The 115,343-nt window shown below is 43.7% G+C and carries 87 protein-coding genes, 7 tRNA genes and 25 pseudogenes; 62 read left to right on the top strand and 57 right to left on the bottom strand.

Annotation, left to right across the window (positions count from 1 at the left end):
• Positions 1 to 266: 266 nt before the first annotated feature.
• The 6 genes from TT11_RS04995 to TT11_RS04970 all read right to left on the bottom strand — a co-directional run bounded on the left by TT11_RS04995 (position 267) and on the right by TT11_RS04970 (position 5,316).
• Positions 267 to 1,202 carry an AraC family transcriptional regulator gene (locus TT11_RS04995; protein ID WP_261869293.1) on the bottom strand — a complete coding sequence of 312 codons (936 nt, stop codon included), beginning with the start codon at positions 1,200 to 1,202 and terminating at the stop codon, positions 267 to 269.
• Positions 1,203 to 1,647: 445 nt separating this feature from the next.
• A tRNA-His gene (locus TT11_RS04990) sits at positions 1,648 to 1,723 on the bottom strand.
• A gap of 41 nt (positions 1,724 to 1,764) precedes the next feature.
• Positions 1,765 to 1,841, bottom strand: a tRNA-Arg gene (locus TT11_RS04985).
• 104 nt (positions 1,842 to 1,945) lie between these two features.
• Positions 1,946 to 2,022 (bottom strand) — tRNA-Pro (locus TT11_RS04980).
• A gap of 238 nt (positions 2,023 to 2,260) precedes the next feature.
• Entirely contained in the window at positions 2,261 to 3,679 is a 1,419-nt protein-coding gene (locus tag TT11_RS04975) for an McrC family protein (protein ID WP_261869292.1), read from the bottom strand.
• A 119-nt stretch (positions 3,680 to 3,798) separates the two neighbouring features.
• Entirely contained in the window at positions 3,799 to 5,316 is a 1,518-nt protein-coding gene (locus tag TT11_RS04970; protein WP_261869291.1) for an McrB family protein, read from the bottom strand.
• Positions 5,317 to 5,742: 426 nt separating this feature from the next.
• Between TT11_RS04970 and TT11_RS04965 the strand changes: the two genes are divergently transcribed.
• From TT11_RS04965 to TT11_RS04960, 3 genes are read left to right on the top strand one after another with little or no spacing between them, the layout of a single operon-like run.
• Positions 5,743 to 6,237 carry a DUF4442 domain-containing protein gene (locus tag TT11_RS04965; protein ID WP_370587782.1) on the top strand — a complete coding sequence of 165 codons (495 nt, stop codon included), beginning with the start codon at positions 5,743 to 5,745 and terminating at the stop codon, positions 6,235 to 6,237.
• The gene (locus TT11_RS17020) at positions 6,207 to 6,470 is read left to right on the top strand and encodes a hypothetical protein (protein ID WP_370587161.1); all 264 of its coding nucleotides are present in this window, start codon (positions 6,207 to 6,209) and stop codon (positions 6,468 to 6,470) included. Before TT11_RS04965 ends, TT11_RS17020 begins: the two co-directional genes overlap by 31 nt.
• 38 nt (positions 6,471 to 6,508) lie before the next feature.
• Positions 6,509 to 6,982 (top strand): RidA family protein, encoded by a 474-nt coding sequence (locus TT11_RS04960; RefSeq protein ID WP_261869289.1) that lies wholly within the window; start codon positions 6,509 to 6,511, stop codon positions 6,980 to 6,982.
• 111 nt (positions 6,983 to 7,093) lie between these two features.
• Here the strand turns inward: TT11_RS04960 and gspE are convergent, their stop codons facing one another.
• Positions 7,094 to 8,647 (bottom strand): type II secretion system ATPase GspE, encoded by a 1,554-nt coding sequence (gene gspE, locus TT11_RS04955; protein ID WP_261869287.1) that lies wholly within the window; start codon positions 8,645 to 8,647, stop codon positions 7,094 to 7,096.
• Between the two features lie 327 nt (positions 8,648 to 8,974).
• Here gspE and TT11_RS04950 point away from each other — a divergent pair.
• Together TT11_RS04950 and TT11_RS04945 are read left to right on the top strand one after the other, a co-directional pair.
• A pseudogene (locus tag TT11_RS04950) lies at positions 8,975 to 9,795 on the top strand (thiazole synthase).
• Positions 9,796 to 9,969: 174 nt separating this feature from the next.
• Positions 9,970 to 11,410, top strand: a pseudogene (locus TT11_RS04945) (wax ester/triacylglycerol synthase family O-acyltransferase).
• Between the two features lie 84 nt (positions 11,411 to 11,494).
• Here the strand turns inward: TT11_RS04945 and TT11_RS04940 are convergent.
• Positions 11,495 to 12,322 (bottom strand): inositol monophosphatase family protein, encoded by an 828-nt coding sequence (locus tag TT11_RS04940; protein WP_057758174.1) that lies wholly within the window; start codon positions 12,320 to 12,322, stop codon positions 11,495 to 11,497.
• A gap of 347 nt (positions 12,323 to 12,669) precedes the next feature.
• Positions 12,670 to 14,742, bottom strand: a pseudogene (gene dxs / locus TT11_RS04935) (1-deoxy-D-xylulose-5-phosphate synthase).
• Between the two features lie 633 nt (positions 14,743 to 15,375).
• Here dxs and ribA point away from each other — a divergent pair.
• The 3 genes from ribA (at position 15,376) to TT11_RS04920 (ending at position 17,976) form a co-directional block, all read left to right on the top strand.
• Entirely contained in the window at positions 15,376 to 16,104 is a 729-nt protein-coding gene (gene ribA, locus TT11_RS04930) for a GTP cyclohydrolase II (RefSeq protein ID WP_261869284.1), read from the top strand.
• A gap of 7 nt (positions 16,105 to 16,111) precedes the next feature.
• A complete protein-coding gene (gene hemF, locus TT11_RS04925; RefSeq protein ID WP_370587781.1) occupies positions 16,112 to 17,122 on the top strand; it encodes an oxygen-dependent coproporphyrinogen oxidase in 1,011 nt (336 codons plus the stop codon).
• A 377-nt stretch (positions 17,123 to 17,499) separates the two neighbouring features.
• A complete protein-coding gene (locus TT11_RS04920) occupies positions 17,500 to 17,976 on the top strand; it encodes a cytochrome c (protein WP_057758167.1) in 477 nt (158 codons plus the stop codon).
• 131 nt (positions 17,977 to 18,107) lie between these two features.
• On the opposite strand, the gene TT11_RS04915 is transcribed toward TT11_RS04920, so the two are convergent.
• The 3 genes and pseudogenes from TT11_RS04915 to TT11_RS04905 form a co-directional block, all read right to left on the bottom strand.
• A complete protein-coding gene (locus TT11_RS04915; RefSeq protein WP_261869283.1) occupies positions 18,108 to 19,082 on the bottom strand; it encodes a mechanosensitive ion channel family protein in 975 nt (324 codons plus the stop codon).
• A 72-nt stretch (positions 19,083 to 19,154) separates the two neighbouring features.
• Positions 19,155 to 19,719, bottom strand: a pseudogene (gene gloA / locus TT11_RS04910) (lactoylglutathione lyase).
• Between the two features lie 153 nt (positions 19,720 to 19,872).
• Complete coding sequence (locus TT11_RS04905) at positions 19,873 to 20,511, bottom strand: carbonic anhydrase (RefSeq protein ID WP_057758161.1); 639 nt, start codon at positions 20,509 to 20,511, stop codon at positions 19,873 to 19,875.
• 402 nt (positions 20,512 to 20,913) lie between these two features.
• Between TT11_RS04905 and potA the strand changes: the two genes are divergently transcribed.
• From potA to TT11_RS04885, 4 genes and pseudogenes are all read left to right on the top strand, one after another.
• Positions 20,914 to 22,155, top strand: a complete 1,242-nt coding sequence (potA, locus tag TT11_RS04900) for a spermidine/putrescine ABC transporter ATP-binding protein PotA (protein WP_261869282.1) — start codon at positions 20,914 to 20,916, stop codon at positions 22,153 to 22,155.
• Entirely contained in the window at positions 22,155 to 23,033 is an 879-nt protein-coding gene (gene potB / locus TT11_RS04895; protein ID WP_261869280.1) for a spermidine/putrescine ABC transporter permease PotB, read from the top strand. Before potA ends, potB begins: the two co-directional genes overlap by 1 nt.
• 87 nt (positions 23,034 to 23,120) lie before the next feature.
• Entirely contained in the window at positions 23,121 to 23,840 is a 720-nt protein-coding gene (gene potC / locus TT11_RS04890; protein ID WP_370587780.1) for a spermidine/putrescine ABC transporter permease PotC, read from the top strand.
• Positions 23,841 to 23,955: 115 nt separating this feature from the next.
• Positions 23,956 to 24,845 (top strand): annotated as a pseudogene (locus TT11_RS04885) (LysR family transcriptional regulator).
• A 124-nt stretch (positions 24,846 to 24,969) separates the two neighbouring features.
• Here the strand turns inward: TT11_RS04885 and TT11_RS04880 are convergent.
• Positions 24,970 to 25,443, bottom strand: a complete 474-nt coding sequence (locus TT11_RS04880; RefSeq protein WP_261869279.1) for a hypothetical protein — start codon at positions 25,441 to 25,443, stop codon at positions 24,970 to 24,972.
• 204 nt (positions 25,444 to 25,647) lie between these two features.
• Here TT11_RS04880 and TT11_RS04875 point away from each other — a divergent pair, with 204 nt between their 5' ends.
• Positions 25,648 to 25,905 carry a hypothetical protein gene (locus TT11_RS04875; protein ID WP_261869277.1) on the top strand — a complete coding sequence of 86 codons (258 nt, stop codon included), beginning with the start codon at positions 25,648 to 25,650 and terminating at the stop codon, positions 25,903 to 25,905.
• A 206-nt stretch (positions 25,906 to 26,111) separates the two neighbouring features.
• On the opposite strand, the gene TT11_RS04870 is transcribed toward TT11_RS04875, so the two are convergent.
• From TT11_RS04870 to TT11_RS04850, 5 genes and pseudogenes are all read right to left on the bottom strand, one after another.
• Positions 26,112 to 26,414 (bottom strand): hypothetical protein, encoded by a 303-nt coding sequence (locus tag TT11_RS04870; RefSeq protein ID WP_261869276.1) that lies wholly within the window; start codon positions 26,412 to 26,414, stop codon positions 26,112 to 26,114.
• A gap of 228 nt (positions 26,415 to 26,642) precedes the next feature.
• Positions 26,643 to 27,014, bottom strand: a complete 372-nt coding sequence (gene crcB / locus TT11_RS04865; protein WP_101205094.1) for a fluoride efflux transporter CrcB — start codon at positions 27,012 to 27,014, stop codon at positions 26,643 to 26,645.
• A 44-nt stretch (positions 27,015 to 27,058) separates the two neighbouring features.
• Positions 27,059 to 28,118 (bottom strand): annotated as a pseudogene (gene tsaD, locus TT11_RS04860) (tRNA (adenosine(37)-N6)-threonylcarbamoyltransferase complex transferase subunit TsaD).
• A 343-nt stretch (positions 28,119 to 28,461) separates the two neighbouring features.
• The gene (locus tag TT11_RS04855) at positions 28,462 to 28,998 is read right to left on the bottom strand and encodes a cytochrome c5 family protein (RefSeq protein ID WP_261869275.1); all 537 of its coding nucleotides are present in this window, start codon (positions 28,996 to 28,998) and stop codon (positions 28,462 to 28,464) included.
• Positions 28,999 to 29,123: 125 nt separating this feature from the next.
• On the bottom strand, positions 29,124 to 29,495 hold the full coding sequence (locus tag TT11_RS04850; protein ID WP_261869274.1) for a hypothetical protein: 372 nt from the start codon (positions 29,493 to 29,495) through the stop codon (positions 29,124 to 29,126).
• Positions 29,496 to 30,191: 696 nt separating this feature from the next.
• On the opposite strand from TT11_RS04850, the pseudogene rpsU reads away from it, so the two are divergent.
• Together rpsU and TT11_RS04840 are read left to right on the top strand one after the other, a co-directional pair.
• Positions 30,192 to 30,408 (top strand): annotated as a pseudogene (gene rpsU, locus TT11_RS04845) (30S ribosomal protein S21).
• Between the two features lie 204 nt (positions 30,409 to 30,612).
• Positions 30,613 to 31,062, top strand: coding sequence for a GatB/YqeY domain-containing protein (locus TT11_RS04840; RefSeq protein ID WP_057758141.1), 450 nt, complete (start codon positions 30,613 to 30,615; stop codon positions 31,060 to 31,062).
• Between the two features lie 42 nt (positions 31,063 to 31,104).
• Here the strand turns inward: TT11_RS04840 and TT11_RS04835 are convergent, their stop codons facing one another.
• From TT11_RS04835 to TT11_RS04825, 3 genes are read right to left on the bottom strand one after another with little or no spacing between them, the layout of a single operon-like run.
• Complete coding sequence (locus tag TT11_RS04835) at positions 31,105 to 31,998, bottom strand: tetratricopeptide repeat protein (protein WP_261869273.1); 894 nt, start codon at positions 31,996 to 31,998, stop codon at positions 31,105 to 31,107.
• 11 nt (positions 31,999 to 32,009) lie between these two features.
• Positions 32,010 to 32,141, bottom strand: coding sequence for a hypothetical protein (locus TT11_RS04830; RefSeq protein ID WP_261869272.1), 132 nt, complete (start codon positions 32,139 to 32,141; stop codon positions 32,010 to 32,012).
• Positions 32,104 to 32,709, bottom strand: a complete 606-nt coding sequence (locus tag TT11_RS04825) for a M48 family metalloprotease (RefSeq protein ID WP_261869271.1) — start codon at positions 32,707 to 32,709, stop codon at positions 32,104 to 32,106. Before TT11_RS04825 ends, TT11_RS04830 begins: the two co-directional genes overlap by 38 nt.
• 504 nt (positions 32,710 to 33,213) lie before the next feature.
• Here TT11_RS04825 and TT11_RS04820 point away from each other — a divergent pair.
• The 4 genes from TT11_RS04820 (at position 33,214) to thiS (ending at position 35,502) form a co-directional block, all read left to right on the top strand.
• A complete protein-coding gene (locus TT11_RS04820) occupies positions 33,214 to 33,669 on the top strand; it encodes a sulfurtransferase TusA family protein (protein ID WP_261869269.1) in 456 nt (151 codons plus the stop codon).
• 243 nt (positions 33,670 to 33,912) lie between these two features.
• Positions 33,913 to 34,776 carry an RNA polymerase sigma factor RpoH gene (gene rpoH / locus TT11_RS04815; RefSeq protein ID WP_197099889.1) on the top strand — a complete coding sequence of 288 codons (864 nt, stop codon included), beginning with the start codon at positions 33,913 to 33,915 and terminating at the stop codon, positions 34,774 to 34,776.
• 24 nt (positions 34,777 to 34,800) lie between these two features.
• Positions 34,801 to 35,175: a DUF423 domain-containing protein gene (locus TT11_RS04810; RefSeq protein WP_261869268.1), complete on the top strand. Its 375-nt coding sequence runs from the start codon at positions 34,801 to 34,803 to the stop codon at positions 35,173 to 35,175.
• A 126-nt stretch (positions 35,176 to 35,301) separates the two neighbouring features.
• A complete protein-coding gene (gene thiS / locus TT11_RS04805; RefSeq protein WP_057758131.1) occupies positions 35,302 to 35,502 on the top strand; it encodes a sulfur carrier protein ThiS in 201 nt (66 codons plus the stop codon).
• 222 nt (positions 35,503 to 35,724) lie between these two features.
• On the opposite strand, the gene hpf is transcribed toward thiS, so the two are convergent.
• From hpf to TT11_RS04780, 5 genes are all read right to left on the bottom strand, one after another.
• Positions 35,725 to 36,105 carry a ribosome hibernation-promoting factor, HPF/YfiA family gene (gene hpf, locus TT11_RS04800; protein WP_261869266.1) on the bottom strand — a complete coding sequence of 127 codons (381 nt, stop codon included), beginning with the start codon at positions 36,103 to 36,105 and terminating at the stop codon, positions 35,725 to 35,727.
• A gap of 361 nt (positions 36,106 to 36,466) precedes the next feature.
• Positions 36,467 to 36,643 (bottom strand): hypothetical protein, encoded by a 177-nt coding sequence (locus tag TT11_RS04795; protein ID WP_261869352.1) that lies wholly within the window; start codon positions 36,641 to 36,643, stop codon positions 36,467 to 36,469.
• Complete coding sequence (locus tag TT11_RS04790) at positions 36,627 to 37,019, bottom strand: hypothetical protein (protein WP_261869265.1); 393 nt, start codon at positions 37,017 to 37,019, stop codon at positions 36,627 to 36,629. Before TT11_RS04790 ends, TT11_RS04795 begins: the two co-directional genes overlap by 17 nt.
• Before the next feature lie 83 nt (positions 37,020 to 37,102).
• Complete coding sequence (locus tag TT11_RS04785) at positions 37,103 to 37,543, bottom strand: hypothetical protein (RefSeq protein WP_261869350.1); 441 nt, start codon at positions 37,541 to 37,543, stop codon at positions 37,103 to 37,105.
• On the bottom strand, positions 37,527 to 38,111 hold the full coding sequence (locus tag TT11_RS04780) for a hypothetical protein (RefSeq protein ID WP_261869264.1): 585 nt from the start codon (positions 38,109 to 38,111) through the stop codon (positions 37,527 to 37,529). The genes TT11_RS04785 and TT11_RS04780 overlap by 17 nt, the downstream gene beginning before the upstream one ends.
• A 288-nt stretch (positions 38,112 to 38,399) precedes the next feature.
• On the opposite strand from TT11_RS04780, the gene TT11_RS04775 reads away from it, so the two are divergent.
• Entirely contained in the window at positions 38,400 to 39,203 is an 804-nt protein-coding gene (locus TT11_RS04775) for a nitrilase-related carbon-nitrogen hydrolase (protein WP_261869263.1), read from the top strand.
• 98 nt (positions 39,204 to 39,301) lie between these two features.
• Here the strand turns inward: TT11_RS04775 and TT11_RS04770 are convergent, their stop codons facing one another.
• From TT11_RS04770 to TT11_RS04755, 4 genes and pseudogenes are all read right to left on the bottom strand, one after another.
• Positions 39,302 to 40,318, bottom strand: a complete 1,017-nt coding sequence (locus TT11_RS04770; RefSeq protein ID WP_261869262.1) for a tyrosine recombinase XerC — start codon at positions 40,316 to 40,318, stop codon at positions 39,302 to 39,304.
• Positions 40,319 to 40,364: 46 nt separating this feature from the next.
• Positions 40,365 to 41,250 (bottom strand): annotated as a pseudogene (gene dapF / locus TT11_RS04765) (diaminopimelate epimerase).
• Between the two features lie 329 nt (positions 41,251 to 41,579).
• Positions 41,580 to 42,956, bottom strand: a complete 1,377-nt coding sequence (gene lysA / locus TT11_RS04760; RefSeq protein WP_261869260.1) for a diaminopimelate decarboxylase — start codon at positions 42,954 to 42,956, stop codon at positions 41,580 to 41,582.
• A gap of 314 nt (positions 42,957 to 43,270) precedes the next feature.
• Positions 43,271 to 43,459: a lipoprotein gene (locus TT11_RS04755; RefSeq protein WP_261869259.1), complete on the bottom strand. Its 189-nt coding sequence runs from the start codon at positions 43,457 to 43,459 to the stop codon at positions 43,271 to 43,273.
• 805 nt (positions 43,460 to 44,264) lie between these two features.
• Between TT11_RS04755 and TT11_RS04750 the strand changes: the two are divergent.
• From TT11_RS04750 to TT11_RS04690, 13 genes and pseudogenes are all read left to right on the top strand, one after another.
• A pseudogene (locus tag TT11_RS04750) lies at positions 44,265 to 45,495 on the top strand (acetate/propionate family kinase).
• Positions 45,496 to 45,648: 153 nt separating this feature from the next.
• A pseudogene (gene pta, locus TT11_RS04745) lies at positions 45,649 to 47,794 on the top strand (phosphate acetyltransferase).
• Positions 47,795 to 48,161: 367 nt separating this feature from the next.
• On the top strand, positions 48,162 to 48,635 hold the full coding sequence (locus tag TT11_RS04740) for a nicotinate-nicotinamide nucleotide adenylyltransferase (protein WP_261869257.1): 474 nt from the start codon (positions 48,162 to 48,164) through the stop codon (positions 48,633 to 48,635).
• On the top strand, positions 48,563 to 49,138 hold the full coding sequence (locus tag TT11_RS04735) for a hypothetical protein (RefSeq protein ID WP_261869256.1): 576 nt from the start codon (positions 48,563 to 48,565) through the stop codon (positions 49,136 to 49,138). The genes TT11_RS04740 and TT11_RS04735 overlap by 73 nt, the downstream gene beginning before the upstream one ends.
• A 130-nt stretch (positions 49,139 to 49,268) precedes the next feature.
• On the top strand, positions 49,269 to 49,682 hold the full coding sequence (gene rsfS, locus TT11_RS04730; protein WP_057758112.1) for a ribosome silencing factor: 414 nt from the start codon (positions 49,269 to 49,271) through the stop codon (positions 49,680 to 49,682).
• A 214-nt stretch (positions 49,683 to 49,896) separates the two neighbouring features.
• Complete coding sequence (locus TT11_RS04725; RefSeq protein WP_261869254.1) at positions 49,897 to 50,676, top strand: MOSC domain-containing protein; 780 nt, start codon at positions 49,897 to 49,899, stop codon at positions 50,674 to 50,676.
• Positions 50,677 to 50,833: 157 nt separating this feature from the next.
• Complete coding sequence (locus TT11_RS04720) at positions 50,834 to 52,156, top strand: APC family permease (protein WP_261869253.1); 1,323 nt, start codon at positions 50,834 to 50,836, stop codon at positions 52,154 to 52,156.
• 172 nt (positions 52,157 to 52,328) lie between these two features.
• On the top strand, positions 52,329 to 53,186 hold the full coding sequence (locus tag TT11_RS04715; protein ID WP_261869251.1) for an N-acetylmuramoyl-L-alanine amidase: 858 nt from the start codon (positions 52,329 to 52,331) through the stop codon (positions 53,184 to 53,186).
• A 29-nt stretch (positions 53,187 to 53,215) separates the two neighbouring features.
• Positions 53,216 to 53,407 carry a hypothetical protein gene (locus TT11_RS04710; protein ID WP_261869249.1) on the top strand — a complete coding sequence of 64 codons (192 nt, stop codon included), beginning with the start codon at positions 53,216 to 53,218 and terminating at the stop codon, positions 53,405 to 53,407.
• A gap of 394 nt (positions 53,408 to 53,801) precedes the next feature.
• On the top strand, positions 53,802 to 54,992 hold the full coding sequence (gene kbl, locus TT11_RS04705; RefSeq protein WP_261869248.1) for a glycine C-acetyltransferase: 1,191 nt from the start codon (positions 53,802 to 53,804) through the stop codon (positions 54,990 to 54,992).
• 58 nt (positions 54,993 to 55,050) lie between these two features.
• A complete protein-coding gene (tdh, locus tag TT11_RS04700) occupies positions 55,051 to 56,076 on the top strand; it encodes an L-threonine 3-dehydrogenase (protein ID WP_261869247.1) in 1,026 nt (341 codons plus the stop codon).
• A gap of 119 nt (positions 56,077 to 56,195) precedes the next feature.
• On the top strand, positions 56,196 to 56,384 hold the full coding sequence (locus tag TT11_RS04695; protein WP_261869245.1) for a hypothetical protein: 189 nt from the start codon (positions 56,196 to 56,198) through the stop codon (positions 56,382 to 56,384).
• A 71-nt stretch (positions 56,385 to 56,455) separates the two neighbouring features.
• Positions 56,456 to 56,995 (top strand): MltR family transcriptional regulator, encoded by a 540-nt coding sequence (locus TT11_RS04690; RefSeq protein WP_261869243.1) that lies wholly within the window; start codon positions 56,456 to 56,458, stop codon positions 56,993 to 56,995.
• A gap of 85 nt (positions 56,996 to 57,080) precedes the next feature.
• Here the strand turns inward: TT11_RS04690 and purL are convergent.
• A pseudogene (purL, locus tag TT11_RS16635) lies at positions 57,081 to 61,109 on the bottom strand (phosphoribosylformylglycinamidine synthase).
• Between the two features lie 483 nt (positions 61,110 to 61,592).
• On the opposite strand from purL, the gene TT11_RS04670 reads away from it, so the two are divergent.
• Positions 61,593 to 62,087, top strand: coding sequence for a pyridoxamine 5'-phosphate oxidase family protein (locus tag TT11_RS04670; protein ID WP_261869240.1), 495 nt, complete (start codon positions 61,593 to 61,595; stop codon positions 62,085 to 62,087).
• Positions 62,088 to 62,187: 100 nt separating this feature from the next.
• Here the strand turns inward: TT11_RS04670 and pgsA are convergent, their stop codons facing one another.
• From pgsA to acs, 3 genes and pseudogenes are all read right to left on the bottom strand, one after another.
• Positions 62,188 to 62,871: a CDP-diacylglycerol--glycerol-3-phosphate 3-phosphatidyltransferase gene (gene pgsA / locus TT11_RS04665; RefSeq protein ID WP_057758088.1), complete on the bottom strand. Its 684-nt coding sequence runs from the start codon at positions 62,869 to 62,871 to the stop codon at positions 62,188 to 62,190.
• A gap of 566 nt (positions 62,872 to 63,437) precedes the next feature.
• On the bottom strand, positions 63,438 to 64,631 hold the full coding sequence (locus TT11_RS04660; protein WP_261869239.1) for an NAD(P)/FAD-dependent oxidoreductase: 1,194 nt from the start codon (positions 64,629 to 64,631) through the stop codon (positions 63,438 to 63,440).
• A 283-nt stretch (positions 64,632 to 64,914) separates the two neighbouring features.
• Positions 64,915 to 66,875 (bottom strand): annotated as a pseudogene (acs, locus tag TT11_RS04655) (acetate--CoA ligase).
• 452 nt (positions 66,876 to 67,327) lie between these two features.
• Here acs and TT11_RS04650 point away from each other — a divergent pair.
• Positions 67,328 to 68,612, top strand: a pseudogene (locus TT11_RS04650) (NAD(P)/FAD-dependent oxidoreductase).
• Positions 68,613 to 68,818: 206 nt separating this feature from the next.
• Positions 68,819 to 69,742, top strand: a complete 924-nt coding sequence (locus tag TT11_RS04645; RefSeq protein WP_370587786.1) for a pirin family protein — start codon at positions 68,819 to 68,821, stop codon at positions 69,740 to 69,742.
• A gap of 104 nt (positions 69,743 to 69,846) precedes the next feature.
• Here TT11_RS04645 and nemA read toward each other — a convergent pair whose 3' ends face one another.
• The 3 genes and pseudogenes from nemA to TT11_RS04630 form a co-directional block, all read right to left on the bottom strand.
• Positions 69,847 to 70,887, bottom strand: a complete 1,041-nt coding sequence (gene nemA, locus TT11_RS04640) for an N-ethylmaleimide reductase (RefSeq protein ID WP_305079959.1) — start codon at positions 70,885 to 70,887, stop codon at positions 69,847 to 69,849.
• A 305-nt stretch (positions 70,888 to 71,192) separates the two neighbouring features.
• Positions 71,193 to 71,807 (bottom strand): DMT family transporter, encoded by a 615-nt coding sequence (locus tag TT11_RS04635; protein WP_261869238.1) that lies wholly within the window; start codon positions 71,805 to 71,807, stop codon positions 71,193 to 71,195.
• 10 nt (positions 71,808 to 71,817) lie between these two features.
• Positions 71,818 to 71,985: pseudogene (locus tag TT11_RS04630) on the bottom strand (EamA/RhaT family transporter); the annotation flags it as partial.
• A gap of 741 nt (positions 71,986 to 72,726) precedes the next feature.
• On the opposite strand from TT11_RS04630, the gene TT11_RS04625 reads away from it, so the two are divergent.
• The 7 genes from TT11_RS04625 to TT11_RS04595 all read left to right on the top strand — a co-directional run bounded on the left by TT11_RS04625 (position 72,727) and on the right by TT11_RS04595 (position 75,929).
• Positions 72,727 to 73,140, top strand: coding sequence for a hypothetical protein (locus TT11_RS04625; RefSeq protein WP_261869235.1), 414 nt, complete (start codon positions 72,727 to 72,729; stop codon positions 73,138 to 73,140).
• A gap of 280 nt (positions 73,141 to 73,420) precedes the next feature.
• Positions 73,421 to 73,699, top strand: coding sequence for a hypothetical protein (locus TT11_RS04620; protein ID WP_261869233.1), 279 nt, complete (start codon positions 73,421 to 73,423; stop codon positions 73,697 to 73,699).
• Entirely contained in the window at positions 73,656 to 74,198 is a 543-nt protein-coding gene (locus TT11_RS04615; RefSeq protein WP_261869232.1) for a hypothetical protein, read from the top strand. The genes TT11_RS04620 and TT11_RS04615 overlap by 44 nt, the downstream gene beginning before the upstream one ends.
• Complete coding sequence (locus TT11_RS04610) at positions 74,195 to 74,425, top strand: lipoate protein ligase C-terminal domain-containing protein (RefSeq protein ID WP_261869231.1); 231 nt, start codon at positions 74,195 to 74,197, stop codon at positions 74,423 to 74,425. Before TT11_RS04615 ends, TT11_RS04610 begins: the two co-directional genes overlap by 4 nt.
• 308 nt (positions 74,426 to 74,733) lie before the next feature.
• The gene (locus tag TT11_RS04605; protein WP_370587785.1) at positions 74,734 to 75,051 is read left to right on the top strand and encodes a VOC family protein; all 318 of its coding nucleotides are present in this window, start codon (positions 74,734 to 74,736) and stop codon (positions 75,049 to 75,051) included.
• Between the two features lie 111 nt (positions 75,052 to 75,162).
• The gene (locus TT11_RS04600) at positions 75,163 to 75,453 is read left to right on the top strand and encodes a lysozyme inhibitor LprI family protein (RefSeq protein ID WP_261869229.1); all 291 of its coding nucleotides are present in this window, start codon (positions 75,163 to 75,165) and stop codon (positions 75,451 to 75,453) included.
• Positions 75,454 to 75,497: 44 nt separating this feature from the next.
• Entirely contained in the window at positions 75,498 to 75,929 is a 432-nt protein-coding gene (locus tag TT11_RS04595; RefSeq protein ID WP_261869227.1) for a hypothetical protein, read from the top strand.
• Positions 75,930 to 76,074: 145 nt separating this feature from the next.
• On the opposite strand, the pseudogene TT11_RS04590 reads toward TT11_RS04595, so the two are convergent.
• A pseudogene (locus TT11_RS04590) lies at positions 76,075 to 78,212 on the bottom strand (FAD-dependent oxidoreductase).
• A gap of 403 nt (positions 78,213 to 78,615) precedes the next feature.
• On the opposite strand from TT11_RS04590, the gene TT11_RS04585 reads away from it, so the two are divergent.
• The gene (locus TT11_RS04585; RefSeq protein ID WP_261869226.1) at positions 78,616 to 80,280 is read left to right on the top strand and encodes an AMP-binding protein; all 1,665 of its coding nucleotides are present in this window, start codon (positions 78,616 to 78,618) and stop codon (positions 80,278 to 80,280) included.
• A gap of 218 nt (positions 80,281 to 80,498) precedes the next feature.
• Here TT11_RS04585 and TT11_RS04580 read toward each other — a convergent pair.
• The 4 genes and pseudogenes from TT11_RS04580 to hemA form a co-directional block, all read right to left on the bottom strand.
• Positions 80,499 to 80,919 (bottom strand): annotated as a pseudogene (locus TT11_RS04580) (DUF6691 family protein).
• 97 nt (positions 80,920 to 81,016) lie between these two features.
• A pseudogene (locus TT11_RS04575) lies at positions 81,017 to 81,455 on the bottom strand (YeeE/YedE family protein).
• A gap of 235 nt (positions 81,456 to 81,690) precedes the next feature.
• Positions 81,691 to 82,828 (bottom strand): annotated as a pseudogene (locus TT11_RS04570) (aminotransferase class V-fold PLP-dependent enzyme).
• A 372-nt stretch (positions 82,829 to 83,200) separates the two neighbouring features.
• Positions 83,201 to 84,598, bottom strand: a complete 1,398-nt coding sequence (gene hemA, locus TT11_RS04565) for a glutamyl-tRNA reductase (RefSeq protein ID WP_261869224.1) — start codon at positions 84,596 to 84,598, stop codon at positions 83,201 to 83,203.
• Between the two features lie 687 nt (positions 84,599 to 85,285).
• Here hemA and TT11_RS04560 point away from each other — a divergent pair.
• From TT11_RS04560 to TT11_RS04510, 11 genes and pseudogenes are all read left to right on the top strand, one after another.
• Positions 85,286 to 85,498 carry a hypothetical protein gene (locus TT11_RS04560; protein ID WP_261869223.1) on the top strand — a complete coding sequence of 71 codons (213 nt, stop codon included), beginning with the start codon at positions 85,286 to 85,288 and terminating at the stop codon, positions 85,496 to 85,498.
• A 41-nt stretch (positions 85,499 to 85,539) separates the two neighbouring features.
• Positions 85,540 to 87,117, top strand: a complete 1,578-nt coding sequence (locus TT11_RS04555; RefSeq protein ID WP_261869221.1) for a tetratricopeptide repeat protein — start codon at positions 85,540 to 85,542, stop codon at positions 87,115 to 87,117.
• A gap of 191 nt (positions 87,118 to 87,308) precedes the next feature.
• Entirely contained in the window at positions 87,309 to 87,941 is a 633-nt protein-coding gene (gene lolB / locus TT11_RS04550) for a lipoprotein insertase outer membrane protein LolB (protein WP_261869219.1), read from the top strand.
• Between the two features lie 90 nt (positions 87,942 to 88,031).
• Entirely contained in the window at positions 88,032 to 89,030 is a 999-nt protein-coding gene (gene ispE, locus TT11_RS04545; protein ID WP_261869218.1) for a 4-(cytidine 5'-diphospho)-2-C-methyl-D-erythritol kinase, read from the top strand.
• Positions 89,031 to 89,165: 135 nt separating this feature from the next.
• A tRNA-Gln gene (locus TT11_RS04540) sits at positions 89,166 to 89,241 on the top strand.
• A 241-nt stretch (positions 89,242 to 89,482) separates the two neighbouring features.
• Positions 89,483 to 89,558 (top strand) — tRNA-Gln (locus tag TT11_RS04535).
• A 109-nt stretch (positions 89,559 to 89,667) separates the two neighbouring features.
• Positions 89,668 to 90,616, top strand: a pseudogene (locus TT11_RS04530) (ribose-phosphate pyrophosphokinase).
• A gap of 423 nt (positions 90,617 to 91,039) precedes the next feature.
• A complete protein-coding gene (locus TT11_RS04525) occupies positions 91,040 to 91,720 on the top strand; it encodes a 50S ribosomal protein L25/general stress protein Ctc (RefSeq protein WP_101205141.1) in 681 nt (226 codons plus the stop codon).
• Between the two features lie 175 nt (positions 91,721 to 91,895).
• Positions 91,896 to 92,476 (top strand): annotated as a pseudogene (pth, locus tag TT11_RS04520) (aminoacyl-tRNA hydrolase).
• Positions 92,477 to 92,576: 100 nt separating this feature from the next.
• Positions 92,577 to 92,957: an aspartate 1-decarboxylase gene (gene panD / locus TT11_RS04515; RefSeq protein ID WP_010196068.1), complete on the top strand. Its 381-nt coding sequence runs from the start codon at positions 92,577 to 92,579 to the stop codon at positions 92,955 to 92,957.
• A 188-nt stretch (positions 92,958 to 93,145) separates the two neighbouring features.
• Positions 93,146 to 94,171, top strand: a complete 1,026-nt coding sequence (locus tag TT11_RS04510) for a calcium/sodium antiporter (RefSeq protein WP_261869216.1) — start codon at positions 93,146 to 93,148, stop codon at positions 94,169 to 94,171.
• A 78-nt stretch (positions 94,172 to 94,249) separates the two neighbouring features.
• On the opposite strand, the gene TT11_RS04505 is transcribed toward TT11_RS04510, so the two are convergent.
• From TT11_RS04505 to TT11_RS04495, 3 genes are all read right to left on the bottom strand, one after another.
• Positions 94,250 to 94,930, bottom strand: coding sequence for an RDD family protein (locus tag TT11_RS04505; protein WP_261869215.1), 681 nt, complete (start codon positions 94,928 to 94,930; stop codon positions 94,250 to 94,252).
• 262 nt (positions 94,931 to 95,192) lie between these two features.
• Positions 95,193 to 95,269 (bottom strand) — tRNA-Arg (locus tag TT11_RS04500).
• Between the two features lie 182 nt (positions 95,270 to 95,451).
• Positions 95,452 to 95,540, bottom strand: a tRNA-Ser gene (locus TT11_RS04495).
• 352 nt (positions 95,541 to 95,892) lie between these two features.
• Between TT11_RS04495 and TT11_RS04490 the strand changes: the two are divergent.
• Positions 95,893 to 96,688, top strand: a pseudogene (locus TT11_RS04490) (hydroxymethylpyrimidine/phosphomethylpyrimidine kinase).
• Between the two features lie 103 nt (positions 96,689 to 96,791).
• Here the strand turns inward: TT11_RS04490 and TT11_RS04485 are convergent.
• The 6 genes and pseudogenes from TT11_RS04485 to ppx all read right to left on the bottom strand — a co-directional run bounded on the left by TT11_RS04485 (position 96,792) and on the right by ppx (position 102,739).
• On the bottom strand, positions 96,792 to 97,352 hold the full coding sequence (locus TT11_RS04485; RefSeq protein WP_224737825.1) for a YggT family protein: 561 nt from the start codon (positions 97,350 to 97,352) through the stop codon (positions 96,792 to 96,794).
• A 128-nt stretch (positions 97,353 to 97,480) separates the two neighbouring features.
• Complete coding sequence (locus tag TT11_RS04480) at positions 97,481 to 97,852, bottom strand: pyrroline-5-carboxylate reductase (protein ID WP_261869212.1); 372 nt, start codon at positions 97,850 to 97,852, stop codon at positions 97,481 to 97,483.
• Positions 97,853 to 97,863: 11 nt separating this feature from the next.
• Positions 97,864 to 98,313, bottom strand: a complete 450-nt coding sequence (locus TT11_RS04475; RefSeq protein ID WP_261869211.1) for a pyrroline-5-carboxylate reductase — start codon at positions 98,311 to 98,313, stop codon at positions 97,864 to 97,866.
• Positions 98,314 to 98,490: 177 nt separating this feature from the next.
• Complete coding sequence (gene tilS, locus TT11_RS04470; RefSeq protein ID WP_261869210.1) at positions 98,491 to 100,077, bottom strand: tRNA lysidine(34) synthetase TilS; 1,587 nt, start codon at positions 100,075 to 100,077, stop codon at positions 98,491 to 98,493.
• Positions 100,078 to 100,239: 162 nt separating this feature from the next.
• Positions 100,240 to 101,041 (bottom strand): annotated as a pseudogene (locus TT11_RS04465) (acetyl-CoA carboxylase carboxyltransferase subunit alpha).
• Positions 101,042 to 101,218: 177 nt separating this feature from the next.
• Positions 101,219 to 102,739, bottom strand: a complete 1,521-nt coding sequence (ppx, locus tag TT11_RS04460; protein ID WP_261869209.1) for an exopolyphosphatase — start codon at positions 102,737 to 102,739, stop codon at positions 101,219 to 101,221.
• A gap of 505 nt (positions 102,740 to 103,244) precedes the next feature.
• Between ppx and TT11_RS04455 the strand changes: the two genes are divergently transcribed.
• The gene (locus TT11_RS04455; protein ID WP_261869346.1) at positions 103,245 to 103,580 is read left to right on the top strand and encodes a DUF962 domain-containing protein; all 336 of its coding nucleotides are present in this window, start codon (positions 103,245 to 103,247) and stop codon (positions 103,578 to 103,580) included.
• A gap of 116 nt (positions 103,581 to 103,696) precedes the next feature.
• Here the strand turns inward: TT11_RS04455 and TT11_RS04450 are convergent, their stop codons facing one another.
• The 4 genes and pseudogenes from TT11_RS04450 to TT11_RS04435 form a co-directional block, all read right to left on the bottom strand.
• Entirely contained in the window at positions 103,697 to 105,232 is a 1,536-nt protein-coding gene (locus tag TT11_RS04450) for an AMP-binding protein (protein ID WP_261869208.1), read from the bottom strand.
• Positions 105,186 to 105,428 (bottom strand): hypothetical protein, encoded by a 243-nt coding sequence (locus TT11_RS04445; RefSeq protein WP_261869207.1) that lies wholly within the window; start codon positions 105,426 to 105,428, stop codon positions 105,186 to 105,188. The genes TT11_RS04450 and TT11_RS04445 overlap by 47 nt, the downstream gene beginning before the upstream one ends.
• Before the next feature lie 265 nt (positions 105,429 to 105,693).
• Positions 105,694 to 106,994, bottom strand: a pseudogene (gene hemL, locus TT11_RS04440) (glutamate-1-semialdehyde 2,1-aminomutase).
• Positions 106,995 to 107,097: 103 nt separating this feature from the next.
• Positions 107,098 to 107,451: a zinc ribbon domain-containing protein YjdM gene (locus TT11_RS04435; protein WP_057758016.1), complete on the bottom strand. Its 354-nt coding sequence runs from the start codon at positions 107,449 to 107,451 to the stop codon at positions 107,098 to 107,100.
• 471 nt (positions 107,452 to 107,922) lie between these two features.
• On the opposite strand from TT11_RS04435, the pseudogene TT11_RS04430 reads away from it, so the two are divergent.
• From TT11_RS04430 to TT11_RS04420, 3 genes and pseudogenes are all read left to right on the top strand, one after another.
• Positions 107,923 to 108,676, top strand: a pseudogene (locus TT11_RS04430) (folate-binding protein YgfZ).
• Between the two features lie 91 nt (positions 108,677 to 108,767).
• Positions 108,768 to 108,956 carry an FAD-dependent oxidoreductase gene (locus tag TT11_RS04425; protein ID WP_261869206.1) on the top strand — a complete coding sequence of 63 codons (189 nt, stop codon included), beginning with the start codon at positions 108,768 to 108,770 and terminating at the stop codon, positions 108,954 to 108,956.
• On the top strand, positions 108,953 to 110,092 hold the full coding sequence (locus TT11_RS04420) for an FAD-dependent oxidoreductase (RefSeq protein WP_261869205.1): 1,140 nt from the start codon (positions 108,953 to 108,955) through the stop codon (positions 110,090 to 110,092). Before TT11_RS04425 ends, TT11_RS04420 begins: the two co-directional genes overlap by 4 nt.
• Before the next feature lie 112 nt (positions 110,093 to 110,204).
• Here the strand turns inward: TT11_RS04420 and TT11_RS04415 are convergent, their stop codons facing one another.
• Together TT11_RS04415 and TT11_RS04410 are read right to left on the bottom strand one after the other, a co-directional pair.
• The gene (locus TT11_RS04415) at positions 110,205 to 112,379 is read right to left on the bottom strand and encodes a molybdopterin oxidoreductase family protein (RefSeq protein ID WP_261869204.1); all 2,175 of its coding nucleotides are present in this window, start codon (positions 112,377 to 112,379) and stop codon (positions 110,205 to 110,207) included.
• Positions 112,380 to 112,449: 70 nt separating this feature from the next.
• Positions 112,450 to 113,142, bottom strand: coding sequence for a TetR/AcrR family transcriptional regulator (locus TT11_RS04410; protein WP_261869203.1), 693 nt, complete (start codon positions 113,140 to 113,142; stop codon positions 112,450 to 112,452).
• A 210-nt stretch (positions 113,143 to 113,352) separates the two neighbouring features.
• Here TT11_RS04410 and TT11_RS04405 point away from each other — a divergent pair.
• Both TT11_RS04405 and TT11_RS04395 read left to right on the top strand, forming a co-directional pair.
• Positions 113,353 to 114,593, top strand: a pseudogene (locus tag TT11_RS04405) (NADH:flavin oxidoreductase/NADH oxidase family protein).
• A gap of 438 nt (positions 114,594 to 115,031) precedes the next feature.
• Positions 115,032 to 115,235 (top strand): CsbD family protein, encoded by a 204-nt coding sequence (locus TT11_RS04395; RefSeq protein WP_057758006.1) that lies wholly within the window; start codon positions 115,032 to 115,034, stop codon positions 115,233 to 115,235.
• Positions 115,236 to 115,343 lie beyond the last annotated feature (108 nt).

Below are 115,343 nucleotides of genomic sequence, written 5' to 3'. Positions count from 1 at the left end.
CGTATAAGGACATATAACGCGCTACAACATCAACGCTTTTGTCTCGACGACTCATCAACCCATAATACCTGAACACAGACTCAATGTCAGCTGCCCTTAACTAAAATAGCCATAGCCAGTTAACAAAGATTTTATAGATATGAGTGGTTCAACATCTAAAAATAATATGTATTCACAAACTAAAAAAAGCGCCAAGGACATATAGATGACCTTAGCGCTTATCGTCGAGATTCTACTTAAATAACTTAAATAAACAGCAACTGAAGCTATGCAAGATTGTTCTGTCGATACTGCTGACGGTATGCTTTTGGCGAAACACCATACACACGTTTAAATGCCTGACTAAAAGTTGAATCTGAGGCGTAGCCCACCATCTCGCTGATACGGCTAATACTGTTTTGCTGTAAGCGTAAATAGCGTGCCGCCAATCGTAAGCGGTAATCGATCAGATAAGTCAGTGGCGGCATGCCAACAGTGTCTTTGAAACGCTGTGCAAAGCTGGAACGCGACATCCCTGCCACTTCGGCAAGCTGATGAATGGTCCAGCTCTCACCCGGTGCCCCATGCATTGCGGCTAGCGCCTTAGTCAAAAATGGATCCTTCATGGCTTTGAGCCAGTTTTCTGTGGCTTCAGGCAAGCTTTCAATATAGACGCGCAAACACTCAATCATCATGATGCTTGCCCAATGATTGATTACAGCTGTTTTTCCCATACGCTCACGCTCAGCTTCTAGTGTTAGCAGCTTTATCTCTACATCAATCACTTCAAACCGACCGTCAGCAGCATCATTGAGTTCAGGTAATATCGGTGGCAGTACTGACAACAGAGGATTAATCATCTCTTTGTCGTACTTACATTCGATCAGTATCAAAGATGAATTGGGGTCTCCATCGCCATCGATATCAAGTGTACGCTCAGGGCAATTGCTCAATAGTTCATCAAGCGACTCAGCAACATCGCCATGGTGATTGAGTGCGTAACTCACATGTTTGTGCGCATTCGGAATCATGATCATGTCGCCAGCGCGAGCTTCTCGTAAACCATTACCAACATCGATGCAAAAACCGCCAGACATTACTAAGTAAAATAAAATGGTGTCTTTTCTAGTAATAGAATAAGACCAATTGCCAGTGCCATTTAGACGGTAATACTTAGTCTCAAATAAATGCACGTTTTGCAGCAATACACTCAGTGCGTCCATCAATCAATTCCTCAATAATGCAGATTAATAACGATTCATCTTAAAAAAATAATAGTGTTCTTAATAACAATTTCTGTCAGTTTCCTCTATGCCAATGCTTGCTCCAATAAATAATTTTTATTAAATAGTATGGATGTGATAACACTTAAGCATAATGCATCATTTAAAACGTCATGTCTATTTACTTATTAGAATTACTAAACAATAATAGAGTAGACAAAGTCACGCTAGGCCTTAAGGAAAACCTACAGGCAATGTTGATAAAAATTTGGGGGATTATCTAGTATTGAAGATGCTATCAAACTCTATCTGTTTAATCTTATAAAGATAATATAGAGATAAAATCGAATAGGCATAAAAAAATCGCCATCAAGGGCGAGTGCTATTACTGATATATTTTTAGATTAAGGTATGATTTGTATGTAGGTACATACAGAATAAAATATGGGGCGACTGATGGGACTCGAACCCACGACAACCGAGATCACAACCCGGGGCTCTACCAACTGAGCTACAACCGCCATAACTATTGCCAAAGAATAGGCAAGATTTGCAGGCTAAATGGTGCGCCTGGCAGGATTCGAACCTGCGGCCACCTCCTTAGAAGGGAGATGCTCTATCCAGCTGAGCTACAGGCGCTCTTAGAGGACTTTTATATACTAAGCTTACTTTACAATATGTTTTACTATATCAGAAACTAAACCGTTATACATAAAAAAAGCCTGTAAGGCTCTTAAAATAGATGGTCGGAGTGATAGGATTCGAACCTACGACCCTCTGGTCCCAAACCAGATGCGCTACCAAACTGCGCCACACTCCGAAATTCTCTATTATCACGATAGTTTGTTAATCAACTCGTTGTCGCAATGCCGCTAACTTGTTAATGTTCCTCGCTATCGAGGTGCACATATTAAGGGGTAAAGGCGATTGTGTCAACACCTATTTTCGATTAATTTCAAATAATCGCTAATTTTTTTTAAAATTACGTCAATTTCACCAAAATAATGGTAGCAAGACCCTTTATCCATTAGTCATTCGCGTTGTCATTGATAACGATATTAAGTTTTGTCCAAATGTGGCAGTACTTCACCGTTGAGTGTACCTGTCAAAACATCAAACGGCATTAACCATAAATGGGCATCAATTGATTCATTGTTTTTAATATCATCGCTACTGTCGCTATCATTACTACCATAATGAGTTTGCTGCTTAAGCGCTACTGGCTGCCTATCACTACCTAGCACTGGGTAAACCAACCAGACCTGCCCCGCCAAGTAAGCTTGTGCATAGCTGGTCAATTGATAAGCGTCGCTCGCACCAATTGCGGCAGCATGCGGTAAGTATTTCCACTTAATATCGATGACATGACTGTAGCGACCTTTGGTCTTGTCTTTGGCTGTAGTTTGACTAGTTGCTATATCACTCTGAGCTTGATAATCATCAGAGGCAGTTTCAAATATCAGCAAATCAGGCCGTATAGATAAGCATGCTAGTCCCTCAGCATCGTTTAGCCAGACACTTTGGGTCTGATAAAAAGGACGGTAACTACTACTAATCTGTTGAAACATCGATGCGATACGCTGACTTGCCCATTGCTCAAAAGCTTGATTCATATCAATTAACAAACACAATCTTAGCTGAGAGCAGTTTTGTCTATTTGGATCAATACCGTTGCCTGTCGCAGCTGTCGTCTGTTTCAATAACCAGTATGCTAGGTCTACTAATTGCTGCGCGGCATGCAATTTTTGCTTTTGGAGTGGCTGAACGTCTAGCTGACGCTTTGCTTGAGCATATATTACCGCTATCTGCTGCATTTCGCGGTTGCTTAGCGTAGGCACTTGCTGCCATGGCTGCAACAGTTTTGAAGAAATAAACTGGGGCAATAAAGGCATCAAGTAAACCAATGCTCTTTTAATCAGCCGATTGGCCAACATGTTGTGACTGAATACGCTACTTTCACAGATAAACCTATGCGGTTGCATACTATTATGACGCAGTTGCTCTTTGATAAGCAGTCGACCTTGCAGGGATGCCTGATTTTCAATCTGAGCCTGATAATGCTTGGTTGGTTGATAGTCAATTAAACGCTGCAAAAACTGCTCAATCAGCCAGTCTGATATGGGCAATACTTTTAACGGTAAAGGAGTGGACTGGGAACTAAACTGACCGAAGTTTTTCGTATTGGGTAGCTTACGATTGTTATGCGCATCTAGATGTATCAAATCCGATAGCATACCCTGTACCCAATGACGAGTCTGGACGGTATCGCTAGACTGAGTAGACTGATTGAGCTTTGGCAATATCTCAAGCGTCATGCCACTGGGCAGTAGAATAATCCCAATGTAGTGCCCAACCTTAAGCTGCCATTGCCCTCGCTTACGCCTGATAGTAAATGCTGCAAATTCTTGCGCTATTAGCCAATCGAAATCAGACGCGTGCAAAAAATCATGCACGGTCAAACGTTGATGCTCAAACACGGTGATAACATTTATGGTAGCGACACTACTGTTAGGGATACGAGTCTGGCGACTGTTTGCCTGATAGCGCGTTGCTTGGCGTAATATTGATTATTCGTTATCACTGAACAGTCACCCTGCTAGTACAAACGCTGATAGATAGCAGCATTATTAAACTCACCATCCCTAGCGATCAGATCGGCATTGATAGTATAGCTATTCATACTCATAGATTGATCAAGAAAAGAACTCTGCCCTGCAAACATTTGGTGTTCAGTATAATCATTGTTTTGGCTGTTCATCGGATTATACAAGTCGTCATTCATTAATGCTTGACTGTCCTGTACGAACTGCTTATTTGTCGGTTGCTGCTCATCTCTAAAGATATACTGCAGCACCGTAATTTGACCACCAGCTGCTTGAGCCAATTGAGGAATAACTTGTTCAACGAGAACCGTTTGTAATTGCTCTAACTGAGTGACTGCAAATAAAAACGCATGCCCCAACTGTGCTTCTACTCCCAATGTCTGCACGATACGTCTATTTAAACCTATTAATAATTTACTCAAATCTATCATAGCTGTTTCTGAACCGTCAGACAGTCCAATATCAATGTCATTGCTGTCACGAATTGTCGATAGTAAATTAGGCTGCGGCGGACAGTCAATAAAGCGAAAACGTCGGCGTAATGCCATATCAAGTGGTGCTAAAGAATGGTCTTGGGTATTCATAGTGGCATAAATATCGACATTGGCAGGCACACTAAAGGCACGTCCAGAATATGCCAAACTTACTGTCATCGCATTTGGCTTGCCCGCTCGTTTATCAGGCTCTATCAAACTGAGAAGCTCACCAAACACTCGTGACACGTTAGCACGGTTAATCTCATCAATCAGCATGGCATAACGCTGCTGAGGGTCACGGGCGGCGCGTTGGCACAGCTTCAGGAATGCTCCATCTTGCACCGCGTAACTCATTTGAGTTTGATTAGAAGGGCTGTTATTTGCTTGAGCAGCGCCACTCATGACAGGCCGTATACCTTCTACAAACTCTTCATAACCATAGGCTTGATGGAAGCTCACCATACTAAAACGTTGCTGAGCAATGTTTTGATTTTGATGGGCTTGGTTGTCACGCTGTGCTTGCTGAAACTCTGCTAATTGCTGCGATAAATCTTCTAGTAGCACCATACTCTCTGGCAATAAATACCATGATCCACTATTGTCTTTATCAAAATAAGCTTGGCTAGCACGGTTATCAAAACTGACTGTTTGAGAATTCGTAGGGCTATGTCTACGTAACTCTAACCAAGCTGTGCTATCTAGATTTTTATCACGTGAGTTCTGAGCAGCCTTCGTCATAAAAAAAGGATGATCAATAATTTCTCGTACCTTTAACAAATCCTGCTGTTCAGCACGTAAATCTAAAAATACCAAACATAATACTTCGCGCCAGCTTAGACCTTGCAGCAGCTGTTCTAATAAATCTTCATTTTCAGTCTTGGGTAGATAGTCGGTATACTGCTTCACGATTTGCAGTAATCTATAGGTTTTACCTGTACCAGCAACGCCCGTATAAATAATATTGGTCGGTTCATGAGTAGACATATCAGGCATAACGTTATCCAGCGGCATTGAAAACAGGTTTAAAACAGACATGCTAACATTTTGTCATTATAACGTGGCTGTCTATTGGCATGGTAACTATAGTCAATCCTCTATCAACTAGATAGGGTGCCAGTCTCGCTTAGTCTACTATTTGTAGTACTGTCTCTCGGTTTCCTTGTATCCAAATTATATTGAACTGACTATACCAATCACTTAATAATATTAATGCCCAAATGACGCTGGCATATAAGATACCTAGACTACTTTAAGTGGCGATCTAAACTAATGACATAACCTAGCAACATAGCCACGCTACTATAGTTTTGTAAGCGCAGCAGTTCATGCTAATAATAGTAGGAAGGCAATGGTTGATGTACCATAGTATTTGTAGCGACTTTCATTATCTATATTTGTGTCGCTATCATAAAAAGCCATGCTAAGAATGTCATTCAACTCATTTACGTTAAGGAATTTTGTATGTCAGGATTATTAAAAAAACTACCCGCCAAGTTGACCAATAAACTGCCAGCCAAAGTATCTGACAGCACAAAACCTTCAGTTGAGAAATCCAGTAGCACGCTAAAACCAATTAGCAATCAATTTACCAAACTGTTATCCGTCACCAAATATCTGCCTGCTGGAGCACGCTCAAGTATTTTATCTAAAGCCTTTGGCAAGGTCGTCCCCTATGTCGGCACGACCGGCATTTATTATGAGACGGTAGAACCAAACCAAGTCGTCGTTAGTTTAAACAACAATAAAGCCGTCCAAAACCATATCGGCTCTATCCATGCAGTCGCCATCACATTACTGGCTGAGACGGCAACAGGGTTTATTTTGGGTTTGAACTTGCCTTCTGATCGTATCCTACTGATTAAATCTTACTCGGTAAATTTCCATCGCCCAATCAAAAAAAAGGTCAAATTGCTGCTATTGCAAGCTTGTCTGATGAACAACGTTTGGATATCCTAAACACACCAAAAGGTGAGATGATTATTCCTTGTGTCATCAAAGATCGTGAGTCTGACAGTGACCGCGATCCAATTGTGGTTGAGATGACGTGGGCATGGATACCAAAAGCGGAACTAGAGGCACGCCGCCAAGGTAAAGCGTCTGAAAAAGTCGCAGAAGATGACACTGAAACCAAGGCTTCAATCGAAGAAAGCGATGCCTCATCTACTCAAAATAATAGTGCTGATAAGTAGCTAGTAAAAATTGATAATAAACCCAATGAGGAAACAGTATGTTCAAACCTAGTACTTGCTTGTCTACGCTAGCGCTCGCCGCTATGTGCTCATTGGGTTTTGTTCATAGCGCTAATGCTAATACGACGACGGCTGTCAGCATTGCTAAGTCTGCTCCTACTTTCTTGGGAGATGGCGGTACTTATCCTTTTTCAGAGGCTGTACGCATGGGCAATACATTGTATATGTCGGGGCAAATTGGCTTTAAAGATGGCAAACTGGTCAAAGGCGGTATCAAAGCTGAAACCAAGCAAGTGCTAGATAATATCCATAGCACGTTATTAAAATATGGCTACCGAAGGTCTGATATTGTTAAATGTATGGTCATGCTGACTGATATGGATGACTTTGATGACTTTAACAAAGTCTATAAAGCTGAGATGATAAAGCCTTATCCTGTACGCTCAGCTTTTGGCGTATCAGAACTGGCTGCTGGAGCAAGCGTTGAGATTGAATGTATGGCTGCCAAATAATAGCGGCTAAAAACTCTAAAGCTCCACAATTAGAAAAACGTTAAAACTAAAATAACTGGCTATCCACGCCTGTTATTTTTTGACGGCTATACCAATGTCGAGTCTGCGAATTTATACCAGTATTGTCTCGTCCGTTAATGCGCTCTCTTTCGTTACACGTAGCACCTCCTCCAACGTCGTCCGCCCTTCTATAACCTTACGTAAACCATCTGCACGTATCGACGGTGTTTGCTGGCGCGCATACTCTTCTAGCTCATATTCAGCCGTATTGCTATGAATCATACGGCGCAATGTATCGTCGATTGGCACAACCTCATATATAGCGGTGCGTCCTTTAAACCCTGACTGATTACATTTATCGCAGCCAACTGGCTTGGGCAAACGAATCGACTCACTTGCTATATCTTCGGCATCACTTTTCAGCGTTGATCCAATGCCAATTTCGGTAAATAGCTTGGCTTGCTCGGTATCAGCGACCTGCCAGCTTTGACAGTGTGAACATAAAGTACGTACCAAACGCTGCGCTACTACGCCAATAAGCGACGACGACAACAGAAACGGCTCAACACCCATGTCCTGTAAGCGAGTGACCGCGCCAATAGCAGTGTTGGTATGTAGCGTCGATAATACCAAATGCCCTGTCAAAGACGCCTGTACGGCAATCTCTGCTGTCTCTAAATCACGAATTTCACCAACCATCACTACATCGGGATCTTGACGGAGCATCGCGCGCAAACTTTTAGCAAATGTCATATCTACTTTATTATTGACCTGCGTCTGCCCGATACCATCAAGCTGAAACTCAATCGGATCTTCAGCGGTCAAAATATTGCGAGTTTGATCATTTAAATCGGTCAATGCAGAGTATAGCGTCGTAGTTTTACCCGAGCCAGTCGGCCCTGTCACCAAAATAATGCCATGCGGACGATGGATTAAGCGCTTTAGCTCAGTATAGTCATTATCAGACAACCCCAAGTACGTCATATTCAAACGACCAGCCTGCTTGTCTAATAGACGCATCACCACACGCTCACCAAAGCTTGATGGTAAGGTCGACACACGCACATCGACTTCTCGCCCTGCCAGTCTTAAACTAATACGACCATCTTGCGGCACTCGCTTTTCGGCGATATCTAACTTAGCCATTACCTTAATACGCGAGACTAACAATGGAGCCAGTTGTCGTTTTGGTGTGATGATTTCTTTTAGCTCACCATCAACTCGGAAACGAACGACCAAGCGCTTTTCAAAGGTCTCAATATGAATATCTGAGGCGCTTAAACGAATGGCTTCGGACAATAATGCATTGATCAGACGAATAATAGGTGCATCGTCTTGTTGATCCATCAGGTCTTCAGTTTCAGGGACGCTATCTGCCAAGCTATCGAGATCAGGATGGTCCTCAAGTCCAGCAGCAATATGCTGAGACTCTCCTGTATTGCCAGCATAAGCTGCGTTCATACGTTTTTCAAAATCGTCCGTGCTGACACTTTCGTAAGTGGGTACACCGCGAATGCCTTGCTGCTGTAAAAACCGTACCGCTTCGTTGATCGCTGACAACGGAGTAGCTTTGGTGAGTACCAATGTCGGCGGTAATTCAGGATCTATCGTAAGTATGGCCAAAATCTGATGGCGTTTCGCAAAGCTGTATGGCAACTGCATCATAAAGACGGCCCAATAAGTGAGGAGAAGGTAAGAAGTACGCACGCTAAGACATGATGGATGCCTTGTCCTTAACAGTTCGAATCAAAAAAGACTGCCAGTAAGGTTGCATGAGTTTGTTATAATAGCATTTTGTTTTAGACGGGTATTATTTTATCTGACTGGCGCTTTATACCTATTGCCTAGCACCTATTATTACTATCAGAGTTAGCATATCATGCGATTTTTTTGCAGACCGCTTGCCATTGTCTATTACACCTTTTAGATTGCTTAGATTACCCATCATATTTTGTCTGTCCCTTCTCCCGCTCGATATTAGGATTTTCCGTTATGTCAGAGAACGTTAGCACTACTCATCCAACACCACTTTTACAGGATACCTTTACTGTCGGTAGCCGTACCTTTTCTTCGCGTCTGTTAGTCGGTACCGGTAAATATAAAGACATGACAGAGACTGGAGAAGCCATTGCCGCTTCAGCAGCCGAAATCGTGACCGTTGCTATTCGCCGTGTCAATATTGGACAAAATAGTGATGAACCTAACTTATTAGATGTGATTTCACCTGATAAATATACGATATTACCGAATACTGCTGGCTGCTTTGACGCCGAAACAGCCATTCGCACTTGTAAGCTTGCTCGCGAGTTATTGGGTGGGCATAATTTGGTTAAGCTTGAGGTATTGGGTGATGAAAAAACCTTATATCCAAACGTTATGGAAACTTTAAAAGCCGCCAAAGTATTGATCGATGATGGCTTTGAGGTGATGGTTTATACGTCAGATGACCCTATCGTCGCACAAGAACTAGAAAGTATGGGCTGTGTCGCCATTATGCCGCTTGGCAGTTTGATTGGTTCAGGACTTGGTCTACTCAATCGACATACGCTTAGCTTGATAATCGAAAACGCTAAAGTACCCGTATTGGTTGACGCTGGTGTCGGCACTGCCTCTGATGCTGCACTTGCAATGGAGCTTGGCTGTGATGGCGTACTGATGAACTCAGCCATTGCCAATGCACAAAACCCGGTAATGATGGCACACGCAATGAAACATGCTATGTGGGCAGGTCGCGCTGCGTTTTTGGCAGGTCGTATGCCAATGCGTAAGATGCTACTGCCAGCTCACCACAAACTGGGTATTTCTTTCAATAAATTGAAGTATAAATGACATGTCATAATAGAGCGTGTTGAGTATTTACGTATAGTGCTGTCAGTGCTATGGTTGATTGCTTAACACGCTCTATAAAATAATAAAAAATGTTATTTGATTGAGTCTCTACTTATTATAATTTTCACATAACACTTATCGTCATAAAAGGATTTATTATGCGACTTCTCACCGCAGTCGACCAGTTGTTTTTACTTCTTGAGTCGCGTAAGCAGCCGATGCATGTGGGCGGAATGTTTTTATTTGAATTGCCAGACAATGCGGATAGCGATTTTGTCTATCAATTGGTGAAACAAATGCAAGAGTCTGATGTGCCGCCCAGCTTTCCTTTTAATCAGGTACTTGAGCATTTAGCCTTTTGGAAAAAAAGACAAAGATTTTGATGTTGAGCATCATTTGCATCATGTCGCGCTACCAAGTCCTGGACGCGTACGTGAACTATTGATGTACGTCTCAAGAGAACATGGACGTTTATTAGATCGTGCCATGCCGCTGTGGGAGTGTCATGTGGTTGAGGGTATCGAGCCCGAAACTGAGGGCAGCCCTGAGCGTTTTGCGTTGTACTTTAAGATTCACCATTCATTGGTAGATGGCATCGCTGCGATGCGTTTGGTACAAAAGTCGCTATCGCAATCAGCGACAGAACCCGTAACCTTGCCAGTGTGGTCGTTGATGGCGCGCCATCGCAACCATGTCAACGCTATCTTGCCAGCTGAAAGATCGGTCAAACGCATCATTAAAGAGCAAATCTCTACCATCAAACCTGTATTCACAGAGCTGCTAGACAACCTTAAAAACTATAGCGATGAAGGCTATGTCGGCACTTTTGATGCGCCTATGAGCATTTTGAATAAGCGCATTTCGGCCTCTCGTCGTATAGCAGCACAGTCTTATGACATCAAACGCTTTAACGATATCGCAGAGAGATTGAATATCAGCAAAAATGATGTGGTACTCGCCGTCTGTTCTGGTGCCCTTCGCCGCTATTTAATCTCGATGGACGCCCTACCAAGCAAACCATTGATTGCCTTTGTGCCGATGTCGCTACGTACAGATAAGAGCGTCTCGGGCAATCAGCTGTCATTTGTATTGGCAAATTTGGGTACCCATTTAGACAATCCTTTACGTAGAATAGAGTTGATTCATCGCAGTATGAATAACGGCAAACGTCGCTTTCGCCGCATGAACCAAGCACAGGTCATTAACTACAGTATCGTCTCATACGCGTGGCAAGGTATTAATTTGGCGACAGGATTATTTCCTAGAAAGCAGGCATTTAATCTGATTATCTCCAACGTACCTGGTTCTGAAAAACCGCTGTACTGGAATGGCGCACGTCTGCAATCGTTGTACCCCGCTTCTATTGTCTTTAATGGTCAAGCGATGAATATCACCTTAGCCAGTTATTTAGATAAGATTGAATTTGGTATCACCGCTTGTAGCAAGGCGCTGCCTCGCGTACAAGATATGCTGATGCTCATAGAAGAAGAGTTACAGTTGCTAGAAACTACCAGTAAGGAATTAGCATTCAAAGGCATTACCGTCGAAGATAAAGCTGACAATAAAAGTAATGATAAAACAAAAAAGCTGGCTCCATGATGGAACCAGCTTTTTTTCATTTATACTCAATCTAAATATTAACTATATCTAGGCGCTAAACGTTAATACCATTAAGGTTAACGTTTAGATTGCGTCACCCCAGATTGGAACAACTGTTTGCATCAATGGCTTAAGCAATTTCACATTACAAGCGAAGATAGAGCCTGATGTCATAGAGTTGTGCGCGCCAGTATGATCAACCACCACACCGCGTGCTTCAGTTACGATAAGCTCGCCCGCTGCGATGTCCCAAGGCTTGATAGACATCTCAAAATAACCGTCAAAACGACCAGCAGCAACATAGCATAAATCAAGCGCAGCTGAACCCATACGACGTACCTGACCACCTGCCTCAGATATCTTCTGTAAGCTCTCAAAGTGCTGTTTAGCATAAGAGATAACTTCGCCATTGCGCTTACGCTCAAGCGGATGACCGGTCGTAAAGAAACCGCCATCAATGGTTTTGCGCTCGCTCACTTGCATACGGCGATTGTTCAAACGCGCGCCTTTACCGCGGCTCGCTGAGAACATCTCATCACGTACTGGATCATAGACCACACCGTGCTGAGTAACACCTTTATGCTGTACAGCGATAGATACGCAGAACTGAGGTACACCGTGGACAAAGTTCTTAGTGCCATCTAGTGGATCGATAATCCAGCACCAGTCAGCATCTTCGCCGCGGCCTTCTTGCATACCGAACTCTTCACCCAAAAATGAATGATTAGGATAGCTGGCTTTTAGCGTCTCAATCGTGAGCTCTTCGCTAAAGCGATCAATGCGGGTAACCAAACCATCAAGTCCTTTAGACTCAATATCTAACTCGATTTTGTGGCGGTTTTGATGCGCATATAAAATCTCTTTACCAACTTTTTCAGCAGTACGCGCTGCGATGACGACCATGGGTTCCATAAATAACCTATTTGCTTGATGAATGAATATAAAAAAATAAGACTAACTTTGTGCCCACAACATGCCAAACAGCCGCCGCATCACACCACATCTATGCGATTAAAAACGTGTCTTTTATAAACGAAAACTTATAAAAGACACCCGCATTATACTAAAATTGTTCGATAAAAACGAAAAAAACCGTCACGCTGACCAAGCCAGTACTTTGGCGAGCATCTAAACTGCGCAAGTTGTAAAAAAAAGTTAGCACCTGCGGCTAGCAGGCGTTTGCTCTGTTTAAAGAGCTTATATCAGTTTTAATTCATGCCTTTTTAGCGCATTAATTTTTTAAAATAATATTGTAACGCTTACGATAAAAGCATTTTAAGCTGTTTAATTACGCCTGCGACATCTAAACCACAGTCTGCCAATTGTTCTGCTTGGGAGCCATGAGCGATAAAACGATCAGGAATACCGATGTTAGCAATAGCTGGACGACTTTGCTTAAAGGCTGCCGACTCATTGAGTAAATATTCATTCACTGCGCTACCTGCACCGCCCATAATCATGTGCTCTTCTAGGGTTGCTATATGAGTGACCCCTTGCGCTAATAACGTCTCAAGCATTGCTGTGTCTAGCGGTTTTACCCAGCGCATATTGACCACCTGTATCTGGCAATCTAACGCTGTATCGTTATTTATTAAGCTTTTTGCTGCTTGCTGAGCAGTTGCTACCATCGTGCCAAAGGCCAATAGTGCCAATTTGTAAGGTGCATCAGCTTTACCTAATACTGACTCGACAACCGCTTCACCAATTTCATAAGTTTGGGCTGGCTGCTCAATATCAGCACCTGTGCCTGTACCACGCGGATAACGTACCGCCGTACAGCCTGGATATTCATAGCAAGTATTGAGCAAATGGTAGCATTCGTTCTCATCTTTTGGCGCTGCAATCACCATATTAGGCACACAACGTAAAAATCCCAAATCAAACACGCCAGCATGCGTGGCACCATCTTCACCGACTAGGCCCGCTCGATCTATGGCAAACATCACATCGAGATTCTGTAAGGCCACGTCATGAATCAGCTGATCATATCCACGCTGCAAGAACGTTGAATAAATCGCGACAATAGGTTTGACGCCTTGAGTTGCCATCCCAGCCGCTAGCGTGACAGCGTGTTGCTCAGCAATAGCCACATCAAAAAAAGCGCTCTGGAAAATGACGAGCAAAGTCTGTCATCCCTGAACCTTCTTCCATGGCAGGGGTGACAGCTAGCAGCTTATCGTCTTCGGCCGCTTTATCACATAAGAACTGGCCAAACACTTGCGAATATTTTAACGCTGGCTTTGTACTTGGTTGTTTTTTTAGCTGCTCTATAGAGTCAGCTTTAGACGCTTCATGGTCATCATGATTTTCGACTGGCAATTTACTGATTGCATGATAGCCCACTGGATCTAATTCTGCTGGTGCAAACCCTTTACCCTTAGTGGTATAGATATGTACCAATACTGGGCCTTTTACTTGCTTCGCCAGTGACAATACGCGCAGTAGCTCAGGGATATTATGCCCATCAAATGGACCAAAATAGGTAAAACCAATCGCTTTGAATAAGTTGTCTTCTAGCTGCGGAACATCGCGCATCTCTTTATGACGTTTGCGGCGATCGAACGCTTGCATATCAGGACGATGACAGAGTACTGGCTCACCTGACTCAGAGATATCCACTTGATAACCTGATTCCCAAAGCATCGCTAGATGTCGTGAAAACCCGCCAATAGAGCAAGATATCGACATATCATTATCGTTTAGGATGACCAGCAAATCAGCATCTTGCTGTACTGCGTCATTCATGCTTCAAATGCCATGCCGCCTGTCATTGCACCATCGCCGATGATGCAAGCAACCGTTTGCTCGCGGCCTTGATAACGCAGGGCGAGACTCATACCCAGACCAGCTGAAATAGAGGTCGATGAATGCCCAACGCCAAATGTATCGTAGACAGATTCTGCGCGCTCAGGAAATGCTGTCAGACCATCTTTAGACCTGATAGTACCTAGCTGCTCACGGCGACCTGTCAGTACTTTATGAGCATAAGCTTGATGACCCACGTCCCAGACGATTTGGTCTTGCGGCGTCTCTAACAAATAATGCAATACGATGGTCAGCTCAACCACGCCCAAATTGGCACCAAAATGCCCACCGCTTTGACCAGCTGAATACAATAGAAAAAGGCGCAATTCATCAGCCAGCGTAATAAGCTTGGCAGCCGAAAGCGTGCTGAGGTCAGTGGGTATATCAATTGCATCAAGCAATGGCGTATGAGGGCGCACACGTGGAATCACAGTATAGGTCTGCTGTAAGCTCGATAGCTGAGCAGCAGAATCCAGCACTGATGTAGATAGGGACTGAGACTTTGGAGAATGAGGTGACTGCTGCATAAACCGTACGATACCTACCAATCTGCTGACAAGACGTGTCTTTAAAATATAGCGGTGACTATAATCAAAAGACGTCAATAATACCTACATCATTATTGATGTAATCGACCATATAATTATTCATGCAACTTTCTTATTTGTATAGCTGCGCTACTTACGACAGTAGACACGCTAGCACAATAGACTGCGCGTCAATACCAACGTTTTGATATCAAAATATTGATGCTTTTATACTATTCACTACTGAAGGGTGACATTATGCCCTATTATTTTGCATCAATAGCGGATGTTAGTAACGACATAGTAATGTAAGGGTAAAGACTTGTCACTGTATCCGTCAAAATAGTATGGCATAATAGCATTTTTTTTAATTGTCGCTTTAATCATCGTGCGTCGTCTGTGAACTTTGTGTGTTTTTATAAAAAAATACAATGAGTACGCTGTCTTTATGAACAGGTTATACTGGTATCATCTTAATCTTAGCAGTAAAGTTTAGATGATATGCTCATCTCAACTAATAGTTATTTCGAAAACAGTAGTTATCTCGAACAGTAACCGGCTCTAACAGCGCTCATCTCGAACAGCAATAACATACTTTTCACCGCCACGACTTTAGGCTTATGTAGGACAGCAATGTCATATCAATTTATCACTAGTGCCAAATTACCCACTCGTCACGGCGAGTTTGATATTCATATCTTTGAAAATAGCGAAGGTCAAGAGCATGTCATGCTGACCGTTGGTCTAGCTGTGGTCGATCAACAGACAGATGTCATGGCTAGTCAACCCTCAAACGACACGGCATTGAACCAAAAGAACGAATCGATAGCGAAGCAAGTGCCGCTCATTCGCATTCATTCTGAATGTCTGACAGGCGACGCGTTTAGCTCATTGAAATGTGACTGCGGTCCGCAGCTCAATACTGCCATGCAAGCCATCCAAGAATCAGGTTGCGGTGCGATTTTGTATTTGCGTCAAGAGGGCCGCGGTATTGGTTTGACCAATAAGATTCGTGCGTACGCCCTTCAAGATCAAGGGCATGATACGTTGGATGCCAATCTCATGTTAGGCTTGCCTGCTGATGCGCGTATCTATGATATGTGTGGTCCGATGCTGGCCCATGTCGGTGTCGACGCTGTCAGGCTCATCACCAACAATCCAAACAAAGTCGCTTATCTGACTGAGCATGGTATTGATGTCGTTGAACGTGTGCCATTGTTGGTCGGTGTCAATGATATGAATGCGGAATATCTAGCAACCAAACGTGACCGCATGGGCCACTTGTTTGATAAAAATATCAATCTTGATATAGACGCTTCTCTCGATACAGACCTTAATACCGCCATACACCTGAATAAATAGATATCTTATGAGTATTACAAATACAAATAACGAAACAGACTTATCAACGGTGGCGTCCGTGACGACGCCAACCAATAACGACATCATGCGAGTGCGTGAGTTTTTGGTTGATTTACAGACACGTATCTGTGAATCACTAGAAGCACAAGAGCGTGACGGCAGCACTAATAACAACGAGTATGCGACCTTTGTACCTGATGACTGGGAACGTACTGAAGGCGGCGGCGGGCGGTCGTGCGTATTGGCAGATGGCGAGGTCATCGAAAAAGCGGGCGTCATGTTTAGCCATATTCATGTACATAACCTCCCCGCCTCTGCTACCGCGCGTCACCCTAATATCGCTGGACGTAAAGCTCAAGCAATGGGCGTGTCACTGGTTGTCCATCCCAGAAATCCAAACGTGCCTACGAGCCATGCCAATGTGCGTTTATTCGTAGCAGAAGCCGAAGGCGAAGCTCCTATCTGGTGGTTTGGCGGTGGTTTTGACTTAACGCCATTCTATCCAGTACTCGCTGATTGTGTACACTGGCATCAAGTTTGTCATGACTTGTGTGCGCCTTTTGGGGACAATATCTACGCTGATTTTAAACAGTGGTGTGATGAGTATTTTCATCTGCGCCATCGTGATGAGCAACGCGGTATTGGTGGTCTGTTTTATGATGACGTCAGTACCGAGAGTCGCGGCTGGGACTTCGAGACTTGCTTTAACTTTATGAAAGCAGTTGGCAACGGTTATCTTGACGGTATCATGCCGATTTTTGAACAGCGTAAAAACACGCCTTATACTGAAGCGCAGCGCGAGTTTCAACTCTATCGCCGTGGTCGCTATGTTGAATACAATCTGGTCTACGATCGTGGAACGCTATTTGGGCTACAGAGTAATGGACGTATCGAATCCATCCTAGTCAGTATGCCACCGCTTGCTAGTTGGCATTATCGCTTTGAGCCTGCTAAAGGAACGCCTGAATTTGAGTTGACCGATTACTATCTAAAACCGCGTGATTGGTTAGCACTGTAGTTTTCGTAAATATTGAAATACTCATATTTTTGGAAAATATTAAAAAGGTCAGCTACTATCGCTGGCCTTTTTTTATTGTCAGTACTATCCAAACGAGCCACTTTTACGTTGTTATCATACAGAAATATGTTGTTTAACTACCATGTAATCACTGCAACCAACCATAACCAAGTTAAGTTATGCTTATCTAAAATATTACGAGGATATAACAACTATATAATTCCCATCGCCCAGATAACCGTTACAATAGAAGACGTTCTTTATTAGCAACTGTGCTCAGAAGAATTTTAGGCAGTATTTTGTATAACTATATTTTAAGTCAAAGCGAGCGTTTTTAATCGCGCTTACTATTAGCCAAGTTTAAAGGAGTAAGTCATATGGCACAGGTTCATACCAACAAATCTTTCAAATCTCTGTTTAGCGTTACTTTGATGGCGGCTGCACTGGGTCTAACGGCCTGTAGCACTTCAACAGGATCTAACCCTGACGTGCAAGCGCGTCAAGACACCATGAAAAACTGGGGCGATGCAATGGGCGTCATGGGTGATATGGCAAAAGCACCTGACACATTTGATGCCGATGTATTTAAAGAGCAAGCGGCGTTTTTGGCAGAAGATGCCGCCAAGCCTTGGAGTCATTTTGAAGACCCAGAAGCGGTAGGTAATGCTACCGAAGCGGTTTGGTCTAATGCTGATGGCTTCAGTGCTGAAGCTGAAAACTTTCAAAAAGTTACTGCTGAGCTAAACGCCGCCGCCCAAAATGCCACTAGCATGGACGATGTTAAGCCTGCCTTTGGACAAGTTGGTGCAAGCTGTAAATCATGCCATACCGACTTTAGAGCAAAAGACGAATAAGCCTTTATATTTATAGCAAGTCGACACGTAAAAAAACCGCCATATCAATTGATGTGGCGGTTTTTTTAGTTTTCTAAGTATTATTAGATATCACATTTTTAACACTAATTAAATATTTCACCGAGCACGCTTTATGTTACTGTTTTATTCACATCCATAACATCTTGCTGCTCGTTTATTTTATTAACGATTGCACTTACTGAAGGATCACTCAAATCAATCGTACGTATTGGGAAGGGAATGTTTACGCCCGCTGCATCCAACGAGTTTTTGATACCTACAATTACTTGATGAATCGAGGCAACCTTATTGGCTTGCGTACCATCTTCGATGAACCAACGTACCATGAGATCAATGGACGAACCACCAAAACCAGTAGCAATCACGCTTGGCGTTGCTTTCTTCGAGACGCTCTCTATCTTATTTAACGCCTTGATAATCTCAGCTTTGGCCGCTTCGATATCATCTTCATAACCGATACCAACTGCGACTTGCAGACGGCGCTGCTTATAAGCGGTATTGACGGTCAACGCCGAAGTATAAAGATCTGAGTTTGGAATCACTACTTGCCTGCCATCATAAGTTCTGATGGTGGTTGCACGGATTTTGATATCTTCTACCGTTCCTTCATAGTCACCTGAAACGATCTGATCACCGATACGAAACGGCTCTGAAATCAGGAGCAAGATACCAGAAAGCAAGTTTTGAAAGATATCCTTAAAAGCAAAACCGATAGCCACAGAACCGATACCGAGCGCGCCAATCAGCTTAGCAGGGGTGAACCCTGGCACTGCAATAACCATCGCTATCATAAAACCAATAAAGAAAATGAGTGCCCCGCCTACCCGCTGAAACACTTTGACTAAGTTCTGATGCCGACTACGGCTACCTAATAATTTGTGAACGATTTTCTTGAAGACAATCGATAAAAACCAAAAAATCAGGATAACGATAATTGATGCGACAAAATATGGGATGCGCTCAACAAAGCCAACCCATATCTCATTTGCCGAACCAAGAATGCTTTGATAGGTCAACCCATCTGTCGTCGTAGACTGCGCAGCTGTCTCAGCACTCAGTGTCGTGTCTGCCTCAGAGGTAGGCATCTGGGTGATACTCCTTTATTCTATTTATTTCTATTAACGCACTTATCTTAATAGGTGCTGTCGTTCTGACAATTAGCCCATCAAATCGGCCTGAACAATTTCGATCCAGTAACCGTCCACATCTTTGATAAAGGCAATGTTTTTCATACTGCCATCTTCTGGACGTTTTTTTTGAATTCGACGTCATTTTTATCAAACCAAGCAACCGCTTCATCCAAGCTTGGAACGCTAAAACAAATATGACCAAAACCTTGTGGATCTTGATTGCCATCATGATAGCTAAAGTCAGCTTTTGTCTCGGTGCCGTAGTTGTGCGTCAACTCCAAGATGCCACGCTGGCGGAAAGCAAAAATTTCTAGATCATCGCCAGTTGCAAGTTTTCGCGCTCGCTTTCGGTCAATTTAGCCAAGAAATATAAATCGAATCCCATGTCAGGGAACTTCTTAACGGCAAGCAAAGTCATACCCAAGACACCAGTGTAAAACTCTAGTGATTTAACAGGATCTTTGACACGTAGCATGGTGTGGTTAAAAGTAAAACCGGTCGTCTGTGATGAAATTGGCTGAACACCATCCGTATTAACGCTGCTAGCAGGCTGGTCTATTGCGTCGTTATTGTTGTTAGATGAAGTAGACATAATTATCCTAATATAATTCAAAAAAAGAGTGTTATAAATAAGCGAATCACGACTGTCATGATTCACTGCTGTCTCTCATCATAATAAAAATTGGCAAAATAATTGATAGGGTTTTGTAAGGATATGAACAAAATATGTTCATATTTAGATATATTAGCTGTCTAAGAATCGTACCTTTCCGGTCTCTAGATCATATTCAGCGCCGACTACCAATAGCTGACCACTATTGGTTAAGTCCTCTAATGCACGTGAGCCATGCTTTAGCTGACTGACTGACATGCGCACGTTGGCGCGGATAGAGCGGTCGACCAGCTCGTCTGCATCGACGTCTTGACCATTGGCAGTTGCCAATTCGTGTAAGTTATAAACGCTTGGGCGAATACGATCAACGATAGATTGCAAGTTAGGTGAATAGTTCTGCTCAGGGTTAATCAACGTCTCAACGCAAGCCGTGACAGCACCGCATTTCGAGTGTCCAAGTACCACCACCAGTTGCGTACCAAAGGCTTCGGCTGCAAACTCGATTGAACCAATCTGCGATGGTGCAACCACATTACCTGCGACTCGTATAACGAACAAATCTCCCAAACCCTGATCAAAGACAATCTCAACGGGTACTCGTGCATCCGAGCAACCCAAAATAATGGCCAATGGATTTTGATCCTTGACCAACTCTGGACGGCGCTGCATATACTCATCGGTACTGGTGAGGCTATCAACGTAGCGTGCATTACCTGCTTTTAAAAGCTCAAGTGCTTCTTGACCTGTGGTTGGACGTATATCGGTAGGCATGAGAGATCCTTTATCATCAATAATATTAGAGTTATAAGCTGTTTTGCATACATGTATTCCAGCACAGACTGACTAATTATCGTCAAACTATCAGGCTAATAATGTTTGTCAGCCATAACGTGATTGTATAGGAATAAAAACCCAAAAACGGTAAAAAAAATTTGTCTAAATATCGCTAGGTGAATGTAGTCACATTTAAAAATATAGCTGTATATATTGCTGCTACGACAGTATTACTCGCGTAACTTATAATGAACTTGCACTGACTTATACCAAGGGTTTGTTATAATACGCAGCATTCAGGCAGCATTCAGACAGTAATCCGAACATGCTTACGCTCATGCCAATCCTTATAATGACAGCCAGCTGCATATAGCTATTGGACGCTCAGGAACAGATATTATGACCGATTTATCTCAAAATACGCATAACACCTCTGCGTCACCTCATGATGATCAGGTGCTGCTGCAACTGACTGGTCTAAAAAAAACCTATGATCAAACCGAAGTCCTAAAAGACATCAACCTTGATATCAAGCATGGTGAGTTTTTGACGCTGCTTGGCCCATCAGGCTGTGGTAAGACGACATTACTACGCTTGATTGCAGGCTTTGAGCAGCCGAACGCTGGAGCGATATATTTGGATGGCGTACAGATGGCGGGATTGTCCGCTGATAAACGTCCGGTCAATACCGTATTTCAGCAGTATGCGTTGTTTCCTCATATGAGCGTTGCCCAGAACGTGGCTTATGGCCTAAAGCTAAAAAAAGTCCCAAAAGATGAAATCCAAAGACGTGTTAGCGAGATGCTAGCGATGGTACAGCTAGAGCATTTGGCCAACCGCAAGCCGCAAGATTTATCTGGTGGTCAGCAGCAGCGAGTTGCGATTGCTCGTGCGGTGATTAACCGTCCTAAACTGCTATTGCTTGATGAACCGTTATCCGCACTCGATCATAAACTGCGCCTGCAAATGCAATCTGAGCTAAAGCGTCTGCAACGTGAGCTGGGCATTACCTTTGTCTTCGTGACCCATGATCAAGAAGAAGCGCTCTCGATGTCAGACCGTATTGCCGTAATGAAAGACGGTACGTTCCAGCAAATCGGTACGCCTATCGAGATTTATGAAACCCCTGCCAATTTGTTTACTGCAAAATTCATCGGTGAGACCAATTTGTTTAGAGCTGAGGTCAAAGGTGTCCATCCAGACCAGCCAGATCGCGATGGTAAAGTGACCAACGGACGTATCGAAGTCGAAGTCTGTGAAGCGCAGGCGCAAGCAGGGCCAACCACCTTACGCAACTTACGTCGTCCCAATTTTGCCAATGACGTGCAAGTGGGCGATATTGTTAATTTACTACTTCGTCCCGAAGACTTACGAATATATGATCCAAAGGATAACGAGCATAGCGGACTGTTAGGCCGTGTCATCGAGAGTAACTATAAAGGCAGTACCTTAGACTCGATTATCGAACTGGCAAATGGTCATATCATTAAGGCCTCTGAGTTCTTTGATGAAGATGACCCAAGCTTTGATTACAAACTAAACGAGGAAGTCAAAGTCTCATGGGTAGATGGTTGGGAATGGGTATTGCCAGAAGACTCTGAAGCTGTGCCAGACACGACTGCACAAAAGGATGGTAGCTGATGGCTCGCAACCACTTAGGCAGTAAAAGTCCATTTCGTACCGCCACGCTTTGGCTAATTTGGGGTTGGCTGCTCATTTTTGCGCTGTTGCCAAATATCTTGGTCATCGCTGTCAGTTTTTTGACCCGCGATAGCAGCGCGTTTATTAGCTTACCTGTCAGTATCGACAGTTACGTGCGTATGATTGACCCATTGTATTTTGAGGTATTTGTCCACTCATTATGGATGGCAGGTATCACAACGGTAATCTGTCTGCTGCTTGGCTACCCTTTTGCATGGCTAGTATCTAGGGTAAAAGTACGATGGCAACCGCTGCTTATGCTGCTATTGATCCTGCCATTTTGGACAAACTCTTTGGTACGGACTTATGCGCTCAAATTACTATTTGCTAACAATGGCTTGATTAACAAATTGCTATTAGCCATCGGTGTGATTGATACGCCTATCGATATTTTATATACCCAAGGCGCAGTGATCGCAGGACTAACCTACTTGCTGTTCCCTTTTATGGTACTGCCACTATATGCAGTATTTACCGACTTGCGTAATGACATGCTACTGGCTTCGCAGGATTTGGGTGCAACTAAAACACAGACCTTTTGGCATGTGGTATTGCCATTAACAACACCTGGTATTATTTCTGGTGTGCTACTCGTGCTATTGCCTGCAATGGGCATGTTTTATGTGGCTGATATCTTGGGTGGTTCTCGTAACTTATTGGTCGGAAATATCATCAAAAACCAATTTCTAGATGCGCGTGATTGGCCCTTTGGCGCGGCAGCTAGCGTATTACTGACATTGGCAATGGCCGTATTGTTACTGGCCTACCATGCCAGTAGTCGCCGTATTGGCAAAACTGATTTTAACGAGGTGGCCTAATGTCTTATAGCTCACCGAATAAAAAAAGCTCGTACGCTTAAGATTGGCAGTATCGCTGCCAAAGGCTATCTCGGACTGATTTATGCCTTGTTGTACCTGCCCATCATTGTTTTGGTGGTGATGTCATTTAACAAGTCAAAAATCGGCTACAACTGGGGCGGCTTTAGCTTAAAGTGGTACGAGTCACTGTTTAATAACCAAGCGATGCTCGATGCGTTTTGGCACTCGATTGTATTAGGATTGGTGGCAGCCACCGTCTCAACTTTGATAGGCACGCTTACAGCGTTGGCATTACACCGTTATAACTTTCGCGGTAAAGGCTTACTAAACGGGCTGCTATTTGTCCTGATGATGTCGCCTGAGATTGTACTCGCTATTTCATTGCTAGCACTGTTTTTATTAATTGGCTTGCAATTGGGCTTTGTCTCGCTGCTATTGGCGCACATTACTTTTTGCCTACCTTTTGTTGTGATTACCGTCTTTGCGCGGTTGAGTAGCTTGGATGAGCGTTTAATGGAAGCGGCACGCGACTTGGGGGCTAACGAATCAACCATGGTGCGCACCGTATTGATCCCAGTTATCTTTCCAGCAGTCATGGCGGGTTGGTTGCTTGCCTTCACTTTATCGCTAGATGATGTAGTAGTGTCGACCTTTGTCACGGGACCTAGCTATGAGATTTTACCGCTGCGCATTTATTCTATGGTGCGTGTAGGACTCAAGCCAGAAGTCAACGCCATTGGTACGTTATTGCTGGTTGCTTCACTAGTATTGGTCGTTATCTCACAGTTATTATTACGCAAGCGCTAGATATTGATTGCTGACTAATTGCTTATTAACCGAGAATTAATAACGGACTATGAGTGAAAGTCAGCGCTATATTGACTATAATGAATTTTTCTCACCTTAGCGGTTAGGTCATATTATGCTTGAGCTACGTCATCTTAATACATTAACCGCGCTGCGTGCGCATGGTTCACTTGCAGCAGCGGCGGATGAGCTACACGTTACTGCCTCGGCCGTTTCGCATCAATTAAAAGAGCTTGAGAACTACTACGACATCAGCTTGGTCAATCGCCGGACGCGCCCGCTTAGTTTTACGCCAGCAGGTAAAGCAGTATTGGCATTGGCAGACAACATCCTACCGCAAGTTACTCGTACCAAATCTACCTTAAACGCTTAGCGCACGGTCAAGCAGGTAGATTACGCCTAGCATCAGAGTGTCATAGTTGTTTTGATTGGCTCATGCCGATACTTAACCACTATCGCCGTGAATGGTCAGATGTTGAGCTAGACTTTGCTACAGGATTTGAGCCTGAGCCCCATCATCTCTTGATGGAAGGCGATATTGATCTGCTCATTACTACCAGTGACTTACCGCTCGACGGTATCAGCTATCAGCCATTGTTTGAGTATGAAAGCCGCTTAGTACTTTCACCAACGCATGATTTAGCTGCTCAAAAATTTATTGAACCTGATGATTTGATTAATGAGACATTGATTGCCTATCCCGTAGAAGCCAAACGCCTCGATATCATTGCTAACTTTATGACGCCAGCACAAGTAAGCTTTGAGAGTGTTCGTACGACAGAGCTGACCGCGATGCTAATTCAGTTGGTTGCTAGTGAACGCGGCGTAGCAGCATTGCCTGATTGGGTGGTTGCTGAATACGAGAGAAAAGGCTGGGTGGTCTCCCGTCCGTTAGGTGATGGCGTACATTGTCAGTTGTATGCGGCGACGCGTACTTCTAGTCAAGACATTGCTTATATGCAGGGTTTTGCGAGTTTGTTAGAAGGGATTGTGAAGCCGGTTTAGAGCTTTATTTGTCATAACACTCGTTATGAGAATAAGATAAAAGTTATTAATGTGAAAGGCCAGCTTAATCTTTAGATTAAGCTGGGATTGGCTCGCGGTTTTTATTGAAAAATACTCTTAGTAATTATTGTGGGTAATTATGCGTCCAACCCTCTGCTACAATTTCCTTAACCGCTTGATCATAATGCTCTGGTAGTAAATTATTTCTGTAGTAAATACTCTCTATGAGCTCTTCTGTAGTTAACCCACCTTTTAAACTATTAATCATTCTCTGATACGGCTCGCGAACTTCAGGCCATGACAACTCATCGCCCAGTACTCGACCAACATAAGTCATCATATAACTTTGAAAGGAAAAAGGCTTCTCTATTTTACCCTGTATAGCTAGACGGTATATAGGCTCGAAGGCTTCTAATACTGGTTTAATAACTTGTGTTTCCTTACTTACAGCTTTACTCACATCTTCGTCTGTCCATTGATCACGATATGTAGAGAAAGCCCCTATAATACCTTCTCTTGATTTCCAATTTATCAGCGCCATTTTAAACTCAATGGCAGCTTGCTCTATTTCTGGTTTATTCATATTAAATGTTGTCATGTTATTTCACCTCTATGACGATATAGAAATAAGCATGGTTCCCTAGTGAGGACTTAAATATTTGGCTGTGGGCTATTAGTAGCAATGGTTCCAGTTTTTGAAGCAACAGCAATGTACTTCGTTGTGTACATATAGTGAGCTTTTGCATCATTATTTTTATATGCTAAGTAGATGAAACATACTTTCAATGAGCTAGAGATAGTTATGAGTAAGGCAGAATTTAATGAATTAGAAGCAATTAGAATCCTAGGCGAACTCAACTTTCTTTTCAAAGTTAATCATAATGTGCTAATTCCAGAGTTAGATAAACTAGAAAATATCGTGAAAAGCAAGAATTACGATAACTCTAATCTTGAAAGGATATTTGGCTTTGCATTCAGACGAGTACAGGAAATAGGTATATATGACGAGGATATTGATGAACTGTTCAAAGAGTTAAATTTTATTATTTGTGTTAATTGAAATATAGGTAAATATTAAACTCTATCGAACTAATTTATATTGAATCATGATCGATGCGCTATACAGCGTCGAACACTAGGCCGTATACCTGTAACTTAAAGTCTCTTTGCGTCTCCTATTCTAATTTAGACAAAATTATTAACAACTTTGATGTGTCGCTATTACGATTTTATAGACAATCTTGGTAATTCTGTTCATGTGAAAATCTAACACTCTTCTCTATACTTCACATTTTTCAGGTTGGATATCCTCGAATTGGGGCTATAGGAAAAAAATGCCATCAGCTCATCTTTCTTTCTTCTCTTACACTTATCTAAAAAATCTAATAACTCTTCTTTGTTTTTTATGAAAATATTAAGCTGCTTAAGAGATAGCTCATAATACTCTATATAATCAACATAGCTATTTCTTACTGGAAAAGACAAATAGCACTTGCCTGTGGTTATTTCTTTTCCAAGAGAGTATCTAAACTCTCTACTTATTTTTACATCTTTAAAGTCGTAAGTCATGATTTCTCCATCTTATAATATTTTTCTTATTTTATAGATTCCCTTAAAATTTTGATCAGAATGTAGTTATCGAGCTATACTTTTATTATCATATAAGTTAATAAGGTATACCCCAGCGGAACCAGTCATTATGCCCTCTAGACTCATTAACAGACCATTTAAAACAGACTGTATTTCGGTAACCACTTAAATCAGACCACTCATTAAGCAGGTGATATCGATACAAGCTCAAAGTACGCACTTAAAGAAATAAAAGCCAAGTGCAGTTGCTAATAATGTCAGTCCAACGTGCAGGCCGATGAGCGCTAATCCTGCCAGCAGCCGCCCGTCATGGATAAAGCCAAATACCTCTGCACTAAACGTACTAAAGGTCGTTAGCCCGCCCAAAAATCCGGTAATCACAAACACGCGTACATGATCAGATAAATTGCTTCCCATGCGCTCAAACCATACTAGCGCAAGCCCTATCAGCAGTCCGCCTAAGATATTGGCGCTCAGGGTACCGAGTGGCACCCAACCGTGCAAAGCATTAAAACGCGATAGCCAAGCTCGCAAACAAGCACCGAATGCTGCGCCCAAACCAATAGCAAGCCACTGCATAGACTGTCCTTAATTCATATAAACGTATTGAACAAAAGGCTCAATTACACAGCTGGCAATTCTGTCATCGGCCAACGCGGAATACAGCTAACGGCCAAATCATCAGACTGTCCTGCTTGCAAGCGCTCAAAACCTGCATAAGCAATCATCGCGCCATTGTCCGTACATAGCGCAGGCGGTGCATAATGAACCGTCGCATTAATTTTAGCCAGTTCCGCTTCTAACATCTCACGCAGATGAGTATTGGCACTAACCCCACCTGCAATTACCAAACGGCTCATATCTGCTTGCTTAAGTGCTTTGACACATTTTTTTCACTAGCGTGTCGACCACTGCATGCTGAAAACTCGCGGCAATATCAGCACGAATCTGTGGGTCGCTATCAGCGCCATTGCCCGATCCTCCCGAACATGGCGTATCTTTAATCAGATTATGCACAGCCGTTTTCATGCCACTAAACGAAAAGTCTAGACCCCGATGGAGCATTGGTCTTGGGAGTGCGTAAGCGTCAGGATTACCAGCTTCTGCCAGCTTAGCAATATTAGGACCGCCAGGATAAGGAAGACCCAACATTTTAGCTGCTTTATCAAAGCACTCACCCGCCGCATCATCTATCGACTCACCCAATATCTCATATTGCCCAACACCGTGAGCAGCAATCAGTAACGTGTGCCCACCAGATACTAGTAGCGAGACAAAAGGAAATGCCGGAGGGTTCGCGCCCATAAGCGGCGCCAAAAGATGCCCCTCCATATGATGAATACCAATCGCTGGAATATCTAAACCATATGCTAAGCTACGACCAAACAGTGCGCCTGTCATTAATGCACCAATAAGACCAGGTCCCTTGGTATAAGCAATCGCATCGATCTCGCTTTTTTTCATATCGCACTGTTCGAGTAGCTCATTCAATAACGGCACGAGCTTACGAATATGATCGCGGCTAGCAAGCTCAGGCACAACGCCACCATAAAGTGCGTGCAGCTCAATCTGAGAGTACAGTACTTGCCCGACCAAACCTTGGTTGTCGCTATTTATTTGCTCACTATCAAAAATCGCCAGCCCCGTCTCATCACAAGAGGTCTCTAAGCCCAATACTTTCATACTTTTGCCTTTATACTTTCGTTTTCGTGCTATTTTTATCGCACTTTTATCTTACATCATTTTGAGAAACTGGATAACTATAGTCAAAGAACTCTAAAATGAGTACAAGGCAGCCGACTGCAGATTGTACAAGTAGTACATCTAAGGAGGGTAACGCCGTAGCGGTTTAGTAGTTCACCGACTATAATACAATCAGCCACACACTATCTCAAATTCGCTTGATACAGCTGTATATTCTCAGACTGGCATGACAAAAAGCGTGCATAAAAAAACCGTCATTGTCAGTCACAATGACGGCCAGTTTAGCAAATTTCAATAGCTTACATACTCTATATATACCGTATCAGCTTACCGACGCTAGCATATAATCAACAGCTGCTTTAACTTGTGCTTCGGTCACACCATTCACCGCTTGTGCTGGCATTTTATTAAAGCCTTTAGCCGAGTGCATATATAGCGTCTCTTTGTCTTTGGTTAGACGAGCTGCCCAAGCCGCTGTATCACCATACTTTGGCGCATCGAGCAAACCTGCAGCATGACAAACCTGACAGTTTGATTCATACAGTTTAGCACCTGCATCTGCGGCCAACACTTCAGGCTCAGAATCAGTTTCAGGTGTTGCCACTGATTCATCTACTATGTCGGCAGACTCTGTTGCTGCTTTTGATTCTGTGTCTGCTTCTGGATCAACCATAGACTCAGGCGTCGTGCCTTCGGTTTCTGCTACAGCTGTTTCTTCTACAGCGGTAGCTGGTTCATTGGCTGCTGTCGACTCTTCCGTAGCTGTGTTATCACCACTACAAGCACTCACGGCAAATACCACACTCATGCTGATCACAGACAATTTCAGCTTGTTCATATATGGTTGTATATCAATCATGGTTTTACCCTTACTTAGTCAGTCTGCAATCAATTAATGATGCGTTATATCAGCTTAAAGTACTTACATATACGACCAACGACTGTTTAATAGTCAATTAAGCTAATAGTCCATTGACTACTAAATTACTCAGCAGTGGCTGCAGCTGTATCGTCAGTAGCCGCCATATCAGCGCTGTCAGTAGGAGCAGCGGCTGTATCCGCACTATCAGTAGCTGCTGCTTCTGTAGTATCAGCGTCAGCCGTTCCTGCTTCAGCAGTAGCTGTACCGTCAGCTTCTGTACTAGCTGCATCAGTCGCTGGCATTGGTGCTGTCTCTGGGAATTCCATTTCTTCAGCTGGTGGCGCATTTTTGATGGCAAGCTCAGCAGCTTCGTCAACGCGATCGATTGCCATTACTTCTTCATGCTCTTCACCGCCACTACAAGCGCTCACGCTCACACCTAAAGCTACAATAAGTGCGGTGCTTAATGCCGTGTTAAATACTGTTTTTTTCATTCCAACATCCTCAATAAAATACACACAAAACGGTTCATAGGCTTACTAGGGTCTATTGAACTTTCAAATGTGGTGCTGGCAGTCACTATTTCTTAGACAATATGCAGTAAAATTGTTGAAGCCTAGTCATTCTAGGTTAAACTATTTCGCCATATATTGACAAAAAGAGTACTGCCCTCCACTCGAGCACAGCTCTTGCCTTGCGAACGGGCAAAGCAGTGCTTTGCTCGATCCGTTCTCAAGCTGATGCTAAAATTACCCCAACCGTTGTTGAAAACCTAGCTAAGGTCTCGACATTATCGTCGGTTTTCGCCTAGTTTAGTGTAACTTTAGCTATCAGCAGTCCTAATATTTGAATGTTCAATAGACCCTATAATATGGGAATTATCATAGCATAAACTCCAATCAAACCGTTATAGACGGTAGGGATTTTTTATTGATAAAGCGTTGTATATATGTCGAATTCATAGTTTGAGAGCCAAATTCAAATAGCTATCTAATTGAACAACCTATCGGCAATAAATACTTAAAATCATTGACTTTGTTGGTATTTTTTATTAAAATACCTGCCCTTACGCTAACGCGTGAGAATTGTCCTAGTTTGAGCTGATGCCTGTAATCTTGAGATATTACGGCTAAATACTAATACACAGCCAAACTAATGCCCTTATATCTCATCCTAATCGAGGAGTCTTCATGCCTGCAGTTAAGGTTAAAGAAAACGAACCAGTTGATATCGCTATCCGTCGTTTCAAACGTGCTTGTGAAAAAGCTGGTGTATTATCAGACGTACGTAAGCGTGAGTTTTATGAAAAACCAACGCAAGTACGTAAGCGTAAAAAAAGCTGCTGCCGTAAAGCGTTATAAAAAGAAGTTACAACGCGAAACTATTCGTACCACTCGTATGTACTAATCAGTAATCTGATTAGCTAAGTACAAGCGCTACACTAACGCCACTGTTATCAATCGATATCAGTGGCGTTTTTTTATGCTACAATTTTTGTTATTACTGCTGACATAATTTTTTTATTAAAACCACTATCAGCAGGTTTTGTTCTAAAATTTAACAAACGACCTCTAACGAATAGCATTTAACAGATCGATAAGGATAATAGCAGTGAGCCAACTTAAACAGACGTTATCAGATAATATCAAAGTTTCAATGAAAGCTCGTGAGCTTGAGCGCGTCAAAGTACTGCGCAACGTACAGTCAGTAGTGAAACAAATCGAGATTGACCGTCAGACAGAACTTGATGATGCGCAAGTATTAGAAGTTTTGCAAAAACAGCTAAAGCAGCGCCAAGAGTCACTAACTATTTTTACAGAAAATGGCCGTGATGACTTAGCCACCAAAGAGCAGTTTGAGATTGATATTATCAACGAGTTTATGCCGCAGCAAATGAATCAAGACGAGATCATGGCATTGGTAAATGCTGAAATCGCTGAGCAAGGTGCTACGTCTATGCGTGATATGGGCAGCGTCATGGGTGTCTTAAAGAACAAAACAGCTGGCCGTGCTGATCCTGCTTTGATTTCTAAAATGGTCAAAGATGCGCTACAAGGCTAGCACTTGCTATTGATTGGCAGGCTACTCTGTACAAATAACCGCCTAAGGCTTAAAGTCTTTGGCGGTTTTTATTGCTTTGAGTTCTGCATTAATATTGGCCAATAACGGACGCGCACTATTGGCTTGATCCGTGGTTTGCAGGTTTTCCGTCAACTGTTTGGCTTGCGTCAAAGAGGTCAGCGCACTCTCATAGCGTCCATTCCATAGCTGATCATAACTGCGATAGCGCAATGCATTAATCGTCGCGATATTGGCTAACTGTGGTGAAGTGGTGGTCTTAGCAAGTTTTTCATTGGCAAGTTGCAAGCTTTGCCATGCATAACGATCGCTTGGCTGCTGTTCTGTTAGTGGCTTCAACAGCGCTTGAGCTTTTATCGGTTGATTACTGTTAGTCAGCGCTTCGGCCAGATAAAGGCGTAAGTCTCGGCGCTCAGGATAGAGGCGCTGTTGGCTCTCTAAGACATCTACGGTTTGTTGCCACTTACCTTGTTCACTTAATAACTGACTGTGCGTAATCGACAATAGAGGCTCTAAACTCTGACGCTGTGTGCTTGATAACGCACTTATCTCGGCCAATACCTTGTTGGCATCTGTAAAACGCTGCTGCTCTCCATACCAATGCATTAGCGCAAGTTTGGCCCCAAGACTGTTTTTGGCGGCCGTTGTCAACGTCACTTCAGACGCATGTTTACCAGTCACTTGCACACGCCAATACAACAAATCAAACAATGCTTGATGGCGCTGCTGCTGGCTCAATGAGAGCGCTGGATACTGCTGAGCGCGACTTTGTGACTCGCTCAACCGCTCATTACTCAGAGGATGTGAGCGTACAAAGCTCGGTAAAAATTGATTCTCAACTTGATTTAACTGACTCTGCTGATTCATCGTGGCAAAGAACCGTGGCATCGCCCGAGGATCATAACCCGCTTGGGTCATAATCTGCATCCCTACTCGGTCAGCCTCACGCTCGTTACTACGCTAAACGCCATGCTGCTATTCATAGAAGCCGTTTGACTGCCCATCATCACAGCCGCAGCGGCATCACCATCGACAGCTGAAGCAGCAATCGCGGCTAGCATACCGCCTAGCTGCATCAGCAAGGCTTTTTTTACGTTCGTCAGCGCCGCTTTCGTAGTGTCGTTGACTGATATGTGCGACTTCATGCGCGACGACGCTCGCCAGCTCATCCATGCTACTAGCTGACAGGATCGTCCCAGTATTGATACCGATTACACCACCAGGCGCTGCAAAGGCATTGATACTAGGATTATCAATAATAACAACGCCAAGTGGTGCTTGCTGACGAGCTTGAGCATTGAGACGCCACGTCATGTCTTTTATCGTTTCTTGTACCCAAGGATCATGTTCCATTCTGACACGGCCATTGATATTCTGTAATGACCACTCGCCAAGCATTTTGTTTTGATATTGCTCAGCAAAGCTCAATCCTTGTCCGCGCAAATTTGGTAGCTCTAGCGTCTGCGGATCTGTGACTTGCCACGAGCTATCAGCCAATGGCAGCGTTTGACTCTCACGACTATGCGCACCACTAGCCATGGCTAGTAGCATCATTGACAGCCCTACCTTGATACTACTTGGCAAAGCGACACTCATAAAATGACGTTTACCTTTTTGCTTAGACAACATAATTGGTAAGCCTACGGAGTTTTTGGCTACTAAAGAGTTATTGCTGTCGGGTCGCTTCGTTCTATGAGCGTGGTACAAGTGCATATCCTATAAGATGGTTAACGACGTCTTTTCGACTATACGAGCTTGTTTATACAAGGTCAATTCTACAATGAACTTAACTACCAATAACTTAGCCACCCGTCACGATTGCGCAACATGGCTGTGTAATTATTTATTGGGCTATTATTTATGCAGTAAGTCTCAATCGTATAACTATTAATCGAGCAATTGCTAATCGTGCAACTCTTGGTTATATGATTCTAGTGAACCGAACACAGCGTTGATTATATTCAACTGCAACTATACATTGTCTATTTGGTATAATAAGCAACAATGATAGTAGGTTAGATGACTGTGATGGCGACCTCATAATTTATGATTTCTGGATTATGTTCGTACTCAATATCAAAGCCTATTATTAATAAAGCAAATTAAAATATAGATATCTACAAGGTTTAAGTTATGCCCGCTGCTAGTGAATTAGTCATCGAACGTGTATCGCATTCTATACAGTTATCAGCGAATTTAACTGATGCACAGCAGAGCGACATTGCAAGTTTATTAGAGCTGCTACCGACTGAAAATCATAACTCAGATAATATAGCTACATCGCAATCTGAACTAAATATAAAAGGTTTCGTTGATGGACGCGGTCTTGCATGCCCGATGCCATTGTTAAAAACTAAGGTCGCATTACGTGACGTAACAGTTGGCGAATCACTGTATGTGGTTGCAACTGACCCCAACTCGCAAGCTGATATCACAGCGTTTTGTCGACAAAGTCAGCAATCACAGACGGCAGATTATTTGAAGCTAGTGGTCAATGAAGTTACTGACCATTCGTCAGTTGATGGCACATCATTACAGCGTTTCGCTACAATATATCACTTCATCATTACCAAAACTGATAGCAACTAAGCGCTGCTATCCTTTACAATCAAATCATAAAGATTTTTATCTGACTATTTGCTTAACTATTTAACCAAGGTCAAGAATATGGCTAATACTTCTACTGATGCTGTAAATACAAATAAAAAAAGATGGCTCAGCTCCTATAAAAAAAACGATGCACGCGATGCTGCATTAAAAGCCGCTGCTCAGCGACCACCCTATGACGCGAGTGCATTGGGCAATACCAGTACGCGCGACTTGGTACCAGCTATGCCAACTCACCTGTCAGCGCCAGGGGTCAACTTGGGTGCGTATATCAATACTGTCCATCAAATTCCTATTTTGACGCCGGTACAAGAGCAAGAGTTGGCGCATCGCTATTATGATGAAGGTGATGTCGAAGCCGCTCGTCTACTGGTGATGTCGCATCTACGTTTTGTGATTCATATTGCGCGTAGTTACTCGGGCTATGGATTGCCGCAAGCAGATTTAATCCAAGAAGGTAACTTAGGATTAATGAAAGCAGTCAAACGTTTTGACCCGAATAAAGGCGTACGTTTGGTATCCTTTGCCGTACATTGGATCAAAGCTGAAATTCATGAGTTTGTGATTCGCAACTGGCGTATCGTCAAGGTTGCGACCACCAAGGCTCATCGTAAATTGTTCTTTAACTTGCGCAGCCTTAAGAAAACCAACAATCAGCTGACACTAGAAGAAGCGGATGCTATCGCTAATGACTTGAATGTCACGCGCAAGCAAGTGTTAGAGATGGAATCACGTCTAACCTCTTATGACGCTTCGTTTGAAGCGCAGTCGAGCGACGATGATGATGGTCGCTATGCACCGCAGCTATTTTTGGAAGACGGTATCGATCCAGCTGAGCAGTTAGAGGAAGCGGATTGGGAAGAAAACAACTCATCAGCACTCATCGCTGCTATGGGTACCTTAGATGATCGTTCACGCGATATCGTTGAGCAGCGCTGGTTGTCTGAGCAAAAATCTACTTTGCATGAGTTAGCAGCGGTTTATTCTATCTCAGCTGAACGCGTCCGTCAGATTGAGAAAAATGCCATGGACAAGATTCGTGATGCGATGACCATTGATAGTGTAATTTTGCCAGATGATATTCAGTAGCCTTAAGATGATACGAGTTGTTCAATGTTAAATTGGATCGGTATTGCAGCAATTAATATGGCTATCGCCGTGGCCTTAGGTGCATTTGGTGCGCATGGTCTAGAAGGTCGTGTCAGCATTCAACAACTTGAGTGGTGGCATACGGCAACGCTATATCTTTTTGTACATGCGCTTGGATTATTGCTTGTTGGCTTACTGATTCGTTTGAAATATATTACTCAGACGACCGCTTGGTTATTACAAATTGGCATTATCATTTTTGCTGGTAGTTTGTATGCCATGACGCTTGGTGCACCGCGCTGGTTCGGTGCGATTACGCCTATTGGCGGCGTTCTTATGATTGCAGGTTGGCTATGGTTGGCCGTTTCCGTCTTTCGATTAAAAGATTCAGTTAACTGAGCTGTTTAATAATTAATGTGATTTTAGCTCTTTGCATTAGCTGCAATGAATTATCAGTAATAAAATACAAGATACGTAGTGAATAGCAGATAAACAGGAATTTTAATTTAGTAGGGAGTATTTAATATGAGCACCATTAGTGTCAATGGTAAAAGCTTGCAAACCACTCATCAGACTGTACAACTGGTTATCAATGAGCTTGGTCTTAGTCAGGGTCGTTACGCTGTAGAAGTAGACGGCGAGTTGATGCCAAAAAGCGAGCTTGCTCAACTACGTATTGTAGAAGGTATGAATATCGAAGTAGTACAAGCCGTCGGCGGCGGTTAACAATGTTTAGATAGATAAGGTTGAGCTGACAGCTAGTTCATTTTCGTTCTAAATTTACTAACTAAGTTTACGAATGCTAGAAAAGACCTCAACGTATTACACGCTAGAGGTCTTTTTTTATGTCAATTACAAACTAATGCAGTAGCTACTTATAAATTTTTTTTATTCTCTTAGTCTACTTTCACTAGCTTGTAACGATAATGTTCAAAGTTTAGACTCGAACTATGCTGCTGGTACTGCTTCTGCAGGGGTTAGATCCTGATAGCGACTATCGCGTCCTGCACCCTGAGTCTTTTTGCGCTCTTGACGGGTTTTATATTTACGTACTTGTCTATCTAGCTTGTCTGCCATCTCGTTAATGGCTTTATACATATCATCTTCATACGCTTGGACAAACATTTCTTGACCCGAGACACGCATAATTGCTTCAGCTTTATAGCTCTTTTTACCGCCGTCGCTAGCACCGCTATTGTCTAACGATAAAATCACTTGAATACTTTGTATCTGATCAAAGTGACGCTCTACTTTTTCAAGCTTCTCGCGTACTGCTGTGTCCATAGCTTCTGTAACGCTGATATGATGACCACTGATAGAAACATTCATATTGTTGTCCTTTTATTTGTAACTTACAATCAACAGATGAGGTAGCATTCTTGCTCTTGTCATCCTGCCTTACCACTAACTATCCCAATGCCTCTAGTAATGTGTCGACGTATCCTTTTATCGTCTCCTTTATTAGTTGTAAATAAATACTATAAATCGGCGTTTGGTGTTCGTTGTTGGTATGACTCTAATTTGTCATGAAAATCGCTCAGTAGCAAGCCGTTAAATTGTAATTAAGTGTAACAATACCTATTATTTCTACTTGGTTTCTATATAATCAAAAAAATTTTATTTTTTTATATCTTGCCACAGAAATATCAATGATTACTCAAAATTGTTGCAGATGGCTGTATTTAAACGATTAATACTTCTGTTTGCGCTGAGTAGATGAGCCAATATTCATGGCTTCACGATATTTGGCAACAGTTCTTCTGGCAATATCGATACCATCTGCCAATAATTCTTTTTGAATACGGCTATCCGATAGCGGTTTTTTGGGATCTTCATCAGCGATTAGTTTTTTAATCATGGCACTGATGGCCGTTGATGAGATATCGCCATCCGAACTGCTGACGTGAGAAGAAAAAAAAGTGCTTTAGTGAAAATAGTCCTTGCGGTGTCAAAATCGTCTTACTGGTAGTGAGACGTGAAACGGTGGACTCGTGTAGATTTACTTCTTCTGCGATTGCCCTTAGAATAAGTGGTTGCATGGCCGTCGCACCGTGCTGCAAAAACTCCTGCTGATAACGCACAATACTGGTTGCTACTTTTAATAGGTTTTGGTTGCGCTCTTCGATACTGCGGATAAAGAGGCGCGCATCGGTGAGGTTTTCACGTAGATATTGGTTGTCCGGACTGTCATCACCGCGTTTGACTAATTTGGCATATTCTTGGTTGACTCGCAGCTTCGGCAAGGTGTCAGGATTGAGGCGTACATGCCAACCGTCTTCTAATGCCTCAGTATTGGCAGTGGCTTTACGACTCCTAATGGGTGTGACTAATACATCTGGAATATCGTAACTGTCCGGCTGCTGGTATAATCAGGCTGGTTGATCTGAAAGAGTAATCCGGGTGAAGGGTTTAAGGTGCGCAGTAAGTTAAGCGCAGGGGTGATGTTCTCAGGGGCAAGGCCTGTGCGTTCAGTCAGTGCTTTAATATTGTTACTGACTAAATGCTCGCCCGCCGTTAGCAGCGCTTTTGCTTCTTTGAGATATTGAGTATTGGCGTCTAGCTTGGATAACTGAATCGCTAGGCACTCACTCAAATGACGTGCGCCAACGCCAATCGGATCGCAAGATTGGATCATACGCAATACGGCCATGACCTCGTCGTACTCAACGCGTTCATCCCACTGATAAAAGTTGGCCATGGTATCAAAGCTCTGTAGCAGCTCATCGATATCAATTCGTATGAATCCCATGTCATCCATAGAGTCCATCAAATACTCTGCAATCAGGGTGTCCGCTTCTGATAGCGCTTAAAGTTGAGCTGCAACGTACGTGATCTTGGATAGTCGACGAAGTACCGCCCTGATAACTATCAAAATCCTCATCGCCTCTATTATTGCCTGCGCCTGTTGATGTCGAAGCGTAATTCTCTTTATCAAAACTGCTAGCATCGAAGCTATCCGTCTCAAAACTGCTGTCACTATCCATCGCTCCATCATCAATACTAGATTGCTGCAGTTTCTCCCAGCTGTCAGTGCTATCGTCACCATAGTCTGTATGGTTATCAGATCCTGCGCTAGATGCGTCACTGCTGCTTTGATTCCAGCTATCAAGTGTTAATGACTCGCTTAGCTCATCTGCTCTATCGTCACGGTTATTCTCGTACTCGTCATCATCCTCTTCGATACGTTCAAGCAGCGGATTACTATCCAGTTTGGCTTGAACCTCTTGTGCGAGCTCAAGACTAGAAAGCTGCAGCAATTTAATGGCTTGCTGCATTTGCGGTGTCAGTTTTTGTGAGGTGCTTAGCGTGCTCGCCAATCCGAATGACATACTCATGGGCGGCTTATTACACTCCAGTCTTGGTCATATTGTATTTATTTTGCCAATTAAGGCGATGATGTCACCTTAACAGGACATGACGATAGCATTTTTTTTATCACAATTTTGCTATGATAATTTATATTTTGTCCGGATACGTTTGGTCTGCTATCGATAGTAGACTACCATCTTGGCAAGGATGAGCTATCTATAATTATGAGCAATCTGTTTATTACCGCGAAAATATTATAATAAATAAATTACGGTAAATGGCCAATACAGCTCACACTCAATAGGAATATTGTCATGAATTCAAGTAACCATCAACTTAACGTGGCTGCTATTCAAATGAACAGTCAGCAGAATGTTGAGGATAATCTAGCAGATATCAAAGCCGCTATCACAGATGCACAAACTCAAGGGGCTGAGCTTGTTGTATTGCCTGAGAACTGCTGTAGTATGGGACAGCAATCTGCTACTGCCGAGCGTTTTGATGACTTATCAGCGACGATAGCAGACTATGCCCGCACCGCTGGTATCCATGTACTAGCAGGCTCGTTACCCTGCCATTATCGCCCTGATGGCACTATCGTTCCTGATGGTAGATTGCGCCAAGTGAGCCAGCTGTTTGCACCAGATGGTACCCGTGTCGCACGCTACGACAAGATTCATCTGTTTACCGCAACTGTGGCTGATAAGCATGGCAGCTATAACGAAGCGGCGACCTTTGAGCCGGGTACGCAGACCGTAATTGCGCCACTAGCAGTAGGCAATACAATCTACCAACTCGGCATGATGGTATGTTTTGATTTGCGTTTTCCAGCATTGGCGCAGCGCCTGCGACAAGCTGGTGCTGAACTATTGAGTGCACCTTCTGCCTTTACTTACTTGACTGGACAAGCGCACTGGTCGTTGTTGTTACGTGCTCGTGCTCTAGATAGTCAATGTATGGTCATTGGCGCAGCGCAAGGTGGTGATCATCTCTACCAAGATGGTAGTACCGTCAGACATGGGGGCATGCAGCTATTACAGCGTTTGATAGTACTGTTATCGCAAGCTATGACGATAGCGAGTTGGATAAACAATATGCCATCGTCATGGCGTCATTAGACAAACAAGCGCAAGAGCAAGGCCGTCAGAAACTGCCTATCTTTGACTGTCATCGTTTGGCATAGATTATTAATTACAGTAGATTTCGTGCCTAATTGCTAGGACAAGTCTTCATTTTGAGCATGAGTTGCTCGTGGATGCGCGCGATCATAAACCTGCGTTAATTTTGCAAAGTCAACGTGGGTATAAATTTGCGTAGTACTAATATCACTATGCCCGAGCATCTCTTGTACGGCGCGCAAGTCGCCACTGCCTGACAGCATATGTGATGCAAAACAATGACGCAATAGATGTGGATACATATTCTGTGCAATACCTGCACGAGTAGCAGCGACTTTTAAACGCTGCTGCACTGCCCGTGTTGATAATCTGGTACCGAGCTTTTCACTGATGAATAGTGCGTTATCCATCTGCTCTACCCACAGATTACGATGTGGTAGGTAACGATTAATCGCTTCTGCGGCCTTTATTCCTAATGGCACTAGGCGTGTTTTATTTCCTTTACCTGTGACTCGCACCCGCAAATCAGACAAGTCCACATCTGCCGTATCGAGTGCGACCAACTCGCCAACACGCAAGCCACTACTATAGATCAGTTCGAACATGGCCTTGTCACGCAACCATAATCGCGCTTGCTCTGGTGTATCAGGAATCTCTTGATCGAGTAGCTGAGTTAGTAAATCGACATCAGCGATAGAAGGCAGCGGTCTAGGACTACGTTTAAGTTGATAGCCAGTGGTTGGGTTGATACGTGCTAACTCTTCTTCAATCATCCAACCATAAAAATGCCGAATCGCAGACAACTCTTGCTGGACACTGGCAAGCGCCAGCTTATCTTCATCGAGACGTTGACTGATATGCTGGGCCAGTTGCCGTTTATCACAGCGTGTCCACGTTAGGCACTTACCACGCAAAAATAACGCCAGTTGATTTAAACCAGCGAAATAAGCGGTCAGAGTATGCGGCGAATGGTTGCGCACAGACAACGTATTGAGCCAACGATGCACAGGTGCTAGCAGCTCACGTAACGCTGTGTCCGACTCGATAGTAGCGGCCAGCTCAGTAGATAGCCAAGGTGCTGAGCTCGCCGCCTGACTGTCTTTATCAATGGACATATTAGAACCATCCTTGGCATTTATACCATGTGCCTAATAACGGCTATCAGCTATCAGCACTGGGTTTAAGTCCCGCTTGTGCCATCAGCCATCTGGCTAAACACGCCTTCATAAACGAAAGCGGTCGGTCCCGTCATCATAACTGAATAACCTGGCTGCCATTTGATAATCATGCTGCCACCATATAGCTGCGCGCGGACTTCCTCACCTTCATCAAGCCAGCCTTCACGTATACCAACAGCCACTGCTGCACAAGCACCCGTACCACAAGCTTGGGTCTCACCCACACCGCGCTCGTACACACGCAAACGAATATGGCGCTGATTCATCACTTGCATAAAGCCCACATTGACACGATCTGGAAAGGCAGGATGCGACTCAATTGCTTTGCCTAAAGTCTCAACCTCAGCATCAAGTACGTCATCGACTTTTATCACAGCGTGCGGGTTGCCCATATTGGCAACGTACAGCTGTACAGGTGTACCATTTACATCAAGATGATAGGTGTTTTGGATTTTGGTCGTCGCTCTTGGGCTAAACGGAATCTCATCTGGCTCAAATTTAGGCTTGCCCATATCGACATCTACCCAACCGTAACGATCAGTAGTCAGGGAAATAATACCGCTGGCCGTCTCAACGCGTAGACGCTGCTTAAATGACAGTTTACGTGCCTGCACAAAACGTGCGAAACAACGCGCGCCATTGCCGCATTGTTCGACTTCGGTGCCATCAGTATTAAAAATACGGTAACTGAAATCGACATCAGGGCGCATGGGTGGCTCGACTACGAGCAATTGATCAAAACCAATGCCTAGGTGACGATCGCCCAATAACTGCACCAAATCCTTGGTCAAATCTAAGCGCTGGGTCACTAAATCAATGACCATGAAATCATTACCCAACCCATGCATTTTAGTAAACTCTATTAGCATATCTTTGATGTCCTATCCTATTTTTATGTATGCCTTATCTTAGCACGCTGTCAGATACAATCATAATAATACCAATCCCAAAAAATACGATTAGCGGTGTCAAACTTGTTTAGTCTACAGTGAGTAGTACTTGCACTCGTTTTCCTTGCTACTCTAATTTTTGTGAATGGTGTTGCCTTCAACTAAAGGCATGCCTTCAATTAAGAATCAGCTTTAATTAAAAAACACTTTCCTCAAAATCCAGTCATAAAAAAACCCATTGTCATTATCACAATGGGTTCTCTTCAATCATCAAATACGGCGATAGTTTTGGCTCGTCTTTAATCGCCTTACTGCGCCTGCCACAACGCTTCATCTGCATATAACGCTTCAATTGTTTCGCGCTTGCGAATAAGCTGATGATTATCGCCCGCCACCATGACTTCGCTAGCACGCGGACGTGAGTTGTAGTTGCTGCTCATGGTAAAGCCATAAGCACCTGCCCCCGTGATGGCCAACACATCGCCTGTGGCTAATGATAATAGGCGGTCTTTTGCCAAGAAGTCACCCGTTTCACAAATAGCGCCAACGATGTCCCATGGCTGCGTGCCATCCGTATCGATACCATCGCTAGGCAATACGCTTGGAATCACCGCCATCTCAGCTTGATATAAAGCAGGACGAATCAAGTCATTCATAGCGGCATCAACGATAGCAAAGTTCTTATGTTCAGTCGGCTTGAGTACGTCAACTTGAGTCAATAGCACGCCAGCATTGGCAACGATACTACGACCTGGCTCAAAGAACACGGTCAAACCAAGCTCGCTAAGTTTTGGCAATAATGCTTGGGCAAACTCATCGATAGACACAGGCGTCTCATCAATATAGCGCACACCTAAACCACCACCCAAATCGATATGCTGTAACTCAATACCTGCGTCACGCAGGCTATGTATCAGCTCAATAACTTTATCTAATGCTGCAACAAATGGCTCTACTTCAGTCAACTGCGAGCCGATATGACAATCAATACCAACGATATCTATATGTGATAAATCAGCCGCTTGCTGATAAACCGCTAATGCGTCTTCGTGAGTGATACCGAACTTGTTGTCTTTAAGACCTGTTGAGATATATGGATGGGTTTTGGCATCGACGTTAGGGTTGACGCGCAACGAGATTGGCGCAGGCTTATCGAGTGACTTTGCCACTTCATTGATTAAAGTCAGCTCGCTGATAGATTCAACGTTAAAACAGCCGATACCTTGAGTCAGCGCATATTCGATATCACTGTACGTTTTGCCCACACCTGAGAATACCACACGTGATGCTGCGCCACCTGCGGCTAACACACGCGTAAGCTCACCGCGGGAGACAATATCAAACCCAGCGCCTGCCTGTGCCAAGACACCAAGCACGGCAAGGTTAGAGTTTGCTTTTACGGCATAGCATACTTGATGATTCAGACTGGCGAAGCTATCAGTATAAGCTTGATAAACATCCAATATTGCCTGCTTTGAATACACGTAGCATGGTGTGCCATATTGTTTTGCTAGCTCATCAATACTGACCTGCTCCATATACAATGCATCGTCGCGATAGCTGAGCGCTGGCAAGTGAGCACTCAACGCTTTCGGGTCAACATATAGCCCTTGCTCAGTTTGGATAGTAACGGATTCGCCAGTAGCAGAATCGGTCAAGTCAGCAGGTAGTTCAGAATGACTCATATAAACATCTCTAATATAATCAGATTATCAAGGGTGAAAATTAAATTTAGGTAGCAAAACTCTAAAGCTATTTAGTCAATCAGGCAGTAAAGAATCGACAGTTAGTTAAATTGTTAATTAACAAGCACCTAACCGCTATCCATTGGCTCAGTTTAGCGATTATTAGCTTAGCAGTTATTGGCTCAGCAATTAATAGTCGTTAGGATCGGTGCTAGGCTCAGGCAATACCATTTGCTCTTCTAGGTAGCGGTTTTTTTGATAGTTATCATCGTCGATACCCGCAAAGGCTGCATCTTGTGGATGGCTAGTACTATCTAGTACAGACGCACTGCCTCTATCGTTTGACTACTAGAGTCTGCCAGATATAGATCGCCTTTTTGCCCGCAGCCTGACAATCCTACCATAACCGCACTACCAATAAATAAAGTGGCGACAGCCTGACGACTGGTACGAGCGAACGAGCTAGCATGCTTGGCTGCTGAAGGGCTGTGTATAGTAGACATATAATAGATAACCTGTGAGCTTACGACGGCATAATGGCGTTAGTAAATCGTGATAAATAAAAAATAAGTGGACAGCTAAACTAGCAGTTAAAGCACTGTCGTTATGACTATTTTAATCATAGCATTATTACATAAAGCTGTACGGATACTGAATATGATTGGTGAATAAATTTGCGTGATGTTGGATATTTTCTAAAACATTAGTCGAATTTTTATAGTAATATCGTCTGCGAGCTTAGATATGAAAGTATGACATATGGGTATCTCGACAATATTTCTTACAATTTCGTGAGTCATAACCCTGCTATGTCACCCATACAAGTTATCCACTTATATTTCTATAACTTACTGAATATAATTGATTTATTTTATATTTAGCCATTTATTAATCACACATTTTAAACCTTACCCCTGTCGTGGTGTAGAAACAAAAATGTGTTACATTATATTCCCAGTTTGCAGCGGCAATAGGATGCTAGCCTGAGATGCAGACGCATTACCTCATAAGCATGGATGCATAGCACTGTCAGAAATAGTAGCCCAAGTATAAACAAAATCGCCAATATGCTTGCTTGGTATGATCAGCATATATATGGCTTATTTTTATTTACTCGACGGTTATCAACTTCATCAATTCCATATAACAATGACATCATGTCTCAGCTGTGAGCCTTACTACAGCACTTGAGATATCGGTGATGTAGTATTTGATGATAATAAAACAGGACGTGGCAATAGACGTCTTTTTTTGTATCGAACGATATAATTGATTTGCCCTTTATAAAAACCAATCTAAGGATAGAGTATGAGCGCCAACCTAAGCACCACTTTTGATGATAAGAACAGTGAAACATCAACCCTAACCAGCCCCACTTTAGTCCTCAACTGCGGTTCGTCTTCTATCAAATACGCGTTGATTAGCGATGACAATTCTACTCGTATCACCGGTCTTGCCGAAAACTTAGGTCTCGATACAGCCCGTATCAAACACACCACGCTAAATGGCGATAAGTTAGAGATTTCTATCCCTGGTGGTAGTCACAAACTGGCACTACAAAAAATCCTAGAGCTACTAGAACAATATCACTTTATCGCTGTCGGGCACCGTGTGGTACATGGCGGCCGTGAGTACTCTGAAGCGGTTCGCGTTGATCAGCACGCGTTGGAAGAAGTAAAACGCCTAAAAATATTGGCTCCACTACATAATCCTGCCAATGCTTTGGGTATTGAAGCGGTTCAAGCTATTTATCCTGATATCCCACAAGTTGTGGTATTTGATACCGCCTTTCACCAAACTATGCCACCCGTCGCCTTTCGCTATGCGTTACCAAAATATCTATACGAAGAGCACAAAATCCGTCGTTATGGCTTCCATGGTACATCTCATGCATACGTCTCAGAACGTGCTAGCCAAATCACTGAAGCAAAAGGTCCTCATGGCTGGATAACCGCACATCTAGGCAATGGTTGCTCAGCAACTGCCGTATATGATGGCAAAAGTCTCGATACCAGCATGGGTCTGACCCCGCTTGAGGGACTGATGATGGGCACACGTAGCGGCGATGTCGACCCAAGCTTACATATGCATCTGAAACGTCAGCTCGGTATTAGCCTAGAAGAAACGGATAAGATGCTGAATAGTGAAAGCGGTCTGCTTGGTATCTCTGGTCTATCAAATGATTTGCGTACTATTGAGCAAGCCGCGAGCGAAGGTCATAAAGATGCGCAGCTCGCCATCGAGATGTTCTGCTACCGTGCTGGTAAATACCTCGCCAGCTTAAGCTGTGCACTGCCTGAATTCACCGGTATTGTATTCACAGGTGGTATCGGCGAAAACTCTGTCACCACGCGCGCAAGTATTTAGCGTCATGCGTCATTTCGGTATCAAAATGGACGCTGAAAAGAACGCTGGATTGTATGGTGGCCAAGAAGGCAGCTTCCAAGCAGAAGGTAGCAGTGTCGAGCTGTGGGTTATACCAACAGACGAAGAATACCGCATCGCTCAAGAGACTCGTCAAGCATTGAAATTAGTATAAGACGATTGATTATAATGCCTAGCGCTTATCTTGCGAGACGCTTATAAAAAGCTGAAAACAAATAAGATAAAGCGCTTGGTGTTTTTATACTGCATTTCTTATGCTGCTCAAAATGACTCGACGTCTAAAATAAAATAAATTGTAGGACACATTATGCAAACCATTTTACTTGTTCCCATTAGTCGCGGTATCGGTGTGACATCAGCCGCACTAGCTAATCCGTGCCTTTGATTATAACGGTATCAAAGCGGGCTTTATGAAGCCGTTTTTGCAAGATGATACGCTAGACAAACAGCACAGCTTAGACAGCTCAAGCGCATTGACCATGCACGCATTTGGCTTAAATCCGCCTGACTCTATCAGCCGTCAACACGTCGAGCGTATGCTAGGCGATGACAATCTTGATGACTTGATGGAAGAAGTGATTGCCAATTTTCATACGATTGATGATGGTCATGACGTGATTATCTGTGAAGGTCTGGTGCCAACCACTGAGACCTCTTATGCTTCACAAATTAACCGTGCACTTGCCCATGCGCTCGATGCCAAGATTATATTTGTCAGTACCGCTGACATCAGCAAACCTGCTTATTTAGCAGACAAACTAGATGTCCATGCCCGTGAGTTTGGCGGTGTCATCGATTCACGGACGCTCGGTGTAATATTGATGCGGGTACAGGACGTGCCGAACACCTTTGATAATCAACCTGTCGCGCCGGGTGAGGCCGTTGTCAGCTTAGATCCGAACTTCCTACAAGAGGTTCAGCGTCTATCGCCTTCGTTTAATACCGAAGTGTTCCGCCTTATCGGTGTTGTCCCTTTTAGTGACTCGTTGTCTGTGCCTCGTACATGGGATATCGCAACAGAGCTTGATGCGACTTGGTTAAATGTTGGTGAAGCAAAGACACGTCGTATCAACCGTATCAGCCTAACCGCTCGCTCAGTGGCGCGCGTCAATGAAGTCTTTAAGCGTGGTACGTTAATGGTCGTGCCTGGCGATCGTGATGACTTGCTATTGGCTGCTGGATTGGCCTGTATCAATGGAATTCCATTGGCAGGTCTAGTATTGACAGGTGGTATCACCCCAAGCGATACAGTTGCTGAGCTTTGGCAATCAGCGCTCAAAACTGGCATACCAGTCATGAGTGTCGAAAGCGACAGCTACGAAACGGTACAGAGCCTGATGCATATGAGTTCTGAGATTCCGAGTGATGATACAGAACGTGCTGATGAAGTGGCTCGTTATGTGGCTGCTCATTTGGATCTAAGCTGGATTAAAGAATACTTCAGCCGTAATCATGAGCCGCGTCTGTCACCATCAGCGTTTCGCCATCAATTGGTCAAAAAAATCACAACACGCTAAAAAGCGTATTGTGCTGCCAGAAGGCGCGGAGCCACGTACCGTCGAAGCGGCTTGTATCTGTCAGAGTCGCGGTATCGCCAACTGCGTACTACTTGCTAAGCGTAGTGACGTTGAGCAAGTGGCCAAAAACCGTGATCTAACGCTACCTGAAGGGTTAGAAATTATCGATCCTGATAACCTCGATATGAGCAAATATATCGCCGCTGTCGTAGAGCGTCGTAAAGGTAAAACCACTGCGGAAGTCGCTGCTGAATACCTAAAAGACACGGTCTATTTAGGTACTATCATGCTCCAACTAGACGAAGTAGATGGTCTGGTCTCAGGTGCGATTCATACCACTGCCAATACAGTACGCCCAGCATTCCAGTTGATTAAGACCGCGCCGCAGTACTCACTCGTGTCATCAGTGTTCTTTATGCTGCTACCTGAGCAAGTGGTCGTCTATGGTGACTGTGCGATCAACCTGATCCTAATGCTGAAGAGCTGGCAGAGATTGCCATTCAATCAGCACAGTCTGCTGCTGCCTTTGGTATCGATCCAAAAGTTGCAATGATCAGCTACTCTACTGGCTCATCAGGCGCAGGCGCAGATGTCGAAAAAGTCGCCCGTGCAACCCAAATCGTTCGCGAGCGCGCACCAGACCTCAAGGTCGACGGCCCGCTACAGTATGATGCGGCGTCTGTCATGAGCGTCGGTAAACAAAAAGCGCCTGACTCACCTGTTGCTGGACAAGCCAATGTCTTTATCTTTCCTGATCTTAACACTGGTAACACGACGTATAAAGCGGTACAGCGTAGTGCCAACGTCGTCAGTGTCGGCCCTATGCTACAGGGTCTGAATAAACCAGTGAATGATTTATCACGTGGTGCCTTGGTTGACGATATCGTCTATACCATCGCGTTAACTGCCATTCAAGCTTATAGCGATTTGATTTAATCGCTGTAAGGCTCGCTAATTAAAGTCCTATACAAAGCCGACTATCATTATGATGGTCGGTTTTTTTTATTGGTGCTGTGGTGGTATAGTCAAAGTATCTCAAAAACGATACGGTACTGCTAATATCAATTTTTGCAGCCTCTGTCTGCGCAGGCACAGCAAGCAAAAAAAATTGATTTAACAGTGCATAATGTAGCGGTATTAATTTTCACTGACTATAGGTGGTGATAGATAGTGATGACAGATGCTCGCCTGCCCTCTACAATAGCCCTATCATCAAATTATTTACCCTAAAAAAGGTCAGCTAGTAAAAGAGCAAGGTGCATCAACGACCACATGCGCCCTATCTACTTTTATACATTTATTTATGCCAAATACGAGCAACAGCCCTCAAGAAAAAACACATACACCTGCCATTCGTGCTTATCTTGGCGGCTCGTTCGATCCAGTACATAATGGTCATTTAGAAGTCGCGATGTCTGTCTATCAGCACCTACTACCAATCGCAACGCGGCTACAGCGTGCCCTGCATGTGTCCTTATTACCCAATGCACGCTCGCCATTTAAGACACAAAGTACAGATCCTAACCATCGCTTAGCGATGTTAAAGCTGGCGACAGAGAATACGCCGATACAGATCAATGAGTTAGAGCTGTGGCAAGCACCGCCTGTCTATACGATCGACAGCGTACGCACATTAAGACAGCAATATCCTAATGACAGTTTGATATTTATTATGGGTATGGACAGCGCCCATAGTTTGGATAAATGGAAAGATGCTTACGTCTCACTGACCATGTTAATCTATGGGTGTTTAATCGTCAGAGCAGTACCGATGTGAGCGATGGCATTAGCGAAAAATTTTCTGACAGCACTATCTCTTCTGAAAACAATACAGCGACTACGGAAGATATTGCCGTTCTACAATCGCAATTGCCATTGTCGTTGCAACCTCATATAACAGATTCACCTATCGAGCTGTTAACTCAAACCATTCAGCGCTCGTCAGATAGCTCAAACTCAAACAGTACTAATCCAAATAGTACTGATCTGACTAGCACTGACTTAAAAAGCACTGACTTGAAAAATGCCAATCAAGGACGCATTTATATAGATTCGAGACCTATTACTGCGGTATCAAGCACACAAATACGTGAGCTGCTACACAAACTAGACGATCTAACAAATAAAATGCCAGTCGCTGAGAGGCAAATCGCATCTATAGCATCAATAAATGATATCATTAGCAATACTGAATCTAATCCATTAGCTAAATGGCTAAATCCTGCTGTTTATCAATATATTATCGCCCATCAGCTATATTCTGCTGCTCAATTCCGTTAAAATCGCCTTATCTATGTCATTTTGCTATCCTGTCTCTATGCGTGACTGACAACATATGATCAGTCGGATAAGACAAATTGACGTTTTACCACTTTATTTTACATATTTACGATTCAAGAGATTAAAATTTATGACCAACACCATGACTGCAGAACGTCTAACAGAATGCTTGACCCTAGTACAAAGCGCTCTAGATGATATGAAAGCAAAGAACATCACTGTAATGAATGTAGAAGAGTTGACTGACGTAACAGAGCGCATCATCATCGCTGATGGTACCTCAAAGCGTCATGTACGTGCGATGGCTGATAGCGTTGGCGCTGAAGCTAAGCAAGCTGGTTTTATGCCACTTGGCCGTGAAGGCGGCATCGACTCTGACTGGACGTTGATTGATTTGGGCGCGGTTGTCGTCCACATGATGACGCCACAAGCGCGTGAGTTTTATGACTTAGAAGGCCTATGGTCATCACCTGAGCAATTGGCTGAGCTAGTTGCTACGCCGCGCGAAAAGAAAACTGCGGGTCGTCGTAACAAAAACAAATAAGCTTATCAGTGACGATATTCGTTCAAGGTTAAGAGACGCTCCATCAAAAAGACCAGAATACTTATTCTGGTCTTTTTTTATGTAAATTTTATGGTGATGAACCAGTATAATCAGATACATCATTGAGTACAGATAAGCTCATTTCATATTAGTATTTATTAGCCGCTAAAATTAAGCCGCCTTAGCCTATTCATTTTACCTATTAGGAAACCTTATGAGCGCAGAATCGATCACGTCATCACCTGAGCAAACTTCAACAGACTTTAACCAAGACTTGCCCCTACATATCGCTACCCTCACTTGTGCTCGCGCTGGTAAGTCTATGCCATTTGCTCGTGAAGAAATGAGCGCCATTGATAAAGCACCTATCAAATCTCCTGTCGCCGTCAACTTTATGGGCTTAACCACTGATGAACAGGCTGACCGCAAGCATCATGGTGGCCCACTCAAAGCCGTGCATCAGCTAGCGCCTGCAACATATGAAAGAATCAATGCAGAATTCAGTTTAAAGGTTCGCGTCGGTACGCTAGGAGAAAACCTTACGACTGAAGCTATCAATGGTCTGCCTGAAATGACCGAATCTATGGTTTGTATTGGCGATGTTTTTCAATATGGTGGGCATTTTGAAAGCGATCAAGACATTAGTAATGATGATGCTAGCGTTCAGTTACGTATCGTCCAACCGCGACGCCCCTGCTACAAAATCAATGACCAAATCGGCCAATTTACCAAAGTACCAAATATCGCAGCATGGGTCAGCAAGCAAGGTATCTCTGGCTGGTACTTCCAAGTCGTCCGTGATGGCATTATAGACGCTGATCTACCCGTGTATTTGGTTAAGCGCCCTTATCCGTTTGCAACACTTGAGACACTGTGGCAACTGGCAAACTCAAAAGAAAAGTTTGATGCCAATGTGATTGAACCGTGGCTCGCGATTGACTGTTTAGAGGACAGTTGGAAAAAGGTTCTGGCTAAAAAAATCCAACAGGATTGAAAAGGTAACACTCAACAAAAACCTTTAATATGACTTTTCTATTTATAAAAGATAGCCACTACCCTGCGTAATGGCGTCACAAGGTTTTTCATGTTCTATGTCAGTTCCATAATAAACACTCTCTCCTTCTACATCTTTGATCGTGAAGGAGCACTCCATGAGTGAACAGACAGGAAGTATCAGCTACTTACAAGCGATAGCGATTAGCGTTGGTGCGATCATCGGCTGGGGCGCTTATGTCATGCCAGGCGATTTGTTTTTGCCACAGTCGCAACTATTAGGCTCTTCTGTTGCTATTATTATCGGTACTTTAGCCATCTATATGGTTGCGCGTGCCTATATTAATTTGCTGACTCAAACGCCAGAGAACGAGTCAGGCGGTATCTATTGGATTGAAAAATACATCAATCGCAAGCATGCCTATATCTATGGTTGGGGCGTCACGATAGGCTATATCTCTATTATCGCGCTCAATATATCAGCCGTCGCTTTGCTACTGCGCTATCTGTTACCTAGCGGCTTACAATTAGGTTATCTGTATACGATTGCTGGTTGGGAAGTCTACGCCAGTGAAGTGTTCTTATGCAGCGCGGCTATTATTTTATTCAGTTATATCAATCTAAAAGGTGTACGAGTCGGCGCAAAAATCCAACTCTATATCGCCCTCTTTATGATTCTATCAGTCACCGCGCTGTTTTTTGCCTCACTTTGGATGACACCAACGACCCAAGCATTTTTGCCAACTGATATGTCTAGCAGCTCTATCACTAGTCTGGCATGGTTACCTATCTTGGCCGTTATGCCGTGGGCGTATGTCGGTTTTGAGACCACACCGCAAATTTCAAAGGCGATTAGCGATTCAAAAACCAAGACCAAAAGCATTATCCTAATTTCACTTATCGCTGGTGTGTTGTTTTACTTTTTAATCAACTACTTTACCGCGCTAAACATGAGCTTTGACTATCAAGCGATCAAAGACAGCCACTGGGCGACAGGTGAAGGCATAGACAATCGGATTGGTAGCATTGGCATCTGGCTGCTATCGATCGCTATGATTGGCTCGATAATGAGCGGTATCAACGGCTTTATATTGTCATCGGTTAAGCTCTTGGAATCTATGGGCGACACGTCATTATTGCCCAGCGTATTTACAGATAAACACAACCAATTCAGTAAGCAAAAGACCGTTATATTGATATGCTTGGTGTGCCTACTCTCTCCTTGGCTGGGTAGAAACTACCTACTCGATATCGTGACAATGGCGTCTTTGGGTATAACCGTTGGCTTCGCTTATGTCACGACCGCTGACCTCATCAATGAGCGAAAAAAAGAAACAAGCAGGCTTGCTAAATTATCTCTCTGTATTAATCAGTGTGGTCTTTATATCGCTATTACTGCTACCATTTTCACCAGCAGCGCTGTCGTTCAACGCTTATGTTTTGCTGGGATTCTTTATTCTGCTTGGGGCAATTGGTTATAAAAAAATCGCAGTCAATTCCAACGTTGATTCTGTCATTAATTAACGGCAAATAGCATTTACCTGTCGAGAGAGATAGACACCAGTAGCATCAAACGCAAACGCAAACGAAGCTATAACCGCAACTCTTCCTATATAGAGCATTTCATGGCAAAAAAACATTTCCTCGATTGCATTGGCATCAGTATTAATATCATCCTCTATGCTATCGCTCGTTGGCTGCGTAACAACGTCAACGCCGCAGTATGTAATCGATAGCGATAGCTACCAAGCAACTGGCAAAAGCGAGCGCATCAAAACCATCGTCCTGCACTATACAGTCTCTGATAATGAGCGCTCGATAAAGACATTGACCACAGGCAATGTGAGCGCGCACTATTTAGTATTAGACAACGATGACAATAGAATCTATAACCTCGTACCAGAGAGCGAGCGCGCATGGCATGCAGGTGATGGCGGCTTTGCAGGACGGACGATATTAAATGATACCTCTATCGGTATCGAGATCGTCAATAGCGGTATCAAGCCTGAATATCGAGACGCACTAAAAAAAATGGCACGCTCGACTATCACCCTTATGAGCACTATGTGGCATTTGATGAGTTGCAGATTAAAAAAAGTCGCACAACTGGTGCAAGATATCACCACGCGCTATGACATCTCACCGAAGAATATCATTGGTCACTCCGATATGGCACCCTCGCGCAAGATAGACCCTGGTGCAAAGTTCCCGTGGGAGCGACTGTATTTCGATTACGGTATCGGCGCTTGGTATGATGAATTTGATAAGCAATTCTTTATGAATCAAGAGGGATTTGCGTCGGCCACGATACCTGAAATCAAGCAAGCGTTTCGCAAGTATGGCTATCAAATCAACGATACCGATACGTGGGACAAGGCCAGTCGCGATGTCGTCTATGCGTTTCAGCTGCATTTCAGAGCGCAGCAGCCAACGGGTAATATGGATAGTGAGACCTATGCGATATTGCAGGCGCTAAATAAGAAATATGCTGGTCGGGATGATTTTTATTAAAGAATACAGACTATCAGGAGACATAAACCATGAATAATTCTCAAAAAGATGAGCAAAACGAACTACAAGAATATCTAGAAGAAAAAGCCAGACAGGAGCAGAAAAAGAAAGAGGAGCAAGAACCTGAGCCGCTTTCTGCCTATGATGCTTGTGTGCTAAAGGAAAGTGCCAAGATTCACGAGTTGATCGCTGAGGCTCAGAAGCGTCCCAAAGATGAATAACTGGATAGACAGTACTTATCAATGCTTACCACTCAAGATGATAAAGATGCGCAAGTTGATGTCTTATGTTTTGAGACATAGCTAAGCCGCTATGAAACCAATACCACAACTAAACAGCACTATATCACTTTATAAAAGAAGGCCTATCTACCAACTATTTAGGCTATTTATTGCGATAGGCTAATGATAAAATCACCGATCACAGGGTTATAGATAGTATCACTGCTCGCACCATCTCGTTGGCTTCCCGCATTATTGATTTTATCATTGGTTTTAATGATGGCTAGGATGCTGCACGGCTTTGATAGCTTGGCTTTGATAGCCTAGTTCTATGACCAGTCTCAATATCTCTATTATCAAACGAACACCAATAATACTAAAAAAAGGAATATTTATGTATCAAGCCTTTCAAAAACACCTACAACAAGAAATCAGCGATATACGCGCGGCAGGACTGTATAAAAACGAGCGCGTTATTACCTCTCCGCAAGATGCGCTCATCAAGATCGCCGATGGCCGTGAGATGCTTAACTTCTGTGCCAATAATTACCTTGGATTGTCTGACCACCCTGAGATTAAAAAGGCAGCTATCAAAGCCATCGAAGACTCAGGTTATGGCATGTCATCGGTGCGGTTTATTTGTGGTACGCAAGATTTGCATAAGCAATTAGAAGCGGCAATTTCTAAGTTCTTTAATACCGAAGATACAATTCTTTATGCCGCCTGTTTCGATGCCAATGGCGGTGCCTTTGAACCACTGCTAACCAGCGAAGATGCCATTATTTCTGATTCGTTAAATCATGCCTCAATCATCGATGGTGTGCGCCTGTGTAAAGCCGCGCGTTATCGCTACGCCAATGCGGATATGCAAGATTTAGAGACGCAATTACAAGCGGCGCAAGCACAGCGTTTTCGTTTGATTGTGACCGATGGTGTGTTTTCAATGGATGGTAACGTAGCGCCAATGGATGAGATTCATGCGTTGGCACAAAAATATGATGCCATGGTCATGATTGACGAATCGCATTCAGCAGGCGTAGTCGGTCGCACTGGTGGCGGCGTGACTGAATTGTTTGATCTACGTGGTGACATTGAGCTAATCACTGGCACTTTAGGCAAGGCATTTGGCGGTGCTATTGGCGGCTTTACCACGGGTAAAAAAGAAATGATTGAGATGCTACGTCAACGCTCACGCCCGTATCTATTTTCAAATTCTATTCCGCCTATGGTGGCTGCCGCTGGGGTAAAAGCGTTTGAGATGCTATCGCAAGACAATACCCTACAAGACCAATTGCATGAAAATACCGCCTATTTTGTGAAGCAAATGCAAGATGCAGGCTTCGATATCAAGCCTACTGAATCAGCTATTTGTGCGGTGATGCTCTATGATGCCAATATCTCGCAACAAATGGCAGACGCACTGCTTGAAGAAGGCATTTATGTGATTGGCTTCTTCTATCCTGTCGTACCCAAAAATGAAGCTCGCATTCGTGTGCAGCTCTCTGCTGCTCATACTCGCGAGCAGCTCGACCAGTGTATCGCCGCCTTTATCAAAGTCGCCAAGCAAATGAAAGTGATTGATTAAGCGTCGTTCGATATTTATCTAGATTCAATAATTAAATACAGTTAAACAAGAGAAAAGTATGAAAGCACTGGTTAAAGCTCATGCCGAAAAAGGCATCTGGATGCAAGATATGCCAGAACCAACGGTTGGCATCAATGACGTTAAAATTAAAATTAAAAAAACCGCCATTTGTGGCACAGACTTGCACATTTATAAGTGGGATGAGTGGTCACAAAAAACCATAAACACGCCGATGATTATCGGACATGAATACGTCGGTGTCATTAGTGAAATGGGCGATGGCGTCAAGCATCTTGAAGTAGGTGACCGAGTCACAGGCGAAGGCCATATCGCTTGCGGGCATTGCCGTAACTGCCGCCGTGGTAAGCTTCATGTGTGCGAAAACACCATCGGCGTGGGCGTTGACCGCGATGGCGCGTTTGCCGAATATTTGGTGATACCTGCCGATAATGTCATCAAACTCGATGAGCGTATCAGCGATGAGATGGCCGCCATTATGGACCCCTTTGGCAACGCCACGCATACTGCCCTATCATTTCCAGTACTTGGTGAAGATGTGCTAATCACGGGTGCAGGACTGATTGGTTCAATGGCAACGGCGATTTGTCGCTTCGCAGGGGCACGTAACATTGTGGTCAGTGATATTAGTGATTATCGCCTAGAGCTTGCCAAAAAAATGGGCGCAACGATGACCATCAATCCAGCCAAGGGTGAAACCATCGAAGGCGCTATTGATACGTTAAAAATGCACGGCTTTGATATTGGGCTTGAGATGTCAGGCTCGCCTCAGGCCTTTGATTCGATGATTAGCAATATGTATAACGGCTCTAAAATTGCGCTCTTGGGCATTTTGCCCAACACCACCACGGTGGACTGGAGCAAGATTATCTTCAAGGCGTTAACCCTAAAAGGTATCTATGGCCGCGAGATGTGGGAGACGTGGTATCAGATGGAGCAAATGCTGATTAGCGGTATTGATCTGTCGCCAATCATTACCCATCGCATGCACATCGATGACTTTCAAGAAGGCTTTGATATCATGGAAAGTGGGCAATGCGGTAAGGTAATTTTAAGCTGGGATTGATTTTAGCGATTCAGCATTTGGGTAGTCGTGGTTAGCTTTTAAATTGTCACGACTGATAGAACGGCACTGATTTCAGTGCCGTTTTTTTTATAGGGTAAAAATCATACGAGGGATAAACTATGGGCGATTCTGAAGCTGATAAACTTGAAAATTATTTAGCAGAAAAAGCCAAGCAAGATCAGGAAAAACAACAAGAGTCTGAGTCACTCTCTAACTATGATGCTTGTGTGCTAAAGGAAAGTGCTAAGATTCATGAGTTGATTGCTGAGGCTCGGAAGAAAACTAATCAGCGTTCAGAGAATGAGTAGTTAGATGAAAATATATTTGAAACATTAATTGAAAGATAACCCTTTAACTTTTGAAAAGTCAGGACTATGTAATGAAAAGTCAAGAATACTTAGCACTTGAACAAATGATTGCTTCAGCAAATACAGAATCTGATAGAGGTTGTGCACTTATACTCTCGTCAAACTTAGAGAATAGACTGGGCAATCTTATAAAAAGACTGTGTATAAATTTACCGAAAGAGATAGAAAAAAAATTATTTTCTGGAACAGGTAGTTTTTCTACATTTTCTTCTAGAGTAGATACTTGCTATGCCCTAGGACAAATCGGTGAAGAAGAATATCGTGATTTAAACTTAATCCGAAAAATTCGTAATGAGTTCGCGCATACCGAGGGTGAACTTACATTTGAATCTCATTCCATTAAGTCTCGTTGTTCTGAATTTAACTTGGTCAAGGAAGCCGAAACAGATCATCCTTCATTAGTGCACCATTTCTCTAAACCGAGAGACAAGTTTCAGATTCTAGTTTTCAGTTTATGTCTTACTATTTTAGATCGTAGTGAGAAGTTATCTAATAACAGACCAATTACACCTACATCGAACTCTATACTTCCTAGAAACAATGCTAAGTAGTTAAAACCCCAAACACGAAAAAGGTAAGCTTTGCGCTCACCTTTTTTTACATCTAAAATAATACTTTAAGCTAACTTAGCTTAGCCTATCTAAACCAAGCACGGGCGTTACGGAACATACGCATCCACGCGCCGTCTTCGTCCCACTCTTCTGGTTTCCAGCTATGGTTATACGCTTTTAGGTTACGCTCAGGATGCGGCATCATGATAGTAACGCGACCATCAGTGCTACACAGACCCGTGACACCGCCGAGCGAACCGTTTGGATTGAGCGGATAAGTCTCGGTTGGATGACCTTGGCTGTCGACATAACGCATCGCAAGCTGACCGTGTTTTGCCATACCGTCGATTTCTGTGTTGTCTAGCGTGGCGTAACCTTCACCATGCGCCACAGCGATTGGCAAGATACTGTCTTGCATACCTTTGAACAGGATCGACTTGGTACGCTCAACTTTTACATTGACGGTACGCGCTTCAAAACGAGCTGATTTGTTTGCGACGAAACGTGGGAAGTTTTCTGCACCTGGGATAAGGTCTTTGAGCTGTGCCATCATCTGACAACCGTTACAGACACCCAAGCTAAAGGTATTAGGACGGGCAAAGAAGCGCACAAACTGCATGCGTAGCTCGTCATGGAACAAGATAGAGTTTGCCCAGCCAGAGCCAGCGCCCAGTACATCACCATAACTAAAGCCACCACAAGCGACCAGTCCGTCGAAGTCACGTAGGTTGATACGGCCACTGAGTAGATCACTCATGTGTACATCGACCGCTTCAAAGCCAGCTTGAGTAAAGCCTGCTGCCATCTCTGTCTGACCATTGACGCCTTGCTCACGGAGGATTGCAACTCTTGGTTTATTCTCGCGACTGGCTAAATAGGGTTCTTCGACCTTTTTGATTCAGATCAAAGTTTGGCGCTGCGATAAGGCCTTTATGATTAGTATCGGCAATCAAGTCATACTCTTGCTGTACGCAGGCTGGATTATCACGGCGACGCGCGATTTGATAGCTGACCTGCGTCCACGCTTGCTGTAATTCAGCACGGCTAAAGCGTAAGGTGTCATCACCCATGAGCGTTGGCGTTTGGATTAGTAAGCTGTCTTCTTCAGAGCTTTGACCGACGAGGCTTAGCATATCGCTGACGTTGTTTTGCTCTGCCAATTGCATTAAAGCAGCGACGTTTTCTGGTAATACTTGGATGACCGCACCCAGCTCTTCACTGAATAGCTGACCGAGTAAGTTGTCATCATTTAATGACAGCTTGATACCCTGACGGCCGGTGAACTGCATCTCTGCGATGGTCGCTAATAGACCGCCATCACCGATATCGTGATAAGCGCTGATGACGCCTTGCTCATTACCCGCTTGGATAAAGTTAAAGAAGTCGATCAAGTCGCTTGGCTGCGCCAAATCTGGGCAGTCGTTACCTAATTGGCTAAGCGTCTGCGCAAGGATTGAACCACCTAAACGCAATTTACCTTTAGACAAGTCAATGCGGTAGAACGCGCTGTCGCCATTGATTAGCTCAGGGGTTAGCGTTTTTGAGACGTCAACGACAGGAGCAAAGGCCGTAATCACCAAGCTCATAGGTGACACGACTGATTTGTCTTTGCTTTCGCCATTGTCGTTATCAGTCCAGTTGGCACGCATCGATAGCGAATCTTTACCGACTGGAATCGCGATACCCAATGCTGGGCACAGCTCTTCGCCGACTGTATAGACCGCGTCAAACAATGCTGCATCTTCTGCATCATCACCACATGCTGCCATCCAGTTCGCTGACATGGTGATATCAGACAACTGAGCAATACGCGCACCAGCGATGTTAGTAATCGCTTCACCGACTGCTAGACGTGCAGAAGCTTTTGGACTGATAAGTGCAACAGGCGTACGCTCACCGACACTCATGGCTTCGCCAGTCATTGGCTGACCACCTAGTGCCACTAAGCCTGATGCCGTCACCGCACAATCCGATACAGGCACTTGATAGCGACCCACATACTGATCACGCACGACCATACCCGTGATAGAACGGTCACCAATGCTGATCAAGAATGATTTGCTAGCGACCGTTGGGTGACGCAATACATCGGTGATTGATTCAGCTAGATTCACATCACTAAGCTCTAATGCTGGTAACGTGCCCTCAGTACGCTCAAAGCTACGCTGCATTTTTGGTGTACCACCGAGCAGTACTTGCATTGGCATATCGACTGGTTGCTCGTCCAATAGCTCATCATCAACGATTAGCTGACGAATATCAGTCGCCTCGCCCAAGATGGCATATGGGCAGCGCTCACGAGCACAGATGGCATCGAACTGATCTTTGCTCTCTGGACGAATCGCGAGGACATAACGCTCTTGCGCTTCGTTTGACCAGATGGCCATTGGCGACATGCCAGCTTCTAATGATGGAATCTTACGCAAGTTCAGATGCGCGCCCATTTCATGGTCATTGACCAGCTCTGGCATTGCATTAGACAGACCACCTGCCCCGACATCATGTAGTGAAACGATTGGGTTGCCGTCTTTACTGTTATTGCTTACATCGACATCATCGCCCGACTCTTCATTACCAGCTAAGGCCCAGCAGCGATCAAGGACTTCTTGGCAACGACGCTCCATTTCAGCGTTATCGCGCTGAACTGAGGCAAAGTCTAAACCTTCATCAAGGTCACCACTATCGACTGACGATGCGGCACCGCCGCCCAGACCGATTTGCATCGCAGGGCCACCAAGGACGATTAGCAAATCGCCTTTTTTTGATTGCATTCTTTTCAATCAGGTTGCGTTTGATATTGCCGTAACCACCTGCCAGCATGATTGGCTTATGATAGCCCCGCATCTCGCTACCGTCTTTTGCGGCAGAAGTGTCTAGCTGAAAACTACGGAAGTAACCGCATAGATTTGGACGACCAAACTCGTTTGAGAAGTTGGCACTGCCTAATGGCGCTTCGGTCATGATCTCAAGGCTGGTTGCCATACGATCTGGCGTGCCATAAGCCTGAGTGCTCAATTGACCTGACTGCTCCCACTTTTCGCTAAGCTCTGGGATATGCAGATGTGATACGTGGAACCCTGTTAGGCCCGCTTTTGGCTTGCCGCCACGACCAGTCGCGCCTTCGTCACGAATCTCACCGCCAGCACCTGTTGCCGCACCAGAGTAAGGGGCAATCGCTGTTGGGTGATTGTGCGTCTCAACTTTCATTAAGATATCGATGTTTTCTTGATGAAAGTCGTAAGGATGGATTGAATTGGCATCCATTGCGTCAATCGGAATAGGATAAAAACGCATACCATCAGACCCAGCCATCACCGCAGCGTTGTCTTTGTACGCTGACAAGATGCCTTGCGGGTTCGACTGGTACGTGTTTTTAATCATTTGGAACAGTGACTTTGGTTGTACGTCACCATCAACTGTCCACTGGGCATTAAAGATCTTATGACGGCAATGCTCTGAGTTGGCCTGTGCAAACATCATCAGCTCAACGTCAGTTGGGTTGCGTTTCAACTCATTGACGTACGCATTCATTAGATAGTCGATATCTTCACTGGATAACGCAAAGCCGAACTCGGTATTGGCCGATTCTAGTGCTGACTGACCTTGTCCGATCACATCGATATGATTTAGTGATGCTGGCGATTGATCATCAAACAATTTGCTGACATCGCTCAAGTCATAAACCAAGCTCTGAGTCATACGGTCAAACAATAACTGCTCAGCGTCTACTGGTAGTTTTTCGCCTGCGTCACCGTCTGTTTTTTTCATCAAGGGTTAACGTATAAACGACAACACGCTCAACACGATTAATCTCGATTTCACAGTTATTAAAGATATCTGTCGCTTTACTTGCCCATGGCGATATCGTACCAAAACGTGGCCCAACGATGACTTGTAGTTGGTTGTCTTGCGGCGCATTTAGCGTTGCTGACTGGTCAACCGCTAGTAAATCTAGCGCTTTTTTATGTTCATCACCAGATAGCTCTCGTGATAGCACATACACTTGCTGTGTACTTATTTGACTGACATTTAGCTCGGTTTTTTGCTGAAACTGACTGATGAGTTGCTGCGTCTGAAAATCGGTAAGAAACGGTTGTCCGGCGATGGTCATCATAAAGGCATAATCCGTAAGATCAAGGCATCTCTGCCATGCTAAGTAAATGGTCTGGGTATTATAACAAGAAGACCTGTAATAAGCAGGTCTAAACCAAGATAAATTGCCGATAAGTTGCGTTCTATCCCGACTTACTATTTGCGAATCGATAATTCAAAAAAAGTAGGTTTTTAATTTGTTTTTGAATTATCCATCGAAAAATAGAACGCTCAAATCTACGCTGTCACAATTTTTACCTAACCTTCATATTCCTTACAAACTCTCACATCGCATTACTGGGAACCTATATAAATGTAGGGTGACAACTCGGTATTCTAGTCTCAGTTGTTAAGGCGACGATGACGTTTAACTTTTATATTTATTTGATTGTTGAATCAATCTAGCCTAAAGAAAAATTACTATAAATAATCAACTGTTCAACTCGGCTAATTAAAACAACGCTATATAAGCCCAATTAAAATACTATAAAAAAGGAAATTTATTATGAGTAGACAAGACCATATCGATAAAGTACAAGAACTGGTAAAAGAAGTGAAATTTACCATGATGACCACTCGTACTCACGAAGGCCATTTACATGCCTGCCCAATGACTACTAGCGAGACGAGCATTGGCGCAAAAGAGATTTGGTTTATTGGTGATAAAACCACTGAGACCATCAAAGATATTGAAAAAGACCCACAAGTAAACTTGGCCTATGTCAGTCAAGATTCAAAAGATTATGTCTCAATTAACGGTAAAGCAGAATTGGTCGAAGACCAAGAGAAGTTAGATGAGCTATGGTCGCCAATTTACAATGCGTTTTATGAGCAAGGTAAAGAAGATCCAAATGTACAGTTAATCAAAGTCGTCCCACATGGTGCAGAATACTGGCTAAGCGGTAGCTCAGTAGTCAATATGTTTAAGATGACCACTGCTGCAGTAATGGACGGTAAGAAAGCGACCAACTTAGGCGAAAACAACTCAGTGACACTATAAGTTGTCTGATTTATAAGCAGTAAAAACAAAAACGCCAGTGGCTAATGCGACTGCGTTTTTATTGTCTAAGTTTTGAGCTAACTATTTTCGTTTTATGGAATTATCCGCTTTGCTTTAAATAAGGCCAAGCAGCTTTTAGATAAATCATCATCGACCATAAGGTAAGTATCACAGCGGCGACCATTAATACATAACCGATGGTTTCAAGCGACTGCCAATTAAGCAGTAGTACGGTAATTGCTACCATCTGGAACGTGGTTTTTAGTTTGCCCACATAAGATACCGCGACGCTAGTACTCTTACCCAGCTCTGCCATCCACTCACGTAACGCTGATACTGCGATTTCACGCGAAATAATGACGATAGCCGCTATCGCCATAATGATATTGGGATGCCACTGTACAAGGACAATGAGCGCTACAGCCACCATTAACTTATCAGCAACAGGGTCCAAAAATCGACCAAAGGCTGACATAACATTTAGTTTACGAGCAAAATACCCATCGAGCCAATCGGTAATCGCGGCAATAATAAAGACGCCGGTCAATAACAAATGGCGCAACAAACTATCGCTAAACTCGCTCATCCCAACCCGCGCAATGACATTGTCTGAAATCGCAGGCATACCAATACCCATGGCTGGCGGCCAATAAGCAATAGCGACAAATAGCGGAATCATCAAGATACGCGCAATCGTAAGGTTGTTAGGCAAGTTAAAAATACTCTTGGTATTTTGCGAACTTGGCGGTTCTTCCTGCGTATGCAAATGCGTGCTGTCAGTCATGGCAAACCCAGTTTAATATGAACATAATAATGGCAGATAGCTTAGCATTTTTCGGACAAGGCGTCATGCCATCTCTGCAGCGATTGAGTTATCAAAGATATCAAGGTTGACTAGACGCCCTATTATCGACATAAGCTATTGAAATTATTAGCAGCCTTTATCAATGATTGCATCATAAAGCTCCGCTACTTACTCTAAATATCAGTGCTTCATACCAGTCTTTGCGTCTTTTGGATTTTTACAACGTAATATACTGTAACCAAAACTGCCAGACAGCACTCAATTGCGCTATCATAGCGACTGTACCAGAACACTTGTACACTTAAATCAGTAGATGTAAATAGCTAAGTAAATATCTCCACCTATTGTATTGATAATTATTACCCTTATAAATAACAGTAGAGAGCACCAATAATTACAACAACTCTTGACCACGGCCTTTGTAGCTAATACATGCCCCGTTTTCCTCAGCCCACAGTACCTCCTCTGTGGGCCTTTTTTTACTTACGTTTTGCTAAACCCAGATATCGTAAAACGATGCAAAATAATGAGCATGGATATCACGCTTACTGCGTTTGCATGATTGCCTTAACGGTTTGCTGCGCTATTCGATAGCAGCTCTCAATATTACCTTTTGCACACCAGTCACCACTGACGATCCATTGCTTGGTTGCATCGATTAATATGCCTAGCTCTTCAGCATCCTTATTTACAATAGTAGCTGCATAGCGCCAACGATGACAATCTGTTTGGCTAGGTGCGCTGTCTTCATTCCAATTTAATGCTTGTTTTGCCGCCTGTAATAATTGTTCTTCGACTGACTCCATATCGTCATCGACGTGAGCTTCTGACCAGTCATTACGTGCATGAATGGTGATACTTGGTAGTAGCTCACCATGGGCAGGTTTTTGATGCTCAATAAATATTCTATCGAGAATAGCGCTATTTAAATAAGCGACATCCCATTGCGGTGTTAGCTGGCCATTTAATGTTTCAGGTAGTTTTTGCACATCATCCCAGCCAAGCATCAGCGTATAGCAGGCTTGCATTTGTGGTTTAGTAATTTTGTCTTGCTGACTAAACTTACTATTTGCCATCAACTCTACCGCCTGACCATTTGGCGCTGTGCAAATAACCCAATCAAACCAGCCCAGACTGGCTCCAGTTTCGTCAAATAGCTCAGTTTGCTTGCTGTTTTGATTAAAAATTTGGATCTGAGACCGCTGCTGATTTTGAGACTGCAAATACTGAGTGAGCGGTGCGACACGGGTCTTAAATATTATGGTCGTATGCTTGAGCGCGGCGGCCAATTCACGGCCCCAACTGGTCATTTTCGGTGTACTGATGTAGCGTGCATGCACCGCGTCCCATTGTTCTTTGCTTTGGATATTAGGCGGTTGCCCATTGTCACTTGCAGGAGTTAACTCAATCACTTCAGCACACCATGGCTGTAGCAACCCTGTATCTAACCAAGGCGCGATAAATTGTTGAAAGACAGCAGTTTTCGCAGTAAAAAACTGTGCACCGAACGACCATTGCCAGTTTTTATCAGTTTTACTATCGCTGCGATAACGGGTCGCTAAACGGCCTACACTGCGTGATTTTTCAAAGATAGTGATTTGCGGGGTGTTAGATGACGAGCTTGATTGGTTTGACGCGCGCTCTAATAGTGTTGCTGTGAGCAATCCCGTTAGGCCACCACCGATGATGGCGATTTTTGGGGCAGATAGAGCAATTGAGCACGAAGCATGATCAGTCATGATGACAGTGGACCTTATAAAGTATTTATGAGTCGCTACTATATTAATTAGTTAGCCTAGTAAGTACCGAGTGGCTCGTCAATTAATTCTCAATTAAAATGGTAACGATGTTGTCTTGTTAGCATTATTGAACCTTCAAAATGCGCCAATATCAATATCGTCTACGTAAAAAAAAGCCATGCTATTCTCGATAACATGGCTTTTATTTAACTTCGATATATGAATATTAATGGCTAGTATTGAGTCACTATCCTTAACACTACAGGTTCGTTAGCAGGCTGACTTACTCTCCACGACCCGCTTTGACTTCTTCAACCAAGTCATTAATCACTGAGCTATCAGCAAGTGTAGATAGGTCGCCCAGTCCTACATATTGCCCTGCTGCAAGGTTACGCAAGATACGGCGCATGATTTTTCCTGAGCGCGTTTTTGGTAGTGCATCGACCATATAGATGGCATCTAAAGTCGCAATTGGTCCAATCTCAGCACGCACATGGCGTTTTAATTCTGCTTTTAGATCGTCGGTCTTTTCTTCACCTGACTTTAGAATGATAAATGCACAGATGCCTGTACCGCGTATCTCATGCGGCATACCGACAATCGCAGCTTCAGCAGTTGCAGGGTGCGCAACCACGGCGCTCTCGATCTCTGCTGTGCCCAAGCGATGCCCTGCCACGTTGAGTACATCGTCGACACGACCAGTAATCCAGTAATGCCCATCTTCATCACGTTGAGCGCCATCACCCGTGAAATAATGACCCGGATAATCGCTAAAGTAGGTCTTTAAGAAACGTGGATGGTCATTGTAGATAGTACGCATCTGCCTGGCCAGCCGCTACTGATCACCAAATTGCCTTCTGCAGGGCCTTCTAAAATCGCACCATCACTATCGACGACTTCTGGTTTGACGCCATATAGTGGTGTCATTGCCGCGCCCGGTTTGAGATCGACCGTGCCTGGTATTGGTGCCATTAAGATGCCACCAGTCTCGGTCTGCCACCATGTATCGACGATAGGACATTTACCATCACCGACGACATTGTAGTACCAGTCCCACGCTTCTGGGTTGATCGGCTCACCGACCGAACCTAGCAGACGCAAACTAGAACGATCCGACTCTCGAACGAAAGCGTCGCCCTCTTTCATCATCGCGCGAATAGCTGTCGGTGCAGTGTATAGGATGGTCACGTCATGCTTATCAATGATATGACCGATACGTGCCCATGTTGGATGCTCTGGTACACCTTCAAACATTACCGTTGTCGTGCCATTGGCCAATGGTGCATAGGTTGAGTACGTGTGGCCAGTAATCCAGCCCACATCTGCCGTACACCAGTAGACGTCATCTTCTTTGATATCAAAAACATCACGGAACGTTGAGATAGCATAGGTGATATAGCCGCCTGTAGTATGCACTACACCTTTTGGCTTACCAGTCGAGCCAGAAGTATATAATAAAAATAGTGGGTCTTCGGCATTCATAACTTCAGGCTCGCAGATCTCTGATTGACCATCGACCAAATTGTGATACCACACATCACGGCGCCCACTCATCGGTATAGAGTTACCCGTACGATGAACGACAATGACTTTTTCGACACTCTCAGTGCCATCCATGTCGAGTGCGTGATCGACATTGGCTTTGAGCGGTGTGTGCTTGCCGCCGCGTAAACCTTCGTCAGCGGTAATAACAACTTTTGAGCGACTGTCTATCAAGCGATTACCCAAACTCTCGGCAGAAAAACCACCAAACACCACTGAATGTACCGCACCGATACGCGCACATGCCAGCATCGCTACCATGGCTTCCGGTATCATCGGCATATATAGCGTTACGCGGTCACCTTTTACAACGCCAAGCTTGCGCAATGAATTACCTAAGCGGCAGACAGCTTCATGCAACTCTTTAAAAGAGATGATTTTGTGCAACGAAGGGTGATCGCCTTCCCAGATGATAGCAGGCTTGTATGGGTTTTCTTCGAGGTGACGATCGAGACAGTTGACTGAAATATTCAGCTCACCATCCTCAAACCATTTAATGCTAAAATCATCTAAGTCATAATTGACGTTACTGACCTTAGTCGGTTTTTTTATCCAGTCGATTAGCTCAGCACGCTTCGCCCAAAAAGCATCAATTGCTTCGGCTGATTCGATAGATTGCTGGTAGTCTGTAAGGTACTTATCAGGTGTGGTATTGGCAGCAGCCATAAACTCGGCTGAGATAGGAAATGATTTCTGAGTCATAGTGTTGGGTCCCTTTTAATTATTATGACCTACACGGATAAACGTCTATGACGCGCCCCATGTAAGCAATAAGAGTCATCTTCCATAATGTGTGACGCTCATCGTTAGTTTGACAAATAAGCGTGACCGTTGCAAGACATCAAAAGCCAAACATAACAATTTCACTGTACATCTGTATGTTTAGATAATTATATTAGTACTTATACTGGTACGTATAATGCTATTTATAGGGGCAGCTATCATAACGATAGTACTAAAATGACAGCTGGTTGTGATCACACGGTAACAGCGTATGGCTTAGGGCATTTAATCCTTGTAACCTTTAGTGAAATATGGACAATAGCTACACTAAACATACTGCTTCATTTAACAAAATGTCAGCCGCGTTTTTAATAAAAACAATGCTTGGCCTGGTTATACTTTTTTTCACCCCATCGTTTTACGAGACCGCAATGACTAATCAACGCAATGCACAAAACCATACTCACTATGATGTCGTTATTATTGGTGCTGGCGCTTCAGGGTTGTACTGTGCACTGACTGCCGGACGGCGCGGTCGCCGCGTATTGGTTTTGGATCATGCCAATAAAGCTGGTAAAAAGATTTTGATGTCAGGTGGTGGTCGCTGCAACTTCACCAATTACTTTGTAGAGCCTGAGCACTTTATTGGTGCCAATCCCCACTTCTGCAAATCAGCGCTAAGTCGTTACCCAAGTTGGGAGTTTATCGGCATGGTAGAGTCGCATAAGATTGCCTACCATGAACGCGAACACGGTCAGCTGTTCTGTGACGACTCGGCACAAGATATCTTGTCTATGCTCCTAGATGAATGCACGGCTGTAGGCGTACAAGTAAAGCTTAATGCTCAGATTGATCACGTTAAAACTGCTGCTCATGATAACGGTGAGCGCTTTTATCTAACGACGAGTAAAAAGCTTGGTAAAAAAAGACATTGCGAACGGCACTCAATCTTCGCAAACAGGCTATAGCTGTGAGTCTTTAGTCATCGCCACTGGTGGACTATCTATCCCGACCATGGGAGCAAGTGGTATCGGCTATGAGTTGGCGCAGCAGTTCGGGCATACTCTTGTGCCAACTGACGCTAGCCTTGTACCCTTTACCTTCACTGACAAAACAGGCGAGCTTATCCGTGCTTTGGCTGGTATCAGTTTGCCAGTTATTGCCAGTAACGAGCGTATCTCTTTTAAATTGCCCGTCCTATTTACCCATCGTGGTCTCTCTGGCCCTGCCATGCTACAGCTCTCCAACTATTGGCAGACTGGGGAAACCATCAGTATCAATTTGTTGCCTGAAATAGACGTCACTGAGCTTTTACTTGCTCGCAAAAAGTCACATCCACGCCAGCTTATTCGTACCGTATTGGCAGAAAACACAGATAATGCATTACCCAAGAAGCTATTAGCAGCACTACAGACGCATCTGTGGGAAGACATCAAAGATACGGAGCTTGCTAATATTAAAGACGAACGTCTCACAGAGCTTGGTATTACCCTTAATGGTTGGCAGCTCAAACCTTCTGGCACGGAAGGCTACCGTACCGCTGAGGTCACACGCGGCGGCGTCAAAACTGATGAGGTTTCTTCAAAAACGATGCAAAGCAATTTACAAGACGGCTTATACTTTATCGGTGAAGTGCTTGATGTGACCGGCTGGCTTGGTGGTTATAATTTTCAGTGGGCATGGGCAAGTGGTTTTGTGAGTGGTGAGATCGTCTAATCATGGACACTTATAAGTTTTTAACGTTTGCTTAATCGCTGCCGACAGCACTAGGAATGAAATAGTAATAAAAACTCATACAATCTACTCTTATATTCATAGTAGTATTACTTAATAATAGCTTTTCTATTGATAGTAATTCTAATTAGACTAATGAGGTGACCCATGCGTTCAATTAAACACATTCACGGTGAAAAAGAGTCGCACTGGTAGGTGACGGCTTTTTTGTAAAAACTCTGATCAGTCATCTAGATGATAATCCAGACCTTAATTATAGCCATACTGATCCTTTCTTATTATTAGACTATGCCAAGCCAACAACGTTTTCACCCAACCCCGCTTATAAAATGCAGCCACATGGCGTTGGTCAACACCCACATAAAGGTTTTGAAACTGTCACCATTGCTTATGCAGGTGAGATTAGTCATGTAGATTCGACAGGTGGGCGCGGTGATATTTTAGAAGGTGATGTACAGTGGATGACTGCTGGTCGCGGTATTCTGCACGAAGAGTTCCACTCTGAAGCCTTTGGGCAACGTGGTGGTATATTTAGTATGGTGCAGTTATGGGTCAACTTGCCAAGCGCCCATAAACTGACCGACCCAAAATACCAATCTATCAAACGTGCTGATATGCCTATCGTTGACCTGATAGACAATAGCGATGAGCAAACTGTCATCGGCCAAGCTGCCATTATTGCCGGTGACTGGCATGGGATAGCGGGAGCAGCAACGACCTTTACGCCAGTCAATATGTGGGATATTGAGCTACATACAGCAGGTACAACCACGCTACAAGTACCGAAAACGCACAATACCCTACTCCTGGTACAAGAAGGTCAAATATTGGTCAACGGTACAGCCGTCAGCGCAGGCAGCCTAATTGAATTTTCAGCGCCTATTCGAAATCATGTAGGCACTCAATCTGAACATTCATCATTACCTGCTACTGATACTATCGAATTGACCTACCCTGCAACTACCGATGAAGACACACCTATCAAATTGCTACTGCTAAGCGGCGAGCCAATCGGTGAACCTATCGTAGGTCACGGCCTCTTTGTGATGAATACCCAAGATGAGCTACGACAAACGTTCCGTGATTATCAAACAGGCAATTTTGGATATTAATCAAAATAAATGCGTAAAAAAAGCCCTCTAACTATCGATAGTCAAAGGGCTTTTTATAACGCGTTTGTCTGCCTATTCAGTGATACTGACGGATGGATAATTGCTTACACTTCATTCATAAACGGATAATCAGTGTAGCCAACCGTGCTGCCACCATAGAAGCTCTCTGGATGCTGCTCGTTGAGCGGTGCGCCCTCTTGAATACGTTCAGCGAGATCAGGGTTGGCAATATAATCACGACCGAATGCTACCGCATCGATATAGCCTGCTTTGATGTTCTTCTCAGCTTTGTCCGCATCATAGCCACCCGCCGCGATGATGGTCTGATCGAACGCATCACGGACACGCTGACGGAACTCATCGCTATACGGCGTACCACCTGCCCAATCTGGCTCTGACAGATGCAAATACATTAGACCACGCTTATTGATTTGTTCAATCAGCCAAATGTTATCGTCTTCTTCGTAGCCTCCCTCAACATTGTTGAATGTGCCCAGTGGTGAAATACGAATACCCACGTGATCTGCATCCCAAGCATCCACACATGCATCGATAACATCAAGCGTCAAGCGCGCACGGTTTTCGCGGCTACCGCCGTATTCATCATCACGTTGATTGGTATGCTCGGCCCAAAACTGATGCAGCAAATAACCATGCGCGCCATGAATCTCAATACCATCAAACCCCGCTTCCTGCGCGCACTTGGTTGCATGCGCAAAGTCAGTAACCACTTGCTGAATCTCATCAAGACTGGCTGGGCGCGGCGGCGTGGCATCCGCGCGAATGGCTTGGTTGTCACTATCACGCAATGAGGTACGGATACCTACATCGACATCTGAGGCTGAAATTGGCGCACGGCGTTCAGGTTGTACGCTTTCATGTGAGACAAGTCCTGTGTGCCATAGCTGGACGACGATCTTGCCACCTTTGGCATGGACATTGTCAACGATGGCTTTCCATGCAGTGACTTGATCTTGAGTATGTAGCCCTGGTGCGCCTGCATAGCCTTTTGCTTGAAACGATACTTGCGTCGCTTCAGTGATGACAAGGCCCGCCCCTGCACGCTGCGAGTAGTACTCTGCTGCCCATGTGATAGGGACATCGCCTGGCTCAACGGCACGCAGACGTGTCAGTGGGGCCATCATAATGCGGTTTTTTTAGCGTTTGTGTGCCCATTTTTACAGGCTCAAATAAAATATCGTGTGCCATAATCTGTCCTATTGGTTATTGCTGCTATCTATGATCTTTAGTTATAGCAACCATCAATCATACTAATTATTATCGCATGCTGTTTAGAAAAACTTATAATATCATTAGTAAATCTACGTTTAGCGCCTACCTTTATAGGGAACAGATTTCATTATTCCAAGCAATATTTACAAACAGATACAGTAATATTCATCTATACAAATCTTCGTATTTATTTACTACGAAGACTGTTTACTAAGCCTTAAATACTGTTCGTCTGGGTCTTGTCTTTCGGCTTTAGCATTTTCTTAATTGACAGCTCTAGTGACAGATACGTGCCGATCAATATCACAATCGAACCAATGATGGCTTGTATATTTAGCGCCTCGCCAAGCAATAGATAGCCCAAAATAATCGCAAAAATTGGAATGACTAACGTGATACTCGTGGCACGCGTTGGCCCAATATTTTTGATCAACTGATTCATAAAAATAAGGGCAATGGCGGTTGAAAACACACCAATACAGATCACCGAAACCCATGCCTTTATGCTGATATCTTTACCATAAGGGAACTCATTAAAGGCTACAGGCAGCATAATGATACTACCGATAATGAGCGAGCCTGCGGTGATAGCGACTGGCGATACTTCGTACAGATAGTTTTTAGTGATGTTGGCCCCAAGCGCATAACCTACACAGGCTAGTAGCGCGTAGCCCATCGGTAGGAGTCCTTCGATCAATCCTTTGCCTGGCTCGCCGCCACCAAACAAGCTTTCGCTCATCAGTATGATTACCCCAATCACCCCAATGACCAAACCGAGTGCTTGTTTTTTTCGATAGCCTATCTTTAAAGAAGACTCTAGCGATAAAACCACTCATCATCGGTACAGAAGCATTTAGCACGGCTAGCACGCCTGCGTTCACTGATTGCGCGGAAAACGAGAACAACACAAAAGGCAGCGCTGCTGAAAACAAGCCAACGAGCGCTAGCATTTTCCAATGCTCCTTGATGCCTACTCTGTTTTTCTTATTGAGCAATACAAAGACCAACATGACCAATCCGGCGAATATCACACGCAAGCTGCGAATGCCAATGAGCCAAACTCAGGCACGCCAATACGATAAAAAACGAAAGAGAGTGACCACATAAAAGAGAGCGTCACAAAGATGATGAGGTCACGGTTGGTCATTGGGTAATCCTATTAAGCGCTTAGACTGCGTTTACCAACTCGTGTCGGTCATAAGCGTCTGATGCGTTGTAAAAATTATCATGTGATTAAAAACTCATGATGATAACTTTTTAATTGTTTGATGGGTAATTTTTTATAAAATTTATAGTGAGTTTTTATCCACTTATTAATTTTCCTAGCACAGTTTTAAGGTTTTCACCTTTTTGATAATCTGTAAATTTGGACAAATCCTTTTCATTAAGCAGCATACAGTAAGCAGCGCCTATCCTATATTTCCTATACTTTAGCCTATCCCAGCGCCTTTCTATTCACATACTAAAGAACTCCAAAGTCATCCTTAAGTAAACAATCAGTTCAATACCTATAAAAACAGATCCACAGTCATAGTAAACTCTTCTTATAACCCTGTTCTACGTCAGCTACTCTTAATAATACTGTTGTTAAAAGTAGCTCTGATAAATCAATTCAAGTTTTACGTAAATATATTAGTTGATATTTGTTCACTAATTTTCTACTATCTAAAAAGTATTGGTTAGCATTTGGCAATACACAAAATAGATGGCAAACATCATTAGTAGGATTTATAAATTATTGAGGAATGATTATGAAAAGGATAGCGTTATTTATCGGTATGATATCAGTTGCAACGGCAGGTTTTTGCGGGGTTGGTCAGTTCTCAGATGAGACCACTTGCTATGTTTATAAACAAGATAAACTACAAAAAAAGCTAAACTGTCAGTATGAGGGCGCTGAGGGTGCAGCGATGAGTTATAGTTTTAGACAGGTCTCCTATAACCTGCCAGGGTTTGGCAAAATGGCGACCTCTACCAGCGCAAACTATAATGACCGTAATGAAGTGACTGGATGGACGACCACCATCAATGACGAGCCCGCGATCATCAGATATCGTCTGCCGACTAATCAGCGTATCGTCAGTGATGCCTATGCGCAGTCTGGTAAAGCGGTTATGCAATGTTATCTTAGTACAAAATCGCAGTGGGAGATTTGTGCTAAATAGAGCAGAGTACTCTAGCAATTTATAGTGCAATAAAGCTGAGTGTTTTGCTTGGCTTTTATTGCCGCCCGCTAAAAACTGAAGCATCAACCTTAGCCCCATCCTCTATGAAGTTCTCTCACCGTTTTTTCTATATACTCAATGTCTTCACCACTGTCAAAGCCACTGATAAAATCAACCTCCCTGTTAGACAGCCATTGAATTACAACCCTGCATCGGTAAGAATGATGCTACTTATTTATAAAACCTACTTACCAACCCAGTTTATTAACGAGTCAAATACATGAAACTGCGCATCCTAAAGTCTGCTGTGACCAATCCTTGGTTTAATCTTGCCACCGAGGATTGGATATTTAATACGCTTAATCCCGACTCGCATACCCTATTTTTATGGCGTAACTCTGAAACCGTGGTTATTGGACGCTCGCAAAATCCATGGGTAGAGTGCAAAACCGATAAGATGGAAGCAGACGATGTATTTTTAGCGCGGCGTCAGAGCGGCGGCGGCGCAGTATTCCATGACTTGGGCAATACCAATTTTACTTTTTTTATCACCCAGTGATGCTTACGACCAAGAAGCAAACTTCACCGTCATCATTAATGCGCTTAAGAAACTCGGCATAGACGCCACGCTGTCTGGTCGTAACGATATGCAGGTCAGTGACCGCAAAATATCGGGCAGCGCATTTAGACATGCCGCCGATCGCAGCTTTCATCATGGCACATTGCTGGTCAATGCCAACATGCAAAAGCTTGGCGATTATCTGAATCCGCATCCACTAAAGCTCAAAGCAAAAGGCATCAAATCTGTGCGCGCTCGCGTAGCAAACTTGGTAGATTTTAATGAGGCTATCAATCACGAGACATTGTCTGATGCGATTATCGAAGCGTTCTGTGAATATCATGGAGAGAGTGCACAGGTCGAGCAATTAGATGAGGCTAGCCTTGCTAAGCAGCCGACGCTAAACGCTTACTATCAACAGATGGCAGACTGGGATTGCGCTTTGGTAAAACGCCTGAGTTCACCCATCATATCGAGACACGCTTTGATTGGGGCATGATGGATGTGCATATGGATGTGAAGCAGGCAATGATTACAGAGGTTGTCATTTTCTCTGACGCGCTAAATGTTGAACTTATTGATCTGCTTAAAAAGACATTGACTGGCGTTAAATATAATAAGCCTGAGATTAAAAACAAGCTCGATGACCTAGCAATAGCGCAACCTGAATTGGCAACGCAAGTGAGCGATTTTGAAAAATGGTTGGTTGGTGAGATGGAAGGTTAGATTTTGCGACGTCAGATTTAATCTAGCAAGTATCCCAGAGTGTGCCGCTTGCCCTGCTTGGTAAAAAGTTACTGACACAAATGCGCTGTATATAGTTAACGGTATTGACATCGTACATACGCCATTTGAGATTTTGTATATTAACGATGCATAAAAACCACCCTGCCATTACTCCATTTTTTATGAATAATCAATATTAAGGTATTTTCATGAAGTACTTACATGCAATGATTAGAACCAACAAACTAGAAGAAACGTTATTTTTCTATTGTGACCTTATGGCTTACAACTGCTAAGAAAGAAAGACTCTGAATCAGGCAGATTCAGCTTATATTTTTTTAGCAACGCATGAGGGTGCGCCAGAGATTGAGGTGACACACAACTGGGATGAAAGAGAATATACCAATGGCGATAATTTTGGGCACTTTGCCTTTAGAGTCGACAACATATACGCACAGTGCGACACCTTTATACAGGCAGGGATCGAGATATTAAGACCGCCTAGAGATGGCCATATGGCTTTTGTTAAAGACCCTAATAATATCTCAATTGAGCTGCTACAAAATGGCGAAGACTTAGAACCTATTGAGCCTTGGATTTCGATGGAAAATATTGGCAGTTGGTAGGTGAGTGAGGCTGACTAGGCTAATTCGTTTTTTACAGAAAGTGATGATGACACGTATATCACAGTTATAGCTTTCTTAAAATACAATCAAGCTCTAAAAAATGAGGGTAATATGAAAAAGTTATGCATCACTACGATCGGTATTTTAGGCACTTGCCTACTTTCCACTTATGCAAATTCAGCAAGTTTTGATTGCAACAAAGCTGCTAGCTGGGTAGAAAAAACCGTTTGCGAAAGCTCTGAGCTTTCTAAGCTTGATGACACAATGGCGAAGAAATATAAAAGCATTTTAGTGCTGCTCCTGACTATGAAGACAGCAAAGCTTTTAAAGATAGGTTCATTGCTAACCAACGCACATGGCTTACGTTTCAGCGTAATACCTGTAAAAGTGAAGAATGTCTGATACGTGAGTATAAAGAGTATATCGAAGCGCAAAGCAGTTACGGTGTGGCTTGGAATTTTTCAGATGAGTTAAGTCTTTCTGATTTACCGAGTAAAAGTGCCTTTGGTAAGTTTTCTCAAACCTCTCAAATCTCAATATATAATTCAGGTACTCAACGCTGGGAAGATACGGGAGAGGCAAAAAACACGGTATCGATTCATAGTGTCGCTAATAAACCTTATCTTTCTATTATCGAGGGCGTTTTGATTTTTACCAATGCTCATACTTGTGATTTAGGAGAGAGTAAAGCCATATGGTCACAGAATCATTGGGTCATCAACGATGATCAGCCAAATAAAACTGCTGAGCTGCGTTTATACCCAGCAACTTATAAAGGCCAGACTCAATTACTATTAAGAGATATGGATGATCAATATAGAAGACTGCATTGTGGTATGCGAGGGTATTTTGACGGGATTGTATTAGAGCGTGAGTAAGTGAGCAAAAACTCTATATTCTCTCAGAATAAATATAAGTTGGACTGAATATATAGTTTAATAAGTCAAATTTTCATTCTAAATAAAAAAGGACGGCAAGAGATATCCCCTCGCCGTCCATTATTTAACATTCATGCTAAAGAGTTTAGATCTGAGCGGCGACTTCAGCACCATCACGAATCGCACGTTTGGCATCTAGCTCAGCTGCGAGCTTGGCACCGCCAATAAGATGATACTGCGCGTCTGGTGCATCACCAACGTTTGGCATCAGCTCAACGACTGACTCTTGACCCGCACAGACAACGACGCTATCGACACGTAATAACTGGCTTTGACCTTGTGGGTTAGTTACCCAGATACCTTCGTTGGTGATTTTGTCATATTGCACGCCTGCGACTTGGATCACACCGTGAGATTTGATATGTGCACGATGTACCCAGCCTGAGGTTTTGTTCAGACCACTACCCAGACGGCCTTTACTACGCTGCATCAAATACACTTGGCGAATCGGTTTAATCGCTGCTGGTCTGACCAGCCCACCATCACTTTGATAGTCGGTATCGTTGGTCACACCCCACTCTTCGCGCCACTCGCTGATTGATTGCGGCTCAGGGCGATAGCTTGGATCTTTTAGCCCCTCAGGGCCGATTTCATCCAGCGACTTGCCATGATTGGCTGTTAGATACTCACTGACATCAAAGCCAATACCACCAGCACCGATGACCGCTACGGTATTGCCCACTGCTTTTTCGCCAGACAGCAGCTCAGCATAGCTCATGACTTGTGGCAGCTCAGCCCCTTCGAGCTTCCCTTCTAGACTTCTCGGTACGACACCCGTTGCCACGATGACATGATGGAACTTAGCTTTTTCAAGCATGTCCTTATCAACTTTGGTGTTCAGTTTAATCTCAACACCTAGATGCTCAAGCTCATTGATATAGTAGCGAATAGTCTCAAAGAACTCTTCTTTACCAGGGATGACTTTGGCGTAGTTAAACTGTCCGCCTAGCACGTCTTTTGCTTCAAACAGAGTTACGTCATGACCACGTAAGGCTGCCACATGAGCGGCTGACATACCAGCAACACCGCCACCGATGACGGCGACTTTTTTTCGGCTTTTTGGTTTTCTTATAGACCAATTCAGTCTCATAACAGGCTTGCGGATTGACCAAACAAGTCGAGCGTTTGTTTTCGAACGTATGGTCGAGGCAGGCTTGGTTACAAGCAATACAGGTGTTAATGCGATCTGTCTGACCGTTTTTGGCTTTATTGACCCAATGCGCATCAGCCAAGAATGGACGCGCCATTTGAATCATGTCAGCTTGACCAGTCGCAACGATTTCTTCTGCTGTTTCTGGCATGTTGATACGATTGGCTGCCATCATCGGGATACTAATGTGCTTTTTAATTTCCGCGGTGAAATCAACGAAAGCGGCTCGTGGCACGCTAGTCACGATAGTCGGAACACGCGCTTCATGCCAGCCGATACCGGTATTCATGATGGTCACGCCCGCTTCTTCTAGCGCCTTAGCCACGGTGATGACTTCATCCATGACGTTACCGTCTTTGACCAAATCAATCACTGATAAACGGAATAGAATAATAAAGTCTTCGCCAGTCGCCTCGCGTACGGCTTTGACCACGTCGACAACGAACTTCATACGACCATGAATATCACCACCGTAGATGTCTTTACGCTTATTCACATGGCTTGATAAAAACTGGTTGAGCAAATAACCTTCAGAGCCCATGATTTCGACACCATCATAGCCTGCTTGCTTGGCAAGTTTGGCTGAGCGAGCATAGTCTTTTACCGTCTGCTCGATGTTTTTGATACTCATCTTACGCGGTTTAAACGGTGAGATTGGTGACTTGATTGGGCTAGATGATACGGCAAAAGGATGATAGCCATAGCGACCACTGTGCAATATCTGCATGATGATTTTGCTGTCATGCTTATGCACAGCACGAGTAACGCGCTGGTGGTTGATAACGTCAGCTTTGGTATTCATCGTTCCGCCAGCAGGCAACAACCAACCTTCGCGGTTAGGCGAGATACCGCCAGTAATCATCATTGCCACGCCGCCCTTTGCACGTTCTGCAAAATACGCCGCCAACTTGCCATAATTATAAAAACGGTCTTCAAGCCCAGTATGCATTGAGCCCATAACCATACGGTTTTTTTAGCGTAGTAAAGCCCAAATCTAGCGGCTCAAATAAATGCGGATAGTGTTCATTGGTGCTAGCGGTTTGGATCGTATTGGCACTATGGCTGGCAGACATATCATTTTCCTTATGAATAGTTTATGAGGCTACTTCTTAAAAACGGCTTTTTAGAATTAGTGGAGCTAAGAGGTTTAGCATCATCGATATCGTAACACACCGCGATTATTGTCAGCTATGCAGACAAGCGACTGATGAGTGAGCACTATATTAATTGCTATAACGAGCGGGACGGTGTAACAGGCTGCACTGTAGCATATGGTTAAGCAAACACCACAAAACTCAGCCAAATTTTGAGGTAGATTATATACCGTTAGCTTAATGTCACCTAAAAATTAGACTAAGATATAAATCGATAAATATCGACTTATACCTATAGCTTCTATGCTAGATTACTGTACTAAATAATATACTGACGTTAACGTACTGACGCATTATAGAAATACGATAAAGGACTATCATTATGACAGATTTCCATACAGGTCTTGGCAAAAATGCCGCCAACCATCAACCACTTACACCTATTGATTTTATCATTCGCAGCGCGCAAGTTTATCCTGATAAGACTGCCATCATTTATGACGATCTAGAACACAATAACCTCACTCAGACATGGCAACAGACCTATACTCGCTGTCGTCAACTGGCTGATGGTCTGCGCAAACTGGGCGTGGATAAAAACGACACGGTCGCGGTCATGCTACCGAACACCCCAGCGATGATCGAATGCGCCTTTGGCATCCCGATGTCTGGCGGCGTGCTCTGTACGTTGAATACCCGTCTCGATATCAATGCGCTGACCTTTTGTTTGCAGCATTCCGAAGCGAAGGTTCTCATCTTAGACAGCGAGTTTGCTGACTATGCCGATATCATCAATGAGACTTTTCCAGACTTAATCGTCATTCACTCAACGGACAAGGCTGTCGATGTCGAGCGCTTTGGGCACATGAGCTATGAAGCATTAGTAGCCAGTTCAGACAGCCTGAATAACTGGGAGATGCCGAAAGATGAATGGGATGCCATTGCGCTAAATTATACCTCTGGGACGACAGGCAAGCCTAAAGGCGTGGTCTATCATCATCGTGGTGCAACTCTCAATGCTATCTCTAATATTTTAGATTGGGACATGCCCAAGCACCCGATGTATCTGTGGACGCTGCCGCTGTTTCACTGTAACGGCTGGTGCTTTCCGTGGACCATCGCTGAACGTGCTGGGGTCAATGTATGCTTGAGAAAAATTGATGCTGATTTGATATTGCAGCTGATTGCCAAGCATCAAGTTAGCCATTATTGCTCTGCGCCAGTCGTGCACAATATGATTGCTGGCGGCAAACTAGAGTATAAAGACGCTATCACCCATACGGTCAAAGGTTGGGTCGCGGGTGCACCGCCGTCTGAAACCATGCTGGCTGCAATGGAAGCAATGGGTTTTCATATCTCTCATGTCTACGGTCTCACTGAAGTATATGGGCCAGTGACGGTCTGCGCTGAGCAGGAAGAATGGAATGAGCTTGATGTAGCTACCCGTGCCCAAAAGAAATCACGTCAAGGCGTAACGTCACACTTGATGGCAGGGTTTGAAGTATTTAAGCAAGGTACGACTGAACCAGTCGCCGCTGACGGGGAAGAGATGGGCGAGCTGGCGCTACGTGGCAATATGGTGATGAAAGGCTATCTAAAAAGCCGCAAGGCTACCGAAGAGGCATTCGCTGATGGCTGGTTCCGTACAGGCGATTTGGGCGTCAAATATCCTGATGGCTATATCAAAATTATGGATCGACTCAAAGATATCATCATCTCAGGTGGTGAGAACATCTCTAGTATCGAGGTAGAAAACGTCTTGTATAAATTACCTGCGATTGAAAGCTGTGCTGTGGTCGCCGCGCCGCATGACAAATGGGGCGAAGTACCTGTCGCCTTTATCGAAATTCACGCCGGTAGTACTCTGCAACGTGATACGGTGATGGAACATTGTAGTCAGCACCTAGCAGGTTTTAAAGTGCCGAAATATATTGTCTTTGCAGAAATACCGAAGACCAGTACCGGTAAAGTGCAAAAATTTGAGCTACGCCAAGCGGCTAAATCGTTGGCACACGAAACGCCAAAAGTCACCGCTAGTGCGAAATAGAACGGTGATTTATTAAGTCATATCATCAATCAACACCCATTAAAAAGGTCAATCACGTATAAGTGACTGACCTTTTTTCGAGTGCTAGCCTATAGTCAAAGAAGTCTAAAGCGGGTACAAGGCAGCCGACTGCAGATTGTACAAATAGTACGTCTAGGGAGGATAACGCCGTAGCCGCTTAGTAGTTCTCTGACTATATTTATAGAGAACTAATTATGTTAACCAAGCTTAGGCTCAAGCCATTGATAAACCAGCATTCCTATAATCATGGCAGGAATAAACACATAGGCTTGCCATTGACCAGTACCGAGCAATACAATTCCAGGTCCTGGGCAGATACCAACTAGCCCCCAGCCGATACCGAACAACATCGCACCGATAAGTAATTTTTTTATTAATGACAGTTTTGCTTGGCATATCAATCGGTGTACCAATCCAGCTGCTTTGTTGACGCTTTGCTAATCGTACACCGAAGAAAGCGACAATCAGACCACCGCCCATCACAAGAGCAAGGGAGATATCCCATGCACCAAATACGTCCAAAAACCCTTGTACCTTTACAGGATCGGTCATACCTGACACCAGTAGTCCCAGTCCAAACAGCAGTCCTGCTAGCAATCCGATTATATTTTTTAGCATCGTCGTATCTCGCTATTGTTATCTTTTATTAACCATCGTATGTCGTTTACGCGTTAGCCCGACTATCAGTCTTCATCTGGCAATCTGCATGAGTTCGCTATAGTAGGCCTAGTACGTGACGACCGATATAAACGGTCACAATCCCAAACAGCATAAAGGTGACAGTCGCTGCCAATGACCGTGGAGACAGCCGTGCGTTACCACAGATACCATGCCCACTCGTGCATCCTGAACCTAAACGCGTGCCGAAGCCGACCAATAACCCTGCACCAATCAATAATGGCACGGAAGTACTGATAGCTACCTCAGGTAGCGGTCTTGCCAACTGATATAGCAGTGGTGAGATGACCAGACCCAGTATAAACAGCACCTGCCACATCTCTACACGCTTGGGCTTTAGTAGGCTTGAAAAAAATACCACTGATACCTGCTATACGACCGATACCTAGCAGTAAGATAACCGTCGCTACGCCTAGCATCAGACCCCCAACTAAGGAGATCGACGTAAATGCTTGCCAGTCTATTTGTATGCTCATAACGGACTACCTAATTAAATTTATTAAATACGTACTTGAGTATTAATTTATAAAAATACATTATATTATAAAATATAATAAAAAGGTAAAAAAATACTGAACCTAGCATGACACTAATGGTTCAGTATTTTCTATAACTGTAAAGACTGCCCTGCAAAGGCTTTAAAAAGGGCAATGAAAAAGACTTAATAAGCTATCACATTACTATCTTTATCAGCCATCTTACTTGGTATCTTTACTGACCCAACACTTTATCAAGTGCCGTCTCAAAACGCGCTACTGTGCCATCGATATCAGTCAATTTATCCAAGCCAAATAGACCCAAACGGAAAGTTTTGAAATTATCAGGCTCGCCCACTTTCAATGGTACGCCAGCCGCGATTTGTACCCCGATTTCAGCGAACGCGCTACCTTTATGCATATCATCACGATCGGTATAAGAGACGACAACGCCAGGTGCTTTAAAACCTTCAGCAGCGACGCTCTCAACGCCTTTGGCTTCTAGTACTTCGCGGATACGTTTGCCAAGTGTCCACTGCGCGTCACACAATTTATCAAAACCGATTGCTTTGGCTTCATTCACAGCATCACGGAACTGACGTAAGCTGTCTGTCGGCATAGTCGCATGGTACGCATGACCGCCATTCTCGTAGGCACGCATGATGTTCAACCATTGCTTTAGGTCGATACTAAAGCTATCAGACTCAGTACTGTCCACTTTTTTTGACAGCAGCGTCGCTTAGCATGACCAAGCCAGCGCCCGGCGTACTGCTCCAGCCTTTTTGCGGTGCGCTAATCAGTACATCGATGCCCAATGCTTTCATATCTAGCCATACGCAACCTGAAGCAATACAGTCAATGACTAGCAATCCGCCAACGCTATGCACAGACTCGCTCAACGCTTTGATATAGTCATCTGACAAGATGATGCCTGAAGAGGTTTCGACATGCGGCGCAAATACCACTGCTGGCTTTTCTTCTTTGATTTTGGCTACGGCAACGTCGATATCTACTGGAGCAAACGGCTTTGGCGACTCACTATCGTCAGCACGATTGGCCGTGAGGACTGTAGATGACTTGGCGATTTTGCCTTTTTCTAAGATTTGCGTCCAACGATAGCTGAACCAGCCATTACGAATGATTAGGCAGTCTTCATCATTTGCCAACTGGCGAGCGACTGCTTCCATACCATAGGTACCAGAACCAGGAACGATCACCACGGCGTCCGCGTTATACACAGATTTTAGGTCACTAGATAGGTCATTCATTACTTGCTGAAAGGCTTTTGACATATGGTTCAGCGCACGATCGGTGTAAACCACTGAATACTCTAATAAGCCGTTTGGATCGATATCTTGACGTAATGCAGGCATTGAACACTCCTAGTGTATGGTTAGATAATATGCGACATGGATTAGATAGCACTATAATCAAATGCTATTATTTTTGATGGTGAGGTCTTGCGCTGTCTAGAGATGTATTGTCTTTAAACAAACAAAAAACAAAGAACACTGATGAGGTCTACTAACGTGAAGTTAATATATTTATAGTCATATTACGAGCAAACACCAGCACATATCTTGACCTAAGCCATCCATGAGAGCTTGATATTAGCACTGATACTGAAGGTTGACAACGATACGCTCAGGCAACGATATGACTTGCGCTATTGAGCATTTATTGATAGGTATTGATTGATAGGTATTGATTGATAAGTTTTGATTTATAAAGCCACGATAAAAACATCAATGCCCTCGATGAGCATCTTGTAGTCCTGACACCACGAAGTCTAGCAACTCACTATCGCCTTCGCGGGCAGCTTTACGCATCAGTTTCGATGGTGCATGGGTCAGTGTTTGAGTCAGACGTCGTGACAGCTCAGTGATGATATCTTCTGGACTGACATCGTCTTGTTGCAGCTTAGCAATAGACTCATGCAGCAGCTTATCCACCTGACCTTGAGTACACGCGCGGTACTGCTGAATGTCTTTGCCGACTTGGCGAACCTGAAAGCGGCGATCTATTTCAACCACCAATTGACTCACTAGCAGCTCAGCATCCACTGCGGCTTGGCGACGCTGTTCGATATTACCTGCAATGACATGCTGCAAATCATCGACAGAGTACAGATAAACGTCATCAATACGGCTAATGGTAGAATCAATATCGCGCGGTACGGCCAAATCTATCATAAGCATCGGCTGATAACGGCGACGCTTGAGCGCTTGTATGGTCATTGTCTTATCAATCAACAAATCCATACTACCACTGCAACTGCTAACGATATCAGCTTCCGCCAATACTTGCGGCAATTCTTGTAAGGGTCTAACGTCTACGCGGCGATTAGGGCCACGTAGCTCAGCCGCTAATGCTTCGGCGCGTTCGGGGTTACGGTTACAGATAACGACTCGTCCAACCCCTAGGCCTGCGATATGGGTGGCCACCAAGCGATTCATCTCGCCTGCCGCAACGACCAGTAGAGTACGGCTGGGTAAATCATCAAATATCTGTGTGACTAATTTGGCGGCAGCAAAACTAAGCGATACAGCCTGTGCGCCAACCTGTGTCTCATTACGCACTCGTTTGGCGGCAGCGAATACTTGATCGATGATCCAACCGAGCTGATTACTGAGTACTTTTTGGTCTTGAGCCAGATGCACAGAGTTTTTGATTTGCCCGAGAATCTGCGGCTCACCCAGTATCATAGAATCGAGACCAGCTGCCACTCTTAACCAATGAGTCAATGCATGAGTATCACGATGTACATAGAGATAAGGATCAATATCAACGAGTGATAGTTGCTTGAAGTCAGCCAGCCACGTTTTGATTTTGGTAATGTGCGCACTAATCGCAGCAGACGAGATATTCATGCTACTACTAAAAGTATTATTGGATGATGATTGGCCAGCAGCTTTGATATCCTGCACATCAGATAATTGGCTATTAGCGGGCTGCGACGTTGAAATGTGCGGCACTAGCGCATAGATTTCGGTGCGGTTACAAGTAGAGACGATCACGCTACCATCAGTAAAGGCTTCTATTTGTTTGAGCGCGACATTTACATCGTCACCCACAAGCGCCAAGCGCTCTCGCAGAGCGACTGGTGCAGTTTTGTGATTGACCCCAATGACCACTAATCTCATTATCGATAGACCATAAACATGACGCTCAGTTGCCCCTTACGCTATCTTATTATTTTTAAAAGACAGTTTTTGACGACAGCGCTAAAAAGGAAGACCCTAAAAACCGCCTATTATATCATTATTGCGGGCTTTAATTAACACTCACCCGTCTATGATAACCATATCTCTGTATCTGGTCGCAAATGTAACAAATCAACTACTCATACGATTTATAAAATCAATAGCTGGGTTTTAACTTATGGTCAATAATATAATGTTAAATCATTCGCTTACTCTATCTTAACTTGTTATATTTCTATAATATTCAGTTCGACAGACATATCTATATTTAATCATCTTCAGTATCATTCTTTGGCAACGTACTCGCTACTAGTAGCACATTCATACAGTCAGATCTGCCAATATCTGAGTAACACGGATGCTATTGTTTATCTCATCGGTCTACTCTTATAATGTTTGTCATGGGTACATATTGCCAATATCTAACTTAAAATGATTAAAACAAACTTGCCTTATCTGTGTAGGTAAACCATGGGCGAATACGGCTATCTATGATTTTTTTGGGTCATTACTTCGGTCACCACATCCCTATAGCGAATACTCTAGCTCCGTGCTTTATTGCATGTCGCTATTGAGCGCCTGTGTCAACGGTATAAGCTAGCGTTGTCTCTAGCTGTGTGCCTGTGTTTGGCAGCCCCTGTTCATGCCAGCCATCCCGATATATTGCTAGAAGCAAAAATTCCTAAAGTATCCGTTGCTACCGATAATAAGGCAGCTAACAATAAGGTAACTGCCAATAAGCCAAATGGCAATAAAGTAAATGATAGTAGTGCTGCGATTGATACACCTTATAATGAAGACACGCTTACTATAGAAAACGTAAAAAACATTAATGCTTAGCGCCAGCCAGTTTATGGCAGCCTGAGCTTAGTGAACCAAGCTTGTACGCTCTACTGGATGCCGAGTTTGCTGCCGATCGCGATGACAAACGACGCGCGGTCTCTATTTATAAGCAACAGTCTTTTAAAGAAGATGCGACAGCCGTGTTCGAGAGAGCGCTTAGCTTGTCTTTGCGTAACGAAAGGGTTGAAGACTCATTACAGTTTGCCAAGACATGGCAAGGCCAAAACCCTGACCACGTACCTGCTTGGTTTTATGTCGCGCATTTGGCCTTACGCGCCCACGACTATATATTAGCGGGTGAAACTTTAAACCGCATCTTGCGCTATGACCCACGCGCAGACTTAAGTGAAATTCTCATAGGCATTTACCCAAATAATGATGATGACAAACGTGAGCTTCTTGCCGCGTTGCAGCCACTAGATAGCGAGCAAAATGCCTCATTGTCAGTATTAAAAGCAGGTTTACTCTATCAGTTTAACGAACCTGAAGTGGCTATCGTTCATATCAATCGAGCGCTAGAGCGTCAGCCAGACTACGTGCCCTTTATTACGTTAAAAGCCGATATATTGCGTAAAATCGTGACCGCAGAAACCGTCATCAATTATGTCAGTCAAGCTCGTCTACGTAACCCTGATAGCAAAAGCTTATATTTATATGAGATTCGCTATCTATTAGATTTAAAGCAAAGCGAACAAGCGTGGAAGTTACTGCTTGAGGCGCATAGCCGTTTCAATGATGATTCTGAAATTACCCTGCTTGCAGCTTTAGTAAGCCTAGATATCGAAGAGTACGCTAGCGCCGATGAGCTACTCAATATGCTTGCTAAGAGTCCAGCGTATCTTGATCAAGCCTACTATTATCTAGGTATCAGTGCTGAGCGTCAGCAGTTGTTCGATCAAGCTAAATACTACCTCAATGGCGTCATGCAAGAGGATTTGGTATTAGAAGCGCGTAGAAAGGTAGTGGCGTTTGAATTACTCGATAATGACATCGATGGGGCAATCGCGACTTTAGAGAAGCTGCGCAAAGACTTCACAGTATTCGCGCCTGACACTTTTGTCATGCAGGCCGATATCTTGTGGCAACAAAACGAGTCGGATGAAGCACTGCGCTTACTGACCCGTGCCGCTCGTAAATATCCTGATAATGAGATGCTACTCTTTGCGCGGGCTCAGCTGTTAGATGATAAAGCAGACTATGTCGTTAAGCGTACCCTGCTTAACCATTTGCAAGCATTAGATCCTAGTAACTTATCCTATCAGTTGAGCTATGCACAGTTGCTACTGGCAAATGAGCGCAGCTCAGAACAAGGTCTAGCATTAGCTACCGCAATTATTCAGATTCGCTACGATGACCCACGTTATGATAACGACCTACATCTGCAAGCCTTAAATGTCTTGGCAGGCAATGCATTGGCCAAAGAAAACTATCAGCAGGTCATCGACTATCTACAGACACCTTATGATGTGCTGCCAACTCTGCGCTCAGGTACGCTGCTATTGCGCGCCTATCAAGGCTTAGGCAACAATGACAAAGTTGAGGCATTACTCGCAGATTTGCAGCAGCGCTTCTCGTTTGGACAACATAATATCAATGACCGCATACAGCTGTATTAATAGCGCTGATTTTGGATATGTTATTCGAGCTTTGTAGTCACAGAGATATGATAGTTGATAAGGTTTTTAGAAATAACGAAGCATTTATAAATTACAAGGTCGTTATAAGAAGCTAACAGCCATGCATAACCAAGCAACAAATAACGCTTAAGCTAATATCTTTGTACATCTTTCCATTTTGAGAAACTATTATGTCAGCATCAATCACTTCTTATAAGCCAAATAAACTGGCTCTGCTTACTGCTATAACTGCAGCCATGGTCATAACCTCTGGCTGTCAGTCATTAAAAACAGCCAATGCGACTAACCAATCGACGACTACTGTACAAGGTCAAAACGCTGAGCAACCCAAAAAGCTAGAGAGTTTTAATATCACCGGTAAAATTGGGGTGACGACGCCTGCGAATGATTCGACCGGTACCCAAGGTGGTAGTGCATTTTATGCATGGGGTCAGCAAAACGACCGATTTGCTATTGAGCTGATTGGCGCACTTGGTATTGGTAAAACCAACATCGAATACAATGGTCAGACCGCTACTCTAGTCAGCGAAAAGACAGGCACATTGACCGCTGACGACCCTGAAACCTTGCTAAAGAAAGCGACTGGTTGGCAAGCACCAATTTCACAAATGCCTTATTGGATTTCTGGTCGCCCAGCACCTTCAGATAGTGCGCCACAAATGGATGATCAGAGCCGCTTAGTTAGCTCAGTCAATGGTGAGTGGACAGCCAGCTTTACTTATAAAGGTACAGATAAGCTACCTAGTAAAATTAGCGCAGTACAACCACAAGGCAACAAAGTTGTAATGACGATTAACCATTAATCCATCATTGATTAATGATATGAACTACGCTAAAAACCATCATTGCTAATTAAGATAGCTGTTTATAACTGCACCGTATGATAAAAAAATATGACTGAAAATATAGCTTCATCATTTGCTTCTATGATTACCCGTTTATCACCTGCAAAACTCAATCTATTTTTGCACATCACTGGTAAACGAGCCGATGGCTATCATAATTTGCAAACGGTATTTCGCCTACTTGACTGGGGCGATTACTTGCATTTTTCGGTTAGCAACGATGTCGTAATTTCTACTATAGCTAGTGAATTAAGCGCTAATCAACTCTGTCATCAGCTACTGATATTAGATGGTGCAGAGGCTATCACTATTAGTATAGAAGACAATTTAATTTTCAAAGCGGCACGCGCATTGCTAGCATCTGCCATACAGTCAAACACTTTACCTGAGCAGTTAGCAAAAGTGCATATCACTTTAGATAAGCATTTGCCAATGGGCGCGGGTCTAGGCGGTGGCTCATCTAATGCAGCAACGACTATGCTAGTGCTCAATGAGGTTTGGCAGCTTAATTTTACTTGTGATGAACTTATAAAGATTGGCGCGACTGTAGGTGCAGATGTACCAATATTTATATTTGGCCAAGATGCTGTTGCGATGGGTATTGGTGAAGAACTGACTACGATTGAGTTGCCTGACCAGCAATATTTAGTACTGACGCCTAACGCTCATGTCAATACCGCTACCCTATTTGCGCATCCTAAACTACAGCGAGATATCGCGCTCTTATCAATACAGAAGATTCAAAGTCAGTCTAATTATTACGTTCAAGATTTACTTACGCCTTATCATAATGTCTTTGCCCCAGTGGTCACAAGCCTCGCGCCTGCTGTTGCAGATGCCTTTAATTATTTGCAGGAGTTAGAATCGCGAGCACTCGGTACAGCACGTATGACTGGCTCTGGTAGCGCAGTGTTTTTGCCGTTGGATGCGAGTGTGGCTATTAATAAAAAAACTTGTGGCGAAGTGGATTGCAGATGCGCCTTGTGCAGGGTATGTCGTTGGAAACTTAAAATAGCACATACAACCTTTAGATTTCTTATCATCTAAATAATGACAACGGTAGGATTGCCTATTTTAATTTGCTAAAACAGCGCCAGCAGTAACCTATGATGAATAAATACCAGAAAAAGCTGCAAATGACTTGCAAAATCTGAAAATTTACTTATAATAGGTCGCCACAATAGGGGTATAGCCAAGTTGGTAAGGCATCAGGTTTTGATCCTGACATCCGTTGGTTCGAGTCCAGCTACCCCTGCCATTTTTTTAGTACGAAGCGTTAGAGATACATCGAGTATAAGCGGTTTATAGACAGCCACTTATCTTATTGTCATTGACAACGTTATCCCAGTTTCGGTATAGTTCGCAATGGACACCGCTAGGGAAAAGTTATGTTTTAAACGGTTTATCCGTTTTTTAGATAACTGACAGGTCATGACACTATATTGAGAACGACTACTTAGTCGCTATTATATATCAGTTGTTCATAGCCTAGACATTACAGGGGTATAGCCAAGTTGGTAAGGCATCAGGTTTTGATCCTGACATCCGTTGGTTCGAGTCCAGCTACCCCTGCCATTTTTTACTGTAATAGTATACTTCAACACCTTCACCACTCTTTTCTTAATTTGAGCAGTTTGACACTGCTTAGCGGTCGCTGCTTGAGTCAATCAATAGGACTTCTGTCATGCCTTATTTGGCGATTTTTACGGGTAATGCCCACCCAGAATTAGCAAAAACCGTAGCCGATCATCTTCACATACCTCTTGGTAAAGCTGACATCACGCGTTTTTCTGATGGCGAAATTGCCGTGGAAATCAAAGAACACGTACGTGGTAAAGATGTGTTTATCATGCAGCCTACTTGTGCACCGACCAACGACAACTTGATGGAAATCATGATGATGGCTGACGCTTTGCGTCGCTCTAGTGCTGGCCGTATCACAGCTGTCATGCCGTATTTTGGTTATGCTCGTCAGGATCGTCGTCCACGCTCAGCTCGTGTACCTATCTCGGCTAAAGTGGTCGCTGACATGCTGAACATCGTCAGTATCGATCGCGTAATGACTGTTGATTTGCACTCAGATCAGATTCAGGGTTTCTTTGATATCCCTGTAGACAACATCTACGGCACACCTGTATTGCTAAACGACCTACAAAAGCAAGACTATGACAATATCATGGTTGTTTCACCTGACGTAGGCGGCGTGGTTCGTGCACGTGCGATGGCCAAACAGTTAGGCGATACCGACATGGCAATTATTGATAAGCGCCGTGCTCGTGCCAATGAGTCACAAGTAATGCATATCATCGGTGATGTTCGTGACCGTGATTGCGTTATCGTTGATGATATGGTCGATACTGCAGGTACATTGTGTAAAGCGGCCGAAGCATTGAAAGAAAATGGTGCACGTCGCGTCTTAGCTTACATCACGCATCCTGTCCTATCAGGTAATGCACTAAAAAAACATCAGCGAATCTGCATTGGATGAAGTGGTTGTGACTGATACGATTCCATTATCTGCTGAAGCCAAAGCATGTAGCAAAATCCGTCAGGTAAGTATTGCACCGATGCTGGCTGAAAGCTTACGCCGTATCAATAACGAAGAATCTATTAGCGCGATGTTTGACGCTTAATCTGATACAGTTATTTTTAAAACAGCCATTGCGTTAATTTTGAATAGCAATGACTGTCATAAGACATCTTAAATAGTTAAAAAAACAGAGCGTCAAGTATCCTTACTTGGCGCTTTGTTTTGTGTAGGCGTTTTACGTAGGTCTTTATTATTGCTACAGAATCACGTATAATGCGCGCCTGTGCTGACCTTTTCGTTGTTTTTATTAGGCCAGCACTATCAAAAGTGCTGATCATGCTTAACAGCAACCATCGTTATAGTAATTATCATAGCGAGCGCTGCTATAAGCAAATGGCTAAGCTTAGACATTACGAGTTTTATTCGTAACGATAATATTAGCTATCATCACGTATTAGTGGATTGGTCGCAAATCCACTTTTTTTTATGACCAGACACTTCATCTTTTTTTTATAGGATTATATCCATGAGCATTAATCATTTTGAACTAAACGCCGTTGATCGTGCTGCTGAACTACAAGGTAAAGGTGCGAGCCGCCGCCTACGTAAGCAGAACCTAGTTCCTGCTATCATCTATGGTGGTAACGAAGAGCCAACAGCTATCTCTATTAAGCTTAACGAACTAGTAAAATCACTAGAATTCGAAGCGTTTTTCTCACACATCTTGACTATCAACGTTGACGGTGAAGAGCATCAAGCAGTTATCAAAGACTTGCAGCGCCATCCAGCTAAAGGCTTCCCAATGCATGCTGATTTCCAGCGCATTGTAAAAGGTCAGAAAATCCACATGAACGTTCCTGTTCATTTCACTGGTCGTGAAGATGCGCCTGGTACTGCTGCTGCTGGTGTACTATCTACTCTAGTATCTGATATCGAAGTTATCTGCTTACCATCACAACTTCCTGAATACCTAGAAGTAGATGTGTCTGGCATGGAAATCGGTGATTTGTTCCGTCTATCAGACATCAAACTTCCTGAAGGCGTTGTTATCCATGAGCTTGAGCTAGAAGACGGTCATGACCGTACTATCGTTAACATGCAGCCACCAACAGTAGAAGAAGTTGATGCTGATGCTGACGTTGATGCTGATGAAGTACCAGCAACTGAGCAAAACGACGGTACTGACGAAAACAAAGACAGCGAGTAATAACTGTTTCTAACTAGTGCATTATTTTGTGCTGGTTAGTGATACATTCGTTTAGTCAATAAGACAGCAGGTGATTAAAATCTCCTGCTGTTTTTGTAAGTAAGGTTTGAAAATAAACTGTCTATCAGTACTTCAAACCTTACCCCTATTTATCAAATTCAAGCAGGGTGTTTTTATGGCCATAAAGCTTATTGTCGGTCTTGGTAATCCTGGTCAGCAGTATATGTTTACGCGTCATAATGCAGGATTTTGGTTTGTCCATCATTTGGCTCAGCAGTTTAATATCACGCTCTCCCTGATAAGAAGTTTCATGGAGTGACAGGGCGTGGGCAAATTCATGGGTCTGATGTGCGTTTACTTATGCCGCTGACGTTTATGAATAAATCTGGTCAGTCAGTGGTGCCTATGGTAAATTTCTATGGCATCAAAAATGATGAATTGTTGATTGCTCATGATGAGCTCGATATTCCAGCTGGTAGTATCAAACTCAAAACAGACGGTGGACATGGTGGTCACAACGGCCTACGTGATATCACGCCGCATATCGGTAATGACTTTCATCGTCTGCGTGTGGGTATCGGTCATCCTGGTCACAAATCCAAAGTCAGTGGACATGTCCTCTCAAAAGCGTCTTCCGATGAGCAAATCGCCATTGACAGCGCATTGACGGCGGCATTTGAAGCGCTCCCCTTATTGCTAGATGGAGAGGTCGAAAAAGCACGTTCACAAATTAATGGCTTTAAATTACCAGAATAATATAGTCATTCAATGATAATGACCTTTTATTTTGGCAGTTTTATCCCCATTAACCTTTTGATTTAGTTAATTAATATCAGTTACGCCAAGGAACCAACCTATGCTACTTAATATGCTTAAATGCAAATTACACCGTGCCCGTGTTACCCACGCTGAACTTCACTATGAAGGCTCTTGCGGTATCGACGGCGATCTATTAGATCTTGCTGGTCTACGCGAAAATGAATCTATTGATATCTATAACGTGACCAACGGTAAGCGCTTTCGCACCTATGCTATCCGTGCTGAGGCGGGCTCTGGTATTATCTCATTAAATGGTGCTGCGGCTCATATGGCAGATTTGGGCGATATCGTTATCATTTGTGCTTACGCGCATTTTGATGAAGTTGAAGCGTCAACGTATCAGCCAAAACTGGTCTATTGCAACGAAGACAACACTGTAAAAGACACTGCAAATATCATTCCTGTACAAGTTGCTTAATATGACAGGATGGTGAGGTTTTGGTAAATTTAAGATAAACACAAAGTTACATCTTTGAATTAGCTGCTATTATTACTAAAAATCTCGATGCTAAAGGGAAAGCTGAATCTAAATCAAGATTCGGCTTTTTTTATGCCACTTTTATTTATCAAATTCACATTTTTCATCATATATAAGGAAACATACTGATGTGGTTGGCCGCGCTTGCAATACTGATTGGGTTAGCAATTTTAGTTTGGAGTGCCGATGTCTTTATTGATGGGGCGACAGCACTAGCAAAGAAGTTTAGTGTGCCTAGCTTCTTAATTGGTGTCTTAATATTGGGTATAGGCACGTCAGCGCCTGAGATGGTGGTATCAGTACTAGCAGCGATAGAAGGCAGCCCTGAGCTGGCTCTAGGTAACGCTTATGGCTCAAATATCATCAACATCGCATTGGTACTCGGTGCAACCGTATTGATTAGCCCTATTATCATCCGTAGAAGCATCGTAAAGCGCGACTTGCCCTTGCTGCTACTGATTACTGTCATCGCCGCTTGGCAGCTACGTGATGGGACATTGAGCCAAGCTGATGGTATCGTATTGTTGATTTTGTTGGTCGCCGTTTTAGGACTACAGATCATAATGAGTATACGCGAAGGCTATCATGAGCACGAAGACGATGTAGTCGTGGCTAGTGCTGACTCAGCGCACTCAAATAACTTAGAGCACTTAAATAACTCAGAGAGCTTAGAAAAGCTAGAACCAAGCGTAACGCGTGGTCTTGTCAGTTTAATTATCGGTATGCTGATGCTCGTAGCCAGCTCACGCGCTATCGTTTGGGGTGCTGTCGAGTTGGCAACGCTATGGGGGCTTAGTGAGCTTATCATTGGTCTAACGATTGTCGCCGTTGGGACCTCATTACCTGAACTGGTATCGAGCCTGTCAGCAGCTCGTAAAGGCGAGCATGATATGGCGCTCGGCAATATCATCGGCTCTAATATTTTCAATACTTTGGCAGTTGTCGGCTTGGCAACGGTCATCGCTCCTATTGCCGCCGACCCAGTGATTCTATCGCGTGATGTAATGGCAATGGGACTATTGACGATATTGCTAGTGACACTATGCGTGTTTGCCTTTAAAACAAAGCGCCAATTCGGTCGTACGTCAGGTGCTACGTTGGTGCTGTTCTTTATGGGCTACACCGCATGGCTGATTCAAAGCGTTAGTATGTAACTGTTTAGGCTAAACCAGCTGAGCAGTGCTACAACTAAATTATCACGTCGATAAGAGTTACTAGGTTAATAAAAATTGTTACGTCAATAAAATCAGATTAAGATTTTTCTTACGATTTTTAAAACCGCGCCATAGCCCTTCATGTGCCACTTTTGGCATTTTTAGGGTGATGGTGTTGGACAGCATATCTTGTACCGCCAGACCGCGAGGGTTGAACAGACAGAACACATAGTTGAATACCAAACCAAGAAACGCGCTGGCCAATAAGGCTGCGCGTGACCCATCAATAAGACTGCCAATAATGCCGAAAATCAACGGCATCAAACAAGCGGCCAAAATACGCTTAAACGACTGACCCCACGTTAGCCATTGGCCTGCATCATTAATCGTTTTTAATCGCCACGTCTGCATACCTAATGTCTGACCACCACGGCGCCAAAATATTCCGTAGAATGCCACAAGTGTTAGTACAAACGATGGCGTCATAATGGCGTTCTGATACCAGAGCGGCAGTGACTGAGCTTGTGAGGACTCAGTACCCGTCTCCATGGTCAACAGTGTACCCACCACAGTCAATATAGTACCGACCAAAAACAGTAATGCCAAAATCAGCATACCATCATAGAGAATCGCCACGACACGAATCATAGGCTTAGCGATGGTTGGCTCTTCGTTAGGATCTTGCTGTACAGGCGCACTAGATTGAGGCTTTGATTTGCGAGTCGTTTTTGACGGACGTTTAGATGGACTTTTTGACATGGTACAAGCTCATAGCAAGCAGTGAATAGTAACGCTATTGTACCGTAAATGGTGGGGCTATCGTACATTATCCTAGATGACTATTTAACATCGTAGATGGCCTAAAATCGTAGATGGCTGTCCAATCATGCTACATACAAGAGATGGTCGAAGAATAAATAAGTAGAAGGGTGAAAGTTACAGACATAAAAAAACCGCCAATTGTCATAAGACAGGCGATTATTTTAATGTTTTATCAGCTTAAATTAAGCTATTATGCAAATGGTGCGCCTGGAGAGATTCGAACTCCCGACCCCTTAGTTCGTAGCCAAGTGCTCTATCCAACTGAGCTACAGGCGCGTATTTTGCACTTTATCCACTGCGCAGATAATATCTTTTGCAGTAAATTAGGTTGGTCATTATATAGATAATATCGCTTGTGTCAACATCTTTTTTTAATTAAAAAAATTATTTTTTTGAATTAATTATTAAAATGTTTAACGCAGTATATTGCGTTATTACTCTAATAACAACTGAATAAATGGCGGTGAAGGAGGGATTCGAACCTCGATACGCTTACACGTATGGTTCCTTAGCAGGGAACTGGTTTCAGCCACTCACCCACTTCACCTAACGATTCAAGACATTTATAAAATTTCTATAAACATAGTATTGATGCTAACAATACGTCTCATGTCGTGGGCGAGTATTATAACAAAGCCGAAACGAATTGCAAGCGTTGTCTACAGATTTAATGCGGCTTTTATCAAAATTATAAATATAAGTACTTATATTGCATTTTTATACGGAAAATTGCGGCATATCATTGCTAAATTTAACGACCAAACTGCTTATTAATATTAGGTCTACTCATTCTACCGTTTTATGCCCCATCCACAAGCATAAGACTATGATAGATTTTTTTAGTAGTAGGTGGCTATAGTATTTATCACTTACTTTAAAATATCTCAAAAGGAGCTGTTATGCGACCTGTCGTACTGTGTTTTTCAGGGTTAGACCTTCAGGCGGTGCTGGATTACAAGCGGATATCGAGGCCATTGGACAGTCAGGGGCACATGCAGCCATCGCGTGTACAGCGGTCACTATCCAGAGCTCACAGCAGGTATTTGGCTTTGAGGCTTGTGCCGCATCATTGGTAAAATCCCAAGCTACTGCAGTACTTGATGACTTACCTGTTAGTGCTATCAAATCAGGTATGCTAGGCACCACTGATAACATCGCAATGTTGACTGAACTATTTGCTGATCAAGTTATCGATAAGGATACGCCATTTGTCTTAGACCCTGTACTAGTTGCAAATAGCGGTGGCAGCTTGGGCGATGAAAAAAAACTCTGGTTAGCGCCTTTAGACAATTGCTGCCCTATGCTACTTTAATTACTCCAAATACTCATGAACTACGAGCGCTTAGCGGTGAGCAAGACCTGCATGTCGGTGCGAAAAAGCTATGTGCTCAAGGCGCTCATGCGGTATTAGTAAAGACCTCACATGATTTTGATAGTGGTGATATAGAGCAGTACTTATATATACAGGGCGAAATGGTCCATAAAAGCACCTTGCCGCGCTTAGAGGGTGAGTTCCATGGCTCAGGATGTTCACTTGCCAGCTTTATCGCTGGACGCTTGGCAATAGGCGATGCTCTCATCGATGCTGTGCAAGCCGCAGACAGTTGGATTACCCAGACATTGCGGGCAGCTGATGCACCGCATCCTGATGATGCGCAAGCTCAGCTCATACCAAATCGCTTTGTTCGTTTTTAGAATATTTACAAAGCAATAGCTTACCCAAGTAGCAGACATAAAAAAAGGCGCTCTATATTTCTATAGAACGCCTTTTTATGACAGTCTTTAAATTTGATTAGACTTAACCCAAGGTTGGCAACACACTCGCGGCCAAACCACCGATGAATATCTCCAGCAAATAAAATGCTAAGAAAGCCACCATTGGCGATAAGTCGAGCATACCTAAATTCGGCGTGATACGACGAAACGGGGCCAAAATAGGCTCAGCCAAATTAATAATAATGCCAATAATCGGATGCTCAGATCTGGTAAACACCACAATCCAGCTAACGATAATAGAACCAATCACTAAATAGCGACACATGCGTAAAAAGTCTAACAATAAGCTAGTCGTACCCGTAAAGAATAGCGGTACAGGGGCAATACCTTTATGCGTCAATGCGGCTTTTCCAGAAATGTCGATTAGACGAATCAAAAACATCAGCACGATAGCGGCAATGCTAATACGACCCTGTGCAACAGTCGGAAAAATACGCCCGAACACATCGACGATATGCGTCGCTTTATAAGCAGGTGCAATCATCGGATTGCTCGCATCCATCCCTGCAAACTGCAACATAAAACGAATAAACACCAGCATCATAGCGAATGTGGTGACCAAATCAAAAATTTGAAATAACATGTTGTTCATGAAGTGCTACTCAATGTGACATTATTAACAGATTCTAGGATGACAAATGTCATTATCAGATGCTGATGATTACATAAGGTGTGTCGTCAGTGGTGACTCACAGCACACCTTGTCAGTGTTTACTTACTCATCTCTTCACTTAACGCTTGGCTACGATCATAGCAAGCTTGCATGGCCTCGCTGATTTGACGACCAATCTCATTTGCTTGCATTGACTCGACCGCTGCCTGAGTAGTACCGTTCGGTGAAGTCACTTTACGGCGTAACTCAGCTGGCGCATCATCACTGTTCATCGCCATTTTTGCAGCACCTAACATGGTCTGCATAGCAAGTGCTGAGGCTTGTTCTTTATCTAACCCTAATGCAACTGCCCCATCGACCATCGATTCAATGAAGTAAAACATATACGCTGGCGCTGAACCTGATACGGCTGTGACCGCATGCATATGTTCTTCGTCATCAACCCACATGACCAAACCTGAGGCTTCCATAACGGCCGTTGCTAGCTGCTTCTGTTCTGCTGAAATGTTATCTGTACCATAAAGCCAGTCGCACCCATTTGAATCATAGAAGGCGTGTTTGGCATTGCACGGACGATATTGCTATAGCCGCCCAACATGTTTGATAAAAGATCAGTCGACAAGCCTGCCGCCACTGAAATGACCAATTGATTGTCTAGCACATCAGCAAAAGCACCAACGACCACCTTCATCATTTGTGGTTTGACTGCTAGCACCACGATATCCGCACCGATCACAGCAGACTTTGGATCAGCCATTGGATCAACAGTATTTAGACCTTTGGCGGCTAATTGCTCACGTGCATCGCTGCTAGGATCGGCGACCGTGATTAGATTTGGTTTGATGCCGCAACCCACAAGCCCGCTAATGAGCGCTTGTGCCATGTTTCCGCCACCAATAAAACTGATTTTTTTATTATCTAATACCGACATACTTGTCTCCTAGTCACAAAATTCAAAGGTATTCAACTTAACATACTGATATGTAAAATGACACTCAGTTTATCATACTGCCACTATTACCGTTTGATAAATTCAAAATGTCACGCCTGACATCAACCTGATAAAAATCAATGAGTCAGCCAACGGATATTAAACTTTTGACACTTTTTATTTTAGACTAAGCTCACTTGCAATGTACTCAGCCAATTGATTGCTTTTAGCATCGCTATCGGTATCGTTACCCGTCTGCTCAGAACTCAAGAGCCAACTCTCAAATGGTGACGCTAGTAATAGAGGGATATCAGTTTGTATATCATTTCCATCTTCGAATTCATTTATAAAGGTAATGCTAACCACAACCAAGCTTCCTCGTAGCCATAGTGGAATCCCAAGCGTTTGATACAGTTTTTTTCCTGCTTGTGGACGCGCAGCCATCTTAGTTTTTAACCGTTGCTTACGGTCTAACGGTGCTATTTTTAACACTGCCTGCTGTGCTATACCGCCCGCACTATTTTCTAACAATCGTACCAGCGCATCTGCTTTTACTTGCAACTGCCAAGTATAACGATCACTGCTACGTATGGTGAGTGATGTTAAATTATTAGCTGAATGACTAGATAAGTTACTAGATAAGGTCAGTCTGGATAGTGGCAGCACCTGCTCGGTCAGTGGTAACTTCAGCCAAGACAGCCACCCGCTACTCATACGATAGAGCTGCTGACGATAGCGGCGAATGGTATAAGATGCCTTACGACCTTGCCAAAACAGTTCTGTCTGATGATCTTGGTCGTCACGTTGGCTGAGAGTTAGCACATCATCGACGAGTTGCTTAGCAGGTGGTAACGGCTCATCTTGACCGAGCCAATAGTGCAATAATTGCCGCTGACGATACATGGGTAGCTTTTGCAACGCATTGATATCTAGTACGCGCTGTGCGGGTAAAAGTTGCAGGTCTGTATTTTCTGTCTGCTGCACATCCTGCATAGCTTGAGAATTGATTGTATCCTGTGCATCACTTAACAGCTGAGCGCTGCGAGCAATATTATCAATAACATTAGGATTGTATGTAGCCAGTATTGGCATGATATCGCAGCGTAGCCCACTACGTACGTTGTCGCCGCTGTCATTGGTAGGATCATCTATATAAGGCAGCTCTAAGCGCTTGGCGTAGGCGCTAATAGTGACTCGTCGTATCGTGAGCCAAGGTCGCCACAGGATATTGTACTGTACGCCCTGTGTTTGCACTCGCCATGGCTGCATACCAGAGAGACCATTGACTCCAGCGCCTTGAATGAGCCGCATCAATACCGTTTCGGCTTGGTCATCAGCGTGATGCGCTAATAGCAATACATCGTCTTGATTGATATGAGCTCGCATAACATTATAGCGTGCTTGCCGAGCGGCCTGCTCATCATGTCCGTTCACTTGTGCCTGTAAAATGCGACAAGGTATCTGCTGCGCTTGCGCCCAGTTGGCAACATGCTTAGCCCAATGCCAACTATCCGACTGTAACCCATGATCGACATGTAACAGCTGCGGCAGACATGGCAATTTACCTTGTCGGTAGAGCTGCACACACAGCGCTGCAAGTGCCAATGAATCACGTCCACCACTACATGCCAGCCAAAGACGGCGACCATGCAACTGATCACTATACTCAGACATACTGTTCAATAAGGCGGTTTCTAGTGTCTCATCAACTGGCAAATCAGCAATTGGTTTAATAGGATGCGAGATGATTGCGCTGCTGGTCATATTCAGCCTTATTCTTAGTTACGTTAGATGCTTTATATACTAACAGCCATAAAAAACGTGCCATTAAATGACACGTTTTTATTTTAGCACTAAGACTCAGGCTCTAATATGAAAAGCCCATTATTAATAATAGTGACTTAACGAAAGCGCCATAACAACCAATTAAGCAGGCAGCATCACTTCTGAATTGAAAGACTTTAGCTTTTCATAACGTAGCTCACAACGCTCTTGAGGATCTAAGTCTTTAATTTCATCGAGCTGTTCAGTGATTAATGCTTTTAAGGCATTCATTACAGGTTGTGGCTGCACATGTGCGCCCTCGCCTTCTTCGATGACAGCGTCAATCAAACCCATTTGATAAAGGTTAATGGCGTTTAGTTTTAGCGCTTCACTAGCATCTTGTGCTTTCTCAGCGGTTTTCCAGAGGATAGAAGCACAGCCTTCTGGCGAGATCACTGAGTAAATGCTATTTTGTAGCATATTTACTTTATCACCAACCAATTGCCAATGCGCCGCCTGAGCCACCTTCACCAATGATAGTCACAATCACAGGCACTTTCAGACTAGAAAACACAGCGATGCTTTCTGCAATCGCTTGCGCCTGTCCGCGCTCTTCTGCGCCAATACCAGGATAAGCACCTTGGGTATCCACAAAGGTCATCACTGGAATGTTAAAGCGCTCAGCCATTTTGACCAAACGAATCACTTTGCGATAGCCTTCAGGATTGGCCATACCAAAGTTATGAGCAATACGCTCACGGGTGCTACGACCACGATGCTGACCAATTACCATCACAGGCTGACCATCAAAACGTGCAAGACCACCTAGAATGGCTTTGTCATCGGCAAAAGCACGGTCGCCATGCAACTCGTCAAATTCGGTAAAAAGCTGATTAACATAGTCCATAAATAATGGACGCTTGGCGTGTCGTGCAAGCTGCACACTATCCCAGACAGTGCTCATAGACGCTTCCCTTTAATAATTATACTTAATGTATTTATGTTTAAGAATAATATCGTTATCCGTATTCAGATAATGAAAGTACAGTTGTAAACTCAATAGGAGCTATAGTAGCACATCTTAAATAGCATGACATTATCGACAACGCCGCTTTTGTTACGTTAATCTTTAACCCGGTACTTACAATGGTAACTGCTCAACCTCTGGAGTCTCAGCCTCTTGAGCTTCAATCACACTAAGCTGTACGCCCCATTTAGCAAACTGGTCAATCTCAGTACGCAAGTCTGCGAGCAAGAACGCATAATGTTCACTGCTATCCGCTAAGGTAATTTGCCAACTGTTTTCAGCGACTACCTTTAATTCTAGCTCTGGTAGCGCGTAATCACTGCGGCTATGATGTGCCAGTACGGCGAGGCGCAACAATAAGCAGAGATAAACCAACTGATCACCGCCAATCTGACAAGTCTGCTCTAGCATATCGGCTTTGAGCTTGCGGCGATGATTGAGCATCAACTGCGCCATGCGTTTTTGATCAACTTGCGAAAATCCTGGAATATCAGAGTATTCAAGTAAATACGCACTGTGCTTGTGATAACTACTATGACTGATTGCCAGCCCTATCTCATGCAAGAAAGCAGCACGTCTGAGCAAGTCGCAATCATCATTGGACAGCGCAAGCTTGTCTTTTACTTGTTCAAATAAATGACGGCTGGTTTTCACCACTTGCTTGGCTTGCTTTTTGTCTCCTGAATAACGCTTGATTAACGCCAATACACTGCGGTCACGCACATCTTCACTAGCAAAACGGCCAAGCATATCGTACATAACGCCTTCACGTAACGCACCATCTGAGTAGGTAATGGTTTCAACGCCTAATACTTTCATTACTGCACGCAGTACTGCCACACCAGCAGGAAATACAGCTTTACGATGTTCTTTGACGCCTTCTAACTCGATATCATCGATATTGCCAATCTTGATCAGCAATTTCTCTAACTTTTTGACACCTTTATAGGTAATGCGTTCTTGCTCATCGGCCCAACCCTTTGACACTAGGACATTACGCACCGCTTTAATCGTACCGCTTGAACCAACCACACTGCTCCAGCCTGTCTTTTGATAGCGACCATTAATCGCTAAGACTTCTTTGCGTGCACCTGAAATCGCACTATTAAAAGCTTCTTTAGTAATCAGACCATCAGCGAAGAATTTTTGGGTAAAAGAAACGCAGCCCATTTGTAAGCTTTCAGTCAATAATGGATCAAAATTTTGACCAATAATAAACTCTGTCGAACCACCGCCAATATCCATAACCAAGCGTTTATCACTACTCTCGTTGGTATGCGAGACGCCCAAATAAATCAATCGCGCCTCTTCGCGGCCCGCAATAATCTCAATAGGTTTTGGCAAGATTTTATTGGCACGGGAAATAAAGTCGTTGGCGTTTTTGGCTTGACGCAGCGCATTAGTCGCGACCACACGAATACGCTCTGGTGGTACTGAATCCAAACGCGCCACAAAGCGGCTTAAACAATCAAGACCCCGCTGCTCAGCGGCTGCACTTAGAATATTATTTTCGTCCAGACCGGCGGCGAGCTGTACCTTTTCAGACATCGAGACTACTTTTCGCACTTCCCCGTGGTCAAGACGAGCAATAGCTAAATGGAAACTGTTGGAACCAATATCGATGGCTGCCATCATTCATCATCGCCAATTGCGGATTCGTAAGGTAGTCAATAGGCATAGGACAAGTTGTCACCGTGTTAGAGAGAGTGGATAGTTTACCAAAATCACGTGCTATATAGTTATAAAATCACATGTATAGAAAAAAAGTAGTAACCACAAAAACCAGGGCAATTTTGTCATTAAAGCATTTATGCTAAACACTCGCAAGCGATGCAAAACTATAGCGGGAACATCGGAGACCACCCTATGAGCTGACAGGTATCGACTCAGCATCTAGCGCTTGTGTTACGTATATCGGTTTGCTACATTGAAAGCTATCAATATCATGATAAAAAACCGTTATTTACAGAATTTTTATCCGTATCACTTACTTCAAAAGCCACCAACTAATCGGTTAAAAATCATCCGCAATTAGTAGTTATCAACCTCACCAGCAAGGAAGCTAGTCATATGAATCAGACCACGACAAAAGACGCAACCCAAAATGCTGAAACCCCCATCAGTAGCGCTAAAAAAAGACATGGTAAAAACTGAAAACTCGCCCAAACAGGCATTTTATGATTTTTACTTAGATGAGCATCAAAACATGGCCTGTCGCCGCCTACATTTCGCAGGCAGTAGTTTTGGCTTATTAGGACTGGCAAAGTCTGTCAAAACTGGCTCAGCCAAACCTTTGGTAAAGGGTATTGCTGCTGGATATGCCTGTGCATGGGTTGGACACTTTTTCTTTGAAAAAAACAAACCCGCTTCTTTTAAGTTTCCATTGAAAAGCTTTGTCAGTGATTTTCGTATGTATAGCGATGTGCTACGAGGCAATCTTAGCTTGAGAGATCGCAAGTTTGATAAAACAAGATAACGTTTAGTCGTCATATAAGTTAAATAAACAAAAACAGGGCTGCTAAAAATAGCAGCCCTGTTTTTGTTTATTTTAAGAATTATCTCGATGTCACTCTTATAAGTGAAATACACTGCTCACTTATCGCAGTTCAGTTCTTTACGCAAAATTTTGCCAACAGCAGTCTTAGGTAGCTCATCGATAAACTCATAGGACTGTGGACGCTTATAGCCAGTTAGGCGCTTACTCGCAAAGTCTTGTAGCTCTTCTACGGTGAGATTCGCATCTTTTTTGACCACAAATGCTTTTGGTACTTCTCCGCTATGGTCATCTGCCACCCCGACTACAGCGACTTCGAGCACTTTGGGATGTTCAGTCAATGAAGCCTCTACTTCATTGGGATATACGTTAAATCCTGATACCAGTATCATGTCCTTTTTACGGTCGACGAGTGTCAAAAACCCCTCATCATTCATTACGCCGATATCACCTGATCTAAAGTAGCCATTTGGGGTGAAAGTATCTGCATTGGCGCGCTGCCAATAACCGCGCATGACCTGTGGCCCTTTGATACAGACCTCACCCCTTGTACCTGTTGGACACGTATTCCCATTCTCATCAATGATATGGATATCTGTCAAAGCAAGCGGCAGTCCGACGCTACCATTGAACTCTGTAATGCCAGACGGATTGAAAGAAATAACGGGTGCCGTCTCAGACATACCATAGCCTTCGCTAATAATCATACCTGTCACTTGCTGCCATTGATCAGAAACCGCTTTGATAATCGCTGTGCCGCCACCGATAGATAAGGCTAAACGACTAAAATCTAGACTAGCGAATTTTGGATGATGCAGCATGCCAATGAATAATGTATTCACTGAAGGGATAACATGAGGTCCGTGCTGTTCAATGGTATTCACTAAACCATCGATATCACGTGGATTAGTGACCAATATATCTTCCCAGCCGCCATAAAGACCTAGCAAGCCGCAGACCGTAAACGAAAAAATATGATAAAGCGGTAAGGGATTAAGTATTTTAATCTGCTCGCTACGATTGGCTTCAATCGTTTTACCAAACATCGCGTAGCACTGGCAGACATTGGCCATGACATTATAATGAGTTAGCATGGCGCCTTTTGGCTTGCCAGTCGTACCGCCTGTATATTGCAGTAGGGCCAAATCTTCACGTACAATCGTAACGGCTTTAAACGCTTCTGCATCATAGGCCTGCATAATATGTGCAAACATTATGTTGTGCTGTGATGACTCATTTGATGATTTGGTCGAGGCATGTGTTTGCTCATCTGCGTTCGCAGATTGTGCTGTGCCAATTTGACTGAGCAAGGCAATGTCGTTATCAGCAATGCTAAGATCAATGGAACATCTGACCACCCATTTTAACTGCGCTTTGACTGTGTCATCTAATTGCTCATAAGCAGTGCTCATACCATCTAGCACAATTAGACCACAGGCTTGAGCGTCAGTGAGCTGATGTGCCAATTCATATTGGGTATACATGGGATTGACATTGACCAATACCACACCTGCACGTAGGCAACCCAACAGTACCACGGCATACTGCAGTATATTTGGCAGTTGTACCGCTATGCGATCGCCCTTCTCAATACCTTGCGCTTGTAAAAAAAGCAGCGAAACGTCGACTAGCAATGTTTAACTGTCCAAAAGTGAGCGACGCCGCACCCATACTAAAAGCTGGAAATTCACTATGTTGCTCAATCTTTGGTTGCAGTAAGTCAATCAGATTTTGCTTACCTTCCAATACATTCAAATGATTGTCTAGGCCGTATTGGTCGTAAGTGGCTTGCCATAATGGCGCGGTATTGCTAGAAGTACTGGTACTCATTCGTTTGCATCCTTGCTCAATTGTCTGGGTTTACCTCAGAATATCATAACTTATTGTCTGTTTTTCGGATGCGCAGGCAAGAACTGTATAAGCATCAGTCACGCTAATGTCTATACAAACAATCTTCAAAAATACTTTATATTATTCCCAATATGATTATAAATAAGATATCGATAAACAAAAAAACCAGCAAAGATCACGGGATGACCTTGCTGGTTTTTTTAAGCTTTAACTTTTTAGTTAGCTAATAACTTACATGGCTAAACTATGCTTTTGCCATTTCTGCAAATATCTCATCAGCCGCTTTGATTGACACATCAATATCTTCATCGCTATGCTTGATTGACATAAAGCCTGCTTCATAAGCAGACGGTGCCAAATAAATTCCGCGATCTAGCATGCCGTGAAAGAAAGTATTAAATATGTCCATGTCACACTCTGTCACGTCATCGAAGTTCTTTGGCGTGTCAGTTTCATTGTCTTTAACAAAGAACATGCCAAACATGCCACCCAGCTTATTGGTACGTAGATGGATGCCATGTTTATCAGCTGCTGCTTGGAAACCATCCACTAGGTGATCAACTTTCGCTGCTAACTCGTCGTAGAAACCCTCTGCGGTTAAGTCCTCAAACATAGCGATACCAGCGCGCATCGCTAGTGGATTGCCTGATAATGTACCAGCTTGATAGACACCGCCAAGTGGCGCGATGCAAGACATCACTTCTTTTTTACCACCGAAAGCACCAACAGGTAAGCCAGCACCGATGATTTTACCAAAACAAGTCAAGTCTGGGTCAATACCGAAATGTGCTTGTGCACCGCCAAGACCAACGCGGAAGCCAGTCATGACTTCATCAAAAATCAATACTGCGCCATTAGCCGTACATTCTGCGCGCAACGTATCATGGAACTCTTGTGTCGGGATAACCATGTTCATGTTGCCAGCGATAGGCTCTAAGATAACGCAGGCGACTTCTTCACCCCATTTTTCAAAGCAGTCCTTAATCGCTTGCGGATCATTATAAGGAATCGTAATGGTATGCTTAGCAAAGTCTGCAGGCACGCCTTTAGACGTTGGCTCACCAATATCAAGCATGCCCGACCCTGCTTTTACTAGCAGCTGTCTGAATGCCCATGGTAGCAACCTTCAAACTTAACGATTTTGTCACGCTGAGTATAACCACGTGCTAAGCGAATCGCACTCATGGTCGCTTCTGTACCAGAGCTAGTCATACGAATCATTTCAACACTAGGCACGATTTCGCAAATCTTGTCAGCAACGGTGGTTTCAAACGGCGTTGGTGTGCCAAAGCTCAAACCATCATCAGCGGCTTTTTTCACCGCATCGATGACTTTTGGGTGCGCATGACCTAAAATCATTGGGCCCCACGAGCCAACATAATCGATATAGGCATTGTCTTCGGTATCATAAATTCTGCTGCCATTGGCACGATGCATAAAGATTGGCGTACCACCAACTCCTGCAAAGGCGCGAACTGGCGAGTTAACACCACCTGGGATATGTTTACGTGCTTGTGCAAAGAGCTGTTCGTTTTTAGTACTCATAATTATTCTCTACTTATAGCGACATTTATAACGACAATGTTTTGTGATTGAGCGTCTATTTTATATTTGTTTATTATTGAATCTTTCAAGAAGTTTTTACAATTTAAGCTTTTTTGACCACAGAAGACTTAAGCTTCATTGGTCCGTAGCCATCAAGTTTGCAGTCGATATCATGACCGTCAGTAGCATCTGGCAACAGGCGAATACTTTTCGCTTTCGTCCCTACTTTAATTACAATTGAAGAGCCTTTGACTTTTAGGTCTTTAATGACCGTCACCGCATCGCCGTCCTGTAGCTCATTGCCAACAGCATCACGAATAACTGCGTCTTGGTCTTCAGCTTGCGCTGCATCAGTCTCAGCCGCCGTCCATTCATGAGCACACATAGGACATACCAGTAACGCACCATCTTCATACGTATATTCAGCATCACATTTAGGGCAATTTGGTAAGCTCATTATTTCCTCGGCAGCCATCGTACATTAGGTTAATTGTAGAGCTGATATTGTACCGTAACTCACCATCTTTAACCAATTTGTACGCTTGAAAATCAAACGCTATGCCCAATTTAACACTTAACTCATCGCTTATTGATGACGTTTTTTTATGACAGGGTTTTTTTGTGGTACTCTTCTTAGCTTCATTTAGTTTAATGTGCACATATACTGTCAATGATAAAAGTGCCCGTATAATTTTTTTATCACTTCGATTTACCCTCTATATTAGGGCGTGTCCCTATTTTAAAAATGGCGATAAAAATGAGATAAATCGCAGGTAAACAAGGAAAATAGCGCGGGTAATATCGAGCTATTGGCTAGCTATTTGACGCCGTTTGCTAAAGATATATCCATTTTTAGCCCATTTAGTCATAAACATTTGAATTAGGGATATGCCCTAATAAATAAGCTCTCATCAGAAGGATAATAACAATGACTCAGTCTCCAGACACATCAGCACTGCCGCAGTTTTCACAATTAACCATTCAAGGCGAGGATGCCGAAAAATTCTTTCAAGGACAATTGACCTGTGATGTCACTAAGCTTGGCCTCAGCTATCAAGCTGCTGCCATTGGTAATTTAAAGGGACGCATTGAATTTGGTATTTGGATTAAGAAACAAGCAGAAAAGCAATATGATGTGGTCATTAGTGCTGACTGCGCGGATGCTCTACAAGCCCACCTTAAAAAAATATGGTGCATTTTCTAAATTTGAAACCAGCGCGCCGACACCAATTTATCCTTGTGTCCTTGATAATGTACCAACTTTTAGTCATAAAGACGACCATAATACGACTGAGGATACACAAGCTTGGATGCAATGCAGTATTGCCACTGGTAACTATTGGATCGTAGCCGCGACTCAAGGTGAATTCCAACCGCAAGAGCTGCGTCTACATCAACGCGGCGGCATGGACTATGATAAAGGCTGCTACTTAGGCCAAGAAGTCATCGCTCGCATCTACTTTAAATCTGCACCCAAAGCATTTTTGCACTATGTACAAGGCACCGGTGCAGCACCAAGCGCAGGCGACAAGCTCGATAAAATCCAAGTAGTCAATGCGATGAAAAATGATGATGGCTTTACCGCTTTGGTCGTGGCACGCCCTGAACAATTGGCAGAGAGTGATTTGAGCATATTGGACTTGCCAGCTGCCCTACAAGTAGATGTCGCACGCCCAAAATAAAAGCACATCGAATCAGGCAAGCGACGCAGCAAAGGTGACGGTAGTTCAATAAAGAGTTACCGTCATGACTAACATGAGCATAGAGAATCCTATGACACATATTGCGGTACTCGGAGCAGGCGTGGTGGGCGTGACCACCGCATGGTATCTACGTCAGGCAGGCTATGATGTGACCGTGATTGAACGCGAGTCAGCGGCAGGTATGCAAACATCATTTGCAACGGCGGTCAAATATCTGTCTCACATGCCACGCCTTGGGCCAACCCTGCGACCCCGATGAAAGCGCTCAAGTGGTTGTTTAAAGAAGATGCTCCGCTACTGTATCGTTTGCGCGCTGATAAAGCTCAGCTCAAATGGGCCATGCAGTTTCTGCAAGAGTGCCGCGCCGATAGAGCCGATGCCAATCTGGTGCAAATGGTGCGCCTAGGTCTATATTCAAGAGATACCTTACAACAGCTACGCGCGGATATTGGCATCAACTACGAGCAGCAAACACGCGGTATCATGCATTTTTATACCAATCAGGCAGAGTTTGATGCGGCTATCGAACCAACTGAACGCATGCAAGCGCTTGGTTGTGAGCGCCATGTGATTGATATTAACAATGCTGTCAATTTAGAGCCAGCGCTTTACCCAATTGCGCATAAGCTCACTGGAGCGACTTATACCAGTCGTGATGAGTCTGGCAATGCGCACCTGTTTACCCAGCGCTTGGCGCAGCGTTGTATCGATGCTGGCGTACAGTTTTTATATGATACCGAAATTTTAGCGCTCAATACCGATACCGACTCTGCCCGTCCGCATGTACACAGTATTACTATCCGTCCAAAAGGCGAAAATGCGCAGACTTTTACGGCTGATAGTCATGTGGTCGCGCTTGGCAGCTATAGCGTTCCTCTCTTAAAACCACTAGATATTCATGTGCCTATTTTTCCAGCAAAGGGATATTCGGCTACGTATACGGTGAATCCGCGCGCACCCCACTTAGCACCTTTTGTTAGTTTGATTGATGATGAATTTAAGCTGGTCACCTCACGACTGGGTGACAAATTGCGAGTCGCTGGTACGGCTGAATTCAATGGCTATAACCTAGACCTAAATGCTACGCGCTGTGAAGCCATCACTCGGCGTGTGCAGCAATTATTTCCAAAAGGCATCATCGCAAACTCGGTGCAATATTGGACAGGACTGCGCCCGATGACCCCATCGAACGTACCTTTAATTGGACGCGCGCACTGTGGTCAAGTCAAACATGGCAGTCGTAAGGCTTCAGCGACTTTTGACAATCTATGGCTCAACACCGGACACGGTACATTGGGATGGACACATTCTTGTGGTTCTGCAAAAGCCATTAGCTTATTGATACAGGGCGAAATACCTAGCGTTGATTTTGACTTTATTGGTATAAGTGCTTAATCGGATAAGCGATAGATTAAAATTTTGTGCAAAAAAGAAGGCGCTTACCTATAGTAAGCGCCTTCTTTTTATTTTAGGACAATTCTTAAGTGATTACGCTATTCATCAAGGTTTATGATGCGGTAGCCAATGCGTCATCTGTTGCTGATTCAAGCGCTTCCAGTTGTACAGGCACACCATTAACTGCCGCATTGCCACTTAATTGGTCAATTAGGGTTTCATCAGTCAAATCATTAACGCTGACACCTGCATGCGCTTGAGCAATCTTTTGCTTAACCCCTTTGCGGCCGTGACCAAAGCCGTGCGGGATACTGACCACTCCTGGCATCAGCTCATCCGTCACTTCTGCTGCAATGACCACGCTACCCACTCGAGAAGTTACTCTGACATCTTGACCGTCTGCAATGCCATGCTGCGCTGCCGTTTGCGGATGCAACATCAATGTACAGCGAGATTTACCTTTTACCAATCGATGGCTATTGTGCAACCATGAATTGTTACTACGTACATGACGACGACCGATTAGCACAATCTCATTACTGTTGTACTGTTGCACCATTTCTTTAACACGTGCCAAATCTGACTGATAAAAATCGACATGAAGATGAATTTGTTTATCAGCGTGTTTAATAGCCTCTGGCAACATCCGATGCAACGGACCTAAATCAATACCATGTGGGTTTTCGACTAAGGCTTCGAATGTCACGTCTTTATGAGGTCCATACTTTAGACCTTGCTCTAACAAGAACTTAGGACCAAAGGCTTTTGTCGCGGCACGTTCTTTTTGCGTTGCTTCTGGCGCATCTTTGTCTAAGCGATCTGCCAGTCCTAAATAAATCTCCCAATCATGCTTGGTATCGTCAGTTTTATCAAACAAAGCAGGCGAATATTTGGCGACATTGTGCACGGCAAAACCATTAAAAGTAATGTCATAGTGGTCGCGCTCTAATGGCGATACAGGCGGCAGAATAATATTGGCATGGCGACTGGTCTCAGTCACAAAGTAATCAAGCGAAACCATAAACTCTAACTGAGATAATGCTTCATCCAACTTTTCACCATTTGGGGTACTCAAAACAGGATTACCAGCGACCGTAACGAATCCTTTTAACTGGCCTTCCCCTTCGACTAACATCTCATCTGCCATCGCAACCACTGGATACTCACCATTAAAATCTGGCAAGTTGCTGACGCGGCTATGACGTTTACCCAAATAGCCTGGGCCTGAGCTGTTCACAACATCGACGGCAGGATTTGGGAACATGAGTCCGCCCACTTCATCTAAACGACCCGTGACGATATTAATGACCATAGATAGATATTGGCTCAGCAAACCAAACTCTTGCACCGAGATACCCATACGGCCATAACAAACAGAGCTTTCCGCTTCACAAAACTCTTTGACGATACGTTTGATTTCGGCTGCGGTAATACCCGTGATATCTGCCACTGACTCAGGCGTATATTGTTCAGCAAACAAAGCAAGTCGATCGATCTCTGGTGCCAAGGCAGCCACTCTAGTATCGAGCTTTGCATAGCCTTGCGTATAGATTTCATTGAGCATGGCTAATAGCAGCAATACATCCGTCGCTGGACGAATAAAGTGGTGCTCACTAGCGATGTCGGCAGTTTCAGTACGTCTTGGATCAACCACCACTACCTTGCCATCGCGCGCTTTGATATCTTTTAGCTTTTGACGCATGTTAGGCGCAGTCATGATACTGCCGTTGGAAGCCAGCGGATTGCCACCGATGATCAGCATGTATTGTGTGTTATTGACATCAGGAACTGGAATGCGCAGCATGTGACCAAACAGATGCATGCTAATAATATGATGCGGCAGCTGGTCGATAGAAGTGGCAGAAAAACGACTGCGCGTCTTTAAACTGGTAAGCAGTTGTTTGATGGTCAACATACCGCCCATGTTATGTACGTTAGGATTACCCAAATAAACACCCAACGCATTTTGACCATACTTTTGCTGTATGGATTGAATACCTGCAGCAACTTTATCCAACGCTTCTGGCCAACTAATAGATTTCCAACCGTCAGCCGTTCTTTCTACCGGCTGACGCAAACGGTCAGGATCTTCATGCAAATCTTGTAAAGCAGTGGCTTTCGGACAAATATAGCCTTGCGAAAAGGGATCGTTTTTATCCCCTTTAATCGACAAGACTTTTTCGCCATCATGTTTTATTTCGACACCGCACATCGCCTCGCACAATGTACAAGTTCTAAAATGCGTTTGCGCTTCGCCTAACGTTGGTGCAGCCGTGGTTGTGGCCATAGTCACTCTCCCTGTTGTGTTTTTTGTTCTAGGCTTCATGACAATAATTTTTGCTTATTATCACTACTGACTAGTATTGCTTCCGTGCAAAAAAATTGGCGAACAGTGCGTCAAAACTGATACTCAACGTGGCAATCGCTTGTTGTCTTGAGTAACGCTGCTGATGACAGCCCAATATCAACTCATGTACCTGTGCCGCCGCCATATCGACGCATAGATTGACAGCACTACGCTCGCAAGTACGATTGGATAACTGTAATCCCTGAATAAATATCTCTGTCCATTCTTCTTGTATTTCGGTAATCAGATTGCCCAGTCCATTATTTAATGATGACTGGTTTTCTATACTGTCACTAAATCTAGGACGGTCTTCGAGTAAGTGTTGAAACAATGCGATATTCTCAAATGCAGAATCAAAAATCATAATCAGGCATTGTCGACATTGCTGATTAAACTGATCTTTACTCAACACATCATAATCTTTGAGCATATTGACCCATGCCAGTCGCATCGGGGATAGATAATTGTCTTTTAGTTGGGTGCTCAGCTCGTTTTGCAGCGCCTCTAGGCTCTCAAAATGATTGTAAAAACTGGGCTGTGCAATCCCTGCACCTTTGGCAACTTTATTCATGCTCATGCCCTGAGCACCTTCCAAACTATACAACCGCAAGGCACTTTTTAATAACGCACGCCGAGTCTTAGCTTTCGCCAGCTCACGTTTGGACTCTACTGGGACTGTCAAATCTGGAGCTAATACATTCAATGCAAAGGTATTCCTATTCAATAGATAATTATATCGACACACCAGTAATTTACCTTAGGAGCTATTGTGCCAAAAAAATGTGGTGATAATGGTCAATTACCGACAGCGAATATCTTAGCTATAAGGTTATAGTCATTTAAACCATATGTCTATAGCCAAACCCATAGTAGAACTCATGCTTCACAAAACAACCATTTCTAGGCCACCATCATGACATCACCTGTATTCTCCCCTTTAGTGCTGCCTTGTGGCGCTACATTACCCAACCGCTTAGCGAAAGCTGCCATGGAAGAAAACATGGCTGATATCGGTCAAGTCCCTGGCCCTACTCTGCTCCGTCTATATAAAAACTGGGCAGAAGGCGGGACAGGTCTGTTAATCACTGGAAACGTGATGGTTGATGGCCGCGCTATGACAGGATCTGGCGGTGTCGTATTAGACAAACACAGTGAGATAGCGCCTTTTAGAGCGTGGGCAAATGCTGCCAAGCACAACAATACGCAGGTTTGGATGCAGCTCAATCATCCTGGCCGTCAAGTATATGCTGCCATGGGCGGTGATGTGCTATCACCTTCTGACGTGGCAATTGACTTGGGCAAGCACTCTCATCTATTTGGCAAACCTCGTGCGATGACGCAGCAAGATATCGAGCAACTGATACAGCGGTTCGCCGATAGTGCACTAAAAGCAGAACAGTCTGGCTTCGATGGTGTACAAATTCATGCCGCTCACGGCTATCTAATTTCTCAATTTTTATCACCGCTTACCAATAAACGTAAAGATAAATACGGCGGTTCGATTAAGAATCGTATGCGACTATTGATCGAAGTAATCAAAGCCGTTCGTGCTCAAGTTGCGCCTACCTTTGCAGTCGCTGTGAAGATAAACTCAGCCGATTTCCAGCGCGGAGGATTTGATGCAGATGATGCCAAAGTGGTTATTTCAGCGATGAATGAATTGGCCGTAGATTTGGTTGAACTATCAGGTGGCAGCTACGAAAGCCCAGCCATGCAAGGCAGCACAGCAGATGGTCGCACGTTGCAACGAGAAGCTTACTTTTTAGATTTCGCAAAAGAGATTGCTCAAGTTGCTACAATGCCTATCATGACGACAGGTGGCGTTAGGCGATTGGCTGTCGCAGAAGATGTACTGGCGCAAGGGATTGACGTGGTTGGTATGGGAACCGCATTAGCATGAACCCTGCTCTACCGAATGACTGGGAAAATGATAGTACGCTTAGTGCTCACAATCCTGTGGTACGCTGGAAAGATAAAACCTTAAGTGCAGTTGCTACAATGGCGGTCATCAAGCGACAATTACAGCGCATGGGGCAAGGAAAATCACCCAAACCAAATGCGTCGCCAATTTTCTCATTAATTTCTGATCGTATACGAATAAAGAAACTCACCAAACGCTATCATCAGTATTTGAATAAATATTCGACGAAATAAATTTTAATTAATTTCAAGGATAATAAAAAAGCAGCTACTCTATTTTTGAGTCTCTGCTTTCTTATTTACATAAGTATTTTTGGATAAATAATATTTTTTTCTTAATATTTATATAAAAAACAAGTTCATAGAAGAAATTACTATCACGCATAGTAAACGTAATTTACGTGGTACTACTACAGCAGCCTTGCAGATAACACTTAGTAAACGCTCATTATATTTAAGTAACACTGTAAACATAGCATATACAGACAGCTGAATTGAAAAATCCTATATTTAATATAACAAGATATTTGGAACCGATCCTTTATTCTTGTGCAATACAATTAGAATAAAAATTAAATAGTAGTATCAGTAATCGATATCGTGAAATAAAAACCAAAATAGTGATTAAAAAAATAGATCAAATACAATAAGTTCAATAAAAGGAAGAATACAATGAACGAACATACTCTAAAAGGCGAATGGAACCAAATGAAAGGTTCAGTTAAACAAAAATGGGCTGAGCTAACAGACGACGATCTTACCCATATCGAAGGTAGCCGTGACAAGCTAGTAGGCCGCGTACAAGAGCGTTACGGTCATGCTAAAGAAGACGCAGAGCGTGAAGTAGATGACTGGCGTGTAGAAAACAAATATTAATATATTCGTTGCATATTTATTCGCTGCATAGTTACTGTACTAAATAAACTGAAAAACCGCATAGAAATATATGCGGTTTTTTTATGGCAGATTTATACTGTACAGATA

Source organism: Psychrobacter sp. JCM 18901 (assembly GCF_000586435.1).
GTDB lineage: Bacteria > Pseudomonadota > Gammaproteobacteria > Pseudomonadales > Moraxellaceae > Psychrobacter.
Note: the sequence above shows the minus strand (reverse complement) of the source record. Positions and strands in the feature narration are given on the sequence as shown.

What these genes read in the sequence shown, in the direction of transcription:
- TT11_RS04960 (WP_261869289.1), top strand. Translation starts at nt 6,509, where the DNA reads ATGTTCAAACCTAGTACTTGCTTGTCTACGCTAGCGCTCGCCGCTATG.
- crcB (WP_101205094.1), bottom strand. Translation starts at nt 27,014, where the DNA reads ATGCAGTGGCTTGCTATTGGTTTGGGCGCAGCATTCGGTGCTTGTTTG.
- TT11_RS04425 (WP_261869206.1), top strand. Translation starts at nt 108,768, where the DNA reads ATGACACATATTGCGGTACTCGGAGCAGGCGTGGTGGGCGTGACCACC.
- TT11_RS04445 (WP_261869207.1), bottom strand. Translation starts at nt 105,428, where the DNA reads ATGAGTACCAGTACTTCTAGCAATACCGCGCCATTATGGCAAGCCACT.
- TT11_RS04610 (WP_261869231.1), top strand. Translation starts at nt 74,195, where the DNA reads ATGATGGATGTGCATATGGATGTGAAGCAGGCAATGATTACAGAGGTT.
- kbl (WP_261869248.1), top strand. Translation starts at nt 53,802, where the DNA reads ATGTATCAAGCCTTTCAAAAACACCTACAACAAGAAATCAGCGATATA.
- potA (WP_261869282.1), top strand. Translation starts at nt 20,914, where the DNA reads ATGACCGATTTATCTCAAAATACGCATAACACCTCTGCGTCACCTCAT.
- TT11_RS04615 (WP_261869232.1), top strand. Translation starts at nt 73,656, where the DNA reads ATGACTTGGGCAATACCAATTTTACTTTTTTTATCACCCAGTGATGCT.
- TT11_RS04820 (WP_261869269.1), top strand. Translation starts at nt 33,214, where the DNA reads ATGCCCGCTGCTAGTGAATTAGTCATCGAACGTGTATCGCATTCTATA.
- TT11_RS04435 (WP_057758016.1), bottom strand. Translation starts at nt 107,451, where the DNA reads ATGAGCTTACCAAATTGCCCTAAATGTGATGCTGAATATACGTATGAA.
- TT11_RS04870 (WP_261869276.1), bottom strand. Translation starts at nt 26,414, where the DNA reads ATGACTTACGACTTTAAAGATGTAAAAATAAGTAGAGAGTTTAGATAC.
- TT11_RS04920 (WP_057758167.1), top strand. Translation starts at nt 17,500, where the DNA reads ATGGCACAGGTTCATACCAACAAATCTTTCAAATCTCTGTTTAGCGTT.
- TT11_RS04485 (WP_224737825.1), bottom strand. Translation starts at nt 97,352, where the DNA reads ATGTTATTTCAAATTTTTGATTTGGTCACCACATTCGCTATGATGCTG.
- TT11_RS04995 (WP_261869293.1), bottom strand. Translation starts at nt 1,202, where the DNA reads ATGGACGCACTGAGTGTATTGCTGCAAAACGTGCATTTATTTGAGACT.
- TT11_RS04415 (WP_261869204.1), bottom strand. Translation starts at nt 112,379, where the DNA reads ATGGCCACAACCACGGCTGCACCAACGTTAGGCGAAGCGCAAACGCAT.
- hemF (WP_370587781.1), top strand. Translation starts at nt 16,112, where the DNA reads ATGAGTATTACAAATACAAATAACGAAACAGACTTATCAACGGTGGCG.
- TT11_RS04850 (WP_261869274.1), bottom strand. Translation starts at nt 29,495, where the DNA reads ATGAAAAAAACAGTATTTAACACGGCATTAAGCACCGCACTTATTGTA.
- TT11_RS04775 (WP_261869263.1), top strand. Translation starts at nt 38,400, where the DNA reads ATGAATTCAAGTAACCATCAACTTAACGTGGCTGCTATTCAAATGAAC.
- TT11_RS04690 (WP_261869243.1), top strand. Translation starts at nt 56,456, where the DNA reads ATGAAAAGTCAAGAATACTTAGCACTTGAACAAATGATTGCTTCAGCA.
- TT11_RS04475 (WP_261869211.1), bottom strand. Translation starts at nt 98,313, where the DNA reads ATGTCGGTATTAGATAATAAAAAAATCAGTTTTATTGGTGGCGGAAAC.
- TT11_RS04785 (WP_261869350.1), bottom strand. Translation starts at nt 37,543, where the DNA reads ATGGACTCTATGGATGACATGGGATTCATACGAATTGATATCGATGAG.
- TT11_RS04915 (WP_261869283.1), bottom strand. Translation starts at nt 19,082, where the DNA reads ATGCCTACCTCTGAGGCAGACACGACACTGAGTGCTGAGACAGCTGCG.
- nemA (WP_305079959.1), bottom strand. Translation starts at nt 70,887, where the DNA reads ATGATGGCCCCACTGACACGTCTGCGTGCCGTTGAGCCAGGCGATGTC.
- lysA (WP_261869260.1), bottom strand. Translation starts at nt 42,956, where the DNA reads ATGAGTCATTCTGAACTACCTGCTGACTTGACCGATTCTGCTACTGGC.
- hpf (WP_261869266.1), bottom strand. Translation starts at nt 36,105, where the DNA reads ATGAATGTTTCTATCAGTGGTCATCATATCAGCGTTACAGAAGCTATG.
- tilS (WP_261869210.1), bottom strand. Translation starts at nt 100,077, where the DNA reads ATGACCAGCAGCGCAATCATCTCGCATCCTATTAAACCAATTGCTGAT.
- TT11_RS04480 (WP_261869212.1), bottom strand. Translation starts at nt 97,852, where the DNA reads ATGGAAGCCTCAGGTTTGGTCATGTGGGTTGATGACGAAGAACATATG.
- rsfS (WP_057758112.1), top strand. Translation starts at nt 49,269, where the DNA reads ATGACCAACACCATGACTGCAGAACGTCTAACAGAATGCTTGACCCTA.
- TT11_RS04905 (WP_057758161.1), bottom strand. Translation starts at nt 20,511, where the DNA reads ATGCCTACCGATATACGTCCAACCACAGGTCAAGAAGCACTTGAGCTT.
- gspE (WP_261869287.1), bottom strand. Translation starts at nt 8,647, where the DNA reads ATGATGCAGTTGCCATACAGCTTTGCGAAACGCCATCAGATTTTGGCC.
- TT11_RS04505 (WP_261869215.1), bottom strand. Translation starts at nt 94,930, where the DNA reads ATGTCAAAAAGTCCATCTAAACGTCCGTCAAAAACGACTCGCAAATCA.
- TT11_RS04770 (WP_261869262.1), bottom strand. Translation starts at nt 40,318, where the DNA reads ATGTCCATTGATAAAGACAGTCAGGCGGCGAGCTCAGCACCTTGGCTA.
- TT11_RS04965 (WP_370587782.1), top strand. Translation starts at nt 5,743, where the DNA reads ATGTCAGGATTATTAAAAAAACTACCCGCCAAGTTGACCAATAAACTG.
- TT11_RS04395 (WP_057758006.1), top strand. Translation starts at nt 115,032, where the DNA reads ATGAACGAACATACTCTAAAAGGCGAATGGAACCAAATGAAAGGTTCA.
- TT11_RS04940 (WP_057758174.1), bottom strand. Translation starts at nt 12,322, where the DNA reads ATGGAACCCATGGTCGTCATCGCAGCGCGTACTGCTGAAAAAGTTGGT.
- TT11_RS04620 (WP_261869233.1), top strand. Translation starts at nt 73,421, where the DNA reads ATGAAACTGCGCATCCTAAAGTCTGCTGTGACCAATCCTTGGTTTAAT.
- thiS (WP_057758131.1), top strand. Translation starts at nt 35,302, where the DNA reads ATGAGCACCATTAGTGTCAATGGTAAAAGCTTGCAAACCACTCATCAG.
- TT11_RS04855 (WP_261869275.1), bottom strand. Translation starts at nt 28,998, where the DNA reads ATGATTGATATACAACCATATATGAACAAGCTGAAATTGTCTGTGATC.
- TT11_RS04725 (WP_261869254.1), top strand. Translation starts at nt 49,897, where the DNA reads ATGAGCGCAGAATCGATCACGTCATCACCTGAGCAAACTTCAACAGAC.
- panD (WP_010196068.1), top strand. Translation starts at nt 92,577, where the DNA reads ATGCTACTTAATATGCTTAAATGCAAATTACACCGTGCCCGTGTTACC.
- TT11_RS04755 (WP_261869259.1), bottom strand. Translation starts at nt 43,459, where the DNA reads ATGTCTACTATACACAGCCCTTCAGCAGCCAAGCATGCTAGCTCGTTC.
- TT11_RS04585 (WP_261869226.1), top strand. Translation starts at nt 78,616, where the DNA reads ATGACAGATTTCCATACAGGTCTTGGCAAAAATGCCGCCAACCATCAA.
- TT11_RS04710 (WP_261869249.1), top strand. Translation starts at nt 53,216, where the DNA reads ATGAATAATTCTCAAAAAGATGAGCAAAACGAACTACAAGAATATCTA.
- TT11_RS04970 (WP_261869291.1), bottom strand. Translation starts at nt 5,316, where the DNA reads ATGTCTGTTTTAAACCTGTTTTCAATGCCGCTGGATAACGTTATGCCT.
- ppx (WP_261869209.1), bottom strand. Translation starts at nt 102,739, where the DNA reads ATGATGGCAGCCATCGATATTGGTTCCAACAGTTTCCATTTAGCTATT.
- TT11_RS04830 (WP_261869272.1), bottom strand. Translation starts at nt 32,141, where the DNA reads ATGCTAGCCGCGATTGCTGCTTCAGCTGTCGATGGTGATGCCGCTGCG.
- potB (WP_261869280.1), top strand. Translation starts at nt 22,155, where the DNA reads ATGGCTCGCAACCACTTAGGCAGTAAAAGTCCATTTCGTACCGCCACG.
- TT11_RS04810 (WP_261869268.1), top strand. Translation starts at nt 34,801, where the DNA reads ATGTTAAATTGGATCGGTATTGCAGCAATTAATATGGCTATCGCCGTG.
- ispE (WP_261869218.1), top strand. Translation starts at nt 88,032, where the DNA reads ATGACTGAAAATATAGCTTCATCATTTGCTTCTATGATTACCCGTTTA.
- rpoH (WP_197099889.1), top strand. Translation starts at nt 33,913, where the DNA reads ATGCCAACTCACCTGTCAGCGCCAGGGGTCAACTTGGGTGCGTATATC.
- TT11_RS04880 (WP_261869279.1), bottom strand. Translation starts at nt 25,443, where the DNA reads ATGACAACATTTAATATGAATAAACCAGAAATAGAGCAAGCTGCCATT.
- TT11_RS04695 (WP_261869245.1), top strand. Translation starts at nt 56,196, where the DNA reads ATGGGCGATTCTGAAGCTGATAAACTTGAAAATTATTTAGCAGAAAAA.
- TT11_RS04420 (WP_261869205.1), top strand. Translation starts at nt 108,953, where the DNA reads ATGAAAGCGCTCAAGTGGTTGTTTAAAGAAGATGCTCCGCTACTGTAT.
- TT11_RS04825 (WP_261869271.1), bottom strand. Translation starts at nt 32,709, where the DNA reads ATGTTGTCTAAGCAAAAAGGTAAACGTCATTTTATGAGTGTCGCTTTG.
- TT11_RS04740 (WP_261869257.1), top strand. Translation starts at nt 48,162, where the DNA reads ATGCCAAATACGAGCAACAGCCCTCAAGAAAAAACACATACACCTGCC.
- TT11_RS04455 (WP_261869346.1), top strand. Translation starts at nt 103,245, where the DNA reads ATGGTAAAAACTGAAAACTCGCCCAAACAGGCATTTTATGATTTTTAC.
- lolB (WP_261869219.1), top strand. Translation starts at nt 87,309, where the DNA reads ATGTCAGCATCAATCACTTCTTATAAGCCAAATAAACTGGCTCTGCTT.
- hemA (WP_261869224.1), bottom strand. Translation starts at nt 84,598, where the DNA reads ATGAGATTAGTGGTCATTGGGGTCAATCACAAAACTGCACCAGTCGCT.
- TT11_RS04735 (WP_261869256.1), top strand. Translation starts at nt 48,563, where the DNA reads ATGGAAAGATGCTTACGTCTCACTGACCATGTTAATCTATGGGTGTTT.
- ribA (WP_261869284.1), top strand. Translation starts at nt 15,376, where the DNA reads ATGTCATATCAATTTATCACTAGTGCCAAATTACCCACTCGTCACGGC.
- TT11_RS04660 (WP_261869239.1), bottom strand. Translation starts at nt 64,631, where the DNA reads ATGACTGATCATGCTTCGTGCTCAATTGCTCTATCTGCCCCAAAAATC.
- TT11_RS04625 (WP_261869235.1), top strand. Translation starts at nt 72,727, where the DNA reads ATGAAAAGGATAGCGTTATTTATCGGTATGATATCAGTTGCAACGGCA.
- TT11_RS04510 (WP_261869216.1), top strand. Translation starts at nt 93,146, where the DNA reads ATGTGGTTGGCCGCGCTTGCAATACTGATTGGGTTAGCAATTTTAGTT.
- TT11_RS04670 (WP_261869240.1), top strand. Translation starts at nt 61,593, where the DNA reads ATGAGTAGACAAGACCATATCGATAAAGTACAAGAACTGGTAAAAGAA.
- pgsA (WP_057758088.1), bottom strand. Translation starts at nt 62,871, where the DNA reads ATGACTGACAGCACGCATTTGCATACGCAGGAAGAACCGCCAAGTTCG.
- TT11_RS04875 (WP_261869277.1), top strand. Translation starts at nt 25,648, where the DNA reads ATGAGTAAGGCAGAATTTAATGAATTAGAAGCAATTAGAATCCTAGGC.
- TT11_RS04600 (WP_261869229.1), top strand. Translation starts at nt 75,163, where the DNA reads ATGAAAAAGTTATGCATCACTACGATCGGTATTTTAGGCACTTGCCTA.
- TT11_RS04525 (WP_101205141.1), top strand. Translation starts at nt 91,040, where the DNA reads ATGAGCATTAATCATTTTGAACTAAACGCCGTTGATCGTGCTGCTGAA.
- TT11_RS04835 (WP_261869273.1), bottom strand. Translation starts at nt 31,998, where the DNA reads ATGACCCAAGCGGGTTATGATCCTCGGGCGATGCCACGGTTCTTTGCC.
- TT11_RS04780 (WP_261869264.1), bottom strand. Translation starts at nt 38,111, where the DNA reads ATGAGTATGTCATTCGGATTGGCGAGCACGCTAAGCACCTCACAAAAA.
- tdh (WP_261869247.1), top strand. Translation starts at nt 55,051, where the DNA reads ATGAAAGCACTGGTTAAAGCTCATGCCGAAAAAGGCATCTGGATGCAA.
- TT11_RS04720 (WP_261869253.1), top strand. Translation starts at nt 50,834, where the DNA reads ATGAGTGAACAGACAGGAAGTATCAGCTACTTACAAGCGATAGCGATT.